Origin of the sequence: Leptolyngbya sp. PL-A3, from assembly GCF_039962325.1 — a bacterium.
GTDB lineage: Bacteria > Cyanobacteriota > Cyanobacteriia > Elainellales > Elainellaceae > Vacuolonema.
The window spans coordinates 1-106,329 of sequence record NZ_JAMPLB010000023.1 but is presented as its reverse complement, the minus strand read 5'-3'; the positions used below and the strand labels follow the sequence as shown (position 1 = coordinate 106,329).

General features: G+C 47.7%; 71 protein-coding genes and 3 pseudogenes. 33 read left to right on the top strand and 41 right to left on the bottom strand.

The features are described from left to right. Positions 1-437 precede the first annotated feature (437 nt). The 3 genes from NDI52_RS18215 to NDI52_RS18205 all read left to right on the top strand — a co-directional run bounded on the left by NDI52_RS18215 (position 438) and on the right by NDI52_RS18205 (position 5,429). On the top strand, positions 438-3,263 hold the full coding sequence (locus NDI52_RS18215) for a GAF domain-containing protein (protein WP_190774296.1): 2,826 nt from the start codon (positions 438-440) through the stop codon (positions 3,261-3,263). A 544-nt stretch (positions 3,264-3,807) separates the two neighbouring features. Further along, on the top strand, positions 3,808-4,074 hold the full coding sequence (locus NDI52_RS18210) for a hypothetical protein (protein ID WP_190774297.1): 267 nt from the start codon (positions 3,808-3,810) through the stop codon (positions 4,072-4,074). Positions 4,075-4,451: 377 nt separating this feature from the next. Beyond that, the gene (locus tag NDI52_RS18205; protein ID WP_190774298.1) at positions 4,452-5,429 is read left to right on the top strand and encodes a tyrosine-type recombinase/integrase; all 978 of its coding nucleotides are present in this window, start codon (positions 4,452-4,454) and stop codon (positions 5,427-5,429) included. Between the two features lie 126 nt (positions 5,430-5,555). Here the strand turns inward: NDI52_RS18205 and NDI52_RS18200 are convergent, their stop codons facing one another. The 8 genes and pseudogenes from NDI52_RS18200 to NDI52_RS18165 all read right to left on the bottom strand — a co-directional run. Then, complete coding sequence (locus tag NDI52_RS18200; protein ID WP_190774299.1) at positions 5,556-7,601, bottom strand: response regulator; 2,046 nt, start codon at positions 7,599-7,601, stop codon at positions 5,556-5,558. Between the two features lie 10 nt (positions 7,602-7,611). Then, positions 7,612-9,744 (bottom strand): ATP-binding protein, encoded by a 2,133-nt coding sequence (locus NDI52_RS18195; RefSeq protein WP_190774300.1) that lies wholly within the window; start codon positions 9,742-9,744, stop codon positions 7,612-7,614. Next, positions 9,741-10,748 (bottom strand): ATP-binding SpoIIE family protein phosphatase, encoded by a 1,008-nt coding sequence (locus tag NDI52_RS18190; RefSeq protein ID WP_190774301.1) that lies wholly within the window; start codon positions 10,746-10,748, stop codon positions 9,741-9,743. The genes NDI52_RS18195 and NDI52_RS18190 overlap by 4 nt, the downstream gene beginning before the upstream one ends. 96 nt (positions 10,749-10,844) lie before the next feature. Continuing rightward, a complete protein-coding gene (locus tag NDI52_RS18185; protein ID WP_190774302.1) occupies positions 10,845-11,243 on the bottom strand; it encodes an anti-sigma regulatory factor in 399 nt (132 codons plus the stop codon). Further along, positions 11,230-11,646, bottom strand: coding sequence for an STAS domain-containing protein (locus NDI52_RS18180; protein ID WP_199307561.1), 417 nt, complete (start codon positions 11,644-11,646; stop codon positions 11,230-11,232). The genes NDI52_RS18185 and NDI52_RS18180 overlap by 14 nt, the downstream gene beginning before the upstream one ends. A 27-nt stretch (positions 11,647-11,673) precedes the next feature. After that, positions 11,674-12,525 carry an STAS domain-containing protein gene (locus NDI52_RS18175; protein WP_190774303.1) on the bottom strand — a complete coding sequence of 284 codons (852 nt, stop codon included), beginning with the start codon at positions 12,523-12,525 and terminating at the stop codon, positions 11,674-11,676. Positions 12,526-12,575: 50 nt separating this feature from the next. Then, positions 12,576-12,737 carry a hypothetical protein gene (locus NDI52_RS18170; RefSeq protein ID WP_190774304.1) on the bottom strand — a complete coding sequence of 54 codons (162 nt, stop codon included), beginning with the start codon at positions 12,735-12,737 and terminating at the stop codon, positions 12,576-12,578. A gap of 349 nt (positions 12,738-13,086) precedes the next feature. Continuing rightward, a pseudogene (locus tag NDI52_RS18165) lies at positions 13,087-13,476 on the bottom strand (LysR family substrate-binding domain-containing protein); the annotation flags it as partial. A 671-nt stretch (positions 13,477-14,147) separates the two neighbouring features. Between NDI52_RS18165 and NDI52_RS18160 the strand changes: the two are divergent. Next, the gene (locus tag NDI52_RS18160; protein ID WP_190774003.1) at positions 14,148-14,522 is read left to right on the top strand and encodes a hypothetical protein; all 375 of its coding nucleotides are present in this window, start codon (positions 14,148-14,150) and stop codon (positions 14,520-14,522) included. Between the two features lie 77 nt (positions 14,523-14,599). Here the strand turns inward: NDI52_RS18160 and NDI52_RS18155 are convergent, their stop codons facing one another. Continuing rightward, positions 14,600-15,487 carry an SAM-dependent methyltransferase gene (locus NDI52_RS18155; protein ID WP_190774002.1) on the bottom strand — a complete coding sequence of 296 codons (888 nt, stop codon included), beginning with the start codon at positions 15,485-15,487 and terminating at the stop codon, positions 14,600-14,602. Between the two features lie 372 nt (positions 15,488-15,859). Between NDI52_RS18155 and NDI52_RS18150 the strand changes: the two genes are divergently transcribed. Then, positions 15,860-16,090: a DUF2949 domain-containing protein gene (locus NDI52_RS18150; RefSeq protein ID WP_242035566.1), complete on the top strand. Its 231-nt coding sequence runs from the start codon at positions 15,860-15,862 to the stop codon at positions 16,088-16,090. 87 nt (positions 16,091-16,177) lie between these two features. Here NDI52_RS18150 and NDI52_RS18145 read toward each other — a convergent pair whose 3' ends face one another. Then, the gene (locus NDI52_RS18145; RefSeq protein ID WP_190774001.1) at positions 16,178-16,954 is read right to left on the bottom strand and encodes an alpha/beta hydrolase; all 777 of its coding nucleotides are present in this window, start codon (positions 16,952-16,954) and stop codon (positions 16,178-16,180) included. Between the two features lie 372 nt (positions 16,955-17,326). On the opposite strand from NDI52_RS18145, the gene xylB reads away from it, so the two are divergent. Continuing rightward, entirely contained in the window at positions 17,327-18,793 is a 1,467-nt protein-coding gene (gene xylB / locus NDI52_RS18140; protein ID WP_348256488.1) for a xylulokinase, read from the top strand. 185 nt (positions 18,794-18,978) lie between these two features. On the opposite strand, the gene NDI52_RS18135 is transcribed toward xylB, so the two are convergent. The 3 genes from NDI52_RS18135 to NDI52_RS18125 all read right to left on the bottom strand — a co-directional run bounded on the left by NDI52_RS18135 (position 18,979) and on the right by NDI52_RS18125 (position 22,350). Beyond that, complete coding sequence (locus NDI52_RS18135) at positions 18,979-19,845, bottom strand: SMP-30/gluconolactonase/LRE family protein (protein WP_190775868.1); 867 nt, start codon at positions 19,843-19,845, stop codon at positions 18,979-18,981. Between the two features lie 233 nt (positions 19,846-20,078). Continuing rightward, positions 20,079-20,948: an AraC family transcriptional regulator gene (locus NDI52_RS18130; RefSeq protein WP_190773869.1), complete on the bottom strand. Its 870-nt coding sequence runs from the start codon at positions 20,946-20,948 to the stop codon at positions 20,079-20,081. A 199-nt stretch (positions 20,949-21,147) separates the two neighbouring features. Then, on the bottom strand, positions 21,148-22,350 hold the full coding sequence (locus NDI52_RS18125) for an ROK family transcriptional regulator (protein ID WP_190773868.1): 1,203 nt from the start codon (positions 22,348-22,350) through the stop codon (positions 21,148-21,150). Positions 22,351-22,427: 77 nt separating this feature from the next. On the opposite strand from NDI52_RS18125, the gene NDI52_RS18120 reads away from it, so the two are divergent. The 4 genes from NDI52_RS18120 (at position 22,428) to NDI52_RS18105 (ending at position 28,106) form a co-directional block, all read left to right on the top strand. Further along, positions 22,428-23,075: an HAD family phosphatase gene (locus NDI52_RS18120; protein ID WP_190773867.1), complete on the top strand. Its 648-nt coding sequence runs from the start codon at positions 22,428-22,430 to the stop codon at positions 23,073-23,075. Further along, complete coding sequence (locus NDI52_RS18115) at positions 23,072-24,262, top strand: MFS transporter (RefSeq protein ID WP_190773866.1); 1,191 nt, start codon at positions 23,072-23,074, stop codon at positions 24,260-24,262. Before NDI52_RS18120 ends, NDI52_RS18115 begins: the two co-directional genes overlap by 4 nt. Positions 24,263-24,563: 301 nt before the next feature. Then, positions 24,564-26,243 (top strand): FAD-dependent monooxygenase, encoded by a 1,680-nt coding sequence (locus NDI52_RS18110; RefSeq protein ID WP_190773865.1) that lies wholly within the window; start codon positions 24,564-24,566, stop codon positions 26,241-26,243. Between the two features lie 246 nt (positions 26,244-26,489). Then, positions 26,490-28,106, top strand: coding sequence for an alpha/beta hydrolase (locus tag NDI52_RS18105; RefSeq protein WP_190773864.1), 1,617 nt, complete (start codon positions 26,490-26,492; stop codon positions 28,104-28,106). Positions 28,107-28,252: 146 nt separating this feature from the next. Here the strand turns inward: NDI52_RS18105 and NDI52_RS18100 are convergent, their stop codons facing one another. The 3 genes from NDI52_RS18100 to NDI52_RS18090 all read right to left on the bottom strand — a co-directional run bounded on the left by NDI52_RS18100 (position 28,253) and on the right by NDI52_RS18090 (position 30,970). Next, the gene (locus NDI52_RS18100; protein ID WP_190773863.1) at positions 28,253-28,900 is read right to left on the bottom strand and encodes a HEAT repeat domain-containing protein; all 648 of its coding nucleotides are present in this window, start codon (positions 28,898-28,900) and stop codon (positions 28,253-28,255) included. A gap of 285 nt (positions 28,901-29,185) precedes the next feature. After that, complete coding sequence (locus NDI52_RS18095; RefSeq protein ID WP_190773862.1) at positions 29,186-30,109, bottom strand: DMT family transporter; 924 nt, start codon at positions 30,107-30,109, stop codon at positions 29,186-29,188. 24 nt (positions 30,110-30,133) lie between these two features. Next, positions 30,134-30,970, bottom strand: coding sequence for an AraC family transcriptional regulator (locus tag NDI52_RS18090; RefSeq protein WP_190773861.1), 837 nt, complete (start codon positions 30,968-30,970; stop codon positions 30,134-30,136). Between the two features lie 707 nt (positions 30,971-31,677). Between NDI52_RS18090 and NDI52_RS18085 the strand changes: the two genes are divergently transcribed. Both NDI52_RS18085 and NDI52_RS18080 read left to right on the top strand, forming a co-directional pair. After that, on the top strand, positions 31,678-32,163 hold the full coding sequence (locus tag NDI52_RS18085; RefSeq protein ID WP_190773860.1) for a hypothetical protein: 486 nt from the start codon (positions 31,678-31,680) through the stop codon (positions 32,161-32,163). A 207-nt stretch (positions 32,164-32,370) separates the two neighbouring features. Next, positions 32,371-33,945, top strand: a complete 1,575-nt coding sequence (locus tag NDI52_RS18080) for a glycerol-3-phosphate dehydrogenase/oxidase (RefSeq protein WP_190773859.1) — start codon at positions 32,371-32,373, stop codon at positions 33,943-33,945. Positions 33,946-34,078: 133 nt separating this feature from the next. Here NDI52_RS18080 and NDI52_RS18075 read toward each other — a convergent pair whose 3' ends face one another. From NDI52_RS18075 to NDI52_RS18060, 4 genes are all read right to left on the bottom strand, one after another. Further along, entirely contained in the window at positions 34,079-35,344 is a 1,266-nt protein-coding gene (locus NDI52_RS18075; protein ID WP_190773858.1) for a S41 family peptidase, read from the bottom strand. Positions 35,345-35,464: 120 nt separating this feature from the next. Continuing rightward, on the bottom strand, positions 35,465-36,784 hold the full coding sequence (locus NDI52_RS18070; RefSeq protein ID WP_190773857.1) for a response regulator: 1,320 nt from the start codon (positions 36,782-36,784) through the stop codon (positions 35,465-35,467). Between the two features lie 80 nt (positions 36,785-36,864). Further along, positions 36,865-41,022 carry a PAS domain S-box protein gene (locus NDI52_RS18065; RefSeq protein WP_190773856.1) on the bottom strand — a complete coding sequence of 1,386 codons (4,158 nt, stop codon included), beginning with the start codon at positions 41,020-41,022 and terminating at the stop codon, positions 36,865-36,867. Between the two features lie 488 nt (positions 41,023-41,510). Continuing rightward, positions 41,511-41,669: a hypothetical protein gene (locus tag NDI52_RS18060; RefSeq protein ID WP_190773855.1), complete on the bottom strand. Its 159-nt coding sequence runs from the start codon at positions 41,667-41,669 to the stop codon at positions 41,511-41,513. 333 nt (positions 41,670-42,002) lie between these two features. Between NDI52_RS18060 and NDI52_RS18055 the strand changes: the two genes are divergently transcribed. Next, positions 42,003-43,529 (top strand): FAD-dependent oxidoreductase, encoded by a 1,527-nt coding sequence (locus NDI52_RS18055; protein ID WP_190773854.1) that lies wholly within the window; start codon positions 42,003-42,005, stop codon positions 43,527-43,529. 84 nt (positions 43,530-43,613) lie between these two features. Here NDI52_RS18055 and NDI52_RS18050 read toward each other — a convergent pair whose 3' ends face one another. Next, the gene (locus NDI52_RS18050; protein ID WP_348256487.1) at positions 43,614-43,745 is read right to left on the bottom strand and encodes a hypothetical protein; all 132 of its coding nucleotides are present in this window, start codon (positions 43,743-43,745) and stop codon (positions 43,614-43,616) included. 53 nt (positions 43,746-43,798) lie between these two features. Beyond that, on the bottom strand, positions 43,799-44,494 hold the full coding sequence (locus NDI52_RS18045) for a Crp/Fnr family transcriptional regulator (RefSeq protein WP_190789177.1): 696 nt from the start codon (positions 44,492-44,494) through the stop codon (positions 43,799-43,801). A 237-nt stretch (positions 44,495-44,731) separates the two neighbouring features. Here NDI52_RS18045 and hcp point away from each other — a divergent pair, with 237 nt between their 5' ends. Beyond that, positions 44,732-46,366: a hydroxylamine reductase gene (hcp, locus tag NDI52_RS18040; RefSeq protein ID WP_190773852.1), complete on the top strand. Its 1,635-nt coding sequence runs from the start codon at positions 44,732-44,734 to the stop codon at positions 46,364-46,366. Between the two features lie 191 nt (positions 46,367-46,557). Here hcp and NDI52_RS18035 read toward each other — a convergent pair whose 3' ends face one another. The 3 genes from NDI52_RS18035 to NDI52_RS18025 form a co-directional block, all read right to left on the bottom strand. Then, on the bottom strand, positions 46,558-46,851 hold the full coding sequence (locus NDI52_RS18035) for a hypothetical protein (RefSeq protein WP_348256486.1): 294 nt from the start codon (positions 46,849-46,851) through the stop codon (positions 46,558-46,560). Positions 46,852-47,140: 289 nt separating this feature from the next. Continuing rightward, positions 47,141-47,467: a tyrosine-type recombinase/integrase gene (locus NDI52_RS18030; protein ID WP_191132280.1), complete on the bottom strand. Its 327-nt coding sequence runs from the start codon at positions 47,465-47,467 to the stop codon at positions 47,141-47,143. Between the two features lie 26 nt (positions 47,468-47,493). Beyond that, the gene (locus NDI52_RS18025; protein ID WP_348256485.1) at positions 47,494-49,071 is read right to left on the bottom strand and encodes an NERD domain-containing protein; all 1,578 of its coding nucleotides are present in this window, start codon (positions 49,069-49,071) and stop codon (positions 47,494-47,496) included. A gap of 643 nt (positions 49,072-49,714) precedes the next feature. Here NDI52_RS18025 and NDI52_RS18020 point away from each other — a divergent pair. From NDI52_RS18020 to NDI52_RS17950, 15 genes and pseudogenes are all read left to right on the top strand, one after another. After that, positions 49,715-50,098 (top strand): hypothetical protein, encoded by a 384-nt coding sequence (locus NDI52_RS18020; protein WP_191132278.1) that lies wholly within the window; start codon positions 49,715-49,717, stop codon positions 50,096-50,098. 3 nt (positions 50,099-50,101) lie between these two features. After that, positions 50,102-55,093 (top strand): HEAT repeat domain-containing protein, encoded by a 4,992-nt coding sequence (locus NDI52_RS18015; RefSeq protein ID WP_348256484.1) that lies wholly within the window; start codon positions 50,102-50,104, stop codon positions 55,091-55,093. Positions 55,094-55,121: 28 nt separating this feature from the next. Beyond that, on the top strand, positions 55,122-55,430 hold the full coding sequence (locus NDI52_RS18010; RefSeq protein WP_191132276.1) for a CU044_2847 family protein: 309 nt from the start codon (positions 55,122-55,124) through the stop codon (positions 55,428-55,430). A gap of 15 nt (positions 55,431-55,445) precedes the next feature. Further along, complete coding sequence (locus NDI52_RS18005; RefSeq protein ID WP_348256483.1) at positions 55,446-60,083, top strand: HEAT repeat domain-containing protein; 4,638 nt, start codon at positions 55,446-55,448, stop codon at positions 60,081-60,083. 590 nt (positions 60,084-60,673) lie between these two features. Further along, positions 60,674-61,966, top strand: a pseudogene (locus tag NDI52_RS18000) (transposase). A gap of 176 nt (positions 61,967-62,142) precedes the next feature. Further along, the gene (locus tag NDI52_RS17995) at positions 62,143-63,612 is read left to right on the top strand and encodes a transglutaminase domain-containing protein (protein ID WP_191132170.1); all 1,470 of its coding nucleotides are present in this window, start codon (positions 62,143-62,145) and stop codon (positions 63,610-63,612) included. 122 nt (positions 63,613-63,734) lie between these two features. Next, on the top strand, positions 63,735-65,117 hold the full coding sequence (locus NDI52_RS17990; protein WP_191132171.1) for a cytochrome P450: 1,383 nt from the start codon (positions 63,735-63,737) through the stop codon (positions 65,115-65,117). Between the two features lie 44 nt (positions 65,118-65,161). After that, positions 65,162-65,431, top strand: a complete 270-nt coding sequence (locus tag NDI52_RS17985; protein WP_191132172.1) for a hypothetical protein — start codon at positions 65,162-65,164, stop codon at positions 65,429-65,431. A 261-nt stretch (positions 65,432-65,692) separates the two neighbouring features. Further along, positions 65,693-67,168, top strand: coding sequence for an alpha/beta fold hydrolase (locus NDI52_RS17980; RefSeq protein WP_313954859.1), 1,476 nt, complete (start codon positions 65,693-65,695; stop codon positions 67,166-67,168). Positions 67,169-67,327: 159 nt separating this feature from the next. Further along, on the top strand, positions 67,328-67,783 hold the full coding sequence (locus tag NDI52_RS17975) for a DUF4174 domain-containing protein (protein WP_191132174.1): 456 nt from the start codon (positions 67,328-67,330) through the stop codon (positions 67,781-67,783). 23 nt (positions 67,784-67,806) lie between these two features. Beyond that, positions 67,807-69,045, top strand: coding sequence for a saccharopine dehydrogenase NADP-binding domain-containing protein (locus NDI52_RS17970; protein WP_191132175.1), 1,239 nt, complete (start codon positions 67,807-67,809; stop codon positions 69,043-69,045). Beyond that, positions 69,042-69,899, top strand: coding sequence for a nucleotidyltransferase domain-containing protein (locus NDI52_RS17965; RefSeq protein ID WP_191132176.1), 858 nt, complete (start codon positions 69,042-69,044; stop codon positions 69,897-69,899). Before NDI52_RS17970 ends, NDI52_RS17965 begins: the two co-directional genes overlap by 4 nt. Before the next feature lie 206 nt (positions 69,900-70,105). Then, positions 70,106-74,335: a hypothetical protein gene (locus NDI52_RS17960; protein ID WP_348256482.1), complete on the top strand. Its 4,230-nt coding sequence runs from the start codon at positions 70,106-70,108 to the stop codon at positions 74,333-74,335. Positions 74,336-74,374: 39 nt separating this feature from the next. Then, on the top strand, positions 74,375-74,755 hold the full coding sequence (locus NDI52_RS17955) for an AAA domain-containing protein (protein ID WP_348256489.1): 381 nt from the start codon (positions 74,375-74,377) through the stop codon (positions 74,753-74,755). 261 nt (positions 74,756-75,016) lie between these two features. Beyond that, positions 75,017-76,330: an NF041680 family putative transposase gene (locus tag NDI52_RS17950; protein ID WP_348256481.1), complete on the top strand. Its 1,314-nt coding sequence runs from the start codon at positions 75,017-75,019 to the stop codon at positions 76,328-76,330. Between the two features lie 232 nt (positions 76,331-76,562). Here the strand turns inward: NDI52_RS17950 and drmC are convergent, their stop codons facing one another. From drmC to drmD, 8 genes are all read right to left on the bottom strand, one after another. Continuing rightward, positions 76,563-77,363 carry a DISARM system phospholipase D-like protein DrmC gene (drmC, locus tag NDI52_RS17945; protein ID WP_191132183.1) on the bottom strand — a complete coding sequence of 267 codons (801 nt, stop codon included), beginning with the start codon at positions 77,361-77,363 and terminating at the stop codon, positions 76,563-76,565. Beyond that, positions 77,363-79,258, bottom strand: a complete 1,896-nt coding sequence (locus NDI52_RS17940) for a DUF1998 domain-containing protein (protein WP_191132179.1) — start codon at positions 79,256-79,258, stop codon at positions 77,363-77,365. The genes drmC and NDI52_RS17940 overlap by 1 nt, the downstream gene beginning before the upstream one ends. Further along, positions 79,255-82,677 (bottom strand): DISARM system helicase DrmA, encoded by a 3,423-nt coding sequence (gene drmA / locus NDI52_RS17935; protein ID WP_191132180.1) that lies wholly within the window; start codon positions 82,675-82,677, stop codon positions 79,255-79,257. The genes NDI52_RS17940 and drmA overlap by 4 nt, the downstream gene beginning before the upstream one ends. 35 nt (positions 82,678-82,712) lie before the next feature. Further along, complete coding sequence (locus tag NDI52_RS17930; protein ID WP_191132181.1) at positions 82,713-84,446, bottom strand: DUF262 domain-containing protein; 1,734 nt, start codon at positions 84,444-84,446, stop codon at positions 82,713-82,715. A gap of 92 nt (positions 84,447-84,538) precedes the next feature. After that, positions 84,539-87,214 (bottom strand): AAA domain-containing protein, encoded by a 2,676-nt coding sequence (locus NDI52_RS17925; RefSeq protein ID WP_191132182.1) that lies wholly within the window; start codon positions 87,212-87,214, stop codon positions 84,539-84,541. Then, entirely contained in the window at positions 87,211-91,185 is a 3,975-nt protein-coding gene (locus NDI52_RS17920; protein ID WP_348256480.1) for a DNA methyltransferase, read from the bottom strand. Before NDI52_RS17920 ends, NDI52_RS17925 begins: the two co-directional genes overlap by 4 nt. A gap of 2 nt (positions 91,186-91,187) precedes the next feature. Further along, positions 91,188-92,864 (bottom strand): hypothetical protein, encoded by a 1,677-nt coding sequence (locus NDI52_RS17915; RefSeq protein ID WP_348256479.1) that lies wholly within the window; start codon positions 92,862-92,864, stop codon positions 91,188-91,190. A gap of 16 nt (positions 92,865-92,880) precedes the next feature. Further along, positions 92,881-96,111, bottom strand: a complete 3,231-nt coding sequence (gene drmD, locus NDI52_RS17910) for a DISARM system SNF2-like helicase DrmD (protein ID WP_191132079.1) — start codon at positions 96,109-96,111, stop codon at positions 92,881-92,883. A gap of 206 nt (positions 96,112-96,317) precedes the next feature. Between drmD and NDI52_RS17905 the strand changes: the two genes are divergently transcribed. The 3 genes from NDI52_RS17905 to NDI52_RS17895 all read left to right on the top strand — a co-directional run bounded on the left by NDI52_RS17905 (position 96,318) and on the right by NDI52_RS17895 (position 98,814). Then, positions 96,318-97,172 carry a WYL domain-containing protein gene (locus NDI52_RS17905; RefSeq protein WP_191132088.1) on the top strand — a complete coding sequence of 285 codons (855 nt, stop codon included), beginning with the start codon at positions 96,318-96,320 and terminating at the stop codon, positions 97,170-97,172. Between the two features lie 240 nt (positions 97,173-97,412). Next, positions 97,413-98,249: a bis-aminopropyl spermidine synthase family protein gene (locus tag NDI52_RS17900; RefSeq protein ID WP_191132087.1), complete on the top strand. Its 837-nt coding sequence runs from the start codon at positions 97,413-97,415 to the stop codon at positions 98,247-98,249. Continuing rightward, on the top strand, positions 98,242-98,814 hold the full coding sequence (locus tag NDI52_RS17895) for a hypothetical protein (RefSeq protein ID WP_191132078.1): 573 nt from the start codon (positions 98,242-98,244) through the stop codon (positions 98,812-98,814). Before NDI52_RS17900 ends, NDI52_RS17895 begins: the two co-directional genes overlap by 8 nt. A gap of 39 nt (positions 98,815-98,853) precedes the next feature. On the opposite strand, the gene NDI52_RS17890 is transcribed toward NDI52_RS17895, so the two are convergent. The 5 genes from NDI52_RS17890 to NDI52_RS17870 form a co-directional block, all read right to left on the bottom strand. Then, positions 98,854-99,231, bottom strand: coding sequence for a Shedu anti-phage system protein SduA domain-containing protein (locus NDI52_RS17890; RefSeq protein WP_191132077.1), 378 nt, complete (start codon positions 99,229-99,231; stop codon positions 98,854-98,856). Between the two features lie 39 nt (positions 99,232-99,270). Beyond that, positions 99,271-99,930, bottom strand: coding sequence for a hypothetical protein (locus NDI52_RS17885; protein WP_191132076.1), 660 nt, complete (start codon positions 99,928-99,930; stop codon positions 99,271-99,273). Positions 99,931-100,021: 91 nt separating this feature from the next. Further along, a complete protein-coding gene (locus NDI52_RS17880; RefSeq protein ID WP_191132075.1) occupies positions 100,022-100,651 on the bottom strand; it encodes a hypothetical protein in 630 nt (209 codons plus the stop codon). Positions 100,652-100,658: 7 nt separating this feature from the next. Continuing rightward, positions 100,659-101,684 carry an ImmA/IrrE family metallo-endopeptidase gene (locus tag NDI52_RS17875; RefSeq protein WP_199350459.1) on the bottom strand — a complete coding sequence of 342 codons (1,026 nt, stop codon included), beginning with the start codon at positions 101,682-101,684 and terminating at the stop codon, positions 100,659-100,661. Beyond that, a complete protein-coding gene (locus NDI52_RS17870) occupies positions 101,671-102,051 on the bottom strand; it encodes an XRE family transcriptional regulator (RefSeq protein ID WP_348256478.1) in 381 nt (126 codons plus the stop codon). The genes NDI52_RS17875 and NDI52_RS17870 overlap by 14 nt, the downstream gene beginning before the upstream one ends. Positions 102,052-102,123: 72 nt before the next feature. On the opposite strand from NDI52_RS17870, the gene NDI52_RS17865 reads away from it, so the two are divergent. Further along, positions 102,124-102,927: a hypothetical protein gene (locus NDI52_RS17865; protein WP_348256477.1), complete on the top strand. Its 804-nt coding sequence runs from the start codon at positions 102,124-102,126 to the stop codon at positions 102,925-102,927. Positions 102,928-103,669: 742 nt separating this feature from the next. Here the strand turns inward: NDI52_RS17865 and cas5 are convergent. The 3 genes and pseudogenes from cas5 to cas8a1 all read right to left on the bottom strand — a co-directional run. Further along, positions 103,670-104,320 carry a type I-MYXAN CRISPR-associated protein Cas5/Cmx5/DevS gene (gene cas5, locus NDI52_RS17860; protein ID WP_191132074.1) on the bottom strand — a complete coding sequence of 217 codons (651 nt, stop codon included), beginning with the start codon at positions 104,318-104,320 and terminating at the stop codon, positions 103,670-103,672. A gap of 12 nt (positions 104,321-104,332) precedes the next feature. Beyond that, positions 104,333-105,226, bottom strand: coding sequence for a type I-B CRISPR-associated protein Cas7/Cst2/DevR (gene cas7i / locus NDI52_RS17855; protein WP_199350457.1), 894 nt, complete (start codon positions 105,224-105,226; stop codon positions 104,333-104,335). Between the two features lie 23 nt (positions 105,227-105,249). Next, positions 105,250-106,215 (bottom strand): annotated as a pseudogene (gene cas8a1 / locus NDI52_RS17850) (CRISPR-associated protein Cas8a1/Csx13); the annotation flags it as partial. Between the last annotated feature and the right edge of the window lie 114 nt (positions 106,216-106,329).

Genomic DNA, 106,329 nt, shown 5'->3' with positions numbered 1-106,329 from the left:
AAGCCAAGAGTATCTTTCGCTATGGTTTCGACCACCTGCGTCAAATCCTACTGAATCTGGAGTTATTCATCGATGAGTTTTTCCACGTCCTTCAATTTTTGTCCTGTACCTAGACCCCAAATATATACATAAGAACATTGAGAGCGCGTAAATTACCTCAAGGTTTACGCGCCAACTTTCATTCTAGAACAAACGTCTAAAGCTTTCTTTGAAGAGGCTACCGTCGTTTTTTAGGGATGGTATGGCGAAAGGTGATGAAAATGGGAAGATACAAAAAGTTGTTCCCTCTAGCCGTTTTGTTAAAATAAGCGGATGGTTAATTCTTCAGCTTAAGCTGTAATATCATTTTCACATCTACTGCATTACAGGGTTAACGCATCACCGTCAGTGGTTCTACGCAACACTGAGTAAAACATAAACTTATACAATCCTGCACCATGCTTGTAGTGAAGAGAAGCCATCCCGACCTTCTACGCCATCATCAAACTCTCCTACATCGCATCACTCTAAGAATTCGCCAATCGCTGGAATTACAAGAAATTCTAGAAACAACTGTAGCCGAGGTGCGATCGTTTCTGGAAACGGATCGAGTTAAAGTTTATCGATTTCATGAAGATGGCAGTGGCGAGGTGATGGCGGAAGCTATTCAGGGCGATCGCTTACCATCATTGCTTGGGCTTAGTTTCCCGGCCAACGACATCCCACAAGATGCGCGTGAATTATTTACGAAAGCACGCCAGCGAGTGGCTGTTGATGTAGTGGCTCAAACGACAACAGGTCTGAGCTTGCTGAGCTTTCCGGGCCGTAATCCAGCACTTTCATCGGGGGATATTCGTTATCGCCCCGTTGAGCGCTGCCACGTTAACTATTTGACAGCTATGGGGGTGAAATCCTCCGTTGTAGTGCCGATCTTACATGCGGGTAACCTCTGGGGACTGATTATCTCGCACCACACAGAGCAGCGGATTGTAACCGAGGAAGAATTAGAATTTATTGGAGCCGTTGCAGATCAGGTTGAAGTGGCGATCAATCAATCGATGCTGCTCAACCAAGTCCGGATACAGGCGGAGCAAGAGGCAAAGATTAATCAATTCACATTTCGATTACATCAGGGTGCAACAATTCAGTTACAAGCAGCCTTAGAGGAAGCCGTTAAACTGTTTCAAGCCTCTGGAGGGCGGCTGTATCTAATGCCAGGGGCAAAACAACAAGTGGAGGAACTGCTGGTCTGGGGAACACAACCCGTGAGGCCAGTTGGTGATCAGTGCCAGGAGCTAGAACAACACCCAGCCTGGCAGCACTACTTAGAAAAACAATCAATTGCCTCGCTGGAAAATGAACCCGCAAATCCGTACTGCTGGGCCATTAATGATATTTACGAAGAGCCTTTGTTTCACTCTGTCATACCTTGGTTTCAGTTCTCCACGATTCGAGGTGTTCTGATTACTCCTTTGCAGTATAAAGAGCAAATATTGGGATGGTTGACTCTGTTCCGCCATGAGATTGAGACAGAGCAGCTGTGGGCAGGGCCATGTCAGCAAGGTGTACGTCAACCCACCCCGCGCTTATCATTCGAGCCCTGGCGCGAACGAAAGACAGGACAAACCAGAGCCTGGACGGATGTAGAAAAGAAGCTTGCTCAAGCCATTGGTGGTCACCTGTCTACTGCGGTGCAACAGTACCGTCTTTACACCGAGGTACATTCCCTCAATTCCAATTTGGAACATCAGGTGCAGGAACGCACCGCTGAGCTACAGAATTTATTGGAGCAACAGCAGGCACTATCAAACGGCATTGCTAAAATTCGTACTTCTTTAAAGCTAGACGTGATTCTTCAAACAACGGCTGAGGAGGTGTATCGGTTACTGCATGTTGATCGGGTTGTGATTTACCAATTTAATCCGGATTGGAGCGGCAGTGTCATTGCTGAGGCGGTCGGTTCCGACTGGATCAATTTGCGTCAGGCGCAATGGACAAACACACAGATTAGAGCGTATGTAACAAAGAACGATCGCTGTACAGCCAGCAGCTTTCAGACCGCATCAATACCTGAGGTGGATACATATCTTCAGGATACTCAGGGTGGTGACTTTAGCCGTGGTTGCCAGGTCAAACAGGTGGATGACATTTATGCCATGAACTTTCCCACTTGTTACCTTAAGGTTTTAGAGAGCTTACAATGTAGAGCTTATATCATTATCCCCATCTTTCAGAAAAGCCAGCTTTGGGGACTGTTGGCAGTTTATCAGAACGCAGGCCCACGTTTGTGGAATCGCTCAGATGTAGAACTCGGCAGACAAATGGCAGCCCAGCTAGAAGTTGCTATTAAACAAGCCGAGTTATTTAATCAAACGCGATCGCAAACTTACCAGCTTTCCCAAATGCTTGTCGATCTCAAGCAGGCGCAAAGCCAACTAATACAAACAGAAAAAATGTCGAGTCTGGGGCATTTAGTGGCGGGTGTTGCCCATGAGATCAATAACCCCATCAACTTTATTCATGGCAACTTAAAGCCAGCTACAGAATATGCTTATAACTTGCTGGAGTTAGTGGCGCTTTATCAGCAGTATTTACCCAATCCTGATGTAAAGCTTCGTGAAAAATTAGCGGCTGTTGACCTCAACTTTGTGCTGGAAGATTTTCCGAAACTCCTCTCCTCCATGCAGGTTGGCACCGAGCGGATTCGAGAAATTGTGCAATCTCTGCGAATCTTTTCACGTCTTGATGAAGCAGAATTTAAGGCTGTTGATTTACATACTGGTATTGATAGCACCTTGATGTTACTCAAACATCGACTCAAAGCAAATCAGCCCAATATTCAGGTTGTCAAAGAATACGGACATCTACCCTTCGTTGAATGTTATCCAGGGCAACTCAATCAGGTTTTCATGAATCTTCTGACGAATGCAATTGATGCATTAGAAGAACGAGATAAAGAGCGATCGCATGAAGAGATAGTTGAAAATCCTAGCACCATTAAAATTCATACTCAAATGCTTAATGAGCAGTGGGTCAGTATTCGCATTTGTGATAATGGCCCTGGCATGAATAAAAGAGTACACTCTCACATCTTCGATCCCTTTTTTACAACTAAGCCTGTAGGAAAAGGTACAGGGCTTGGCCTATCTATCAGCTATCAAATCATTACAGAACGGCATGCCGGAAATTTAACTTGTCGATCACTGCCATATCAAGGCACAGAGTTTGTCATTGAAATTCCCATCAACCACAGGGATACATATAGCCCTGTGCACGTTGATTAAGTACGGTGGTGTGGGGCACGATGTCCCCCACACCACCGTTGCTGTACTTAACGCACTTGCACATCGCTATATACTCAATCAGGATTAGAATCTTCTGATGAGCTCGGTGCATCCGGTCGGTAGATCGATGAGTTTAGAAATGTTTGACGGGGAGGCAATCTTGTAGGCATATAACCTGAGCACCCCAATTACTGCTGAGGCGCATAATGCTTAACCCTCCAAAAGCTTCTTGGCTGATTCAAGCGCAAAGCGCTGTAAAAGAAACTGTGAGTTTCTTGAGAGTTTAAAGAACCTAAGCTCGGGATAAGCTGAAGTGCTCAGTTTAGCGTGTGCAAAGCGCACGCCAAACTGGACGTTTTCGAGTGCTGCCCGCTATGCGGCACTCGAAAACGTCCTTAACCCGAACTCGGATTGGATGAACGGGGGTAGATGACCGACGAGATGAATTTGCGTAGGAAGATAGAACGGACTCGGCAAGAACCGCGACTCAAGAATGACGGCAGATTGCTACAGGGCTCTTATGATAAGAATTGTTGAGTAAAATATGATTGCTTCTATGTCTCCAGCAGAAGATTCCAAACTTGAAGTGATAACTGAAGCAGCTGCTCAATTACGTGAGCAGCTTGATGAGCCTAATTCTGGATTGATTGCCCAACTCCCAGAAAACTGGCAATCAAAGCCTCTGGTCAAGGGTATGCGGGCTGAAGGAATTGAACTCAGATTTACAGGAAAACCTGCGCTCGGCACTGAAAGAGCACTTGCTTCGGGTAGCAATGCCTATCCAGCAGAAGTTATTGAGCTTGTAGATTAGGGGTGATTGCCTCACTGTTTTTGTAAGTGAGGCGGGCGAAGCTCGCTTCACCTACAAAAGTGGGATGCACCCTCTCGAAGATGCGAGTTGCGCTCTTAGCAGCTATCTATCCTCTAATTCCTAAAATATTAGTTTGGGCAGTTTTTCTGAAAGCCCTGCTTCTGCGTGCGCGAAGTGCACGCAGAAGCAGGGCTTTCAGAAAAACTGCCCAGAGTACTTTTATAAATCAATACTTTCGGCGTTTAGGTCAATCTTGGCCTAAGCCAGGCCGATGATCGCGGTATTACCCAAAAAAGCAGGTGCGTTTTCTGGGGACCTATCTAAAATCTGCAAAAGTTGCGAGAATTGAATGTGATACAGGTTTTAGGAAGTAGCAGATGGTGCCTAAAGTAATAGTGGTGCCGATAGACGGTAGACGGAAACTGGAGGGATGGAAAGAGGAGATTGCTGAAATCCGTCAGTGGCAGATTGAAGAGTTTCTACGGCAGACAGGAAAAGCTGAGAATACACAAAGAGTTTATCGAGGGCAGTTACAGAGGTTCGCGGCCTGGTCAGAAAAGTCGTGGTTAGAGGTGACACCAAGCGATGTAGGAAAGTATCGGTGGGAACTGAAGCAGCAAGGGTTGAAGCCCACTTCCGTGAATCATGCCTTAAATACGTTGCGATCGTTTTATGGCTGGTTGCGGCGGAGCAACGGGTATCCAGCGGGGCAACCATTACCGACAGATGCCATTGATTTGGAGCGGGAAGCTGAGCCACAGGCCCTGCATCTGGACGAGGAAGATTTGTCGTTGGTGTGGGATGTGTTAAATCTGGGGGAGAAGACACGGGTGCGCGATCGCGCCATCATCGCAGTCCTCAGTCATGGGCTGAGAGCCTCGGAAGCGTCAGCTCTAAATGTGGAGCATTGGAATGGCAAGATGCTGACAGTGCTCCGCTCAAAAGGGCAGAATGTCTCAGAGATACCGTTGAGCCGAGAAGCGCGAGAATATTTGGAGGATTATTTGAAGTGGCGACGGCGGCAGGGTGGATTATTTGAACCCACGCCAGAGAGCCCAATGTTTTTGTGCCAGGATCCCCGGAATTTAGGACAGAGACTTGGCTATAAGGGGTTGCACAAGATGGTGAAAGGGGTGGGGGCGATCGCGGGTATCGACAAACTGAATCCCCATCGGTTTCGGCATACGTTTGGAACCGAGGTAACCAAGAAAGGAGTCGATCCCCTGTTTGGTAAGGAGCTGATGGGGATTAAGAGCGATCGAGTATTCCAGCGCTACACCAAAGGTGTGTTTAAGCAGGCGGCGGCTGAGGCGTATTTGAGAGCGATCGGCGAGAACGACGATCAAAAGAGTTAGCGGCTTAGCTTGAGCACCTGAACAATCTTGAGCGTAGCAGCTTGGGTTTGACTGTGTTTGGTGATGTGAGGTGCTTTGCACCCCACATCACCAAACACAGGTTGTTAACAGTGCAGAGAGTGTCAATTAAGGGTTGCCCTTACTTTGCACAAGAGTCCAAATCGTTTGCATCAGTAGTTCTGGCTCAATGGGTTTGGTAACGTGTTGCTGAAAGCCGGCGGCTAAGGCTTGTTGCTGGTCCATTTCTCCTGCATAGGCTGTGAGGGCGATCGCCATAATTTTCCCGCTCTCATCGGGTAATTGCTCTCTAATTTGGTGAATTAAGGCGTAGCCATCCATCGTGGGCATGCCAATGTCACTAATGAGCAAATCGAATTCTGTTTGGCGCAAATTATCTAACGCTTCACTGGCCGACTCAGCTTGCGTAACCATGGCTCCATGTTGCTCTAACAAAAAGGTCACTAGCTCTCGCGAATCTCGTTCATCGTCTACATAAAGTACTTGCAGTCCATCGAGATTAACCCCTGGGTGCCGGGCAGAGGAGGGATGATTTTGATGCAACTTTGAGACGGGCATGATAGGAAGCTTGACAATAAATGTCGCACCTTTTCCTTCCCCTGCACTGTCGGCCTGAACGATGCCGCCATGCAGCTCGACTAAGTAACGAACGATCGCTAACCCTAATCCTAACCCTCCAAAGCTTCGTGTGGTGGTGCTGTCAGCCTGCCGGAAGTAGTCAAAGGCATAAGGTAGAAAGTCAAGAGAAATTCCCTTGCCGCTATCAGTAACGGTAATTTGAGCGTAGGCAGTAGGAGCCGGGAAAGGGGAAGGAGTGTTGTCGGCACCGAGCGCTACCTTCCTGTTCTCCCCTTCAACCTGCTCCAATCGCACCTCTACGTTGCCGCCCTGAGGCGTAAATTTAACGGCATTGGAGATCAAGTTCCAAACGACCTGCTGCAAGCGCCCAGAGTCTCCCAAGACTTGCCCGACGTTGGGTTCAAACTTTGTCTGAATTTGAATAGATTTTGCTTCAGCTGCAAGCCGTACGGTTTCAATGGCAGCTTTGATGGTAAAAGGTAAACTGACTGGCCCCATATTCAAGCTCAGCTTGCCCTGAAGGATACGAGAAACGTCCAGTAAATCCTCAATCAGCTGGGCCTGTAGTTTCGCGTTTCGTTCAATGGTTTCGAGCGCATATTGAGTCTTAGCTTCATCTTGTTGGCCCATTCGCAGGATTCTAGCCCATCCAAGAATAGGATTTAGTGGCGATCGCAACTCATGGGATAACACGGCTAGAAATTCATCCTTAATGCGATTCGCCTGACGTAATTGGTTGGCTTGCTCACGGGTCGTTTCATATAGTAAATCAAGACGTTGATTCCGTTCTTGCAAAAGGAGTTCGGCTTGCTTCCGTTCATCCTCAATGCGCTTGCGATTCGTGATATCGATCAGGATTAAAACGGCACCGGTGAATGTTCCAAATTCATCCAATACAGGGTCCATCGTTTTGGAAAACCAGCATTTCTGACTCTGGATCTCTAAAACTTGACGTTGGTGGGCTTCCTTAGCAAGATGAAAGCAGGAACCATCTCCCACACCTAACGTTTCATTCATCAACTCATAGTGAACACGCCCTAAAATGTCTTGCGGTGGCTTACCCAAAAGCTTCACCATGGCCTGATTACAGCGTAAAATTTTACCGTCTCGATCCAGTAAACATACACTGTCATTAATAGCATCAAAAGTTGTTTGCCACTCCCGTGCAGAAGTCAAAGCTGATTCTTCGGCCTGACGAATGCGGAGGAGCGATCGCACGGTCGCTAACAGCTCAATCGGTTCAACGGGCTGTGCCAGATAACCATCCGCCCCGCTATCTAATCCCTCGGCCTTATCCTGGCTTTTGACAAAACTGGCCGAGAGATGCAGCACCGGAATAAACGCTGTTTCGGGGTTCGCCTTAATCTGGCGGCAGACTTCAAAGCCGTTGAGATCAGGGAGTTGTACATCCAGAATGACGAGTGCAGGCTGGTGTTGGGCGATCGCCGCTAACCCTGCGCTTCCCGTAGCCGCTTCCACGACGGTAAACCCTGCATTCTGCAAAATCCGCTTCACGATATAACGATTGGTATCGTTATCATCAACGTGCAGGATAGTCCCCCGTGACTCTGCCATGGCGTTTCCCTCAAGCATCCAGAGCAAGCCCGGCTTTCGTGAGCACCTCTCGAAGGCCAGCCACAGCATCCGCTTGAGACGTTTTTTCTTTAGAGAAAACGGTGACGCCTTGTTGAGTCAAACAGCTCTGGGTTTCGAAATCCAGCTCGCTAGATGAATGGATGATAACAGGAATCGATTGAACCGCGGGGTTATGCCGAAGCTGATTCAGAACATCCAATCCACTCATTTCTGGCATCTCCAGATCAAGCAAAATAACCGTGGGCTGTTCACGCTCTGCCACGGCTAACCCATCCGGCCCGCTTGCAGCTTCTAAAATTTGTAGCGGGACATCTGTTAACAACTGCTTCACCACATATCGGTATGCTGGATCATCATCAATAAGTAGAAGTTTCTGATTTTTACCCTGATTAATCAGGGTATTGAGTTTGTTTAATAACGGCAATCTATCTACAGGCTTAATTAGAAATCCATCGGCCCCTAATGCAAGAGCCTGCTTCTCATTATCGACAACCGTAATCACCAGTATGGGAATAGTATGGGTCGCCTCATCTCCCTTCAGTTCTCTCAATAACGTCCACCCGTTTTGCCCTTCTAGCAAAATGTCCAACACGATCGCGGCTGGGCGAAGTTGCTGGAGAGCCTGCCTTGCTTGAGCGAGAGTGCGGGTTGCAACCAGTTGATATCGAGAATCTTGCAGGTGTTTTTCGTAGATGAACAGCGTTTCTGTATGGTCTTCAATCACCAGGATGGGCAGGTGAGCCAGTTTCAGGGTCGTAAGGGGTTGCAGCGACGCTGGCAGTTCCGTTGCCTTGGGGTAGACGATCGGAATGTAGACCGAAAAGGTGGAACCCTGGCCCAATTCACTGGTGATGGTGACACTCCCGTTGAGCAGCTCTGCGAGCTTGCGTGACAGAGGCAAGCCCAATCCCGTCCCCTTTACTTGCTTTTGCAGATGAGACTCAATCTGCATAAAATCTTCAAAGATGCGCTCTTGATCATCGGGTGCAATGCCAATGCCAGTGTCAGCAACAGAGAAGCGAATGGTATACCCCACTTGCCTGGCTGTCACTCGTACCTCACCCCGTTCGGTAAATTTGAGTGCATTTGAGATGAAGTTTCGCAAGATTTGAGCAATTTTTCCCTCATCGCTATACAGCGACGGTAACTCTTCCGGTTCTTCAAAAACCAACGCAACAGAGGCTCCCTGAACCAGTAGTGGACGTAGCATTCCCCGCAACGTTCCAAACAACTCACTGACTTCAAAGAGGCTGGGACGCACCTCCGTTTTGCCAGCTTCCACCTTGGCTAAATCCAGCAGATCGTTGACCAATTCCGATAATCCATCTGCCGCTTTTTGGATGAAGGTGACCTGCTTCTCCTGCTCCGAAGACAGAGCGCCATCCATGTGTGATAGCAGCATGCGAGACAGCGACAGGATGGAGTTTAGCGGGGTACGAAACTCATGGCTCATGTTGGAGAGGAAGCGGGTTTTTAACTCATTTGCCTGTTGCAGAGAGCTGGCCTTCTCGTCCAATTCCGCATATAGAGCGATCACACCCCGGTTCGTATCTTCCAACTCCCGGTTGAGCTGTATCAGTTCCTCCTCACGCTTCCGCAGCTCCGCCATAGCCCGTAGCAACTCCTGGTTCTGGCGCTGGATTTCCTCATAGGGATTTTGGGGCGATCGCCCTGCCACCGCGTCCTGAATCTGCTGCAAGTGAAAATCTGTCAGGGCTGGGGCTCGTTTGGGTAGGGTCTTGCCCATTACCACAGTGGTTCCTCGTTCAGGCTGTGATTCTACCTCAAAGAAATCCATCAGCCTGCGAGTGCCCATGATACCCAACCCCAGCCCTGTGGAGGAATGATAGCGCCCCTCCAACACGTCACCTAGATGGGGAATACCCTTGCCCTGATCCTGCACCTGAATCAGAAATGTCTGAGCACTGACATCCACGTAAAACGTAACTGTTCCACCTCTGGCATATTGAAAGGCATTGCGAACAATTTCGGAAACCGCCGTCGCCAATCGGGCCTGATCCTGGGCATCAAATCCTAGCTTGTCAGCCAGTTCGCGGGTATGTTGCCGAGCCTGCACCACATCCTGTTCGTAATGAATTTCCAGGGTGAAAAGGGTTGTCATGCTCCCAGTCCTTTAGCCACCAACACGGTTACATCGTCGCGATCGCGATGAAAGTCCCGGTACAAAACTCCAGCGATTAAGCTGGGATGTTTTCGGCTTAAACCTGGGTAGCGATCGAGCTTCCACTGGGTACTCAAGCCATCGGAATGCATGATAAAAAGTCCGTTGGGATACCAGGGGTAGGTAAACTCATGGACCTTACGTATTTCATGTCCTACCGTGCCGTTGTAAGACACCAGGTTGTGATGATTTGTCTCTGACGTGATGCTAGCTGAAATGTTGCCGATCCCTGCAAAGTGAACCAACTGTTTTTCAAAATTGATTTCTGCGATCGCCAGGGCTGCTCCTCGGGTGCTGCGCAGAGCTGCATGGGCCGCTTCAACAATCCGTTGAGGAGATTGGTGATACTGCTCCTGAAACACCCGGATGGCGGCTGAAGCAGCACTAGCAGCGGCAGGGCCATGGCCCAGGCCATCGACTACCAGTAACAGCCTGCGTGGGTAATCGGATTGGCACGCCCAGTCGTCCCCGGACACATCCTCTCCATGCTTGGGTAGACACACCACGCCCATTTCTAGAACGTCCTCCGGCGGTGGGGTGATGGGATTAGCCCAGAGGTGAGCGAGAAGGGCGGTTCCCCTGGTCGGTAGCGAGTAAACCTCAAAAAAGTTGGAAAGGCGACGAATAGCCCCCAACCCATTGCCCGCTGTCCCGCCGGTGGAAAAGCCGTCTTGCAGGCAGGTTTCCACATCCATCATGCCGGAACCTCGATCTAAGGCCAACACTTCAATACCAACAGTGGGATGTTGGGCGATCGCCCGCAGCATAATGACTCCCCCACCTCCATGTTGAACCAGATTGCTGGCAACCTCCGTGACCAGAATTCCGACCTTACCCCGCTCTGTTTCCTTAAACCCAAGTCGATTGGCTAACGCCAGAGATGCTCGTCGTGCTTCCCCGGTTTGACTTTGCTCTGTAACGGCGATCGCGGTAGATTCCCTCAATCAGTTTCCTCTTATACGATACTTGCCAGGGTTTATGCGTTTTTGTCGTGTGTCGTGTGTGAAGCGCACCCTGGACAACAAAAATGGAACCTGATGTTATTTCCAGCGTACAAGGGTTACTCGTGTTCCCTCTCCCACCACAGACTCAATTTCAAATTGGTTTGCAAGGCGTTTCGCGCCGCCTAATCCCATTCCCAGGCCACCACCCGTTGTAAATCCATCCTTAAGCGCCAGTTCAACATCGGGAATGCCTGGCCCCTGATCTTCAAACGTAAGCTTAACACCCCGCCGTGTTCCTTCCAGGAGTGTTTCTAGCTTCACGGTACCTCCGCCCCCATAGTCCAGGGTATTGCGCGCTAACTCACTGGCAGCCGTCACAATTTTCGTTTGATCGACCAAACCAAAGCCAATTTCAATGGCGTATTGGCGTACCGCTTGCCGCACTAAAACCACATCCGCAGAGGATTGAATGACCATGGTTTCAGTCTTCTGCATCGCCCTCTGCACTCCGTTCCGTAACAGCGGGCTGAACCATTATGGGCTGCCCCATTGATGATCGCAGTAGTTCCATACCCTTTTCCACACTTAACGCCGTGCGAATGCCCGTGAATGATAACCCCAATTCCACCAGGGTAATGGCGACAGCGGGTTGCATGCCGACCACAACCGTTTCAGCATCCATCACCCGTGACATTTTGGCAATATTTCCCAGGATTCTCCCAATGAAGGAATCGACAATTTCTAAGGCCGAGATGTCAATCAAGACGCCGCTAGCGTGGGTTTGGCTAATGCGATTGGTCAAATCATCCTGTAAGGTCATGGCGAGGCGATCGTGCATGTCAACCTGAATGGTGACGAGCAAGAATTCGCCCATTTGAAGAATGGGAATGCGTTCCATCAGTCTCTCCTCTAACCTGCTTTCGACCTACTTTCGGGCAATAGTGGCTCCCGCTCGCTTCAACGCCAGGAGAAAGGCATCGGCTAGCGTTGCCTTCGTGACGACATCGGCTAAATCAATGCCAAGATACACGATCGTTTGTGCAATTTGAGGTCGAATGCCGCTAATAATACAATCGGCCCCCATAAGACGAGCAGCCGTAACGGTTTTTAAAAGATGTTGAGCCGTGAGTGTATCTACCGTTGGAACTCCGGTGATATCAATAATGGCAATCTCGGATCCTGTCTCAACGATTTTCTGCAATAACGACTCCATCACCACCTGAGTCCGAGCGCTATCCAGGGTGCCAATGATAGGTAATGCTAAGATTCCTTCCCAAAGCTTGACAACTGGTGTAGATAACTCCATCAATTCTTCCTGCTGTCGCAAGATCACTTCCTCTCGCGACTTTTGGTAAGCTTCCATGACCAGCAATCCCAGGCGATCGAGCAAGTCTGTGGCTTGCCAAATCTCGGCACCCAGCTCAGCCGGGTCTTTCAATTGCTGCCGCAACCGGTCAAACAGGGGGCGCTTGAATGAAAAGATGAAGGTAGCGGTTTCCGTTGGTGTGAAGCCTTTTTGGGAGCGCGATCGCGAGACACTCGTCAACATCTCCCGCACATCCCGCCACTCCGATGCTTGGATGCTACTTAAGTTGCCATATTGTGTCGCAATACGAAGCAATTTCAGAAATTCCCGGCATTCTTCTTGTAATTCGGCTTCTTTAATCAAGCCTTTTCGGGTATTCGTGGCGATTAATTCCTGGTTCCACTCCGACAGCAGATCTGCCTCATAGGTTTTCAGTATTTCTGGTATCTTGCTTCCATTCATCATTTCCATGAGGCAATTTTCCTTCATCTACCCAAGATTCAGTGTAGGCTTACTTCAGCTTAAGGTAAAATCCAATTTTGCTCCTGCTCAGCTTGTATCTCCTTGATAAACGGATGGTGATTAACAATACCTTTGCCATTTTTCTCAAGCCCTTGATCTTGCGTACATGTTGCGCCCACAAAATCAAGGGCTTGAGAAAAATGGCGAGTATGTTGGATCATTAGTTCGGACAGTTTTTCTGAAACCCTTGATCTTGCGTGCGCGAAGCGCACGCAAGATCAAGGGTTTCAGAAAAACTGTCCAGAGTATTGTTGGATTAAACATAAGCCTTAAAAAACTGTACCGTTCGCCAAAAGATTAAATAGAATGAGTAATATCCTAATTTTGATTGCACTTCTGCTTTTAAACAAATAATTTTGCTTGCATCAGATAAAGATTTTAGAGCAAACAAAATAGAGGAATGTTAAAGACTAGTAATATATATATCGATAAATATTTTAACAGAATGAAAGATGGAACTTTTCCATCATTTATAATTTATATCCTTGCTAAGTGTTTCTAGAACAACTATTAGAATGTAGATATATCATCTTTAAATAGTAAAAATAAGATTCGGAATGAGCTGTATATCATACGGATAGACCCCATCTCCTCAAATTGTGACAGCACTACCTTGTAGGAAGGGGAAGCATGGAGTGGCGGTAGAATGAGCGGTTCATGCTTCAGAGCTTCGAGGGGAATGGGCGATCGCGCCCCATATTGCTTTGCCAATGGATGTTGCTCGGGCAAAGCCACGACAAATGATTCTTGCATAATGGGTAGGAAATTCAAGTTTGGATCATTGGCGTGGGGATTAGGCAAATGTTCAAAGCCCACATCAATGGAACCCTGGCGCAGACCATCAATCATCTCCTCAATGGTCATGCTTCTTAGCTCTAATTCCACCTGAGGGTAATGTTCACGGAACTGTTGTTTCTAATCAAAGGGTCACTTCAAAAGATGAAGTAACCCATTCTCTTTTAGGTTGCGTAAAATACGGTAAATGATCATACTCCTGCTAAACAGCAGGGCAGGTTTTAAAACTACCTTGAAGATTATCTTTTTGTGCGCAAAACGTGCGAAAAGATAATCTCTATAGTCTTGGCCCGGTTAGTGAGGACATCAGAAGCGATTAAAGGCATTGCCTTCAATTGCTTCTGATGTCCTCACTAACCGGGTGATAGCAGTAAAACAGATTTTAGTAACAACAGATACAAGTCTTGCCATTTCTACCTTCTGAGGATCGTAGACTGCCGCTGTTGATAGATTTGAGCAACGCCATTCTTGAACAAGCTTGAATTATCAACAAGCATACTCTGAGCAAACCAATGGCATTCTTTAACTCTGACGTTCCACTTCTCGCGCGCAAACCATCGCTTGCTTCTGTACCTGCTTCTCCAGATACTTGGCGAGTCCATTGTTCAATTGGTCATGCTGCCTTATGGTCGTCGTTCTACACGCGCCACGATCAAGCCTGTTTAAGCTGGGGGCTGTTGGCTGCTAGTATCTTCGCCATGGCTCAATTTTTACCCTTGAGTTGGACAACCCAAGCCTTGCTTGCTTCGATCCTAACGGCACTTGGTAGTTTTGCTATGGCTTGGCTCACTTGGCGCTATACCCACCACGATCAACTGGCCTGGATTCTCTATTCTTGGCTTGCACTCATGCTCGTCGGGACGATCCTCACGGATTTGGGTGTTTGGCGTCCCTGGGGGGTGATGTTGGTCAACTTATGCCCCCTGTGGTTAATTCTTTGTGGCATCGGCTATTTCATCACAGCTCTAGGAATGCGATCCCGCCTCATCCTGTTATGCAGCGCAGCTCACTTCCTGGCTATTGCATTGCTTCCTCTTTTCGTAACCTATCAGATTTTGCTCACAGGCTTTGTCATTTCTGGCTCAGCTATTCTTCTCGCTGAACTCCAGTGGGATTCTAATGGCGTCTGCAACTATCAATCCTTAAATTAAATGCTTATTCAATTAGCCTACTCTTTGGGTTCTTCGCTTTTTATGAAAATGGGTATACAGCATGCACACGCTGAGTCCTACGCCGCCGGTACAGCTTGGAGAATGAGCGCCTGACGGCTGGTACTATTACCCCCGGTCTCCTGACTGATGGGAAGGTGATCATACCGTCCGAAGCCGTTATTAATGCTAGCGGGGTGTTGGAGATGAACAACAGTCCATCCACAGGACTGAAAGAACGGCGTGGGATGATCGCATCCCCACTGCCAATGTTGGACAACGCGGCCATCGTTCGCTTTTTGGGCCTGATTACTGGCCAGGATAGAGGCAGTGCTTAAAACATCGCTGTGAAGGCTACTACCCTGAGCGCTTAGGCTAGCGATCGCCCGCAACAACCTCACAACTTCCGCTTCCTCTAAGTACATCAAGACCCCTTCCAGAAGCCAGGCGGTAGGCTTGTTGAAGTTGAAGCCAAGGGTGTGGAGCTTTTCGACCCAACTCAGTTCCCTGAGATCGCCTGGCAGGAGGACGTGAGAAACCTCAGATGGATGTCCAAGACAATGGGTTTTGTAAGCCAGCAATTCTGCATCATCAACCTCAAAGATACGGATGCCTGTATGCCAGCTCAAGCGGTAAGCACGGGTATCGAGTCCTGCTCCCAACAAAACGACTTGAGTGCAGTTTGAGGCAAGTAGACGGTCATCGAATGTGCGGGTGCGAACCGATATATAACGGGTTCGTTTTAGAATGACATCGGATAGGGGGCTGGCGTCACGGTGGGCGATCGCCTGCCACTGTTCCAACAAATAACTCACTTCGGCTCCCGCTAGCTGCTGGGAGTAGGGGTCGGTAAAAAGGGGAAAAGGTTGCTGCTGCTCAATGGCTCGCTTCGCGGCAACGATCATGGCTGTATTGAGAATGGATGCATCGAGGCTTGGGGACGGCTGCCCCGCATCATGTATCGACATTAAGCTCATCCCTCCCAAACAGTGCCCACTCTAGCATTCTCCATGAATTCAGACTGTTTCAGGTAATCGCTGTCAGCAATTCTGATTTTGAAATCAGGCCCGAAAACCGCGCGCTTTTAGCGCGCGGTTTTCGAGCATCAAAGCCAAGAGTTCACGCCCGTAGGGCGTGAACTCTTGGCTTTGATGCCCGTACTAAGAATTGCTGGATCGCTGTAGGGTTGATGCAATACAGAAGGAGTGTGGATCGCTTAGCGACCCACACTCCTTCTTAATTAACTTAAATGTCGCTATATAGGGCGTACGAAGCGTGAAAATAATCAGCCCCAAGATTAACCCAAAAGCATGAGGTCGATCCCAGGTTATCTCGGCACAATGACATCATCAATTGCTCTCTCTGCATGGGTTAAAGCTATGGCCTCGCCGATTCAAGCGCAATTAATCCGATTCCTTCAGGACGAGTTAGCGATTCCTGCAGATTCTATTGCCATGGCGCTGCGGCATGAAGAACCGTTGCCAAATCTGCTGCCCATGGTTCTCTGGCAGTATGGCCTCATTACCCTAGAGCAGCTTGACCGCGTGTTTGACTGGCTAGAGATGGTCTAATCCGATCAAGAATCTCATATCTCAAAACTAAATTTGGGGGTGGGGTGCGTACGTGCCCCACCCCCAAATTTGACTTTGAGATAGGTTTTAAGCCGCCCAACGAGCCATAAAAGCTTCACATACCGTTACAAATTGAATTGGAGTTTCCACCATTGGATAATGGCCCGCGTTGCTCATTACATGCAATTCAGCCTTTGGGAACCACTCCAGAATGGTCCCTTTCACGAACTCTGTGGGCACGCCAGCGTCATATTCCCCTGTCAAGGCTAGAAAGGGCACTGGACAGCCCTGAACTTCCTCAGCAAAGTCTTCCCCAGACCACGTATGAAAGTAAGCACGATAGGCTTCGGGGGTTGTTGTCCGCAAAGACTCGCTGATCATAAACTGTTCCCACTTGGGTGTATGGCGGCTCCCCGTGGTGACTGTGCAAATGATGCCACGATTGGCGGGTACTTCCCATGCAGAGGAGAAAAGCGCATAGCCATTCTCATCCAGGCTAATTTTGCAGGCCGGAACTGGAGCAACCCCAACGGCAGATTTGAGGCGATCGCCATATCGCGCACACAAAAACTGAGCTGTTTTGCCCATCATTGAGTGCCCAATATAGTGAAATTTGTTCCATCCCAGGTTATCGGCTAGGGCCGTTACATCCCCGGCAATCTCAGCGAAGGTGTACTCGCCTGCAATATCTCGGGATTCGCCATAACCGCGAGGGTCAACGAAGCAGTAGGTGAACTTCTCCCGGTCGAGCCATAGGTGAATGGGCTGGAAGACGCTGCGATCGCCCAGCCACCCGCCCATGACGATGACCTTCTCTGGACCGTCACCCAAAATTTCGTGCCCCAGGAGAGCTGCTGTGCTCATAGTAAGTTGCCTCGACTGGAAAAAATTGCTCATCCTTTATTAAAAGTGAAAATCAAAAAATGAAAAATACTTCTCACTTGGACTCGTCTAATCTTTACGTTGCAGTTTGCGTTTTTCATCTTCAATATTCTGGACAGTTTTTCAGAAACCCCTGATTTTACGTGTACTTCGAGGATGCAAAATCAGGTGCATAAGAGTTTACCCAGGATGTTGGTGCTTGGCCCGTTTCGCGGGCCAAGCACCAACATCCTGGGGGTAATTTCATTGTTGGAAATCTCCTTAAGATTTTTCATTATTTCGGGAGGGGAAGATACTGGGAGAATGCGGTATGGTTTGGAGCGTGAAACCTACCAAAGCATGTCGGGGGGAAAGATGGCGGACAGCGTCATTGGTTTAGACCTGGGGACTGGAGGGGTACGGGCGATCGCCGTTGATTTGAATGGGCAGTTAATCGCTCAGGCAACCCGCAGTTACCCTCTGCTGGCTCCCCATCCCGGTTGGACAGAACAGCACGCTTCTGACTGGGTAACCGCCAGCATTGCTGCCCTGACCGAGTTAACCACCCGACTGCAAGGGCACCGGGCCATTGCCCTCGGTCTGTCTGGTCAGATGCATGGAATGGTGCCTCTCGATGCTGAAGGCGAGGTTATCCGTCCCGCCATTCTTTGGAATGACCAGCGCACAGGCCAGGCGGTGGTGGAGATTGAAACGGTCATTCCTCGTCAGGAATTGATTCAGCGCACCGGCAATCCAGCAATTACCGGATTCCAATTACCGAAGCTGGTCTGGTTGCGATCGCAGGAACCCGAATCCTTCAACCGATTACAGAGAATTCTGCTACCCAAGGATTACTTAGCGTACGTGCTGACGGGCGAGCAGGCTACAGAGCCTTCTGATGCATCCGGGATCGGTTGCCTAAATCTCGCAACGCGTCAATGGGATGACGACATTTTACAAACGCTCAATCTCAGTCCGACCTTCTTCCCATCAGTGGTAGACTCGACTGCCATTGTCGGACGGCTACAATTGGCGATCGCCCAACAAACTGGATTACCAGAGGGTTTGCCGGTGATTGCAGGTGGGGGCGATAATGCCGCCGCTGCCATTGGCCTGGGCATTTCCTCGGCACAGTTAAATCGGGGTAGTCTCAGTATTGGGACGTCAGGGGTGGTTTTTGTGCCGTGCGATCGCCCCACCCCTGACCCTGCTGGGCGGGTCCATCTCTTTTGTCATGTGGATGGGGGCTACCACTTGCTGGGGGTAACCCTGGCCGCAGGCGGAGCTTTGCGTTGGTATCGCGATACGTTTGCTCCTGAGGTCGCTTATGGGGACTTAATGACGTTGGCGGAGCGATCGCAACCGGGTTCGCGAGGAGTTCTCTTTTTACCGCACCTATCGGGAGAACGGAGCCCTCATCTTGACCCGGATGCCCGGGGAGCCTGGGTCAATCTCTCGCTTGCTCACACTCAGGCAGACTTGGTACGGGCCGTGTTAGAGGGAGTAGCCTTTGGTTTGAAAGCGGCTCTGGACGTAGTTAATGAACTCAATCCAGTGCATCAATTGCTGGCAACCGGGGGAGGAGCGCGATCGCCGGTTTGGCTCCAAATCCTGGCAGATGTGTTGCAAACTGAGTTGGTAGCCCCCAAGACGGAAGAAGGGGCTGCTTATGGAGCAGCGATTTTAGCAATGGTCGGTGTAGGAGCTTATTCAGATTTAGACCAGGCTTTGCAACTGATACTGCGCGCTACACAACCTATCACACCCAACGTTCATGCGGTTTACAACACGTCGTTCCAACATTACAAAACGCTGTACGAAGCATTGAAAGCAATTCGTTAGCTCCTGACCTATTAAACGCCATCCGACAACTATCAATACGCTGGACAGTTTTTCTGAAACCCTTGATTTTGCGTGCGCGAAGCGCACGCAAAATCAAGGGTTTCAGAAAAACTGTCCGAACTAATAATTATGATTGCTGTGGATGACCAGAATCGGGTGTTGAGCAACCGATACCCACATTCAGATTACTGAAATGAATGTGTTGGCATACCAGATGTTTGAGTTGGAATACAAAATAAATCACCTGACGTATGGTGCTGCTGGATCTCCTTCTGGCCGAAGCCAATCGATGCGGATGTGACATACAAATCCGTTAAATGGCTCCCACCAAAGATCGGGCAGGTGGGACGGGGAACTGGCATTTTGACACGCAAAAGTTCTTGTCCAGTTGGGTCGAAACAGGCAACGCATCCACCATCCCAAAGGGCTGACCAGAGGTTGCCCTGTACATCGATCGCCAATCCATCCGGCTCAACCGCTTCGTTGCTCAGATCTACCAGGACACGGCGATCGCGGATTTCCCCCGTTTCGACCTCAAAATCATAAGCATAAATCTTGTGCTGAGCTGAGTCGGTGAGATAGAACGTCGACTCATCGGGGCTCCATCCCAACCCATTGGAGATGGTTAACCCTGTTTCCATGACTGTGAGTGAACCATTCGGATCATAGCGGTAAAGTTCCGCCTGCCCCTTTTCTTCACTAACGGTGCCAATCCAGAAACGTCCTTTGGAGTCACACTTCCCATCATTGCAGCGGGTATTGGGAAAGGGAAACTCAATGGGCTTCAAGGTACTCACTTCACCGGTGGATAAAGAGAGAAACGCTAGACGATCGCGTAATGCAATCAACAAACGATCATGGCCCGTGAGAGCGATCGCACTGACGACGTCTCCTGTATCAAAATAGCGGCTGTTCCCTGTGGCTGGCTCAAATTGATGCACACGATAATTATACGCATCAACCCAGTAGAGACACTGTCGATCACCATCCCACACTGGGCATTCTCCCAGGCGAGCACGAGCAGACAACACATTTTGAACGGCTAAATTCATGCGATCGCTACCAAATTCTTCAAAATGCTCCTATAGCCGATACCTTCCTGTCATATACCTACGGTTGAGTTACCGTAACAATACTCTGGACAGTTTTTCTGAAACCTTTGATTTTGCGTGCGCGAAGCGCACGCAAAATCAAAGGTTTCAGAAAAACTGTCCGAACTAATGCCGTAAAAAACAGTTCGGAATAAGCATCCCACTCAACATAGGCAAGCTTAAGCCACCGAGTATTAGCGCAGACGGTATACTTTGGGCGTCATTCCAGTTAACTGCCGAAATTGCTTAGTTAAGTGGCTGTGGCTGTTGAAACCACATGAAAATGCAATGTCTGTTATGGGGCGATCGCTCTCCTTCAACAATTGCTTGGCCCGTTCGATGCGCTGATGCAGCAAATATTGATAAGGCGTGATACCAAGTGCCTGCTTAAATTGACGACTGAAATGGAATTCACTGATTCCCAGTAATGATGCTAAATCGGTTAGTTTGATTTCTTGATGGAGATAGTCACGGATATAATCTAACACGTGCATGAGCTGCCGCTGGGGTAAGCCACCTTCATATATTGGTAATGGTGTATGAACGGCTGTATATTGACGAATGAGATGGATGGTCAGCACATTCGCTAACGATTCAATGTAAAGCTTATTGCCTGCGGTTTTCTGCTGCAATTCCGTTAGCAACATTGAACCAATGGCCTCGATTTGAGGGTCACGGGTTCGGAATTCGGGCATGAGTTCCAGGCGATCGCCCTTCATCTCCAGAGCTTCGCACGCAACCCGTTGGATAAATTGAGATGGAACGCGAATTTGTAAGTAATGATCTTCATCATCCCAGCGGGCAAAAAAGGGTACTTCTGCTGGAGCAATCGAAATATCTCCTTTTCCATAAAGACCCCGATAGGTTTTGCTCCCATAAACTTGTAGAAAGTTAATGGGACGTGGGGAAAGCGATAAACAAATGACGTGCGCATCGGTGTAATAACAATGCCCTTCCCCCGCTGGGTAACGGAACTGCTCAACCACGATATTGTCCCACCCTTGATCACTGCTGGATAGGATAGGTAAATGGGTTGTTTCAGCTTGCTTGGTGGGAGGTGTCATCCTGCAAAACCAATGCATTTAGCTTATTGTAATGTTTTTGGGTAGAGTGAACAGTGAATCTGCTCGCCTCCAGCGATTCTCATTTTGGAATCCAACCCGAAAATAGCCCGCCGAAGGCGGGCTATTTTCGAGCTTCAAAGCTGAGAATTGCTGCTCGCCTCACCCAACATGTCTCTCTGTTGAAAGGGCCGTTACTAATTTAGAGAACCAGATCAGGTACCTGAAATAGAGACTGATACGCTAGCACAGCCCCTCCAACCACTGCGGCATCTTCTCCAAAGGCTGATACGGCTAACCGAGCCTTAGGATTGCTAAAAAAACCTTGTTCTCCCTGGCGAGGCATCCTGTTTCGTAATTGATCCATTAGGGAGCCTTGAACGTATGGAAATAAGATACTGAGTGGACCGCCTAATATAATTTGTTCCGGGTTGAGGAGGCTGGCAACGCTAATAAGCCCACGTCCTAAAATATTTCCCCATTCCTGAACGGTGCTATGGGCGATCGCATCCTCTTCCAACCGCTCCACCAGTTCCCGCAAGTCTTCCGCTTTGCCACCCAGTGCTCGATAGCGCTTCAGCAAATCGTCTTTTCCAACACGATGGCCGCACTCGTAGGCGTTATCTTGCCCTGGTGGATCGCTCATCAGCGCGCTAATCTCTCCAGCTGTGCCATAGGCACCACGAAACACGCGATTGTTGATGATTAATCCACTTCCAATACCGTTGTTAATCAAAATATAGAGCAGGCAAGAACTCTGCATGGCGTTGCCTAAATAGACTTCCGCTAAGGCAGCAGCATTCGCATCGTTGTCAACAAATAATGGTAGATCGAGATGAGGCTGAAGATAGCGACGCAGATCCACGCCTGACCAGTCGAGAAATGGAGCACGAATGACCACGCCCTCTAAATTCAAGACTCCTTGAACCGACAAACCAATGCCCCGAAGTCGAGCGCGGTTGTAGGGTTCAGCCTGGCAAACTTGATGAATCAATTGCACGAGTTGCCGCAATACAGATTCTGGATCCGTGCTAGATACCGGTTGCTGAAGCCGCGCTACAATTTGTGCCGCCAAATTCAGCTTAATTACTGTTAAATGTTCGGCCTCAATAGCCGCTCCGACAAAGAAGGCTCCATCAGGATTCAGCATTAACCCAACTCCAGGGCGACCACTGCCACGACTGCCACGGGAAGCTGTAATCTCGATACCTTCTTGTATTAATCCCTGGGCAATCAGCTCAGCCGTTATGACGGTCACCGTTGAGCGTGTTAGTCCAGTCAGGCGTGCTAGCTCGGCACGGGCAATGGGGGCACGGCATCGCAACAACTCCAACAGTCGTGCCGTATTAAACTGCTTTAGTACGGCGGGATGGGTTGTGAAAGGCGACGTTAGGGGCACGGACATAGAAAATTTTTAGATATTAATTTGTTTACCTAACAAACAAATTAGCATAGGGTTACTGATGCTGACAGAGGTTTATCATGTCATCTCACTCTACTTCTCTAGAACCTCTCAAGTGCCCTGCGCAACCGTCTTCGCCAAGTCGTGTTGCGCCTCAGGCTCCCTACGCTGCGCTAATTTTTGATTGTGATGGAACAATTGCCCACACGTTACCCGTTCATTTTGAAGCCTGGCAAGCAACTCTGGGTGAGTTTGGAGCCGTTCTGCCAGAGGACTGGTATTACGAGCGTACTGGACTCACTGCTGCAAAGTTTTTACAAGAGTTTAATCAAGCCTTTGGCTATGCTATTGATATCCAAAGGCTCGAAGTCGAGCGACAACGACATTTCTCCCGCCTGGTTCATCGTGTTCAAGCGGTGCCTGCTGTCGCTGCGATCGCCCATGAAAACTACGGTCGCGTGCCGATGGCGATCGCCTCTAATGGTCAGCGTTCTGTTGTAGAACCCACGATTGAATCCATTGGTTTGCGATCGCTGTTTAATACGATTGTCACCATCAACGATGTCAAGGTTGGCAAACCTGAGCCCGATCTTTTCCTGTTGGCGGCAGAAAGAATGGGGGTTGCCCCTCAGGAGTGCATCGTGTACGAAGACAGCGACGTGGGGCTAGAAGCCGCGGAACGGGCTGGTATGCGATGGGTTGATGTGCGAATTTTGGGGGCCAAATGATGAGCAACAAACCCCCCGTCTGGATTGGAGTTGGACTGGCTTTCTATGCGTTTATTGCGATCGCGATCGCAGAAGGTGGTCTGGGTGTACTGCTGCCCTCCATCTTGACAACCTACCACCTGACCACAGCGACGGTAACGGCTCTGTTCTTCAGTCAAATCAGTGGCTATGTTGTGGCAGCTCTCACCAGTAGCCTGTTGAGCCAACGTATCGGCTTAGCCCGGATGATTTTACTGGCGGCGATCAGTCTCACGACAGCACTTTGTATTTATGCAGCAACCCCTCATTGGCTTGTCATGGTCATTACGGGAACCTTATTGGGGCTGGGTATCGGCCTGATCGATGCGGGCATCAACACATTCATTGCCCACAAACAGGATAGTGCTCATCTTATGGGAGTGCTGCATGCCTTTTATGGTGTGGGAGCCTTAACGGGGCCTGCGATCGCCACTCTGTTACTGACGACGGGGGTGAGTTGGCGATCGGTCTACTGGGTATTCGCCGCGATGGTTGGGCTGTTAGTCATCGGCATGATCTGGGTTATTGCTCAGCCTTATCCACTTATCGATTCATCGGCTATACCTGCTGAGCAAAGTGCAGGGAAAAACTTGCGTCTGGCGTTAAAAACTCCAACCGTGCGAGTTGCAGGATTGCTTTTGCTGGTTTACGTTGGCACTGAAGCGTCGCTGGGGAATTGGGCGTATACCGTGCAAACCGTTAGCCGAGGGACGCCTGTTGCCCTGGCAGGTTATAGCGTAGCCGCCTACTGGTTTGGGCTAACGCTGGGGCGCTTGACGATGGGGCAACTGATGAAACGGTTGGGGGCAGCTCGACTGATTGACGGTTCTTTGGCTTTGCTCACCGTTGGTCTACTCATTTGGTGGTGGTTCCCTCAACAACTGTGGAGTCTGCCTATAATCGGGTTCGCTCTAGCCGCCATTTTCCCAACAACCATGTGGCTAATGCCACGTCGAGTTCCGGCCGCGCTGGTTCCGGCCGCTATTGGTTTTGCCGCTAGCATTGGCAGTATTGGTGCCGTGGGTATTCCCACAATCGTGGGTTGGCTAGCCGATCAAACGAATTTAGAAGTCGTTCCCATATTCATGGTGCCTCTGGCTCTTGTGATGGTGATGCTCCATCGCTGGTTAGTGGATCATACCCAAACGCCATCGCCTGAAGAGGTGTAGCTCCCCAAAATTTTCAGGAATTTGAGAATCTAGACGCTTGTTATTCAATGATGTTGGAGTTTTAAAGTGATGCTTTCCGATCAACTTTACTTGCAAAAACTTGAGTATGCCTGTTTCACCATTGCTAGTTTTTTGCATACGCAATTGCAAACTCAGCATATCAATGCAATGGAATTTTTGAGTATGACTGACCAATTACCTGTTAAACCTGTAGAGATGAAGCATTACTCTATTTGAAGAAGCACGGACTCTGCTTCTCTGTAGGAGAATTGCTCAATATCCACAACACAGGGATCCTGGAATGAATGTAGGGAGCAACACAATTGATGTGCTAGTCGTTGGAGCGGGTCCAGTTGGCTTGGCTATGGCCTGTGAACTGCTCCGGCGTGGTGTGGCCTGTCGCATTATCGACAAAGCTGCGGCACCCGTCCAGACCTCCCGTGCCCTCGGCATTCAAGCTCGGACCTTAGAGGTATTTGAGGCGATGGGGGTGATTGATGCCGCGTTAGCAGCGGGCACCCAAGCGCGAGGTGTGACGTTTCATCGAGGTGATGAAGACATTTTGTACATTAGCCTGCAACACATCCGTGAAAAAGAGAGTCCCTATCCTTTTCTCCTGATCTTGCCGCAGAGCCAAACGGAATTAATTCTCAATCAACAATTGCAAGAATTGGGGGGAACCGTTGAGCGATCGCGCGAACTCATGAACATCCGTCAAGAAGAAGATTGGGCGATCGCCCAGATCAAGCCCAGCGAAGCCGACACTAACGATATTGAAGAAATCCAGGCTAAATGGCTGATTGGATGTGACGGGGCGAGCAGCCAGGTTCGTAAAATCCTTGCTATGCCCTTTGAAGGCACGACCGCCCCCGAGGAATGGTTGCTAGCGGATGTGGATCTAGATTGGCAGCGCACCCGTGAGACGACCCATGGCTGGTTTACGAAGGATGGGGTCTTTGCCGTCTTTCCCTTGCCCACGGGTCAATGGCGGTTATTTGCACCTGCTGGAAAGCGCACCTCTGAGGTGTCGGTCGAGGTCTTTCAAAACCTGCTGAGGCAGTACACAGACGATACGCAAACAACCGTAAGTCATCCCACCTGGATGTCTAAATTCAAGGTTAATTACCGCATGGTCGATAACTATCGTCAGGGCCATGTTTTAGTTGCCGGAGATGCTGCCCATATCCACAGCCCCTTTGGTGGGCAGGGTATGAATATTGGAATTCAGGATGCTTATAACCTGGCCTGGAAACTCGCGCTGGTTATTCAGGAGAAGGCTCGAGACAGCCTACTGGATACTTATCAGGAAGAGCGATCGCCCGTTGCTCGATTTATCCTCCGAGGCACTCAGACCGCAACTCAGGGGGTTCTCGTGACCCAAAATCCCGGCTTACGCTGGGTGCGCGATCGCGTCCTGGTTCCTCTCCTTCGCCTCAATATCCTCCAACGCAAGCTAGCTCAAGAAGCCTCTGAACTGAATGTTAACTATCGGCGATCGTCCCTCTCCGTTTCAACCCTTGACCCAGGCGCTGATTTGCGAACTCGAATTGCTTGGTGGAAGGCACCCCATGCGGGCGATCGTGCGCTCCCTGGCCCCTGCCTCCACTATCCGACCCGCGACCCCATTACCCTCTTTCAAGCATTTCGTGGCACTGAAAGCCACCTCCTTCTCTTCGCAGGGTTGACGCAACCCAATTACACCCATCTTGCTAACCTTGCCTCGAATGTTGAGAACGAAATGGGTAGCATCGTCAAAGCTCATATCGTCGTCCCTGGCACCGATAAACCAACGGAGCTGCCATGGGAAGGCTCTCTCCTCCTCGACCCCGAAGGAACCCTCCACACCCTCTATGGAGTTCACAAACCTTCCCTCTACTTCATTCGCCCCGATGGTCACATTGCTTTCCGGAGCCAACCCATAGACGAAAAAGCATTTTTACACTACCTCAATCAACTTTTTCTACTACAAACCCCAGCCTAAAATCTTACTGTCCTGCTGGTTCCATAATCTTTAAACGTGTTCTAGGCGTGTGGGTGGGGTACTCATCCACACGTTTGAAATGAAAATCCAGTTGTTTGTGTAAGAGCCGCACTCCGCGCGGCTCTTACACAAACAACCGTAGCTGATTCAAGTGCAAATCGCTGTAATGAAAATGGCTATGAGTACATACTTGGGAACAATAGATGCGATCGCATGGGGTTACAGTTGGCCCAAAGGAAGTGTTCAATGGCTCACCATCGGATTCATACTATTCCACATAAGACGTTGGGGTTGGGCCTGGGGCTAATTCTGCTGGTATGTGGGCTTTGGCTTACCTGGATGGGTCATCTGCATCATGTTCCTACGGAAATAATTCGAGTTACGCGAAAGCCAGATCAAATCTTGGTGGCTCGGCTGTACCTTCCTTCCCAGGCGATCGCTCCTTATCCTACCCTGATGCTATGGCATGGCGTCAATTGTACGAAGGAAACGATGGAGCCCCTGGCGGTCGAGCTGGCTCGACAGGGAGTTGCTGTGATTGCCGCCGATGCCGGTGGGTTTGGCGAATCTTACCCCCGCAGCTATAGCGAAGACGAGAATTTAGCGGATGCTCGGGCGATCGCTGCCTACATGCAAGTCAATCCTGGCCGCTTTGACCCTACTCGCATCGGCGTCGCTGGCCATTCTATGGGCGGTGCCACCGCTCTAGCTTTAGCCAATGAAAACAGCCAGATTATGGCAACCCTGGTTCTCGGCATGAGTGCCGACATCACCCGCCATCTGCCCCCAAACCTGTTTCTCGGTACGGGACTCTATGAGCAATTCCATACGCCACGTATGATGCGTTTGATGATGTATCAGGGAACTGGGCAGGCTGTCCAGGCCCAGCTTTACGGCAATTTTGACCAAGGCACTGCCCGCAAACTGGTTATCTCGCCAACCTCAGATCACATGATGGAACCCTTTGATGCAATTCTCATCCAGGAATCCGTTAGATGGGCACAACAAGCTTTTGATCTTCAAACTCCCCCTCAACGCTTGATCATGCCTCGCTTCATGTTAGGGCAATGTCTGCTCCTAGTAGGTAGTGTATTAGCCGTGAGCTACGGGCTACAGGGTAATCTGTATGGTCAGAAACATCCTCGTCTGGTTGCCGCAGGTTGTGTTGCAATCACACTTCTCGTATTGCTTTCAGGGATGACAGGCCACATCCCTGAACGACTGACAACGGATCTGATTCTCCTGGCATCAATACTGTTTCCCTTCGCTCATTATGCTATTCACTATCCCATCCAACTGACTTCCTTTCTTCGCATTACAGGTCTCTATATTCTCTTAATTTTGCTTGCCTATACGATAGTGGCGATCGCCGTTTGTAGCCCCCATTTAATCGCTCACCCGCCCCTGCTCCTCGGCTTACCCTCCTTCATCCTGCACATGCCGATCGCCCTTCTCTACTCTCGAATGCAGGAGTTAAGAGCAGCCCTATTTCCAGTTTATAGCAATGCAGTCGTGCCCGGTTGGGGCCTGCTATTCCTATTTCTGCCAGATCTAATCAAACCGGGTATTGTGATCCATGCTACGACCCGTGTAGCGATAAAGACTGCTTTCTGGTTGCGGCAACCCCTACACTTCCAATGGCAAGAGCGGCCGTCAGCTCGTTCATTACAACTCCTCGGCGGTTTGATTGTCTTGCTTCTAATTGTTCTCTATCAACAAGTACAAACAGGGGCCTTTTCTCTAGAAAATGCTGGTGCTGCCGGGAAACTCCTGGTGCTGATGGCAATTCTGCCTGCATTGTTGGTTTTGGGAATGATGCGATCGCCCTTCTTTCAAAAAATTGAGTACCAGTGCTGGCACTGAAGCTTCATAGGGCTTCACTTTGAATGAGGTCTACGAAATAGGGCGTGCTTTAACTCGGGTTTAAACGGTAGTTTTTTCGAGCGAGAAGCGCCCGAAAAAACTACGTTGAAAGTTTAGCAAAATGGGTCGAGGGAATGGCGCCTAACTCAGGTTCCCAGACGGCCTAAAGCTGCGGCTGCCTGCCCACGTACCTCTGCGCTTGCATCCTGACTCAGGTGCTGTAGATGGGCTAAAACCTCGTCTCGTCGTGGGCCTTGCAGATGTGTTGCCAATTCTCCCAGAGCTGACGCGACAGCAGTTCGTACCATGTAATCTGGATCTTCTAAATGATGCGACAGCCGAGTGATCGCATCTCCTTGCCCTTCCTGCCCCATGTGGTTAATCTCGTCTAATACGGTCTGGCGATCGCCATGGTTTTGATGAGGCATGGCATCGTCCAGGGGAATGCCTGCCGTATTTCCAGCACCAGGTTCTGCATATTGTACAGATGGAATTTCAGTGGAATTGTGATGAGGTTCTACCATATCTCGAACGTTTAGAGATGTTGCCAGTGGGGTATCAATTGTTGGTAGTTCAAGGGTTGGTACGATCAGTGGGGCTGTTTTTGCCGGAGGAGATTCAGGTTGTTCCACGTTGGGTGACGTGGCTGAGGTTGTTGAGGTTGTTGCTGGGCCGTTGCTCTGGGACTGGCGAGAGGATGTTTGAGCTAGCCGTCGCTGGCCACGTGACCTCATGAGCAGAACGAGCCCGATTGCAAAAATCGTTAATCCAACTGTCGTTAACAAATCTTCCATAGTTTCCGGCCTCAAAGCATGACTAACGCTGCCCACGCCAGATAAACTGCCTCACCTTTGCTTGGGTGAAACCTGTCTCAGCCAATCATTTACCATTCATGGGTAACGTATTAACTCTATTGCAGAACATTCAACTCCCTAGATGCATCTGACTTATTGAAGAGATTTCCACAGTAGTTACCTGATAACCTGCTTAAAAAGATTATTGTTTGTGCTTCAATCGCGAACAATAATCTTTTCAATGACCTTATCCCTATCCATACGGTACGCCCATCCATTGGCTTCTCAACGATTTTTAAAGGAGGCAGTAAATCGTTGAGGCATTGATAGCATTAAAATTCCAGTGAGTATTAGTATTGCACCAATGATACTTAATAAAGGCAAGTATTCATGGAGAAAAAGGGCGGCGATCGCAGCAGCAAAAATTGGTGTCATTAAGTTTAACGTTGTTGTTAGAACAGGAGACAGGTGTTTCGCTGCATAGCTATAGCAGAGGGTAGGAACGACGGTTGAGAGAATACCGAGGCCCCAGGCGATCGCTAACATATCAGGTTGAACGAGGGCATTGAGATACTGAGGTGTTGCAATCAGGGTAATTGGTAGTGTGATAACTGAACCAAGTGCAAATGTGATGAAAGCTACAAGAAGTGGATTGAGTAGAGGATGATTGATAGATTGGAATTTGAATAACGTTGCGTAAGTAAGCGTAACGATTGCAGACAAAAAAGCGAAGAATAAACCTGTTAAGTAAGTTGTTATATCACTACTATGTCCTTGTAGCTTGGGCAAAACAAACAGCACTAAGCCTCCAAACGACGTTATCGCTCCAATTCCTTCCATCGCAAGGATAGGTTTTTGCGAGAGAACTTTGACCGTAAGTCCCAGTAGAGGGGCAAGTCCAACGATGAGAACGACGTCACTAACAGGAGCAAGTTGAAAAGCTCGTACTGCAAATAAATAGTAAAACACCATTAAGCTGGATAACAGAATGGTCTGAGGATTGCGCACTAAACTGCGTAACTCTAATTGTAGGGAACGACGCATGATGAGAATAGGAAGGGTCGCCAGTAAGGCAATAACCAAGCGAACCGTCAATATTTCGAGGGTCGTGAACTGTGGCATTAGTTTGATAAACGTTCCTGTCAATCCCCAGCCCAGGGCTGCAAGGCAACCAGAACCAAGGGCAACAACGCGAGTAGAGCCTGACATGATTGTTTTCCAACGATATTGTGTTTAAAGTTCAGCTTTTAGCTGTGCTCGGTATTGCCCCGGTGTTACTCCAACCCAAGCTTTGAAGGTTTTTGTAAAGTGGCTTTGATCATTAAATCCCAGCTCAACAGCTAACTGTGCTAGTGAAGAGCTTTGCGAGAGGCGAGACTTTGCATGGGCAATGCGAATGTGTGTCAAATAGGCATGGGGAGGTAAGCCAACAGATTCACGAAAAATGCGGTTTAAGTGGAACGGGCTTCGATCGCAGAAGTTTGACAAGTCTTCTAAGGTAAGGTTTTGGCAGTAATAGGTGTGTAAATATCTCTTTATTTTCTGAACGAGCTGGTGATCTGGTTTATCGGTATGCTTGTTTGCTGCTTTATCAATAGCATGGCGCGCAACCAAAGTCTGAAGAATGGTCAGTAAACGTGTTTCTAGCTCCATACGATCGCTCATTGTCGATTGTTCTAATCGACAATGGAATTGTGCTAACTGCTGGAAGAGCGGGCGATCGCGAATGACAGGATTGGCAAAGAACGGTACTGACAGAGGTTGCTGGTCATTTCTGTTGAACCATGGCTGAAAGAGATAAGTGGGTGGATAGATAACCTTAAAACTCCAACCGGCATCAACGGCAGCCCAATTACTGTGGCCCTCGTCAGGCTGTAGGACAACAATGCTACCTGTGGGTGCGATATGGGTCTCGCCCCGATATTTCACGGCTTCAACCCCACTGATAATAATGCCAATGCAAAATTCTTCATGCACGTGGCGAGGAAATGTATGGGTTCGGTAGGTAGCGTGAAGTACTTCTAGATTGGTAAGCACTGGCGATCGCCAAACTTTTGCTTGTTCAGTCATGGCACAGTAGGGCGGCAACGTTCATCATAATAGGCTGCATTAATCCTTCTGTCTTGTAAAATCTTGCGGTCATGATGCACGCTCAGGGTCTGTCACTATCATTTCTCTAGCTTGCTCTAAGGGTTGTTTCTTCGTAGTATGCTTTGCACACGAGAAACAATCCTTAAAGCAGACTCTAGTATTTCAGGGTACCGATTTTGACGGAATGGGCAGGGTTTGTCCCATCCATCCTGTCGAAGTCGATGGTCTAAGTGGTACAGCCTAATTAAATATAAGATCGAAGTTGTGCCGCTTGCGAAGCAAGCGGCACAACTTCGATCTTATGAACTACTAAAGAAGTCGAAGTTTTGAATTATGGATTAATAAATAAAAATTTGAGCTTTAAGTATAGTTAGATATTTATTGATCTGGATTTAGGCATCAGTTTTATAGATATGTTTTAGGCAAATGGCGAGTTGCCCAACTTAACTAAACCAGAATTCTATGCCAGCTATGAAACAAGCAGTATAAAATTTTAAATTTTGTGTTTGATTATGCCCATTTATTTAAGTAAAAGTATCGAATATCAAAAAATAAATGAATATATTCTGGATACATAAAGCTCAATAAGAGCTGTGGTTTAAGATAAATTACTTGATGGTAATACCTCAATAAGGATGGGCAGACTACAAGCAATAGACCTTTAAATCTTAAGGAAAATTGCAATCATGGCGACAGCTACCGCAACGCACACGATTCGGCCTGAACTCGGTGATTTTAGCAGTATTGTTTGCTTCAAAGCATTAGTAACGGGAACAGAAGAAGCATTAGGAGAAAAAGCGGCTGCAATTGCACTGATCGCAGCTGGGCGCGTTCGGGGTAAGCAATTAGTGCAGGAGTTAGGGATGGCTGAAAAGCAAGTTAGTTTGGAGGAACTGTCCCAAATTCTTCAAAAGGCATTAGGTTCAGAAGGAACGCGTTTGTGTATTGTAGATAGAATTGTCGATGACAATAATACAATTCTAGTTTACTGCCGTGAAACCATTTGCTCTTCAGGTGAAGTTGCTGGTTCACCCCGAAATCTAACGTACACTTTGGGTGCCCTTCAAGGTGCTCTTGAGCAAGGCTTAGGCAAGCGTTTACGAGGAAAGCAGATTGAATCCATTCTGCGAGGTGGCACTCATGATGTTGTGGCATTTGAGGTGATCTCGTAACGTTATAGGGATCGCAAATCGACTTTATAGGCCGCTTCGTAGGGTGTAAGATGTGACTCATTTCTGATTCTTGTATTAAAAGCCAGAAGGGTGATTTTTCTGCCATGTTGTGACAGAAAGATCACCCTTCTGGCTTTTGGCTTTAGAAAGATGCAAGATCTGAGTAATGGTACGTTTGAGATAGGCGATCGCCGTTAGGATACCCTTATGACTACACACCTAACTCGAGAAAATATTCTCCTTACATTGCAACAGGTTGATGAGTGGGATGTGATTGTGATCGGCGGGGGTGCGACCGGGCTGGGTGCAGCGGTTGAAGCAGCCAGCCGAGGTTATCAGACGCTTTTACTGGAGAAGTATGATTTTGCCAAAGGGACCTCCAGTCGCTCAACCAAACTGGTTCATGGAGGAGTGCGATATTTGGCTCAGGGAAACCTTGCCTTGGTACGAGAAGCTCTACATGAACGTGGGCTGTTACATCGCAATGCCCCCCACCTCGTACACAACTTACCCTTGGTGGTGCCCAGTTATGCAGGCTGGTCGCAGCTCTACTACGGTGCAGGGCTGAAGCTCTATGACTTACTTTCAGGGCGATTAAGCTTCGGTCATAGTCAATTTCTTAATAAACAAAAAACTCTTGAACAGTTGCCGACATTGAATCAAAAAAAACTGCGAGGTGGCATTTTGTACCACGACGGTCAGTTTGATGATGCACGGTTGGCAATTACGCTAATGCGAACCTTGATTGATCAGGGAGGTGCGGCGTTGAATTATGCTCCAGTGATAGGTTTGATGAAAACTGCGGGGGCAATCGCAGGTGTGTTTGCACAAGATAGCGAGACACTTAAAACATTTGAGCTAAAAGCAAAGGTTGTTATCAATGCAACAGGTGTTTTTGTTGATGATGTGCGTCGGATGGATAATGCATCTGCGCCAACGATGCTCTCGCCCAGCCAAGGAATTCATGTCGTTGTAGACCAACGCTTTCTCCCGGGTCATTGTGCGCTGATGATTCCTCGTACAGAAGATGAACGAGTGCTCTTCGCATTGCCCTGGCACGGTAAAACGCTCATTGGTACAACGGATACTCCCGTTGAGCAACCGGAGTATGAACCTCGTCCTCTAGACCATGAGATTGACTTTATTTTACGAACGATCGCCCAATATCTGACGCCTGCTCCTGGGTGGTCGGATGTGCTCAGTGTGTTTGTGGGACAGCGCCCACTTGTGAAGGCCGATAACATGACATCGACGGCCGCTCTCTCACGGGAACATACAATTTCTGTGTCTGACTCCGGTCTAGTCACCATTACAGGAGGTAAATGGACGACTTACCGAAAGATGGGGGAGGATGTGGTGAACTCTGCAGTCAAGGAGCGAAAATTACCTCAAAAACCTTCGATAACGCGCGATTTAAGGCTTCACGGTTGGACGCAAACTCCTGTTGCTGCTCCATTGGATGTTTATGGCAGTGATGCCAGTCTGATTCAGCAAATGCCCGGAGCTCATCAATTACTGCACCCTGACTTGCCCTACTCAGAGGCTGAGATCCGCTGGGCTGCTCGCTATGAAATGGCTCGTACGGTAGAAGACGTGTTATCCAGGAGGACACGATCGCTGCTCTTAAACGCGGCCGCCAGCATAGAGGCTGCGCCCCGAGTCGCAGCAATTCTAGCCAATGAGTTAAATCGGGATGACAGTTGGCAGAAGGAACAAGTTTCAATGTATCAATCTTTAGCAATGGGCTACAAGCTGAACTCGCCTCAAGAACATCATGTTTGAGCCCTGCACCCGCATTACAACAAGCAAGGTTAAATGCCGATGATATAAAAGTGATGCGGCGCTTTGCGCCGCATCACTTTTATATCATCGGCTGATCTGATATTACAGATTAATTTCGTTACTGGAAATTTTCTTATTGAATAGCTTGAATAGCAGTGGCGATCGCCCGCTCCTTCTGTAGGTCTGCACCTTGAGCATAAGGTATTGAAGCTATTACCTCGACATCCGGCCTAACTCCTCGCCCTTCCAATCGTTCGCTTTGATTAATCAACACATCGGCGACTGCGACATAAAGCAAGGTGCCATCCTGCATCAAGAAGGGACGCCCTGCAACAACGGCCCCAGCGGTTGCTGCTCCCACAAGCGGTCCCACCCGTTCCTGCTGAAACCCATAGGCTAAAATTTCTTTACTGCTGCGGCTGCCTGCATTAATCAGCATGACAGCAGGCTTGTTCCAGTAGGTCGCATAGGTAAAAGGGTCGCGATCGCGTCCTCGATTGAGAATGGTTAGCCCCTTTCCCGTGAAAAAGTTGAGGTAGTCAAGATCTCCCCCACCCCAGCCATCTCGTAGATCCAGCACCAGTGCATCTGCATCGTGCAACTTTCCAGACATCAGCTCATTCAATAGCGTTTGTTGGTGTGGGTCGGCAGCATTTGACCAGATGTGGACATAACCGATGCGCTTGTTATCCTGTTCGATGATGCTGATGCTATCTTGCTGTGCCTCCAAAAACAAGGTTGTAGTGTCGAGGACTTGGGGAGTAACACTCACCTCTATCAGGGTATTGGGAGTGCGCCGCACCTGCATCTTGACGGCCTGTCCTGCTTTGCCTGCAAAGGACTGGATGGGATGAAAGGACGTATTCTCTACCGCTACAATTTCATCGCCTACCTGGAGTCCGGCGATCGCCCCCGGTCTTCCGTCTAGGACCCCGCTGATAAAAACTTTTCCGTCGATAGTTTGGGTAAAGATACCAATACCAGTATATTCAAACCGTCCATTGGGAAAAAGTTGTCGAGCGGCGGCAGGTAAATCTCGCATTGAGGGCTGAAAGATGCCCAGCAGTTGATAGTAGGCCGGTTCTTCAGGAGTGTAGAGGTGTGTATGGGAGGTGTGCAGTTCTGCCAACATGTCATTGATGACAGCGGCCGCTTCAGCCTGGGTTTGGGCTTGCCCAAAGATGGGTTGGTAGTGCGATCGCACCGCATTCCAATCGACCCCATTGAGGTTGGGGTCATAGAAATTATCCCGTACGGTTTTCCATGCCTCTTCAAATAGCGGAGTTGTTGTGGCTGTTGTGGCCGGAGTGAGCCGTTGCCACCCACCCACCGTTACTAGAATGGCAAACATGCCAAGGAGTAGCCAGCGAAGCATCCAGTGAGACCATCTACGACGCATGATTTTTCCCGTGGTAATAGCCCCTATCTTATATCTTTTCAATATGAAGCTGTGCCTAGTGTTCTACGTTTCCTGAGCAGGATATAGAACATTAGGCACAGCTTACTACTGAGCTAGAAGCTAGGCGGCGAAATAATTTTGTTGCTTCACTGGAATTTCAATGACAAACTCTGTGCCCTGTCCTGGAGCCGACTGGAAATAGAGCTTACCACCATGTTTTTCAACAACAATTTCATAGCTAATCGATAACCCTAACCCCGTTCCTTTACCGACAGACTTCGTTGTAAAGAACGGGTCAAATAATTTTGTCTGTATATTTTCGCTGATTCCTGGACCATTGTCTTTTATCCGGATGGTGACCCAGCGATCGTCTGAAGATTCAGTCCTGATATGAATTCTTCCGGGTTGTCTACTATCTTCTTTCCCTTGTGTACTACATTCCTCCAATGCATCAATAGCATTGGATAGGATGTTCATGAATACCTGATTCAATTGCCCTGCATAACATTCGATTGAGGGTAGTTCACCATATTCCCGAATGACTTCGATTGTGGTGAAGTCTGTTTTTGTTTTCAGGCGGTGGTGCAAAATTGTGAGTGTGCTATCAATGCCCTCATGAATGTCCACGGCTTTCGCTTCGACCTCATCCAGGCGGGAAAAGATCCGCATAGATTTGACAATTTCATGAATCCGCTGTGCCCCTAGAGTCATTGAATTGAAAAGCTTGAAGAGGTCATCCTGAATAAAGGGTAAATCGATCGCATCTTGCTCAGCCTGAATACGAGGGGTCGGTTTGGGGTACTCCTCTTGGTAAAGGCTGAGTAATCCTGTGATGTCCTCCATATACTCCTTTGCATGAACCAGATTGCCATAAATGAAATTCACAGGGTTATTAATTTCATGAGCGATTCCAGCCGCCATCTGTCCCAATCCAGACATTTTTTCACTCTGCACGAGTTGGAGTTGCATCTGCTGTAAGTTGCGATAAGCCTGGTTTGTTTCTACAACTTGTTGTTCTAGTAATAGATTTTTCTCTTCCAACTTTTTGGACAGATCTGCAATTTTGAGATGTAGTTGAACACGGGCTACTACTTCTTCTTGCTGGAAAGGTTTTGTAATGTAATCAACAGCTCCAAGTTGAAATCCCTCAACTTTATGATCAATATCTGAAAGGGCCGTCATAAAGATGACAGGTACTCCCCTTGCCGCTGGGTTTGCTTTGAGTCGGCGACACGTTTCAAACCCATCCACATCCGGCATCATTACATCTAACAGAATCAAATCGGGTAGCGCATAGTTGACGCGTTCTAAAGCCGTTTTTCCAGATTGTGCGACCCACACTTCTACTCCTGCTTGGTCGAGCGTATCGGATAAAACTCCTAAATTTGCAGGATTATCGTCAACGATGAGCACGACTGCATTCTGCTTAGCTGGATTCATAGTTCTAACAGGTGGACTCGGTGAACCTTGTGGACTTGGAAGCAATTTTATCTGGGCAATAAGCCCAAGCCGTGAATGGGTTAATCTTCCGGCTGGCAGGACTGAATGAGGGCAAGAATTTCTTGGTCCTGAAATTTTTTGGCCAGTTGAAGAAGTTTTTGGGCAAAGGGACTGTATTTCGAATCCATCTGTTCGAGTGATGCTGCCCGTTTCGTGATGCCAATAAAGTTACCCTTCATGGCTAACTCATGTAGTGCCTCTAGCTCCGTTGTCGGGGGAGCAACAAGTTCTTCAGAACTCGTTTCGGGTTTTGTTAATAGTTCCTGCTCTTCGTAGAGCCATTGCAGATGCAAATGCTTTTGTAATTTCTGGAGTAACTCAGTTGCCAATACAGGTTTAGCCAGAAAATCATTACCTCCGGCCTCAATGCTACGGTACTGATCCGTCTCAAAGACACTGGCCGATGAAACGATGATGATCAAGTCTTGAAATGCTGTAGAGGCTCGAATCTGTGTGATCAGTTCAAACCCATCAAGACCGGGCATCAACAGATCTGTAATGACGAGATCGGGCCGAGCATCAACAACCTTCTGCCAACCGTCAGTCCCATCTATGGCCTCGATAACCTCAAAGCCAATAGGACTTAAAAGATTGGAAATTACCGATCGGTTTTCCCATTTGTCATCAACAATAAGGATTTTCGGCTGGCAGTTTCTGATGCCAATAATTTGACCATAATGGTCCAATTGAGATGTTTTTACCCATTCATCTGCTTGAGGTAGCTCCACATCAAACCAGAAGATACTGCCAACCCCCACTTCACTATGAACTTGAATGGTGCTACCCATTAACTCGACAATTTCTCGGCTAATCGCTAACCCCAATCCGGTTCCTTCGGATTGGTATCTCATGTCACTCACTTGCTCAAACGGTTGGAAAATGTTTGGGAGATTTTGAGGAGAGATGCCAATGCCTGTATCTTGGATAGAAAATCGAATCTTACCTGCTGACGCAAAACTAACGGTGAAGGTGACACTGCCTGAATCTGTAAATTTGATCGCATTGCTTAGTAGGTTAATCAAAACCTGACGCAAGCGTTTCTCATCAGCTCGGATGCCAGTTGGCAATTCGGAGGCTGACTCGTAGCGAAATTGGATGCCTTTCAGCTCAGCACGAATGCGGCACATTTCAGCAACACCTTGAAGAAAGGCAGGAAAATGGAAATCTGTTGGCCTCAATTCCACTTTCCGAGCTTCAATTTTTGACAGGTCTAAAATGTCATTAATGAGTGTTAGCAAATGACTTCCGCATTTATGGATGACGTCAATGCGCGCTCGATCTTCGTCATTTAGTGTCTTGGCGCGCTGGAGAACCTGGGCATACCCGATGACGCCATTGAGGGGAGTTCGTAATTCATGGCTCATATTCGCCAGGAATTCGCTCTTGGCCCGGTTGGCAGCTTCTGCGGCTTCCTTAGCCTGAGTCAAGGCAACCTCGGCTTGCTTCCGCTCAGTGATGTCAGTGGAGATGCCACAAAGGGCATAGGGCATCCCTTCCTCGGTTAGTAAGGGAAATTTGAGGGAAAGGTAGGTGTGTAGCCCATCATCATGAGGTGCAACTTCCTCCCACTGCATTGCTTTTCCGGTTTCCAAGACAGCTCTATCATTCGCGTCGAAGGCATCGGCTAAATCATACTCAAATAGATCACGGTTTTGCTTACCAGCAATTTCAGCCTTACTCAAGTGAAAGAGGGCTTCAAACTGCCGATTCACCGTAATAAAGTGTCCCTGCGTATCCTTCATGTAGATGACGGCAGGCGAATTGTCGAGAATTGCTTGTAGTCGCTCTTCACTTTGGCGTAAAGCTAGTTCGGCTTGCTTGCGCTCTGTAATGTTTTCGCTAAATAAGATGACACCACCAATTTCTCCGATCGCCGTATACCACGGGCGTAATGACCAGCGAATCCACTCTACAGAACCATCGCTGCGGATGAAGGGGTCTTCCTCACGCTGCTCGATCGCGCCAGCTAAACAGCGTTGATGAATCTGCTTCCATTCCTCAGAAATTTCTGGGAAGGCTTCGTAGTGCGATCGCCCAATAATGTCATGGTCAAAGCCATATTCGTCTAGCCATCTCTGGCTGACGGCTAGGTAATGCATCATTTCATCAAACATGACAATCGAAATGGGTGCATATTCAATAAACTGCCGCAGACGGGTCTCCTTCTCCTGCAAGGCGATTTCTGAGCGTTTGCGATCGCTGATATCGCGACAAACAATTACGCCTCCTTGCAAGTGTCCAGCTTCGTCTTTCAGCGGCTCACCATTGATTAATATCCACGCCCCCTCGGGTGCTTGAGCGTGACGAACAAACATCTCGATGGCTTTGGCTTCTTCGCCTCGAATGGCTCGTGCTAGAGGAAGTTCATCGCTTGGAAACGGTGTAATCTGGTCGGGTAGAAATAAACCATACTGCTGTGACCAATCATCCTTATAAGTTGCTGTGGCACCCTTACCAAATATCTGTTCAGCAGCCGGGTTGAAAATCAGAAATTGCTCCTCTCTATCTGCAACAATGATACCGTCGCTTATAGAATGAAGAATGAGTTGTAATAACTTTGTCTGTTCCTGCAATACATCTTCAGCTTGTTTGCGATCGGTTATGTCAGTTTGAATAGAAACATATTGGTAGATCTCTCCATGTTCATCCACCAACGGTACGATCGTTGTATCAGTCCAATAGGCTGTTCCATCTCTATCAATATTCTGAAGCTCTCCCCGCCAAACTTTTCCATCCATAATGCTTTGTTCCATTTGGTTGAAAAAATCTTGTGAATGGTATTCCGATTTTAGAATGTGATAAGGTTTTCCAATTAATTCATTCCGGTTATATTTCGAGATCTCACAGAACTTGTCATTAACAAGCGAAAGAATTCCCTGGCCATCGGTTATGGCAACAATTGACGCCTGATCCAAAGCAAATTGAATATTGATATAATTCCGAGTTTGCTTCTTGACTTGTTTCTCAAGGTTGGAATTGAGGGCTCGAACCTGAGCCTGAAGTTGGTGCTGTGCAACAGCAAATGCAAAATGAATTTCGATGGCCTGAGCCAGGTTCAGATCTGTCTCTGTCCATCCTTGTGCCTGCTTCGTTCGGTGTTCTCGCCACTGCTCGAAGGACTGACGCGGTAGGCTTTGGCGCTCGTCTGGGTCAAACTTTCCTGCCCACAAACGTTCCGTTTCGATTTCATTGCGGAAGAGTGTCAAAAAGCCGACGATTTGCTGTCCCTGTCGTAACGGAAGGATGAGTAGACTCCGAATAGGTGTGTTGTGAAACAGCCCTACTAGGGGAAGACATTGTTCGTCCTGATAGAGATCGGTGATAGCTAGAACATCTGAGACAGTACAAGCTTGCCATGGCAAACGCTGTTCTAAAGGCTGAGTATCTGCTCTCTGCTCAGCCTGAGGTTGGATGCCGCATGTGTAAACTTCAGGGGATTGTTGAAGATGACTTGGCAGTAGAAATAGCCTGCCACCTGACCCATTGAGGGATTTAACGGTAGCTTCCAGAGCAGATTGAAAGGGATGGTCAGGGCTGCAATGCAATAGGGTCGCGATGTGATTGGCGACGCTCTCCCGATGGGCTTGTGCCTGTACTTGGCTAAGTAGAGTGGATTGAGCGATCGCAACTTCCACCTGATCCACAACTAATTGCAAGAAATGCAAATTGACTGGGGAAACAGTCTGAGGCTGGGAATGATGGGCTACCAGCAGCCCCCACAACTCTTCCTCCTGCACAATCGGAACGACGACGGATGATTGCACGCCCATTGCTTTGAGATACTCAATATGGCAGGGGTCAACGGGGCGGTATTGAATAGTTTCTGCCTGTTCAAGCGTATCTGGCTTGCTCCAACCGATTTGCCGGGCAGACAAATCAACGATGGAACGTTGCCGCGTCTGCAAGTAAAGTGCTCTGGCCTCAGGCGGGATATCATCGGCCGGAAAGTGCAATCCCATCAGAGACGGTAGCCGATTGTCTTCAAGTGCCTCTGCAATGACTTCCCCATGTTCATCCGACCAGAATCGATAGACCATAACTCGGTCTGTCTTCAAAAATGCTCGAATCTCTGCAACGGTCGCCTGTAAAATTTCCTGCAGTTGAAGAGATTGCCTGATACGAGTTGTTATTCGGTGCAGCAAATCATATTGTGACGACAAAAGTTGCAATTTGGACATGAACGTGCCAGGGAACTAGGGTGAAAAGAGGCCATACAGAGCCCTCTGCTCCCAGCGTTCCCAACCATTATCTAGTATTAACATCTATTAAATAGATAAAACTGGGTGGTTTTTAGAATGAGATAAAAGAAACAAATTTACTTCTCTTGAGAAATCTATCCAAAGATAGTTTTTGAGATCAAAAAAGTTTTCTACCTCTAATTCAATTAGCCAACGCTGCTTTTTTAGACTGGATCATAGGTGGAAATTGTGATATTTGCTATCTCAGTTAAGGGGACTATCTTAAGACAAATTCCTACTCTTGGAAAACTTCACTTGAATGAAGATACCCATTTATAGGCATAGATTAACGATTTTTCAAACCGTTCTTAAGGTTGAGCAAATCAATTGCTGTTGGATATTGTGGTTTAGTTTTGACTCGAATTCGGCGTAGAAGCCCGAATAGCATGTTAAGTGTGAGTGCGATCGGAAACAGCTTTCCAGGTGACCTACCTCAGCAATAATACGGAAAGTTGGAAGGTGGCATAGGAGCGATCCGTAACCTTGCGGTGAGGGGCGATCGCACTCACCCCCACAAGGGAAAGCGTAAGCCATATTGTACTGAGGAACACAAACGAAACAAATTGCAGTTCTTGTGGGTTGGGCATCCTGTCTATCCAGAATGGGCAAGATGCTCACCCCACAATTTATTCATCTGTAATTTTTAGCCAATCAGATCTTCGGCTACAAAAGATACTTGTATCTTCTCAGAGATTCTTTTATGGATTCCTTACGTTGAAGGTGTTGCGATCGCCAACTGTACCAAATCAATAGGAAGTTGTACAGAATGGGAGGTGTGGTGCGTACGTGCCACACCTCCCATTCTGTATATAAAAACGGTATTACAAGAATTGCAACATTGGGCTAGTGGAACCCAGACAAAAACGGGAGACCGATTCATACTGCTATGTTTGAAGTAGGTGAAACTGAGATCTCAACTGATGAATCAAACTCAAGAACGTCCCAAAGTCGTCATCGTTGGAGCCGGGTGGGCTGGCTTAGGAGCCGCTTACCATTTAGTACACCAGGGATACGATGTTACTCTCCTGGAAGCAGGGGGATACCCAGGTGGACTGGTCGCTGGGTGGAAAACAGCACAGGGGCGGGCTGTCGAAGCTGGCATCCATGGCTTCTGGTATCCTTACCGCAATATCTTTGCTTTAGTGAAACAATTAGGCTTGAGTCCGTTTACCGATTGGACTCGCTCATCTCAATATTCACCGGCTGGTTTAGAAGTCGAGTCACCCATTTTTCAACAGGAACCCCGGCTTCCCACACCTCTGGGAACCTTTCTGTATACCCGATTTAAGCGGTTGCCGTTGAGCGATCGCCTCTCGGCCTTACCCCTGCTCTATGCCATCATCGATTTTGACAATTCTGATGCTGCATGGCGACGGTATGACCCGGTTACAGCTCGTGAACTCTTTAAGCAATTTGGGGTGTCGGCTCGTCTCTACAAAGAGTCGTTTGAGCCAATGTTGTTGGTAGGCTTGTTTGCTCCGGGAGAACAATGTTCGGCGGCAGCGGCGTTAGGTATGTTGTATTACTTCATCCTGGCTCACCAGCCTGACTTTGATGTGGTATGGTGCCGTGGCACTGTGGGGGAGCAGATCTTTCGTCCCTGGGTTGAGCAAATTGAGCGGACAGGTGGACGGGTTCTGACTCAGCGGCGAGTGACCGATTTAATCCTTAAATCACAGGACGGGGGTGATGGCACTCAAGTTGCTGGCGTGGTGTGCGGTGATGAAAGGTTCGAGGCCGACGCTGTGATTTTCGCAGTCGGCGTAACGGGAATGCAAAAAATCGTCAGTAACAGTTCGACACTTCGACAGTTCCCTGAATTTTGTGACCTGATGAATTTGGGTGCAATTGATGTGCTGGCAACCCGGCTTTGGTTTGATCGCAAAGTCCCTGTGCCCCTGCCGTCTAATGCGTGCTTTGGGTTTGATGCCACAACCGGATGGACATTTTTTGATCTCAACACGCTGCATGATGAATGGAAGAATGAAGCGGGGAGTGTGATTGAAGCAGATTTTTATCATGCTAATCAATTGTTACCGCTAGATGATGAACAAATTATTGCTAAAGTGCATCAAGATCTAACAACCTGTGTACCGCAATTTTGTGACGCTAAGGTGATTGATAGTAGCGTTGTGCGATTACCTAGAGCTGTCACGCACTTCTCTCCTGGTAGCTATCAATCTATGTTGTCTGGAAGAACGAGTGTATCCAATCTGTTTATGAGTGGGGATTGGATTATTACGCGTCATGGTTCCTGGTCACAGGAAAAAGCGTATGTAACTGGACTGGAAGCTGCTAATCGAGTGATTGAACAGTTTGGTATAGGTACGTCTGCCCCCATTGTTCCAGTGGAACCAGATGAACCTCATATTGAATTTGCACGTACAGCCAATCGTAGCTTGAGAGACTGGTCTAGTCGATTGCTGCCGTCTCTATGGCTGCCGTGACAATTCCTTTAGAGCGTGCTTTAAAGCTCATAGGAAGGGTTGTTTTTTCGTGCGAGAAGCACACGAAAAAATAACTTTTATTGGTTAATGCTTGAAGAGCTGCGAGGATCGCAGCTCTTCAAGCATTAAGGAGGTTTCTGCATAAGAATTTACCCAGAATGTTGGTGCTTTGCCCGCGAAGCGGGCAAAGCACCAACATTCTGGGGGTAATTTCATTACTGGAAATCTCCTAACTCTGGTTCTAAGTGCGTAGCGCGATAAAACACGGCCTAATCACGGTGGCCTAACTCACGAAGGCGATCGCGATTGCACAACCGAATTGTTGTCCCGGTTATTTCAATTACGCCTTCCTGGCTCAATTTGTAAAAGGTGCGCGACAATGTCTCGGGGATGGTGCCCAGGAGGGCCGCCAGTTGCCCTTTCGGTAAATCCAATTCAACAATGTCAGATTGGCTGTCGCGATCGCTTAAATTCAACAAATAATTCGCTAATCGTTGCGGTACATCCTTAAAAGAAAGGGAGTCTACCAGATGGGCTAACCGCCGTAGATGGCGAGCAAAGGTGCTGAGCATGGCGATCGCCAGAGTGGGATGTTGCTCCAGCACAATCAAAAACGTTGCCCGTGGGATAAATAGGACTTCTACAGATTCAAGCGCTGCAGCCGAGGCTGGAAACTGCCCTCCATCAAAAGCTGGCACCTCTGCAAAGTATTCCTCAGGCCCAAAAATATGCAGGATTTGCTCTTTGCCATCCTTCCCTACTTTGAACACCTTGACTCTGCCAGACTTGACAATAAAGAAGCCTGTTCCCTCATCACCCTCCAGAAATAGAGTTTCACCCCGTCGATAGGTTTGTGGGATGGCAATCACGGCCAGGGCAGCAACATGCTCATCTGAAGCGGTCTGAAAAATGGGTGTTTGTCTGAGAAAGCGTTGAATATCTGCTATACGCTCACTAATCGCCATAAGTGCTTCCGTTCCTACTTACCCTAATTTATCAACTCCCAAACTGACGCAGTTCTGCTGGGGTATATCCCACTTTTGTGAGTGAGGTGGGCTAAGCCCACCTCACTCACAAAAGTGGGTTTCCAAATCTGAAGGTTGCCATGTTTACAAACCTTTTCATTGCTTTTGACTTAGGTCAAAGAATCCTCTGGCGATCGCTCATAGGCTAAGAGCATGAAGGATTGGAGTTGAGATTTTATGTTCTGCAATCAATGTGAGCAAACAACCCGTGGTGATGTGTGTCAGCAGTGGGGAGCCTGTGGTAAGAACCCAGACGTCGATGCACTACAAGACCTGCTCGTGCATTGTTTGCGTGGGCTATCACAGGTGGCGTTGCAAGCCCGGTTCCTGGACATTAACAGCCGGGAAGTGAATGAGTTTACCTGTGAAATGCTATTTGCAACACTGACTAATGTGAATTTTGTTCCAGAAGACTTCTCGGCATTTATCAACCGGGCGATCGCGCTTCGGGAAGGGCTTCAGCAACAAATTCAGGCGGCAGGGCATAAGCGGGTAGAGACACCGATTGCCCAGTTTAAGCCCGCCAGCAATCTACAACAGCGTATTCAACAAGGACGTGACCTGGAGATCGAATTTATCAGTCAATCCAGCCAGGATGTTGATATTTTCTCGCTGCGCTTGACAGTATTGTATGGCTTGAAAGGTGTTGCTGCCTATGCATTCCATGCTGCTGAGTTAAACCAGTCGGATGAAGATCTTTATACCTTCTTCCATGAAGTCTTAGCTAATCTTGATACCAACACTATGACGTTGGAGCAGTGGGTTCAGCTTGCGCTTCAGGTTGGAAAAATGAACCTGAAAGCGATGGAACTGCTGGATGCAGGTAACACGGAAACCTTTGGCCATCCCGTTCCTACCCCTGTTCCCCTGGGCAATTTAGCCGGTAAAGCAATCCTTGTCTCTGGTCATGACCTGCTCCACCTGCGGGCGATTCTAGAACAGACGGCTGGTACTGGAATTACCGTCTATACCCACGGAGAACTGTTGCCCGCTCATGGTTATCCGAAACTGAAGCAAACCTATCCTCATCTCTATGGCCATTACGGCACGGCATGGCAAAACCAAACTCAGGAGTTTGAAGCCTTCCCCGGGGCGATCGTGATGACGACCAACTGCCTCATGCCACCCCGTGATTCCTATAAAGATCGGGTTTTCACCCTTGGCCCGGTTGGATTCCCCGGTTTGCAGCACATCAATCTGCACGATATTTCACTCATTCTTCAAAAAGCTCAGGAATTACCGGGATTTGAAGCCGCAAGTGAGCGCGGTACCGTTACGACCGGATTTGCCCACAATGCTGTATTGGGAGTCGCAGATACGGTCATTGATGCCGTGAAGCAAGGCCAAATTCGCCACTTCTTCCTGGTGGGCGGGTGTGATGGTGCGAAGTCGGGTCGTAACTACTACACCGACTTGGTAGACTCCATGCCTCAGGATTGTGTGGTGCTGACTTTGGGCTGTGGCAAATTCCGCTTCTTTGACCATGACCTGGGAACCATTGGCGGTATTCCCCGCTTATTGGATGTCGGTCAGTGCAACGATGCCTATTCCGCCATTCAGATTGCAGTAGCCCTGGCTAAAGCGTTTGAGGTTGATGTGAATCAACTGCCGCTATCAATGGTGCTGTCCTGGTATGAGCAGAAGGCGATCGCCGTTCTTCTCACGCTTCTTTCCCTGGGCATTCAAAACATTCGCATTGGCCCTACCTTGCCAGCCTTTCTCTCTCCCAACGTGGTGAAGTTACTCTCCGAAACCTACAATCTCAAACTCATCACAACACCAGAAACAGACTTGGCGGCTTGTCTGAGTTAACAGCTTAACTACAGCCATCTAAGGACGTTTCTGCATAAGAATTTACCCAGGATGTTGGTGTTTTGGCCGCTTCGCGGCCAAAACACCAACATCCTGGGGGGTAATTTCATTGCTGGAAATCTCCTAAGAGGGTGTGGCGCACAGCGCCACACCCTCTTAATGAACCGCTATCAGCAAAGGGGGCAACCCAATCAAGCCGATAATGGAAAACCGGCGGCCAGCAGCCAAGCGAACAAAAGGCTAGAACCGATCGCATACACCCAGGCTTGGTTCAGTAACCCTGCAACCAGAGATAGAATCCCCATCAACAATGGAAAGAGCGGTAGAAGTAGGAACATAAATCCCAGTTGAGGCAAGAAGTATAGGGTCAACACAAAACCTCCAATGAGAACACAGCTCTGCCCCAACCACCAGAGAACCCGTCTGCCAATGCTGATATTCTGCTGCACAATTCCGGAGGCCAAGAACCAGGTGGGATTTTGCAACTCGGTTTACCAACTTGAAGTGCTACAACTCCTGTTGTTTCGTTGCAGTCAATCACCCACAGTAATAACGGTCCACCAATTTTCTTCGATTCATAGTGCTCTTCGTAGGCATTTTTGTGCAACTCGGTTGACCAATATTTGAAACACATTCTGCACAAGGTTTTGGGGCAGTAATTATGTAATGGACTTTCTTCAGCAGGAGGGATGGAAGATGTCAAGGGATACTCCCTTCCTATAGCTTCAACTCCATATCTCCTACTACACAAACTATGAGCAAACACCGCAAGAATTATTCCCCAAATGCCCGAAAAAAAGCTTCTTCCGCTGCCGCCATTCGTCTGCCTTTTACATATCGTTCAAATACCCGCTCTGATTTATGTCCTGTCAGGCTTCTAGCAAGGAAGGTATCAATCCCTAACTCAACCAACTCCGTTGCATAGGTGTGACGAAAGCGGTGCGGGGTGAGATCTGTAATACCTGTAGCTTCGCTAAGTTTAACTTTTGTGAAGTAGTAAATTCCTTGGTAACCCAGTCTTTGCCCTGGGCTGCGGAAATCGTAGGAAAGGAATAAAGGACTTTCGTCTGTCAGTATTTCTCGTTGCGTTGCTTTTTGCACATAACTTTGCCCAGTTCGTCGTCGCTCTAGATAGGTGTTAATGCCCGATACACGATCGCCATCTCGTTCCAGGGCGTACCCTTTTCGTGAAACTGCTGCACCTGCTCCAACAAGTACTCGGTTTCTCGTTGAAAGCTGGGTAGTTTAATCAGTTGGGGAGCGGAACCACGCCGCCCTGCACCCTGAGGATGAACCAACGGTGGAGTATCTTCCTCCGGTTCCAGCGCAGGTGTCAGAACTTCCTTGGCAAATTCATAGGCTAGGGTCAAAATCTCATGGGTATTGCGGTAGTTAATCTTAAGTACCGTCGTTCTGCCTTGTGCCTGGATACCCAAACTTTTGAAGGTAAACTTTCGCTTTTGTTGTTGCTCATAAATGCTTTGAGCATCATCGTACAGTAGTAGCAGTGAGTTGGTTTGAGGGTCTACCATTTGTGCCGCCAACTTCAACCATTCAGGGCGAAAGTCGTGCCCTTCATCAATCATCACTGCTCCATATCTAGCAGCCGGGATGATGTTTGCCTCTACAGCCCGGATTGCCCGTTGTACTAATTCCTCAACGTAAGCTGCCCCTCGAAATTCATTGGTACTTGGTTTAGGAACTCGGTAAAACCTAAGTTGTTCAGTGATCCAGCCATGAAAATGCCGAACGGTAACCCGATTGCCAATTCCCTTCTCATGAAGCATCTGTCGCAGTTTGGCAGCCAGGGAGACGTTGAAGCATAAAACCAGGATAGGTTTGCTGCTCTGCTCAACCAGATGAAGGCACCGATACACCAGAATCAATGTTTTTCCAGATCCTGCCACCCCATGAACCACTCGATGCCCATCTCCTAGACTCCGAGCAAGTTGCTCCTGCTGAATGTCCATCACATGGAGAAGATCGGGAATTTGAATATCTTGCCCTTCTGAACTTAGCTCCTCTACCGAGATGGAATGGAGGCGATGTGAAGCAGTTTCCCCTACGGGGTAATCGCCAATTCGGACTTCTGGAAACAGGTGCCAGCGAATGCGATCAACTTGGGTCAGGGTAAGTGGTTCACCGAACTCATATGTGCTAAGATTCCAGAGCCGTTGCTGAAACTCATAAGCATCAACCTGCTCGTACATCTCATCCTGGCAAATCACCAAATTTGGCTCAAAAACAGCCTGTAGGCCCTCTTCAGCCTCAAACTGCTTGCGGGTGATATTGGTACAAACAACCCCATAGTTGACGGGGAAGGCGAGCTTACCCTTATACCGTCCTTCAATCTGGACTAACAGGCGATCGCACTCCAACAATTGCTTTACAGCTAACGCATAGTCTCTCGCCTGCTTCAGAGGATTTTTCTCCTCCTTTTTTCCATCAGCAGTTAACAGGGTTGCTGTCTCTGGGTTGATCCGGGCGATCGTACTGATTTTCCAGTCTTTAACCTCCAGGACAAAGATGCCCCGTAGAGGATGCAGCACAATGAAGTCGGGGTGAAGACGCTTGCACCTGATCGGTACGTTATACCAAAGTAAATAATCGTCCTCTAGCTTATCCTCTAACCTTTGAGCAAATCGCCGCTCACCAGAGGTCATGCGTTGAGAGCAACTATTAAAGGCAGGAATAAGCGTCGCCATAAGGAGTGTTGAAGAAGTCTATGACCATAGTATTCCCCGTAGACATACACAGCTTAAACCAGTTAGCTGCAAGGTCTGCGGGAGTTAACAGTTGCGCGATACACCTGCATACAGACTTGAACAGGGTAAAGGTGTAAAGGATAAGGACTGTATTCAGTTTTTGCATAGGTATTACCCAAGCTACATCTCTATTGGACGGATCATCCTGACAGATAACTGATCCGTTCACCTTGCTTTAGGCGTGCGAGAGGCAATTGAGGCAGTGAGAGCAAAGATTGCATTTCTGCCACTTTTCTCCTCCTACCTTTCACTGACTAAGTTATGTTGGTCAAAATTCAAGCAGCTGTTGCGATCGTCAAGGTTGAGGTGAGAGGACCAGACGAGAAGATGTGAGTTTTGGCACAAAGCAATTTCAGTCTGTAGAAGAAGCAATCGAGAGCACTGCATGATGATCGCCCTACCAATTCACAAGGTAAAACCCAAGAAGGCAACTATGAAGTTTGGAATGAAACTGGTCACCAGGTTAGACTACTGATACGAATTAGAAGATTTTTTTACAAGAGCGCAAGGCATAGTAGCTGAGTAGGGGTGAGGTTTTCATACAAATGCTTAGTCATTTATATTTTGTGAGGGAGAATTCGCAATGAAAGCTGAAATTAAATTAGTAGGCAATGTAGACGAGGAAGATTCTTATGCATTGTCAGACTTAGCGATCCTGCTTGAGCAGGAATGCGATGCTTTAGTTGAGCAGGAGCGTCAATCAGTTGAAGGCGGAGTAAAGGATGGAGGACTAGTTATAGCCCTAACCGTTGTTGGGTTAGCGCTTTCTGCTATTAGTACGCTTGTTTCTGTTCTTTCTTATTGGGAATCTAAGCAGAAAGCTGAACAGGTCAAATATTCGGTTTCCATTGTTATCGGTAATAAAACTTTTACGTTAGAAAACTTGAAACCAGAGCAAGTTGAATCGGAACTAGCTAGATTCAAAGCAGGTGAAGAAGCAATTCAAGTTCAAGTGTTACGTCAGTGAGCTATGTCTTTGGCAGAAGTTGGAGCTAGAAGAATCCCTTTTATCTGTAGTGCTTTAGCTGGAGAAGAACTGCAAGCAGGCAGCCGTGATGCTACGCGTATCTACTCTTTACTTACAGATCCTGAACTGGGAGGATGTGTTAGCAAAGGGTATAGACCAATTATAGATTGCAAAAGCCGCCATGAATTTGAGGAAGAATTATTTCCAATACTGAATAGCTGGCAACCTAAAGATCAGCTTGTATTTTACTTCTCTGGTCATGGTGAATTCAAACGAGAGCAATACTGCTTGAAATTTGGGGAGCGAGATTTATATCCATTTAAGAATCTTCTCAATGAGCTTGAGGCACAAGGTGTAAGCCGAGCTATTTTGATCGTTGATGCTTGCCGAAGCGGAGGAATTTTTGGCAATAAAGGTATAGATACTATTGATTTAGAAAGTATGCAAATTCCTAAGGGAATTGCAGTAATCGCTTCCTCTCGCGCCATACAAGTTAGCCAAGAGTTACATGATGGCTCGGCTAGTGTTTTCACCAAGCTTTTCTGTGAAGGAATTGAAACTGGTTTGGGGGGAAGACAAACCAATAATAATCTAATTACAGTTGAGGATATTGTTATCTATATCCGAGAGAAGCTGGACAAGGAGCCTGCTTACTCTGCTTTTCGTCAGCGTCCAGAATACAATATTGAAAAGGCAGAGTCTGGTATTTGGATTACTAGAAACAAAAGCATATTAAAGGAACGCACTAATGAAGAGACCCAGACATTCACATCTCCCCTTAATAGTTCAGACTTTCTAAGCAACCAGAACCATTTAACCTATGACCGTCGTCTGGCTCAGCATCATTCCTTTAAGGATTTAGATAAAAAGCTAATAGCTATATTTCTTGATCAGCCATTAGCAAAAGAAGAACTAAATAATGCAGGATTATTACTTGCAGATCAACAAGAGCATCTTCAAACTTTAGGGATTATACAAAATGAAAAACCTACACTTGGTGCTTTTTTGTGTTTTGCAGGCAGAGAATTACTGGTGAATAAATTTGCATCTTGTAGCCTACATATGGTGGCTTACAGTGATAAAAAACGTGCCTCATCAACTGCTAGCCCCAAGACAGTAACAGATAATCTGCTAAATCTTTTCGAAATTGGGATGAATTTTTTTCGTAACGCTGCAATACTCCGTCGCACTGGACGCGTGGGAACCGATGAGCGCGATGATTTGGAAATTCCAGAGATTGCTCTGCGAGAAGCTTTAGCTAATGCGCTAGTACATAGAGATTATGAGAAAGCCCATTTGAAGGATCAACCAACACGTCTTGAAGTTTATTCAGATCGTATTGAGATTACGAGCTATGGCAGTTTGATGAATGGACTCTCTGAGAAGGATCTAAATGATAATCCAGAGAACATAGATCCCCTCAGGCGTAATTATATCATCGCTAAAATTTTCCTCATAATGCAGCGTGTGGAACTGAATGCAAGTGGTATTAGCCGAATGCACGAAGCCACCCATAAGGCTCACCTGCCACCACCCATTATTAAGGCAACAGATAATACTGTTAAAGTTATCTTTCGTAGACCGCTGCTGGAAACACAGAAGGGGGAAGGTGCTGATGTGAAAGCAGTTATTGATTTTCAGCCATATTTGCAGTCACTAAGTGCAGAATATCAGCATCATTTTTCTACTTATACGTCAACGGATGCTATCCGAAAATTTCAGGAGCCACAAGCGTCTTCAACACTAGATTTTGGATTAATAGTGCAGTTGATGCAACCCAAGGAATCAGAGGATAGTCAAAACCTAGAACGGTTAGACAAAATAGAACGGTTACCAGTTCTGGAAGGTATTCGCAAGTATGCAGCAGAACACCTTTTGCTAATAGGGAGACCTGGATCTGGTAAATCAACCACGCTATTTCGATTCTTAATAGAAGAAACAACAAAGGCTTTAGCAGATCCATCTGCAAAAATTCCAGTATTGGTGGAGTTGAGGTATTACCAAACCTCAATTCTAGATTTGATGCGTTTGTTCTTTAAAAGGCATGGGTTACTGTTGAATTCCGATCAACTGGAAACTTTGCTGGTTGAACAGCGATTGATGTTGCTAATTGATGGGCTAAATGAGTTGCCGTCGGAAGTGGCACGGAATGACTTGATGAAGTTTCGCCAGGATCACCCTCTGAGTCCAATGATCTTTACAACGCGAGATTTGGAACTGGCAGGCGATCTTGGCATTGCAAAGAAGTTGGAGATGCAACCGCTAACAGCAACACAAGTGGAAGCTTTTGTGCGAAGCTATCTGGCTGAACATACAGAGTCAATGACACGACAGTTAGGAAGTCCATTGCGAGAGTTTGGGCAAACGCCTCTACTGCTATGGATGCTATGTAGTTTTTTCAAGCAAACCGGACAAATTCCCACTAATTTGGGCGGGGTGTTTCGCGCCTTTACTCAGAGCTATGAGCGCCATCTGAAGGGTAGCATTACCCCAGAAAGCGACCGACGTTGGTGGGCAGAACTTCTGCAAACGTTGGCATTTGCCATGATGCACAGCCAACCTCCCTCTATATTGGAGATTAATCATAGTCCCCCCACTCCTAGTGTTGAACTCCGGGTAACTATCTCAAAAGCTGAAGCACACCAGCTTTTTATTGAATATCTGAAGCCCAGGGAAGCTCAACCTGAAGGTGCAGCGAGAAAGGCTCTAGATGACCTGCTAAGGTATCACTTAATTCAAACCACTGAAAACAAAATCGAGTTTCGACACCAACTAATTCAGGAATATTACGCGGCAGAGTATTTGCTGCGTCAATTACCGCATATTAACGATAAACACCTAAAGCGCGACTATCTTAACTACCTGAAGTGGACAGAACCTTTGGCGCTAATGCTGACGCTTCTAGATGACGAAACACAGATACTACGTGTTGTGAGGGCAGCTGTTGATGTGGATCCAATGTTGGGGGCAAGATTAGCAGGGAAAGTGCAGCCCCAATTTCAGGAGGAGGCAATAAGTTGGATTGTTAAATTAACAGTGCCACAACCTCTCAAAGTTCTGTTTTTATCTGCAACTCACTCTAAGGTTGCAGTTGCTGAACTGGCTCAGGCACTTGAAGCCCAGGATACTTCTATTCGTAGATATGCAGCGACAGCATTAAGACAGATTGATGAAAGGATTATAGTTACTAGACTGCTTCAAGCACTTGAAGATCAAGACGTTGATGTTCGCAGATATGCAGTGACAGCGTTAGGGAAAATTGGTGGAGAGGAGGCAATCATTGGGTTACTCCAAACACTTAAAGACCAGGACGCTGATGTTCGGAGGAATGCAGCGGCAGCGCTAGGGCAAATTGGTGGAGAGCGTGCAGTTACTGGGCTACTCCAAACACTTGAAGACCAGGACGCTGATGTTCGGAGAAATGCAGCGGCAGCGCTAGGGCAAATTGGTGGAGAGCATGCAGTTACTGGGCTACTCCAAACACTTGAAGACCAGGACGCTGATGTTCGGAGAAATGCAGCGGCAGCGCTAGGGCAAATTGGTGGAGAGCGTGCAGTTACTGGGCTACTCCAGATACTGAGACATCAAAACGCTGATGTTCGGAGAAATGCAGCAACAGCATTAGGAAAAATTGGCGGAGAACACGCAGCCTCAGCACTGTTCCAGGCACTTGAAGACTCAGACGCTTCTGTTCGCAGAAATGCAGCGGCTGCTTTAGGGCAAATTGGTGGGGAGGATGTAGTTGCTGAATTGCTTCAGTATCTGAAGCATCAAGATGCCGATACTCGGAGAAATGCGGCGGCAGCCTTAGGGCAAATTGGTGAGGAGGAGGCAGTCGCTGGTTTACTCCAAACACTTGAAGACCAGGACGCTGATGTTCGAAAAAATGCAATGGTAGCGTTGGAGAAAATTGGCGGAGAGGGAGCAGTTGTAGGATTGCTCCAGGCACTGAAGGATTTAGATACATTTGTTCGTAGAAATGCAGCGGCTGCTTTAGGGCAAATTGGTGGGGAGGGTGCGGTTACAGGGTTGCTCCAGGCACTTGAAGACTCAGACGCTTCTGTTCGCAGAAATGCAGCGGCTGCTTTAGGGCAAATTGGTGGGGAGGGTGCGGTTACAGGGTTGCTCCAGGCACTTGAAGACTCAGACGCTTCTGTTCGCAGAAATGCAGCGGCTGCTTTAGGGCAAATTGGTGGGGAGGGTGCGGTTACAGGGTTGCTCCAGGCACTTGAAGACTCAGACGCTTCTGTTCGCAGAAATGCAGCGGCTGCTTTAGGGCAAATTGGTGGGGAGGGTGCGGTTACAGGGTTGCTCCAGGCACTTGAAGACTCAGACGCTTCTGTTCGCAGAAATGCAGCGGCTGCTTTAGGGCAAATTGGTGGGGAGGGTACGGTTACAGGGTTGCTCCAGGCCCTCAAAAACCAAAATGTTGAGGTTCGCAGATATGCAGCCGAATCATTAGGACAAGTTGGTGGAAGAGAGGCAATCGTTGGGCTGCTCCAGGCACTTGAAGACCAAAGTGTTGATGTCCGCAGATACACAGCAGCAGCGTTAGGACACATTGGTGGAGAGGGTGTGGTTGCTCGGCTACTTCAAGCACTTGAAGATCCAGACGCCTTTGTTTGCAGAAATGCAGCGGCAGCGTTAGGACACATTGGTGGAGAGACGGCGGTTTCTGGACTACTCCAGGCATTGAAGCATCATAATGCTGTTGTCCGCAGAAATGCAGCAACAGCGTTAGGACACATTGGTGGAGAGACGGCAGTTTCTGGACTACTCCAGGCACTTGGGGACCAAAACTATTATGTTTGTAGGAATGCTTTAGCGGCGTTAGGGCAAGTTGGTAGCCCAGCTTCGCTCTCCCAACTTTGGCAAATCTGTTTCACAGGTGAAGTAGAAATCCTCTCCACAATTACGACTATCCAAAACTGCTGCAAGTTCTACAATTATGAAATTGCAAACGGTTTCATCCCTAAGAAGCTGTCCTTGTATTGAGTAAACAATATTTAGTAAGGAGATATAAATGGTATTTGCAGACTCTCGTCGTGAAACTGTTCCAGTTGAGCTTCCCAATGGAGCAATCGTTAAAGTCGAAGTTGCTCAAACTGGGCGAGAGGATGTTGGGTTTGATGTGAAACAGTTTCAGCCCATATCAGAGGCAATTGAGGGCGTAGTGCAGATGATTGCGGCTCCTATTCAAAGAGTAAACCCCAAGAAGGCGACAGTAAAGTTCGGTGTAGAACTGGCAATTGAATCGGGGCAATTGACAGCGATCATAGTTAAGGGTTCGGGCAAAGCTAATCTGGAAATCACACTGGAATGGGAAGCCTAACCAAAGGAGTCAGCTATGAGTCAGCTAGAGGATCTGCTGCAACAGTGTACAGTCAAGCTTTCCCTGCCTGGACAAATTGGTTGGGGCACAGGCTTCTTTGTTGGACCGGAGTTGATTCTTACTTGTGCTCATGTGGTGCGGGCGGCGAAAGAACAAGCTGTTAAAGTTCGATGGCAGAGGAGGGAGCTGGAAGCTGTAGCGGAGCAATCGCTCCCTGATCCCTATGATTTAGCTTTGTTACGGGTAGCGTTGCCAGCTAGTGCCAACCCACCTTGTGTATATTTAGGTGAAGAGATTTTCTCCCGCGACCCACTGTATCTATTTGGCTATCCGGATCAAGACTTTCCCAATGGCTGTCCGGTGACGTTCAATTGTGAAGGGTTGACGGGGGATGCCCCAACGTTAATCAAGTTTACTCTGGGGCAGGTGCGACCAGGCATGAGTGGAGCGCCGCTGCTAAACCAACGAACGGGCAAAGTTTGTGGAATTGTGAAATTCACCCGCGATCGTTCCATTGACTTGGGTGGTGGAGCTATCCCCACCTATGCGATTGTGGAGCAGTTCCCTCAATTGCAAGAACTTCAGCGAAAGTTTCATGAGAATGACCGCCGCTGGAGTGACTTGGTTACGAAGCAACCCAAAGTTGATTTTCAGCTGTATTTAAATGCAATTACGACCTCCTATGAAAAGTGGTGGGAACTTTACACCTTGACCGATGTTGAAGGAAACCAACAGCAGTCGAAGGATGCACTGCCAATTTTTGACTTTGGGTTGATGGTGCAGACACTGAAAGAGGAGCGGGAACAGCAGCAAGAGCGGGTCGAGCGATTTACCGTGCTTGAGGGAATTCGCAAATATGCTGATCAGCATGTATTGTTAGTCGGGCGACCTGGATCAGGGAAATCCACAGCGTTAGCAAGATTCCTACTGGAAGAGGCAACGCTCCATCAAGCGAAAATTCCGGTATTGGTGGAACTGCGCTATTGGCGAGGCTCGATCACAAAATTAATTCTCAATGCGTTTGCCCAACATGGACTTCCTCTAACAGAGGAACAACTGGAAATGGTGTTATCACAATCTCTAATCCTATTCGATGGGGTGAATGAGTTACCGTCAGAGGAGTCGCGATTGCAACTTTCAGCCTTTCGACGCAATTATCCCAAAGTGCCTATGATCTTCACCACACGCAATTTGAGTCTTGGGGGAGATCTGGGGATTGAGAAGAAATTGGAAATGCAACCGCTTACCGAAGCGCAAATGCAGTCCTTTATTCGAGCCTATGTGCCAGAGCAAGCGGAGGAAATGCTGCGGCAATTACGTGATCGATTGCGAGAGTTTGGACAAACGCCCTTGCTGTTGTGGATGCTGTGCGAGGTCTTCCAGCAAACTTCTGATAACCAATTGCCTTCTAACTTAGCAGGAGTATTTCGGGCGTTTACAGTCTCGTATGAAATCAGCAGCATTCGTAAGCATGAAGTTGCGCTGTTGAAAGGAGATGTGAGACCACTTAGCGATCGCAGACTTTGGAGCAAAGCTTTGAAAGCCTTAGCATCAGTCATGATGCAGGGAGAAACACCTGTTGACTTTCGAGTTGTGATTCAGCGAGATGAAGCGGAACGAGAATTAAGCAGAATTTTCTCAAATGAGCAATTTCCGGTTCGAGATATTCTAGATGACTTACTCAAGTATCACCTATTGCAAAATTGCAGTACAGACCAAATCGAATTTCGTCATCAACTCATTCAAGACTATTATGCGGCTGAGTATTTACTGCAACTTTTACCAGGTTCAAGCGATGAACACCTGAAGCGAGATTTCCTCAACTATTTGAAGTGGACAGAACCTGTCTTGCTAATGGTGGCATTGGCAGATCAGGAGACACAGGTACTGAGCATAGTGAAATCAGCACTAGAAATTGATTTGGCATTAGGGGCAAAACTGGCAGGAGCAGTGCGGCCAAAATTTCAAGCACAAACCATTAATCTAATTACTGAATCAGCTATTCCAAAGCTGCTGAAAATTCAGCTTCTAGGTCTAACACATTCTATCCACGCTTTAGCTGATCTACATGAATATCTTGCAGCTCAGGATCTTAATGTTCGCCTCTGTGCCACTGAAGCGTTAGGAAAAATTAGCAACGAGTTGTCAATTTATCCGCTACATCAAGCGTTGATTGACGAGGATTCTGACGTTCGTTTCAATGCTGCTAAAGCATTAGGAAGGATTGGAAGTGAGGAAGCTCTATCCATTTTGAGGGAAGCATTGCAGGATGAAGATTTCAATACCCGTCTCACTGCCGCTAATCCGCTAGCAGAGATTGAAGATGAAGCGGCAGTCTCTGAATTTGTTCGAGCTTTAACACACGGAGATCCTGATGTTCGCTCTCAAGCTACTGACAATTTACTATCAATCGATAATCAGAAAATTAAGGTTTCTATTCTACTCCAAGTTATAAAACTCAGCAACTCTGATATTTCTTACAATGCTACAGAATCTTTTTTGTTTCAATCCCTCAAAGATGATTCTGATGCCTGTTCTGATGCTGTAAAAACTTTACTACATATGAATAGTAAGGCATCGGTTTCTGCTTTATATCGAGAGTTGGAAAATGAAGATTTTAATATCCGATATATTGTTGCTACTGAGTTAGGAAAAGTTGGCAGCACAGCAGGAATTTCAGTTTTATGTAAGCTGTTAGAAAATGAATCTATTATTCCTCCTCTTAAAGTCATTGAAGAAGTAAATGAAATTGCATTTCTTTCACCTCTGGAACTGCCATCATACAAAAAAATATTTCAGGAACTAGGTTATTCTCAGAAATGTGGTGGCGAACTAGTATCTCCTGTTCTACTTCAAGGTTTAAAGCGTAAAGAATACCACATCCGTATTAACTCACTCCTACAGTTGGGGAGCTTGGCAACTTATGAAAAGCTAGTTGGCAGGGAATTTATGATTCCGGTAATATGCTCAGCTCTAGAAGACGAAGATGTAGATATTTGTATTCATGCTGCTAGTGTCTTGAAGAATATTGCTAGTCAAATTACAAGCTCTGCTATATGCCAAGCGCTTGAAGGAGCAATTCCCTTCTTATATCGTGCTTTAGAACATGAAAATCCTGAAATCAGCTATGGTGCTGCTACTGCATTAAATCAAATTAGCAGTCAGGCATCTATTTTCACTCTACAGGATGCCTTAATAAGTAAAGACCCAATCGTTCGCTTTTGTGCTGCTTCCATACTGAAAAAAGATGAGAATGAGACAGAAATTTCTCAGCTGATTCAGAATTTAGAGAATAAAGATTCTCGTCTTCGTAGACAAATTGCTAATGTTTTAATGATAAGTACTGATGATAGCGAGATTGAAAACTCGGTTCTAACAAGAATTTTAGATGACCAAGACTGGGAGGTACGTTGCTACGGTGCTATTGCTTTAGGACGGCGAGGTTTTGATTCTGTCCTTCCTATTCTGCGTCAAGCTTTAGAAAACGGAAGTACTTATATTCGTAGAAGAGCTATTTGGGCATTAGAAAGAATCAGCAGGGAGGATGCTGTTAGCCTTTTAGTTTTTGCTGCCTCCCACGACGATGATCGTCTTGTTTGTGAGAATGCTCAACTCTATGCATTAAGAGGAATTGACAATGAGCCTGAAATCACTACTCTAATCCAGAACCAAAGAGATAAAGATCCTGAGCTTTGCGTCAGTGCCCTCTACGCATGTGGTTTGATTAGAAGCCAGGCTGCAATCTCTGCTTTAATCAAAGCTGCAAAATCTAATGATTCTCTAATCTGTCTTCATGCTGTTATCGCATTAGGTCGAACTGAGAGTGAGTCTGTAATTTCTGCTTTGAAGGAGGCTTTAGAAAATAAAAACTCATTTGTTCGGTTTTACGCTGTTAATGCGCTAAGTAATATTGAAGGCTCCACTGCTTTTCATGCTTTATGTGAAGCTCTAGAACATGAAGATGATAATGTTAGCTCAAGCGCTGTCCGCAAATTGGGCGAAATTGGAGATGGAGATGCAATTAGTGCTTTATGCAGAGTACTAACAGAGGACACAAGAATATCAATTCGCCGTAGTGCTGCTTCTGCTCTAAAAAATTCTAGCGATGAATCTGCTGTACGTGTTCTGGTTCAAGCCTTACAAGACGCTGATTATAGTGTTCGTATTGCTGCTGCCCAGTCATTGCGAGAAATTGGTGGCGAAGAAGCAGTTTCTGCTTTAGCTGAAGCCTTGAAACATGAAAATTTAGATGTTCGTCAGAGCATTTCTACAGGATTATTCCTATTTGGTTCAAATGAGTCGGCAATTGCTGCTTTATATCGAGCTTTAGACTGTGAAGACTCTAGTATTCGTATAAATGCTGCATTTGCACTAGACGCTATTTTCACTGGCTGGCAAGTTAGTTCCTCTGTATACAGTGTTGACCAAGACGCTTTAATCTCAGCTTTCATAAAAATAATAGAGGACAAAAATCCCCAAGTCGCTGTAAAAGCTGTTCCAGCACTAGGGGAGATGGGGAACTTTCATTTACTTCCTCGTTTTTCTGAGCTTCTACTAGCAACAGCAGATACAAGAGCATTTGATACGTTGTCTCTAGTTCAAAGCCGCTGTAAGTTCTACAATTACGAAATCGCTCAGGCGCTTATTCCCTAAAATAAATCAATTGTCCTTTTTCCATACCTCAAACGAAGTACTTCCTGAACAGCCTCTCATTCTGCTTGAGAGCAGACAAGCTATTACTACCTGAGACGAGCGGAATGAAGCATTTCGTGAGATCGAAGAAATTCGAGAAGGAGCGATCGCTTTGAGATGAAGATTTAACAGTAGGGAATGTAGCAGGCATCTCTGTAATCGTCTTTACAGCTTTCTTAAGTGCCTGATGTAGATTTTGGGCGACTGTCCCTGAAAATCGTGTGCCAATCCGCAGGTCTAGGGGAGAAACGCTACTAAGTGATCGAAACCCTTCCCCAGCAAACCCTAACCCTGAACACCCCGATTGGTTGAGCTTTGAGGTAAATCCGCTTGGAGTAGGGGTTTGGACAGTCGGATCCAGTAAAGAGCAACTAGCTCCAATGGAAGGCTTACATATTCGTTGTCCAAGTATTGAGCCGTTCAGCCGTACTATCCGCCATTCGGCAAATGATTTGCGACAAACACTATATGAATGTTGAGCGCTCCAAAGCAGTAACCGTAGGGCTTAAGCTTCATTGTCAAAGCAATCACTATGCTAGTACAATCGCTCTATGCTAACCCGAAACCTCATCATTCGCACTGACAAATGGAGCCTGAACCCAACGGCTGAACAGCGTGTGCTGCTTGCCGAAACGGTGAAGGTTTATCGCCGTTTGTGCAGGCATTTGGTGGGGATTGTCTTTACCCATTGGTCGTCGGAATTAGGGATTTTAAGCAGTCAGCAGGTTATTCCTGCTGTTGAGCGGTTGGTGCATTAAACTGCTCAAAATCCTGATGTGAAATATCCCATTGACCGGGTATTTCACAAGTTCCCCAGCTACTACCGCAGAGGTGCAATTGCGTTTGCAGTTGGGCAAGTCAGCAGCTTTGTCAGCCGCTATCGGGAATGGCAATCAGGCATTCGCAGCAAGCGGGATGCCAAACCTCCAACCCTGAACGCCAATGCTGGATGCTATCCAGTTTTGTACAAAGGGCAATGCTACAAACTGCATGGCTCAGAGAACGACATGAGGTTGATAGCAACAAACTGTTATCGCCTTCGCTCATCTTCAATGAGCGGAATTGCCATCTTTCAGTCCCATTCGAGTGCCACCCAATGAAGCGACAACCTGATTCAAACGTGGTTGCCGTTGACCTGGGAATCAATACAACAGCAACGTTTTCAGTTGTCACCTTCGACGGTACTGTAATCTGGCGTGAATTTATTCATCCCGGAAGAGACATAGCCCGCAGGGATAAACGGCTGAAATCGGTGTCCGTCAGAGCAAGTAAAACGATGGGTAAGGGCGGAAAACTGTGCAAGGGCTTCTGCTCTAAGACCTATCGCAAATGTCGCCATATCAACCAGAACATTGCTCACCACGTCTCGAAGCGAATCGTGGATGTTGCCAAACAGTTCAATGCTCAAGCCATTGTGTTTGAGAATCTGAAGGGCTGGAAGGCAACCGGAGGCAGAAAGGGTTCTACCTTGCGACAACGGTTCCACGGTTGGCTTAAAGCGATGATTCGCAGCTTCACCGAAATGAAGTGGCAAGAGGTTGGAGGCAAGGCTTTGGATGTGATTGCTGCTTATACGTCCAAACTCGCCTATGACGGTTCTGGAGTGGTGCAACGTGACTCAAAAAATTACGCTCTGGCAAAATTCCCCTCCTGGCAAGCGCTACAACGCTGACCTGAATGGCTCCCAAAATATAGCTGCCAGAGGGATTCTTAGGCTCACTTGCCGTAAGGACAGTGAGGAGTGGTCGGGCAAAAGTTCCCGCCACTCGCCTAGAAGCTGGGCTTGTTTGTCTGATCTGTGGACTCGCAATCTTCAGGTTAGCACTGACCCCTCCACCTGCTGACGCAAGGTGGTGTGAGCTTCATATGTCGGTTAATTCAATCAGGAAGCGATCGCTCAAAGATTTTATTTACCCAAATTACCCCCACCCAGTTTAATCTCGTTATCTATCTCAACCACTTAAACGTCTGTTCATCCGATTGGGCATCCTTGAGTTAGGCTAACCATTCTCTAGGTCTTATGCGCTTCCTTCTCCTTGACCTACCTATTCTGCTGCTGAAAGGATTATTGACCTTGCTGGTCTTCCTGACACCTGTTCTAGGTGTGTGGTTAGCATCCTCCCTGGTCGCATATACGAATGGTCCAACCTGGTTAGCCGTCCTCTCTGGCATTCTCCTATTTCCCCTGCTCCCGATCGCCTGGGATCTGTGGGGTAGAAAGCGACGCAATCTCAAACCGCAAATTTTGACCTGGGGCGATCGCATCATCCTGCGAACCCTGCTACTCAACCTCATTTTTCTGGCTTGCCTACTGGCACTACGCCCCCAAACGTCGTTTCTAGCCCTTTCAACACGGGGCGACTGGATGTTGGATGGCAGGCAGGAACCCCAAATTGAACTGGTACGGCGATCGTTGTTCAAACTGGCAAACGGACTGGAGTGGCTGTATCTGGCAGTTCATCAGAATCCCTACACGCAGTACGCCGACACCAGAGATATTCGCCCCACTCCCCAACCTGAAGTTCAACCCTCTCCGCAGCCAACCCCAAGCAGTCAAACTTTCCCACAACCGCAGCCTGCATCACAACCTGCTCCAGTTCCCTCTACAACTAATCGGACAAACTTGTGGTCGGTTGATGCAAGCATCCATCCTGTGGTTGCTCAGATGCCTCCCTCTGTTGAAACCAGCATTGCATCGGTCGCCCAATACATCGCTCAACAGGAAAAAGATCCATTTTTACGGGTCAAGGCATTGCACGATTATGTTGCCGATCGCATCGCCTATGATGCACCTGCCTACTTTGGACAAGCGCCTCGTCCGCCTCAAGATGCGGAAACGGTCTTTCGCACCCGGAAAGCAGTTTGTGCTGGATATGCCAAGCTACTGGAAGCATTGGGGCAGGCGATCGGGGAAGAAATCGTGTATGTCGTCGGGGATTCCCGTAGTCAGATTAGTGATCTCAATGGCAATGGTCATGCCTGGAATGCTGCCAAGATTGAAGGAAATTGGTACTTGATTGATGCCACCTGGAATAGCGGTTATGTGGATGCATCTGGCTTCACTAAACGATATAGCGTGAGCTATCTCTTTCCGCCGCCAGAAGTCATGATTATTAGCCACTTTCCTGACGATCCGGCTTGGCAACTTTTACCGCAACCCATGTCTCGCGGAGATTTTCTACGGCAGCCCATGTTGCGCCCTAATTTCTTTGCTCAAGGATTGAAACTCATCTCACCAACGCGATCGCAAACGGATGTTCGAGACGATGCCGTGATCCAGCTTCAAAATCCAAATCAGCGATGGTTAATGGCGAGTTATGGGGTCAAGGGAAGTGGGCAAGCTGAAAAATGTTCCGAGCAAATCAGCCAAGAGCCTCAGTTATCTTGTCCTTTACCGGGTACTGGCACTTACGAAGTGCGCTTGTTTAGCGGCAATCAACAGTATGGGCAATACGAGTACGTCGGGCAACTAGAATTCAACAAAGGGTAGTGATCAGGTGTAGCTGACGGACTCAATAACATTAGGAAGTGCCCAGGGAGCGGTGTGAGATCTTAACCTGGAAGATGTGGTTGGCACGTTCAGCCCTCGCTCGTCCTCATGAACTTGAACGCATGGTCAGTACCTCTCTGCGATCGCTCAATGGTCCGCCTAAAACCTCTATCTGGCAGCGTCGCCTTTGGGGGTTGCGTTTTCTATTTCAACCGCTTGAAACAATTGAGGCGCGCCGTCAAGCCTACGGGGATGATTACCGCGTCTCTCAACCCGATGCAAAACCTGCTCTGGTTTACTTCAGCAGTCCCCAAGCGTTAGAAGCGATTTTCACTGCTAAGCCAGAGCAACTGGGTGCCGGACGAGGTAACCAAATCCTGAAAGAACTCATCGGAGAACACGGAATCGTCCTGCTCGAAGGAACTGCCCACCAACGACAGCGACAGCTTTTGATGCCACCTTTTCATGGTGATCGAATGCGTTCCTACGCCCAGGTCATTCAATCCATCACAGCCGAAGTCATCCGCTCATGGCGGGTTGGCACAACCTTCGCAGTGCGTCCAGTCATGCAGTCCATTTCCCTTCAAGTGATTTTGCGGGCGGTGTTTGGGCTAAAGGAAGGACAACGGTATGAACAATTGCGTCAGACCATGAGCCGGATGCTGGATGGTTTTGGCTCACCCCTGGGTGCGATGTTCCTGTTCTACCCGTTCTTGCAGCAGGAATGGGGATGGAGTCCCTGGGGGAAATTTTTGCAACGACGGCAGCAGGTTGATGATTTGCTCTATGCTGAGATCCGCGACCGCCGCAATCAACCTGACAGTGACCGAACAGACATTCTGGCACTACTGATGGCAGCCCGTGATGCTGAAGGGCAACCCATGAGTGATGTGGAGTTACGGGATGAACTCATTACCCTACTGTTTGCTGGGCATGAAACGACTGCCTCTGCCTTAGCCTGGGCACTGTACTGGATTGTCTCCCTGCCGGATGTGAGAACCAAATTACTGGCAGAATTTGAGGGGCTGGGTACCGATGCTGACCCAATGGCAGTTGCCCGCTTACCCTACCTACAAGCGATTTGCCAGGAGACATTGCGACTGTATCCTATTGCGCTCAGTGCGTTTCCACGCATCGTTAAGCAACCGATCGAGATTGCAGGCTATGGATTGGAACCGGGAACAGTGATTATGCCATCCATCTATCTGGCGCACCATCGGGAGTCCGTCTATCCAGAACCGAAGCAATTTCGACCTGAACGGTTTTTAGAGCGGCAGTATTCACCCTACGAGTATTTACCCTTTGGTGGCGGCGATCGTCGTTGCATTGGTGCTGCGTTTGCCCTATTTGAAATGAAACTCGTGCTGTTTCAAATGGTGTCACATTTCCAGATGTCGCTGGTCAACTCCAAACCCATCCGCCCGACCCGTCGCGGTATTACCGTTGCTCCCTCCGATCGTCTCCGAATGAAAGTGACAGGCGTTCGTCACGACAACAGAGGATGAAACGCTTCTTGTCCCTCTAATCACAAAGCACAAGATATTTGTACTTGCCTAATGCTCCGATCAAGACTCTCCCTCCCGTTGTTACAACACCTCCCCAAGGGCAACTGCTTCAATGGATTGCCGATCCGCTACGGTTTCTCCATACCTGCACCGCCCGCTACCGCCAAATCCATACACTCTACGACAACTCCCATCTGGCACTGCACTTGAACACGCTGGAGAAGCTGAAGCAAGATCCGCAGCTACAGAAATTCCTGTCCTGGGTTTACAAGCAAGACCCGAATAAGCGAGTGAAAATGGATCGAAAGCGTTGATCCTTGCCTGAAGCCGTTACAATCAGTTCCAGATTGGCAATCTGTCGCGGGTGAACTGGAGTAGTGAGTTTTACGGCTTCAGTTCACCTCACTGATCAAGGAAAGCGGGTTTGATCGCAGTGTTGGAGCGATGGCCAAGAAGAAATTGATTTTCATTTCTGACAATAAATCGCTAACTTCGAGATGTTGGCTAAATTTTCAAATCCTGAAGATTGTTTTGCGTTACACCAGTAGGAGGTGTTTGGACGTGGGCTGAAGTCTGTGAAATTAAACTATAAACGCTTGGGACTCCTGCTACTCGCGATTCTGCTGATTGTTTTGTCCTGGTTAGGAATCGCTGTCGCCCGCTCTGGACTGGAGGTACGGTCGTTCCAAAAAGAGGGAGTTCCTCTGCTCTACCTGGCTCCTCAAGGGGCGAGCGAAATCCCAGGAGTGTTGGTTGCACATGGGTTTGCAGGCTCCAAACAGTTGATGTTGGGCTATGGACACGTCCTGGCTCATGCAGGTTATGCGGTCATGCTCTGGGATTTTGATGGACATGGCGCGAATGGGACTCGCTTACAGCGTTATGAGCTACAGCAGAACCTGGATGTCGCTTTGCAAGCTCTCTTAGAACAACCCCAGGTTGACCCAAGTCGCTTGGCACTGTTGGGGCACTCTATGGGTAGCGGCATTGTGATGAATGCTGGGATTCGTGAGCGCGTTAGCGAAGCTGACCGAAGGTATCGCTTTGCGGCAACCATTGCGGTTTCTCCAACAGGGGCGAATGTAACTCCCCAATCTCCCCAAAATCTGCAACTACAGGTAGGGAGTGGAGAGGGAGGATTTGTGAGCAATGCCGAACGATTGCTGGCACAGGCGGGGGGAGAGAACACGAGCCTGGCAACAGGTCAGGGACGAGAACTGGTGGTCATTCCGGGTGTTGAACACATCACCATTTTGTTTAGTGATGGTAGTCATCAGGCAGCACTGCGGTGGCTGGATGCCACGTTTGGAAGAACTAATGATAGCCAGTATCGCGATCGCCGCATGGCTTGGTATGGGCTACACCTGTTAGGCTGGTTAATCGGATTAGCAGCAATCTCGCCCCTCCTGAACATCCCTCCGTTGATAGCCACAAAAATAGCTCCTATTCGACGATGGGTGGGCTTAATCATTGCACCACTGGTTGCAACCGCAGGCTTGGTACTTCTAAGTCAGTGGTTTGACCTCCAGAATTTAGGGGGAGTTCAAGTCGGTGGAGCGGTTGGAGTCTGGTTTTTGATTGCCGGGTTAACCTGGCTGGGATTGCTGGCGCGTCTACCTCTTCCTACCCTGCGTGCCGTTGGGCTGGGAGTGTTGCTGTTTGTCATCCTCTGGATTGCTTTTGGTGCGTTGGCACAGCTCATTTGGCTTCAGTGGTGGCTGATTCCAATTCGGCTGAGAGTGTGGTTGCCAATCGCGATCGCCTGTTTCCCCTGGTTTCTAGCAGCAGGAATCATGCAAGAGAATATTGGGGTCGGCAAACGCTTTCTCTGGTGGCTGGGGCAGAGCGTCGTTTTGATTGGTGGCTTCGTGTTGACGCTCAACTTTTTACCTCAGTTGGGATTTATGTTTTTGCTGTTGCCGCTATTTCCGCCACTGATGGGAATCTTGTCTCTAGTTGCAGGTCTGTTAAACCAAGCATGGGTCTATGCGATCGGCTCTGCTTTATTCTTCGGTTGGTTATTAGCAGCAGGTTTTCCCCTCTCTGCCTGACCTGCGTACTCTCAAATTCTCCCTTGGGAGCCAGTCCTTCTGGCAGCGATCTGGCTACAGTAAGAAAGTTATTTCTGTGCCCCAATGCAGTCTTTAACTGTACTTATTGTTCTTTTGTCCCTACTACAGGGCTGTACCTCCCCCCAGCCTTTTATTGCTATGAGTGCTTCGCCAAATCCTCATTCCCAGTCACTAGAGGCAGCCAATGTTGCTGCAACTCCCGATCGTTCCCAAAGAATTGAATTTAATCTGAGCGACTATCAATGGCAAAACCGCATCCTGCTAGTCTTTGCCCCCTCAATCAACTCATCTCAGTATCGCCAGCAGATGCGGGCATGGCAGGCTGATGTGGCAGGAACCAGCGATCGCGATCTGAAACTGGTGCAGATTCTGGGAACTGGAGAGAGCCAGGTGGATGGGCGATCGCTCAGTTCAGCATCGGTGGAAAAACTAAGACGACAGTTTGAGATTACCCCTGAGGAGTTTGCAGTGATTCTTGTGGGTAAGGATGGTACGGAGAAGCAACGGAGCCAAACTCCAATTGATTCAGCGATGCTGTTCCGCACAATCGATGCGATGCCCATGCGTCAGCAAGAAATGCGTTCTCGACAATAGCCGTTGGCAGGAGTACTGTTGCTATGTCTGATCGGTCTTCTGCCCGTTCCTATGATGTTGTGCTCTACGGTGCCAGTGGCTTTGTCGGTAAGCAGACGGTGCAGTATTTTGCTAACCATGCCTCTCCTGAGGGGGTGCGGTGGGCAATTGCTGGGCGCAGCTGTCAGAAATTAGAAGCCGTTCGAGATGAGGTTGATGTAGGGGTAGAGGTGCTGGTAGCGGATAGCCAGGATCAGCAGGCGATTGATGCGATCGTCTCTCAAACCTGCGTGATTCTGAACACGGCTGGACCCTTTGCCCTTTACGCGAATACCCTGGTCGATGCGTGCGTTCGCTTGAGAACCCATTACGTTGACATTACCGGAGAAACGCCCTGGGTCAAAACCTTGATCGATCGCTACCATGCTCAGGCGGCTACCGATGGAACACGGATTATCCCCTGTTGTGGCTTTGATTCGGTTCCATCGGATCTCGGAACTTATCTGGTTGTTCGCCACCTGCAACGAGAATTGGGTGTGCCCTGCCAAGAGGTCAATGCTTATTTTCAAGCGTTCGGCGGTTTCAACGGTGGCACTCTGGCATCGGCAATCAATCTCTACGACTCGCCGGGGGCAGCCCAAATGAATCATCCCTTTTTCCTCAATCCCTCCGCCTCCCACTCTCAAGCTGAAGTTGACCGCAATCGTGACCCACAAACGCCATCCTTTGATACAGACCTCAATACTTGGGTCGCACCCTTTTTTATGGGAGTTGTGAATACTCGCATCGTCCGCCGCAGTAGTGCTTTGTACGAGGAATGGCAGGAACCTTATGGACCGGACTTCACCTATCAGGAGTATCTCAAGTTTGATGAGCCACTGGCATGGCTAAAGGCAACGGGTGTAACAGTCGGTCTGGCGCTATTCATGGGGATTCTACAACAACCCCAGACGCGATCGCTGCTACAGCCTCTTCTGCCTAAACCGGGTGAGGGACCTTCTGAGCAAACGATGAATGAGGGATGGTTCACCTGTGAACTGTTAGGGACTGCGGTAGACGGGCGTAGGATACGAGGACTCATTCGAGATCAGGGCGACCCTGGCAACCGGGCAACAGTGAAATTTGTGTGTGAAGCTGCTTTGAGTCTAGCTCTGCAAACGAATGAGCTACCCGGTGGTCAAACACGGGGAGGCATTCTTACACCAGCAACCGGGTTAGGGGATGTTTTGGCAGAACGATTGCGTCGAGCTGGGATGATTGTAGAGGTAAACTCATCGTTATGAATGAGCAACTGCCCCAGTTCATTCATCATGTTGTCGATCGCTTGCAGGCAATTGAGGGAATTGTGGCAATCGCTTTGGGTGGCTCAAGAGCAAGGGGCACCCATACCCCCACGTCAGATGTGGATCTGGGGCTTTATTATCAACCAGAGAACCCGCCTGATCTCCTTGCTCTAAATCACCTCGCCTCTGGACTGGACGATAACCATCGCACAAACCTGATCACCCCAATCGGGGGGTGGGGAAAGTGGATTAATGGTGGCGGTTGGCTCAAAGTGGAAGGCATTCCAGTCGATTTTCTCTATCGGGATGTGGCTCAGGTGAATCAGGTCATCGATGACTGTCATGCTGGAAAAATCGTGATCGACTACCAACCTGGACACCCCCACGGCTTTGTATCCTCGATCTACATGGGTGAAGCCACCCTTTGTCTGCCACTTCACGATCCACAGAGCGTTTTAGCTACTTTGAAAGCTAAGACAACGCCTTATCCAGCAAAGCTTAAGCAAGCAACGATTGACAAGTTTGCCTGGGAAATTAGTTTCTCGTTGTTAGTTGCTCAGAAGGCAGTTGCACGCGGTGATGTTGCTTATGCCGCAGGCTGCTGTTTTCGCAGTGTGGCGTGTATGAATCAGGTACTCTTTGCACTTAATGAGACATACCTGCTGAATGAGAAGGGTGCTGTAGCACTTGCTAATGGCTTCACGCTTTGCCCTGCGGACTATCAACAACGGGTTGAGTCAGTGTTTACGTTGTTGACGACTGATGCAGAATCAATTAGGGAGGCGATCGCTATCCTGGATGAAATTGAGCAGGAATTGAGTCAATGGTATGGCGATCGAAGGTTAGCGATGTAAAGGCTGATATTCTGAAGCCTTATCCTTCATCTGCGATCGCCCATTGGAACCCTTGAAGTACAGCGAAGATAGTGCGCGGCTGCAAGGGCTACATAGTGAGGCTTGAAAGGTGATCGTTCCTTTAACCCCCTGCTGTGATTGAGAGCCAAATCTCGATCGTTGAGCCACAATAGTAGAGTAATTAATTTTGTTCTTAAAGATTAGTGGTGTCAGAAGCAAAATATGAATGGAAAAGATTCTGGTATCCAAAGGGAGGAACTTGCATACTTGATCTCGCTGGCTATTTAGACAACCCAGAATCAAGTTATACACACATTACTAATCCTGAAGTCGTTCCATTTGAAGCCATTAGTAGAACTCCGTGCTTAATTCTGCTAGGCGAGCCGGGGAGCGGCAAGTCTACTGCACTGGAGCAAGCATTTGAAGACGCTAAAAGGCAAGGAAAATCTGCCCTTAAGTCTGGACTTAGAGGTTTCGACTCTGGGTCTGAACTAAGTAATGAGATTTTTGGAAACTCAGTATTCCAAGATTGGTTGAATAGTACATATCATTTGGATTTATTTCTTGACAGCTTGGATGAGGGGCTTTTGTCGCTCAGTGTTTTGTCAGATACTCTAAGTCGCAAGCTTAAAAACTTCCCATGTGAGCGTCTTAACCTCCGACTCACCTGTAGAACGGCTGATTGGCGAGGCACTTTAGAAGAAAATTTAAGACAGATATGGGGTAAAGATGATGTAGGGGTCTATGAACTAGCTCCTTTGCGCCGAGTAGATGTAGAGGAGGCAGCAGGAAAGAATCATTTAGACTCAGAAGCCTTTCTAAGAGAGATTCAAGCTAGAGAAGCCGTACCATTAGCTATCCAACCAATTACGCTGAGGTTTCTAATCGGAATTTACCGGGAAGACAAACAGTTTCCTTCCACTAGAAAAGAACTTTACTACAAAGGCTGTAGGAATTTTTGTGACGAAAACAATCTATATCGTCGTGAAGCAGGAGAAAAAGGTAAGTTAGACATTGATAAACGTATGATGATTGCTGGCAGAATAGCAGCGGTCATAATCTTTGCAAATCGGGTTGCCATTTGGACAGGTTTAGGTGAAGCTCCCTCCAAGAATTACATCGCCATTCAGGAGTTATGTGGCATAGAGACTCTTGATGAACGTGCGTTTTCGGTAACTGAAGCTGCTATTGAGGAGGTACTGAAAATTACAAGCTTATTCTCCTCCTATGGGGATGGGCACAATAGCTTTTGTTTTACTCATCAAACTTATGCAGAATTCTTGGCCGCTTGGTATCTAGCGCAGCACCCAATGACCTTAGCTCAAAGAATGAGCTTATTACAGCATCCTGCTGACCCTGACAGAAAACTAGTTTCTCAGTTGCATCAGGTTGCAGCATGGGCGGCTAGTTTGTTACCTGAAGTATTTCGGGAAATAGTTAAAACAGATCCCGATGTGGCATTGCAAAGTGATATAGAAAATGCTAGTCGAGAAAATTGTGCCGCTTTAGTAAAATCTTTGCTTAAGCTGCACAATGAGGAAAAGCTGCTATATGAGCCTCGATCGTGGTTATATCAAAGGTTGAGGGATAAGGATTTAGTCACGCAAGTTCAACCTTATATTACTGACATAACCAAAAGTGTGGATGCTCGATATGTGGCAATTGATATTGCTAGAGCCTGTCAATTAAAAGTACTTCAGCATGATCTAGCTAATGTTGCTATAGATCCATCTCAACCTTACTGGGTTCGAGTCAATGCTGCTTATACAGTGAGTGAAATTGGTGATACCGAAACGAAAAAGATTTTGAAACCATTAGCCTTAGGTGAAGCTGGAGACGATCCAGACAATGAACTTAAAGGATATGGGCTTCAAGCGACCTACCCATCTCACATAACAGCAAAAGAAGTTTTTGACGTTCTCACACAGCCTGACGACAGCGGCTTTGGTGGTACGTATCAAAACTTCGTAGCTAAGGATTTTGCTGAACATCTTCAAGTTGCTGATTTACCTTCAGCATTAGCATGGGTTGAGGCACAGCAACCTAGACGTGAATTGCGCTACCCATTTGGTGAACTATCGGATGCAATTATGTTTCTGGCATGGGAGCATCTTGAATTACCAGACATATTGGAAACATTTGCGAGAATAGCCTTTACGAAGTGGAATAACTATCAACACAGGAAGAGCTATCAGAATAAATCACTATTCGAAGACGCACTACTCAGCAATGATCGTAAGCGCCGTCTTTTAATAGCAACCCTTGTCCCCATGTTTTCTTTATCTGAGAGGACGCCCGTTTGGATACTTGGACTTAGGCTACAAAAGGCTCTCCATAAAGATTTTATGTGGATGATCGAATGTCTTCAATCCTCTGAAGATGATCGAATTCAGCAAACTTGGGCACAGTTCATTAGGAGAGTCTTTACAAACCCCGAAAACTTTCCAGAACAGGCAAAAATAGTTCTTGACATCAGTACCATAAATACTATTTTACGTAGAGCGTTTGAAGTATGGATAGAGCCTATAGTCTTAGCCTCATCAGAGGCAGAAAGCGAGAGAGAGGCTTATCTTGAAGTAGTAAACCAACTAAGTCACAAAGAGAATCTTCAATCAGAAGTATCCTCTGCAGTAAGAATTATTCAACTTTTGGAGCAGTTTGAATCTGAGGATCTATCTGCTTGGTGGCAGCTCAACAAGAAAATGACTTTTAAAACGGAAAGTCAATCCTACGAACATATTCTTAAAAACCCAGATCTAATCTCTCTTCCAGGTTGGAAAGAGGCAACTACTTCTACCAGAATACGTATTATTGAGGCAGCAGAGAAGTTTGTGTTGAATTGGGAGCCAAGAGAGGATGGGTCATCCTTATATGAGCCTGAAATCTCTGGGTATAAAGCATTAAGGCTCCTATTAAAAGAAGCTCCTAATCGCGTTATGAATATTCCTAGTTATGTATGGAAGCGGTGGGCTGTAACTATTCTCTCATGCTATTCAATATCAACTAGCAGCCAAAATTCTGAAATTCATCACAGATTAATGAAATTTGCGTATCAACACGCTTCAGATAGAATGATCTCTGCTCTTTTAACTCTCATAGATGGCGAAAATGCAGAGTACTGTAGTACCAACTTTGTGAGCGCGTTTAGAGATTGTTGGAATCAGAACTTAACTAATGCTCTACTGAACAAACTAGGGGACAAGAAACTAAAGCCCAGATGCATGGGACAACTATTGGAAGAACTACTTCTCCAAAAGAGTAGCGCAGCTATAGACTTTACAAGAGCACTCATTCCCTCACCGCCGCCTTCCAGCGAAAAGGATCGCTTTAACGCTATTCAAGCAGCGAGTTTGCTAATGACTCACACTAAGGAGACAGGCTGGCCTGTTGTCTGGGCAACTATTCAGCAAGATTCTCAATTTGGAGAGGAAGTAATCGAGTTTTTGTCTGATTATCTACACAGATCAAGGGATTTTGAATGGCAACTTGATGAAGCTGAAATAGCACAACTTTTCATTTGGTTGGTTACACAATCTTACGAAATACGAGAGGAAGTACAAAATGACAATGTCAATGAGAAGACTAACAGTAAAAACAACCTAAACAAAATTATTGAAGATAATACTATTGAGTGGAAGAACTTTATCCTGAACCACCTTAAGAAGCGTGGTACTGCTCAATCCTATAAAGCATTGCAGACAATCGCTGATGAGTTGCCAGAAATGGCTGAAAAACTGAGGCATACTTTGCTTGAAGCTCAGTTGATAACTCGTCGTCGTACTTGGTCAGCACCAATACCTCAGGAAGTTCTTGAGATCACGAACGATCGCAATATACGCCTTGTTAATGGAGCAGATCAACTGCTTGATGTGGTTATTGAATCATTGGATAGACTGAACCAAAAGCTTCAAGGTGAAACGCCGTCTGCATTTCTTTTGTGGGATCAAGTTGTCTCCCGTCCTAAAGATGAGCAGGCGTTATCGGATTATGTGAAGCTTCACTTGGAGGAAGATCTTAAACAACGAGGAGTAATTGCCAAACGTGAGGTTGAAATTCGGCGGCGACATGGAAATAAAGGTGTTGCTGCATCAGGTGAACGTGTGGATCTTCAAGTAGATGCGTTTATTCGACTACCAAATGGAGAAAATCAGGACTGTGTAAGCGTCATTATTGAGGTCAAGGGATGCTGGAATAAAGATTTAGATACTGCAATGCAAGCTCAACTGGTGGAGCGTTATCTCAAAGATAATAGATGCCAGCATGGTCTCTATCTTATTGGCTGGTTCAATTGTAAGCAGTGGGACAACAAAGATTCCAGAAAGCCTCCAAAGCTGAATATTGAGGAGGCAAGACAGAAGTTTGAAGCGCAAGCTACTGAATTATCAAAGCAAGGGATCAAAGTTAAAGCTGTAGTCCTAAACACAGCGCTTCGATAAATTTGTGAGGAAAAATAAACTTTTCAATTTAATTTAGAAATTAAGATAACTTTAAAGCGTGAGCGTGATTGGGAACCGCGATCGGACACAGTAGACAAGATGCAGGGGCAGGAAGCCCAAGCAGCGCTCGTGTCCTATGGAGTATCCGATCCAGAGTATGCAGCTCAGGAGGCAGAATTCATCTACTCTCGCAATCGACTTAACGTCTCAATTACTCGTGCTAAGAGCAAATGTGCCATTATCCTATCCAGACAGTTGTTAGAAGCTCCACCTTCTGTTTGGGACAGTCTTCAGGTGGCAGAGGGGCTGGAATTCATATGGGGAGTTGTGCAATTGGTCAGACAGCATGGAGAAACGACTGAGGTTATGTTTGACACCGCTCAACTAAGCATGTATCGGTTAACAACACTAATCAAATAGGAGTACTGGCAACCTTTTACTTTCTAGCATTCAGTTTGGAAGATGCCATTGTAGACATTTTTCTATGATGACTTGTTAATAGCTTTGAGATACGGCGTATTACGACACTGTGTTTTTATGGAAATCCCTTAGAGCAAGATTGGTAAGACAGGGAAGACTGTTTTCCAAACTGGACTTTAGACTAACCGGGTAGGAAAACGGCAGTCAGTGCAAGCACCCACTGCCGTAAAGTCAATGAAAATACCAATAGTCATTGACCTTATGATCTTCGAACAACTGAGCCAATTTCGTCAGAGTTTGTACGAGCAACTGGGTAAAGCCAAAGATGCGGTGTTTGAGTTGATGGATGCGGTGTTAACCAGTGCTAGCACAGTGTCATTTGTCAGTCTGTCTCAAAGTCCTGTCTTCCGACGGCAATGGTCGAGTATCTATGCCGCTTTGCACGATAGCCACTTGCCGCAAGCAAAACTGATGCAGGAGATCGCTGGGAGAGTCGATACGACTGAGCAACCTATCCTGGCAGGAGACCGCACCTTTTGGTCTCGTCAAGATGCGGGGACACTCAAAGAAAGAACCTTTGACCACGATAGTCGGCAAAAGAGCGCAGTCGGGCAAAGTTATAGCACCCTGGCCTGGATTGCTGAGGAGAGTGGGAGTTGGGCTTTACCATTACGGCATGAACGCATTAGCAGCTTTGAAACCCCCGGCAAGCGAGCGGCTTTTCAATTACAGCAAGTGACCCGGCAACTCGAGCGCAGACCGTTAGCCGTGTATGACCGAGGTTATGGCAATGCCAGCTTCGTGAATCAGACGGCAACGATTGCAGCAGACCTGTTATTGCGCTTAGCAGCCAATCGCTGTGTCTTTGGTGCGCCTCCTGCCTATGCGGGACGGGGGGCACCGCGTAAGCATGGCGTGAAATTCAAGTTCAAAGACCCGACAACTTGGCCTGAAGCCACCGAGACGATCGCGGTTGATGACCCCCACTATGGTCGAGTCCAATTGATGCGGTGGAGCAACTTCCACTTCAAACAATCCCCCAAACGAGGCATGGAAATCATCCGAGTTGAGGTGCTCGAACCCGTCGGTCGTCAGCGTAAATTTCAGGTGCTTTGGTTAGCCTGGTTGGGTCAGCTCATGCCAGCGTTACAGAAACTTTGGCGCATCTACTTGCGTCGCTTTGCCCTGGAACATTGGTATCGCTTTGCCAAGCAACGGTTACATTGGACACAACCCCAACTGAGTTCGAATCAGGCTTTAGAGCGGTGGAGCCTGTTGGTGGCGCTGATGACCTGGCAGTTGTGGCTAGCTCGCAATGAGTGTAGAGACGCCCCTTTACCCTGGCAGTCTCCTCAAGATAAACTGGCTCCAGGTCGCATTGCTCAAGGTTTTGCCAGTATTTTAGCTGCAATTGGAACTCCGGCTAAAGCGCCCAAACCCCGGGGAAAATCGCCCGGTCGTGCCACGGGTTATTGCCCTTCCCCTCGACCCCATTACCCAACGGTAAAAAAACGAGTACGTAAACGCAAACAGGCTGAGAAAGCACTGAAATCGACGACGATACCTGCAGCATAAAGTCCTGATTTTGGCATGCTCTGTCGCACTACTCAGCCTCTTTAGCGGGTTGGGCAATTTCCTCCTGCTTCTACTGCCTTAGTCCAAACTTCAGTTCCAAAAGTGAATGCATTTTTCAAAAACGGTAATTTTGAGGCTATTGAATTGATTCAACAAAACTGAGCGAGATTCCTCCATCCTTGCGTAGCAGGGGGTGATCATTGATAGCTGCAATTACTTCCTTGATTCAAACTTAAAGTCCTGCGACACGTTGAAGGATGTTTTGGGTAACCAACATTTCAAATTGCGACCGAATTGCTCTTGCTGCAACCTGGTTAGAAATCAAAACTCCCGCTTCAATATTGCGCTGATGTGCAGCTTCTGTAAAGTTGGCTGAGGTGACAAATACCCGTTCTTCATCAACGACGATACATTTTGCGTGTAGGCAAGCATTGCTTTGGGCAGAGGGTTCTAGCGATCGCGGATCATGAAATACCTCTGGCAATCGTTGCCCTGCCCAAACATTTTTACGAAAGTTTTCTGAAAATTCTCGTAGTAAGTTTTGGGTCGGGGTCTGGCTGTTGTAAGGACGCTTAATGTTGAGGAACATGCGGACGCTTAACTTGGGGTTTGCATCCATGCGATTGGCAAGAGGTTGAAAGAGCTGATGCCCTTTAGTGCCCTGATCGATCGCGAAACTAGAAATTAACACGCTATGGCGGGCACTACTAAATAGTTCTCGCACAACCACAGCAGTATCTCGACTCTCGGTTCCAGGAACTTCTGGTCCTGTCCAGACTAAATCGACTTGTTCCTGCTTCTGGTGGGCGATCGCCCGCTCCTGTGCCAGTAACTTCAGCATGTACGCCATATGAGCGGAACTCATTCCCTGTTGCCGTAGCTGATTTAGTTCAGCGGCGACTACCACTATCAATTGCTCTGGCACATAGCTTGCCAAAGCAAACGGGTAAATCGGGAAGCTAAACCTCTCGGTTTCCAGGGCGGTAGCCAGGTCAGTCAGGGCAGGACGGCTCAAGCTCATTAACGGAGACATCATTGGACCGTATCTGGGAAGAATTCTGCTCCCAGTCCTGCTACGGTGTTCACAACCAGTGCCCGATCCAGCATTTCATTGCGGCGCTCGCAGGAGGTTTCAGCAATGAGTAAGCAACCATGACAGGCTGCTCCGTGCTGGAAGCGATCCTCCTGTTCATCATCGGGTTGGTGCTGAGCGCATACTGGGTCATTTGAGCAGAGCCGCCCGTACTCTAAGGCTCTGCCGAGGTGTTCTTCGATCCGCCTGCCGACCTCGACCAATCCACCTAGTGTTCCCTCTGATCCTGAAGTGCCTGTGTGGAGCAGAATGCCATAGCCGATCTCATCAAAGGCATAAATCCGCTCACGGATGGCGCTAGAGGCATAGCCGCAATCGAGGGACACAGCGGTGATGAGCAGGTGGGAAAGGGAGTGCAGCATGATGTAAGCCGCACCAGGAAACTTCGCCTTATCGCGGGGGATTCCCCTCGTGTCGAGCCATTTGTAAAATCCCTGCTCAAGGTGCTGTTCCCGGGCTTTAACCTCTGGGCGGTTTAACCATTGGTGGATTGTATCTTTCTGAATGCTAATGAAGACCCCTTCGCCCAAATTCTCGATCGCAGGCACCCACTTGGGTTCGAAGTCTAGATTTGCCCTACGAATATTGATTGCCAGGTCATCAATCTCACCCTCAATATTCGGCATGGCAGCCTCAAAGCGGGTAAAGCCAATCAGTGCTACGACCTCCCGTAAGCGATGCACAAGCACGACCCGATCGATGGATAATCGCCATTTCGCATCTAGCGTATCTAAGCGACGAGCGTACCCCTGAAAATCCTTGTCTGCCGTTGGAACTTCTTTGCCCATTTCTTCAGGGCAGGAGAGTAGTGCCTCCAGTTCTACCTGCTTAATACTCTTGTCTGGAATGGCTACCCCACTTTTACGCCGCTTCACTTCTGCCCAAACGACATCTGCCCCCAAATTTGCCAGTTCAGCAAACTTCGGCTTCTTGAGTTCTTTTTGGATATCTGCCAGGTCTTCAGCAAACTGCAAATCATCTTCATAGAAGCGATCGACTGCCTTCTTCAGCTCAGCAGCCTGATCGGGCATGGAAATGACACTAAGGATTTGGGTGAAGTAGGCATTGCTGGCAGAGCGCACAAGCAAACGATTGTATTCAGGTTGCCCTGTTTCAACAATGTCACCATTGCTATTTATTTTGTGCCCAACGCAAGGTTCTTGACCACGGGGACCTAACCAAGGGCGATGCCCCTGACATTTACCCAGTACTTTGGAATCTTTTAGTTTGGCTTCGGAAAGAGGACGCCGCTTGCCACATTCACAACGCACAAAAATCTCTTCAAAATCGTTTCCGGAGCCGCCCTCATCTAACCAAAGTGGTTTGCGGCAGGTGGTGTCGAAATCATTGTGGGCAAAGGCGTACCAGTCAATATCGCTGAGATGACCATTGGTACAAGCCTGGACGAAGCGGACAGGGACTGCCTGAGTTGTTTTGCCTTCATGCTTAAACCCACTTTTGACTGCACTCCAGGTCACAAGCGGTCGAGTTCGGTAGACTTTACTATTCTTTTCATAAGTTTCGTCCACCTGTCCTAGAAACCAAGTAGGAAAGACAAACGCATCAACGCCGCTGATTGCTGCCCGGGGATCACTAGATTGTTGGGGTGGCGTATAGAGCTGGATTTCTTGAGGGTCGATGTCCAAGCTTTTTGCAACCTTGTAGCGGAGCCGATCCTCCCGAATTGCTTGGCGATCGCCCTTCCAGTAGGTCAATCCAGAAATGACGACAGAGCGGGTTGGTAAATCAACCATTGAGCCAGGACCGAAGGTGCTTAGCACTTGGCTTTGCCGCAATTCACCACTGGGTTTAGACTTGCTTTTCTTATCACTCATTTGCCTTCATCCTCCATATCCAGTCCATAGGGGTCGCGTACCCAAAGATTGACGGTTGCTTCGACATCGCGCAAGCTACGGTAAGCTTTGAACTTCTGACGTTCGCGGGGTTCTTTATCCGCATCTGGGCTGAGTGCATCTAGCAGTAGTGGAGGAGCCAGATCTGCTTCCTTCTGGTATTGCAGCCGCTTGTCTCGATTCGCGATTTGTTTCCAGGTGTCAATGAGATCAAGTACCTGCGCTCTGACCTGTTGCCGTAGTTTGCTTGTTGCAGCCGCATCTAAATCTGGGCTGTAACTCTCAGCGCGACAGGCGATCGCCTCAATCACCGCATCGATCGCATCTGGTTTGTTATTGATATTCGAGGCTCCCAGTGCTGGAGTCATTTCTGGAATACCCAAGCGAGTCAGGGCGACAACAACCCCTGCTAACCCTCGATCCAAGGCGCGCGGAGAGAAGGGAGTAACGCTGGTTGCCTCGACTGCCCGGTAGAAGCTGTTGTGCCAGCTTTGGAATCGCTCGTAATGGGAGCGATCGCGGGGTCGATGAACATTCAGCAGCGTCACAACCAAACCAGGACGATTGGAATCTCGCCCCACTCGGCTGGTTGCCTGGATGTATTCTGCGGCTGTTTTGGGTTGCCCTAGAACAACCATCAAACCTAACCGCACAATATCCAGACCAACGGAAATCATATTTGTGGCAAGTGCCACATCTACCCGCTCTTTTTCGTGAAATGGCAGGGCTAATCGACGCTTGGTATTGGCAACTTTGTTGGTGCTTACTCGCGAGGTGAGTTCTTCCGGCTCGTCGTCAATTTTCCGATTGAGGAAGGGTCCCACGAGTTCACCGTGCCGTAGGCGATCGCCGTAATTCACTAGTTGGGCAACGACCTCATCTTCAACGATTCGACGGCTTCCTCCCAGTTCACGTAAGGAGTTGAAGTAGCCCATCAAGGTCATGTAGGGATCAGCGGGATTCTCCTTGTTCCGTTTGCCGCCCTGCTCCTCATATTGCTTGTAGGCAGCTGCCATGAGTGCCAGGTAGGTTCTCAGCAGGACAACTTTTAGACTGCGTCCTTGGGCGGCAACACCTAGGTAAAGTCGTCCGGGAACGGTGAAGTCTGTTTTGGCAAAGAAGGAATCGTGCCGATTGGGGCTGGGCGGTGGAAAGATATCGACATGACCCCGACCGAACAGGGCTTGGATCTGATGTTTCGCTCGCCGCACGGTTGCAGTTGAGGCGATGATTTTAGGGCGAATCGGTTTACCAGAGTCAGTGCTGGTGTGGGAACAGAGTGTGTCAATCGCCGTTTCGTATAACCCGACCATCGTACCCAAGGGACCAGAGATGAGGTGTAATTCGTCCTGGATGACTAAATCGGGTGGCGGCAGATAGGTTCCGATTGGTTTACCGGCGATCGTTGGATCAGCAGCGCTATAAAAGCCTTCACCATCCTGGTAATGGGTGACACGCCCAAACAAAGCACCTGTTTGTCCAACCCAGGGGAGTGCGGCAAATTTATCGACCGTGGCGATCATGAAACAGGGTAAGCGACGGTAGATGGGTTCATCGACCGCTAGGATGGGCAGTGGGTTGCGACTGCGGAAGTCACAGTCTCGACCAAAATAGTCTCGATTGGTGCAGATGACTTTGAGGTTTTTCGGGGCATCTTCTGACGGCTGAAGTTGAAACGATTCAGGTTTGAACTTTTCCCCACACCAGGGGCACTTCTCCAAGGGAATGGGAGACGGCTTGCCTTTGCTGTCTCGCTTGAAGGCAAGCGTGCGCTCACGGGCAGAGTATTCGTCCTTGTCACCTCGCTTACCGAGTTTATTGGGGGTTGCGCCCTGTCCGACCCAAAGACCAATCTCAAAGGGCCACTGACCTAGCTTCGTGGGATCTTTTTGCCGCTCCAGTTCTAGCGCACAAATCAGACGAGCGGCTCGCTCTAACTGATCAAGGGTGAGCAATCGCAGCGTATAGCGCATGAGGACGCTTATTCCAGATGACTGAATACCTGGATGCTTGAGACGGCGCAGCACCAGCGTAAAGGCAGCAAGCCCCAAATAGGCTTCCGTTTTACCACCACCCGTCGGGAAAAAGAGCAGGTCAACAATGCCTCGGTCACAACAATCGGGTTGGGCGATACTGACCAGATTTAGCAGAATAAAGGCTAGCTGAAACGGTCGCCATGTGGGAGGTTTGAAGCTCTCTGGAGGTTGGTTCAACTCCTGGCTGAGTTGACGGCGACGAGCGATCGCCACGACTCGATTGGCAATCCGAAATGCTTCTAACACCTGCGGGTCTGCCAGTGAGTCGATACCCGATTCAATGCGATCGCAGGCACGACGGGCATCGTTTAACAGGGCTTGGGCAACGTTGTTTGCCTGGGGTGAATCAATTGGGGTGTTGTATTGAGCGGTAATCCAGGTGCGGTATTCTGCCACCATTGGGCTTAGCATTTGCCGGATTACGTCTACATTTTCGGCAGCAGCTAATGCCTCCATCCCAAGTTGAACCATCGGCAGCGGGGCCGCTTCGACCTTGGGGACTTCTGCGAGCGGAATCCAGGTGGTACAGACTTCGGTGCAGTGATGTGGATCGGAGGAGTGGGCGATGACGGAGACGTTATGCCCAACGGCAAATTCATACTCGTGGCGATATTGCAGACTAGCGATCGCCTCATCGGGGTCTTTGCTGTCTAGACCACGCAGGTCTGAGCGGGGTACAAATCCCTCTGGGCACTGCACAATCAGGCAGGTTTGGAAGGCAAAGGACGCATCCTTCTCACTGAAGTGCATCTGACGGTAGTTCACAAGAAAGATGGAGACTGAGAGTGTCCCTGCTTCAAAGCGATGGTCAATCACTGGGCGACAGTTGACGACTAAGGTGAGACCACTACCACCAGGAATCTCAATTTCAAACGAATCTTTGGCAGATTGAATTGGAACGATGAGTGAAGCAGATTGGGGAATGCGTTGCCATCCACCTGGTTTGCGCTTCTTTTTATCGCCAGGTTCCTCAACTTCAAGATTCTGTCTTTCCAGTTCAATGGGTTTGTAATCTGCCCAGTGAACTGTCGTTGGCAGTTCTTTTGTCTGTTGGGAGATGAGGAAACTCATTCCCATTGAGGAGGGAAATAGTGCTTTTCGGGCGGGCGTTACTTCAGGAGACTGGCTATCTTCGCTCGTTGCGCCATCCCCTAGCTCTTGCGGCTCAACATTTCCTTCATCATCGGAGCGATCGTCTGGTTTTGCGCCGAAGGGAGCCAGAAACCCAGTGAGATACCATTTGGAGGGTGCTTGGGTTAACACTTCCTCTGCATGTTCTGTGTCATTAGGTTTAGGCCCAACCAGGTCGATTTGCAGGGCATCGACTAGAGTGGAGCGAATTTCAACGGATGTTAATTGAGGCATGAACAGCAGTCTCCAGGGCAATTTATAAGCTTTGATCAAGCGGCGGTAGAAGCTTGATGACTTGAGTCAGTGGGATCTAAACGCCAAAGATGCTGTAATCGTTGCATCAGTTCTGTTTGACGCTTCTCAATAACTTCGTGGGTCCATGCGGTTTCATTCAACACTTGAGTGGTGAGTGCAAAAGGAGAAACACCGTTTTTGCCTGTGAAGTATTTGCTTTTTTTGGTTTCAAAGTCGTAGTTCTGGGCACTGCTATTTTTGTAGCCCGACAGGAGTGCCAAGTTACCTAAACGATGAACATCGTTCTGGCGAGTGTCTTCATTGGGGAACCACTCTAACCACTGACTGTTCTTTGGTGGGTTTTGCGGAAGAATGTGTTCAACAGTAATGCGAGGAAGGCTATAAACGGCTTCGCCACCAGAAAGGTAAGTGTCGAGGCGAAGGAGTACATAAAGGCGAGTTTTAGTCTCTAGATACAGGGGACCATTCAATTTCTGAACAATTACCTGACATTCTTCTGCGGTTAGATTTAATGGCGAAGCAGGGCTACTTAAATCCTGGTCTTTTTCAATCCAGTCTAAGAGGTTGCTGTAGCGCTTAATGCGATCGTTGATGTCGGCTCGCTTAATCATTAGACCGGAGGCCAAGCGGTCTAGATCCCTGAAGAACGTAAGCAATCGGTCGGGTTGATGGCGATGTTTAGACAGGTAGGAAATCGCAGGCGGTAACCAATCGGCGTTATCAATACGGTTCAAGTATTTGAAGTAGGTGTTGATAGCTTCAGCGTGCTGGTGACTTTCGTAGCAACAATCTTGAATATCGGCATAGGCTTGAGCTTTTGGGCACAGTACCTCATCTATAAAGTGGATGGGGTTTTCGCTAGGTTTAACGTGCTCTCGCACTTCTTTTAGGACAGAGTCTTTTTGCTTCGCTTTACGGTAAATTACCCGAATGTGAGAGAACAGGTCCTGAAAGGTATTACGGCCTAGCTGCTCTTCAGTATCTTCCCACCGCTTGTTATATTTCTCTTGTTGTTCTTTAGGAATTTTGCCGATGATTTCTGATTTCAGAATGTCGGTAACAGACAGGTCTAACCCACGGTCGTTCAGGACAGAGAAGATCCGATAGGCCGAATCCATATCGGGGGTAGAAACGACTACCAGCAAGCATTTGTATAGAATGAATTGGGTTAGTCGTCGCTGCTGTTGTTCTTCTAATGCAGTAAGTCGATTTAGCAAGGTTAGGGCGTTGTCACGAAGATGCCGTTGGCTGTCGGGGAGAACAGCGTTCTCTAGAGTTTTCAGCTTCTCGAAGCCACCTTGAATTTGAATATAATCCTTAAAGAAGTCAGCATCCCGTTCCCGCAAAGTTAAGCGGTAGCGATTCTCCCGCCCTTTCTCATTGATGTCGAGTGGATTACCTTCTTGATAGAGACATTTGGTAATCTGACCCATCCAGGCAGGAGGTAAAACCTCGCGGAGCGCAGCGAGCAAAATAGTCAAGGTTGTCAGACGTTGCTGACCGTCAACGACTTCTGCCTCTGGCAAGCCATCTGACTTAATTAGAACAATGCTTCCCAGGAAATAAGGATTGACTTCATCAATCGGCTCGACACCATCTCCCAGGAAACTCAATAGATCATCTAGTAGAGTTTCGGCTTGCTCAACCTCCCAAGCGTAAGGTCGTTGATACATGGGAATCGAAAAGACAAAGTCACCGCAAAAGATCTTCTCAATGGGATATTCGGCACCGTGGATTTTAGTTGGCATGACTTGCTAGTTTAGACGTTGTGGAAGTGTGCTTGGTTTGCTGGTCTAGTTGACGCTCATCTATTGCGATCGCTGAATCTGATCACTCTTGCTCAAATAATCTGATTTAGGCTGGTCCTCCAATTACAACTGGTGCGGCTACAGGCGAGAAAGATCTGACCTGTAGCACCATTCTGTAGACCTTGCAGGGCAGCACCACAGGCTTCACAAGTGCGTCCCATAAACTGGGCGTACTGGGTTGCGTCTTGTCGATTCATGTTGCGCCCCTGCTGTAGATGAGTTACACAGCTAATCCGAGGACGTGAATATTTGTTCTGGGCAGGTTGCGGCCAAAGAGGTTGTGTACAGAGTTCGCAGGAACCGAAGGGTGCTTGATTGCTTAGCAGTCTTTGTGCCACACTTGCTCCGCTATCGGCAGGTAGAAGTTGAAGGAAGGTGTAGAGGAGATTGACTGTGTTAGGAAGGGCGATTCTGAAAACCGGACTTTGAGCGCTGGGATTGGTGTAGACCCAAAGAATTTGTTGGTCAATGCCGACAATTCCCATATTGCTGAAGGAGTCAGAACGCCAAATTCGAGTGTTAGGCAAACTGGCAATACTTGAATCAATGTCTGAACCACGAGCAATGATGTTTGTGCCGGATCGCAAGGAGGCGAGGGAGAAGTGTTGAGCAGTCTTGAGTTGTGTAGGCCAGTCGATCGCAACAGCATGTTGGGTAGCTGCTAAATCTACTTGAATAGCCTGCCGAGCTGCACTTGGATTTGGATAAACCGTGATACCAGGGAGGGTAAATTGCCAAACGGTGGAGTTGGCTGCATCGGTAAAGGTTAAAGGCAAAACTTGGGAACTACTGCGAAGGCGATCGCTAAATTTGCGGAAGATATGAAACGAATCGAGTTGTTGCCGCACATAAGCGTCATTAAATAGCCCAACAAATTTGCCCTGGGCACGGCTAACCGCAACATTTGCTAGCCGAGATGCTGTGCTTTGCATTCCTCCTTGGAGTAACACTCCTACTTTCTTTTGAGGCGTACTATCAACTGCGTCGAAAACGATGAGATGTTGTTCAGAGCCTTGAAAGCGGTGAACGGTAGAGGCTTTTACTGTTTCCAGGTGTGTTTCTCTGAGGATGCGGTGAATTAAGCGTGACTGTGCTTTGTAGGGTGTAATAATGCCAACGCTTTCAGTTCCTGCCTGTTTTGACTTATAGGCAATATCGGCGGCGATGAGGGCAGAAATGAGGTTGAAGCGGCTATGAGATTCTTGATCACTAAAGCAGAAGGCAGAGGCGCGGCTCAGATCATAGAAGATGAGGGATTGACTTGGGTTTGGCTGGGCATCGACAATCGGTTGTGTTCGCGCTTGTACTCCCTCTCCGTCTTGCAGTTGATTGTTGTAGAACAGGCGATTTGGGATGGCTGAAATGGAGGGATGCATCCGGTACTGGGTCTGGAGCAGCACCATGCGATCGTCCCGTTGGTTGCGGTTGACGCGATCAATGATGCCTGCTTCTTCAAAAATGTCGCGTTGTAGCCAGGTTCGAGCGTTATCTGTTTCCGCTTGAGAGATAGGACCGAGTTGGCGAAAGTCGCCAAAGATTGCGATTCGTCGCTTTGCCAGTGTTGCAGCATAGACGCAGTGAGGGATGTAAGCCATACTGGCTTCGTCGATGATGACTGCATCGAATTGGCGTTCGTAAATTTCCTGGGCGATCGCTGCTTTTGAGAGGGTGCAACCAACGACCATTGCTTTTCGGACTAGCTCAGATTCTTTCTGGTGTAGCTGCTGTTTTAGAGGTTGCAGTTCCTCTCGGATCTTGGCGATACGCTCTTGTAAAGCGGACTTCTGCTGGGTAGTTAAACCAGAGGCACGAGACTGTTGAGTTAATCGTTTCCGCTCGCGCTCAAGCCCTTCAATTTTTTCAATCAGTAGAGCGTTTTGTCTTTTGGCAATGCCCCGAACGTTGATTAAGGGATAGTCATCATAAGTGCCGGGGGTGGCAATGCCAAAGCGGAGAATGAAGCCTTCGTTGTAATAGCTAGATTTACAGAGGTACTTGGCGAGGCTTTTCATTGCAGTATCCACTGCTGTATTGCTGTGGGCAAGTACCAGAACTGATTCCCCTGCATGGACGAGGGACGCAACTGTAAGTCCAAGGGTGCTGGTTTTTCCGGTTCCGGGTGGTCCCCAGATGAAGCTCACCGGATGCTGAAGAACATGGGTAATCGCTTCTGCTTGATAACGGTTGTAGTTGAGAGATTGTTGAATTTGAGTTTCGATACGGGGGCGAAAGTCGTCAAATTGAGGGTCGTTTGTTGGACGGGAGGTTGCTGAATCGCTGAGCAGGTTCAGCGCCAGTTTGCGGTTTGCGGTTTGGCTAGCGGTAGCGGTGTCGAGCCGTTTCTGCAATTCCTCAAGGAGAAACCACGGTTCAGTGGTCATCTTGACGGATGGAACTTGCTCACCAATGTTTTTCTCGATGGCAATGAGGAGATCGAAGCCCTCGATCGACAGCAGAATTCCTGGATAGCGTTGTTTTTGGTGAACCAGATCGACCGGGGTGTCGTCGGGAAAGCGAATTTCGGTATCAGTGGTGAAGGAATAGAGGTGTTTGCCGCTACGTTTACCAAGATGGCGACCATCGGTGATGGTAGTTGTCTGCCCACCCAGCTTTCGTAGAGATTTGATTTCGTCGCCAAGAGCCTGACGGAATTGTCTTTGATATTGGGTGAAGGGCGATGGAGCAGGTGAGGAGCTTGCAGCGATCATGAGTTGGTTGCCCCCTCTGGGTTGTTAAACAGGGGCAAATCATCAAAGGCGGGGGCAGGTTCACGGGTGGTTGGAGTTTTGGTGGCAACTTTACGTCGGTGGGTGCGACCTATTTTTTCTGCTTCTGCCCGCTCCTGGTTGAGTTTGAGCAGGCGGGCGAGAACTTCATCGTGAACTTCTTCGGGCCAGCGATAGCGCCAGGGTTTCTTGCGTTTGCTGGTGCCTTCATCGTCTTCGTCTTCGTAGTCGAGCAGGAATTCGCAGTCGGTGGGGATGTCTGTCCAACCGTAGGCATCAAGGACGGCACGATCCATTTGGGCATGCAATTCGCGCAGTTTGAGGATGTCGGGGTTGGTTTCGTCGGGGTCGTGGAAGCGATTGTAGGTGGCAGTGAGTCCTTCGTTGTGGCGCACCATTAGGTCAGCGCGGAACTCGTAGTAGGTTTTGCCTGCCGTTTCGAGAGTGGGGTTAGTTTCCCAATCAGTGGGAAAAGGGAAAGTTTCAAAGCAGTTAGCAATGTTGTAACGGGGATCGTCCCGCATCGTTGCACCAAAGAATCGTGCCCACACCTCATGAAATCTACAACTTAGAACTGTGAACGCTGAAAAACTTGGTAATGCAAAAACAATCAGAGTTTGATCGTAAACAAAACCATTTTGTAAGAATGCAAAACAAAAATGCTTACTAGTGAGAGAACGAACTAACACTCGATTACACTGAGAAATTGCTTTATAGAGAGCAACTCTTTTTTCGCAAAATTGCCACCAGTTACGCCGATAAATTTCACGATTATCAAGTAATCGCTTCGGCTTGACCTTTTCCTCAACAATCGCTATCAAATCAGGATATTTCCGTGCCTCGTCCTCCTTCATATCGCCAAAATTAATCACATAACGATGATGAGTATGAAGTGGGCTACTATTTACTTCCTCACCACCAATATAGGGAAAAATACGTTCGGCATTCTGAGAGTCTTTTTCGATTAGACGGTACATCTCAGCAATACATGTGACATCAGAATTAGTATCATCAAAAGTAAAGCCGGGTCCCAGAATAATGCTGCCCTGAAAACTCTTACTAGCATTAGCTAGTAGCGCCTCTGGATCTTCATGTCCGCCATCATGAAATAGAAACGCCGTAATTTTCTCGAGCTTTCGGTTGTCAAGAGTTTTCAATCCTTGGTAAACACCCTTAAAGACATTCACCACACTCACAACTACTGCTGCCAATCCAGGCCATTTCACCCGCTTTTGTGCACTATAAATCGTGCCACTGCTCTGGCAGATAACTCGGAGTCCAGTGCTACGAGTATCTCCTTGGGCAATGGTGTTTGTGGCAATTAAACCAAATGCGCCTTCCTTACGAAGCAAAGTGAAGGCTCGGCGGAAGAAATGAGAAACCAAGTCTGCATTTCCATGTGATTCAGGATGTACCACCTTGAGCCAGTCAAGATAGCCTGCGATATGTGCGCTAATCGTAGTATTTTTTCCAGCAAATGGCGGGTTCCCTACAATCGCATCAAATCCCGGATTCTCTCGCTCAAATACTTCAGGAAACTCTAATTCCCAACTAAACGGTAAGACAGCTTTCGTCCCTGCTGTTAGCTTGGCAACGACCGATTGAATCTCTGATTCATCCACCAATCCCTTCTCATAACCAATCAACTGACCGCCAAATTCCTCTCGATATTTCTGCCGTTGTTTAGCATTGTCACCCGCAAAGAAAGAGGCAACTGCGATCTTGGCGGTTAATCGAGCAGGTTCTAAAGCGCGATCGACATCCTGCAATAACGCCTGTTTCGTTGCTGCATCTCCATCCGATCGCGTATCCGACGTTTGAATCTGCTGTCGAAACGCCAGAGCTTTTGTTGCCGACTGCTTCATCAACAACTTGTGGTCTTCAAAAAACGTCGGTTCATAAGCTGCACTTGCCCCAAAGCTGCCAATCTCCGCTCTAGTCAGCCCCACCAACGAATCACCACACTTCAGCGCATGATCCAAAAACGTAAACGGCAAATCTTTTGCCAACGTCACCAACCACAGCGACAACCGCGCCAGGTTCACCGCAAACGGGTTCTTATCTACCCCATACAAACACCGCTGCGCCACCAATCGCCGCGCCACCACCACATCCTCTACCGTCTCCGGCAGATCCGCAGGCTTCCCGTGATAATTCCAGGCTTCCACCAGCTTGTCTGCCAACTGCCGACAGGCTTCCACCAAAAACGCCGCAGAACCCATCGCCAAATCGCACACCTTCAGTTCCAACAACTGCTCTGGTGTGGGATGCTCCCCCAAATTCTTCAGCACAGGTTCCAGCGTCTTCTCCACGATCGGCTGCGTCAACTTCCGGGGGGTGTAGTGAGACCCCGATCGCCGCCGTTCCTCTCCTGGTTGCAAAAACAGACTTCCTGCTGCTAACAAATTCGGTGTTCTAGGCGAAACCCGCCGACCAATGGCAGCAGCAATGTCTTCTGCCGTTTTTGCCTCCTTCAACTCCTTCAACGCTTTTCCTGTCAGCTCACTGTCTGCATCTTTGAGCAGCTTGGCGCGATCGGCTGGCTTTGCTGCCAGGATCTTGTCTACATCCACCACCACATCTTTCGGACGAACGGCGATCGATCGTCCGTGAGCGATCTCCACCTCATAGCCCATGATCGCCTCATAGACCGAGCCAATCTGCTCAACATCTAGGGCACGATAGGACAGCCGCTCTCCATCCAGCACCAGCAGCTTATCCAGCATCCGGTAAATCACCCCATCTGAAACGCGAGGGGCTTCAATCCTGCCGAATGTGGCAAAGTGAGAAGCGATCGGGCGACCTTCCAAAAACGGATACTCATCCGGGTCAAACAACTGCCCATGCCGCGCCGGAAGATACTCTTCGGTGGGTCCACCTCCGTCATACACCAGACGAAACAGACTCAACAGCATCGCCCATGCTCCATACCGCTGATCCAGTGTGTCTGGGTAGTTGCCTGCATCTTCCCGCAACTTCTCGTACAGCCCCGACACCGCATAGTTGCGCTGATACACCTCATCATCTGGCATCAGCCCTTCATCTTCGGCATACAGCAGAAACACCAGCCGCATCAACGTGGCAATCAGTCCCCCATAGATATGCTGTGGGTCAGTTTCAGCTAACTCTCTGAGGATCTTTCCATTCACTGCCGCATCCGCTGCCTGAAATCCTCGCAACAGTTCCCACAACGCATCTAAAACCTGACCCGATAGCTTGGTTGAAACTTCCGCTTGATAGTTCCGGCTATCCTCTAACAACCGATTCAGCCGTTGATTCTCCGGCACATTAAACAGCCGATCCTCACCCATCAGCAGATCAAGGGCACCTAAAATCAACCGACCCGGCACCTCCGTCATTGCCTGTACGGAAAAGGTTAGATGCCCAGAAGACTCACCCTTGGGCGCATAGACCAACCGAAGCTCTGTTCCATTCACGAGCAATCCGGCATACACACCTGTTTCTCGCAGCAACCGCTCAAACTTTGCCTGAATACTGGCTTGCCAACCCTGCCCCGTTGCTGTTGCTGGATCATCCTCATCAAAGGGTAACCCTGGTGCAGTCTCTTGAATCAACAACACCCATTTTTGCGTGTCTGGATCGCAGACAGCATAGGTCGGCTTCAACACCTCCCCATAACTGGGCAGAGCTACCGATAACTCCTCCGGCAATTCCTCCTGACTTGCTGCACCAACTAAGTCACGATCGCGCCAACCCAAAACCTTTTGAGTAAACGCCGGAAAATTCTCAATCCAGGCGACCCTGTCATCCTTGTGACGAGAAATAGGTTCTGTAGAAATTACTGTCAGTAGATGTTCCTGCAGATCAACGAGTTTGCCACGATCGATTACCGCCTGTGCCTTAATCAACGCGGGTGGTGAAACGACCAAACCGACTGGCTGAAGTAGTCCAAGCCACTCTTTATGCCTGAGGATGTCTAGATCGGTTGCCATAGTTAAACACCCTCTTGAATTAAGCATGGTTTGTAGAGGTCTTTGTGCTGAATCAGCACCTTATCTTGGCTAGTTCCATCAGTGCGGTAGCCAAACCACAACCCAGTTTCTATCTCCTTCTCGACAAAAATCTGGATTAGCTCAGAACTTCCAGGCAACCGAATCTTGTGAGTACTTCCAGGCGATAAGATCGACTTCACTGTAAGCTGTAAGGTACTTTCTTGCACCGCCAAGTCATCGCCGGACATTGCAAAGGCATGAATTCCATCTGCATCACGCCAGAAAACATATCCATTGAGGCTTGGCTGCAGCTCATCTGTTGAAGGGCGAATGTCTTTTAAATTCAACTTTTGGGCAGCTTTAACCTCACCTTTGGTCTTGCCAAAATCAAATAGTTTTTCCCACCAATCCATTGCTTTCAGGCAAGCCTGAGCATGTTTCTCTAGTTCCTGTATGGATGGAAGATTTTCGACGACCGCATGGTGAGACTCCATTTTTGAGCGGATTCGCTCTTGTCTCCTACCAATATCGGTTGGGTTATTTTGCATTACCAGGAGCAGCAAGGCTTGCTCTAGTTTCAGGTCGGCTGCTATGAGTCCGACTAAACATTGCATATCGTAGGCGGCTTGCGGTCCATCGGTTTTAAGTAACTCAGCAGTATTCCGCGCACCCTTTCTTTTTGATTGTTTTTTGACGGAAGAAGCCTTGTCCCGAAAACGTTCCGTCAATAGTCGATTTCTTTCAAGGATTGAAAGGATTGTTTTTTCAACCAATGCCAAACGGCTGATCGCATCCGGTGTAAAAATTCCTGTTTTCATCCGGCTTTCTAAGATGTCATCCAAAACGGTAACTGCGTAATGGATTTCTCCTAGAACGGTTACCTCTTGTCGAACATACAGTTCCTGCAAGGTATGTTCAATTTTGGCTAATCGTTGATTGATTTCGTTGAGTTGCTGTGTCCCAACGATCGCATGCAGCACTTGATAAACAGCAATAGGCGCGAGAACGGGCAATGCGGAGCTACCAGAAGCGAAGCGTAACTGACCTGCAATTTTCCCTGCACCATTCGTCACAGTACCCAAAGCACCTGTGCTAGTTTGCATCATTTGATAAGCTCCAGATGCCACCTTAGCAACTAAGTCAGGAGGTCCAACGACCCTAAAAAGCTGACCCGCCTGGAGTCCGGTTGCAACAAGAGCAGAGGTTGCGCCGAGTTGATCAACAACAGCCGAGTGAAGGCTACCTTGATGCCAAGGTTGAGGCGAATGTAATTCTAGATTCTTGAAATGCTGAATTAGCTTCTGGCTTTGTTCTGATGAGTATTCTAATAAGGCACCAACCATATTTCCCTGGTTATCCTCCATCACATGGAAGCAACCAGTCTCTTCAGAATTTGAATCGAATTTTGAATCAGTGGATTTATTTTCAACTAAATCCACAATTCTAGATATAGTGTCCTCTTCCTTAGATATTGAATCAGTAGTATCATCTGCATTTGAAGAATCTTGAGTACATCCAAAAACAGATTGGTATGCCTTCTCCAGAGATTGCACAGTACGTAAGTTAGTTATACCCTCTCTTGCTTCAATCTCTTGCCACTGTTGATTGGCGCGCAATTCCTTGAGAGAAGTCACATTGAAGTATTGAAATAGTGCAGTCTTATATTCTTGGGATTTCATTAGAGAAGTACCATGACTAATTGGAGACTGGATATAGGTAGACGATGCCAACAGGCTCAATCCGTTCAGCCTTCACCTGATATGCCTGCTGAATGCGCTCTGGTTCACGCAAAATTTCTGTCTCAAGCTCACGGACTCGTTTCTCCCAATGTTGACGATCCGAATTAATCTGTCGCATCTCATCAGCATTGAATAGAGATAATTGTTGGATTTCGTATTGCTTCACTTGCTTGAGAATGCGATCGCGCTGTTCCTCCAGCAACGTCTTCATTTCTGCGGCTTCCTTCTCACCGCGTTGTTCCAACTTGCGTTTTGCGCGATCGGTTAGCTCTGTGGCACGACGCTCCAGGTGAGGCAATAAATCCTCAACATCCCTCGCCGTATGAACCTTCAGCTTATCGATTAAGGCATTAGGCACTTCCCTTAATCGGGGATGCGCCAGTGAATCTTCCAAAATCTGCAACACATCCTTTTTCTCACCCTCACTCAAGGGGCGAAGCTTACCTCTGCCTCTGGCATCTGGGTCAATCCACTCGGCGGCGACAATAACGATCTCGTCATGTAGACGAGCCGCGCGATCGCCATACAGCGACAACCTTCCGAGAATCAGCACCCGTGGAATGGGGTCATCAGTTCGACAAACACAAGCACGGGTCAACTCATCATGCAGAAATCCCTGCGAGAGGAATCGACCCAAAAGCCGCTGTACAATCCGATGTTCTAAATGCAGATGCACAACCTGACCATCCAGTGAACCCGGATCTCGAAAGACCACCGGACGAATGGGTGCTTCTTTCCGCCAATCCCATAGCTTCTGGGTCTTCTGCCGGGGTGCCCGAAGGGTGTCTAGTGTCGTTGCCCAGGTTGGATCAGCCCCTGCCTGTTGGTCGAGAGTTGGTACAATCCACTGACTGCGTTCTTCATCCCCAACCGCTGCCGCTGCATCTAATGGTTTGAGTGGTTCTGCTCCCATCAACTCCAGAGACACCGACAGTGTATCTCGAAAATGGCGATCGTCCAGCCCTAGCCACAGTTTGGAGTCCCTGAGCATCGATTCCAGTTCTACTTGCTGCTGGCGCAGTTTGTCCTGCCGTAATCGAATCGCCTCCAACTCTTCAGTAATGGTGCTGGTGCGATCAGTGGAGTCTGAATCCGATTGATCTGAGGTGGCGATCGCCTCCGTCAGCTTTTGGATTTCCGCCTTGCGAATTCCGTTATCCAATAGCCTCGAGACGTTCTTCTCCACTACAGGAGACAAACTTCCCAATTCCTCCTGAATTTGCCTGGTCTTTTTCACCAATACATCCAACACCCTGTCTTCCACCCGCTGAGCCAGCACAAAATAGTGACAGCGAACTGTAGCCTCACGCTGAAGCTTACGGTCAATGCGTCCATTGCGCTGCTCCATCCGGCTGGGATTCCAGGGCACATCAAAGTGGAACAGGTCGGCACAATGGTTTTGGAGGTTAACCCCCTCCCGTGCTGCATCCGTCGCAATCAGAATCCTGAGAGGATGACGAGTCGGGTCAGTGTTAAAGGCTTGTTTGATATACTCCCGCTGTTCTTCGCCTATCCCGCCGTGAAAGGTATCGATGCGTTCACGATCCCGATCTGAGTTGGCAATAATGGCTCCAAGCTGCTGCTCTAGATAGCGTTTGGTGTCGGTATACTCAGTGAAGATTAAGACCCGTCGATTGAGCCAGGTTGCTCCTGGTTTACCTAAATCCGGACAGAGGTGCTGCCGTATCCAGTCCTCCAGCTTCTTCACCTTGCTATCGGATTCGTGTCTTGCCTGCTCTGCAATTTGGGTCATTTCCTTCAGCAGATCAAGCTCGCGCTGTGAGATAGCGGCACTTGCTACTTGAGTTGCCTTTTCCATCTGGGCGGCTTCTTCCTTCAGCACCTCATCCTCATCCAAATCCGCTCGATCGTCATCGTTACCTGGCGATTCTTGCAGTAGAGAATAGTTCTGCTGGGCAGTGGATTGTTGTTCCGCCTGCCGCTCGATCGCTCGACGATGTACTTTCAATGTGTGAGCAAACGCCTCAATGGATGACAGCAACCGTTTCTGAAGGGAAGTTAGAACTAACAGGGCGGCTGTTTGGGTGGATTTCGGTGCATCCTTCAACCGCTCCTCCCGACATTGTCGGTACTCCTGAAGCAGTTGAGAGAGCTTCAGCTCAGGAGCATCTTCGGGTAAGTCGTTAACGATGACCGGGATAATCTCGCGTTTTGGGAAATCCGCATTGTTAATTTCCCGCAAGTCCTGCTTGAGTCGCCGCACCATCACGGCATCTAATAGCTTCTTGCTTCGTACAGGTACACCCCGACAAAACCGCTGTGGATCGAGGATTTCGAGCAGTGCCGCAAAGCTATTCGAGTGTCCGTTGTGGGGCGTGGCGGAGAGAAACAACTTGTGCTCAAACCGGGGTGCTAAGTCACGCACCGTTCGGGTTAACTGGGAATCGATCGCATAGCGAGACGCACTGGCGGGAGCCGCATTGTGAGCTTCATCCAGAATCAACATTGACCCGGCTGAAAAGTCTTGCAACCAGTCTCTTAATGGCGCTGCATAAGTCTCATCCCGTAGCAGGGAATGGGAAATGATGAACCGCGTATGGGTTTTCCAGGGATTGATGCCGTAGCCTCGTTCGCGTCGTTTGGAGGCCACAAAGTCGCGATCATAGATGATGAAGGTTAGACCAAAACGGCTTTCCATCTCATCTTTCCACTGGCGCACTACAGAGGGAGGGCAGGAGATGACGACTCGCTTAATCTTCTGCCGCATCAGCATCTCACGTAAGATCAGACCAGCCTCGATTGTCTTGCCCAAACCCACGTCATCTGCAATAAAGAGATTGACTCGCGGCATTCGTAGAGCTTTCCGTAACGGCTCTAGCTGGTACGCCTTCACTTCAATTCCAGCACGATAGGGAGCCTGGAATAGTTTTGGGTCAGTGGAGGTAACACAGTTCCATCGCAGAGCATGGAGGTACGCCGAGAAATAGCGGGGATCATCAAACCCTCGCTTAGCAACCGCTTCCCAGGAACTTGCCTCAAGGATTTGAGCATCAATTTCCCGCTCCCAAAAGACCTCCAGGATGTCACCCTGAGCGTCATCCTCCAGGCAGGCTAAACGCACTCTGGTATCACCGACAGGAGAATCCGCAGGAATCACATCTTCGACCAGATACTGGCGCGAACGAACTCGAATAATTTGCCCTGGTTCGAGAGTCGTAGATGTCATCCTTACTCCTTAATGAACAGTAATCAGACAGTGCTCAGTCCAAATCTCAGCCGAAAATATTAGGCATCACCACCCTTTAGAGCGCGATCGCCCCTAATTAGGTTGCCCACTTTATTGAAAAACCTCTAAAAGATTGCGATATGCCCATGATGGCATTCACAATAGAAGAGCGACAAGTACAAAGTGTACGTACAAAATGGGTATTTATGGGACGCAAGGGACAATCCATTACGCTTTCCCTGTCAGAGCAAGACAAAGCCCGATTAGAGGCGATCGCCGATGAGCAGGGAATGCTGTGGGGCACCCGCCCCAACATTTCCCGCTTGATGGAAGCGATCGCCCGCCAAGAGCTTTTGATTGGGCGAAACAATGACTGGTCAGAAACTCGCATCAGGGCACTACAACAGTCTATTCAGGCATTAATCGACGCCGGACACCCTGACTCTGCTCAAATTATCGCTCAACTTTTGCTTGAGCGGAGTGAACTACCAGTTCCGTTACGAACTGAGTTGGAACGCGATTTAAACACGCCACTTCCCTCCTGGCGGACAGCCATTGACCAGTGTATTCAGCGCCAGACTCCCTTTCGACTCACCTACCGAGATGCCGCAGATCATCCCTGGAGTTTTACAATCCGCCATGCCAGGATTACCCCTTACGAACGGAGACAGTATTTGGAATGTTGGTGTGAAGAAACTGACGGAAATCGGGATATTTCAGAGCTACAGCACAATTGGACACTTCGATTAGACCGAATCTCTGAGGCTGCCCTCAATACGATTAGAGGACAATGGCACCCAACACTGGATACACTTCAAGTCGAGATACATTTGCTCAAGGGTCTCGCCTTTGCCTATGAACCAAAAAGTACCGATGTTAGTAGTGAGTGGATGAGCGATCGCGACCCACCAGTCCGGCGAGTCATACGAAAAATTTCAAATACCTTCTGGTTTTTTAGGGAAGTGCTGCGCTATGGGGAAGACTGCATCATCGTTGCACCAGAAGTAGCACAGGCTAGGTTTAAACAAAAATTGGAGGGGTTATATAAGCACTATGTTTGATTCAGTTGGGAATTTATTGAAACTCTTGACTCCGGTACAAATTGGTATTCTATGTTCCGTCTAGCAAAGTGACCAGGAATTAAGACAGGTAAGGATTCTGCCAAGTTTGGAAACTTGCTAGCCAGCTTAAGAATTTACAAAAGTAGGATAGGAATCAAATCCTAAATTCAATGATGAAGAGAAATCAGGCTTGGAGTTCTCAGGTATGACTTTCTGTAGGAACATTTGCTGGAGGGCATGATGGAATTTGACCTGCGAAAAGCACTTAACGCAATTTCAGATGTCGTGCACAACCGACCGTCTCCGCTCCGGGAGTTTGACCAGATATACATGAAAGTCGCCGATATGGTGATTCAAGCAGAGTATGTAGCTCGTGTCTTCAATAATAAAGACGTTGTGTTTGTTGGCGACGGTGATGGCATTGCCCTATCTGCTGCCCACTTAAAAGCTCAGAACGTTATTCCTTATGGTCCAAAATCTATTACTTTGCTTGATTTTGACGAACGGATTGTTAACTCTGTGCGACGGTTTAGCGAGAAGCTCCAACCCCAAATTGAAATTTCAGCCCACCTCTACAACGTAGCGGATGCCCTGCCTCCCGAGCATTTCGGAGCCTATGATGGATTTCATATCAATCCACCTTGGGGAGCCAGTAATGGAGGGGAAAGTGTGACGGCTTTCTTTGAGAGAGGTAGCCAAGCAACGAAAGAGAAAAGCTTGGGTATTGTCGTCATTGCCGATGACCCTGACCTATTATGGACTCAGGAAGTGCTCCGTGATACTCAGCGACGCGCCTTTGAACTGGGATATGTAGTGTCCGAAATGTTGCCACAGCTTCATCTTTACCATCTTGACGATGCTCCAGACTTAAGGTCATGCTCTTGCCTATTCCGCCGAATTGATCCTAGTTGTATGCAGGTAATCTCAGAGCCGCTTGAACCAGCAAGGCTAGAAAATTTTTATGGTAAAAGTTCGCCATTGCGCTTCCGGTATATACGTGAACGTAAAACACTCGACACAGGCATGGAGTCCGACTTTCTCTATACCCTTGAAAAACTTGAGGTGAATCATGAATGATGAAATTAAGCGGTCAGGGCTTCTCTTCATGAAGGTAGGGCTGCATGCCCAGGAAAAAATTGAAGATATCGTTGAGCGGAAGCAGCGCGAATTTGAGGAGACAGGTTCAATCTTTTGGGGATATGGCGGAAACACCTGCCACCCCTTAAGCATGGTTCAGCCATTTGCAAAAGAAGTAGAGAAAAGCGGCAACCAGGTTCTTATTGTGATGCAGAAGATGAACTCTCGGCATGCTGCTCCACCCGAAATTGCTAAACAGTACTCAGATGACGGTATCAACTGGCAGCCGATTCCCAAGGGGATAGAAGTTCGCGGATCTCGGTTTGCATTAGTTCTAAATGAGCTTCGGGTTGAGGAATTTGATTTAAATTTAGGTGAACTACAAGTTGGGGTGGGTCCGAGCCGTGGACGGAGGGCTGACCAATATCTAGTGGGGCAAGCTGATAAAGGCTGCTTCATCTATACACATCCAGAACAGCCAATCATAGAAACGGAGAGGGTTGTGAAGCGCATTGGTCTTGTAGCCCATGTGAAAGCTCCCTATGCAGTGCTTTTGAAGAATTAATCTGAAATTTGTTAACTGAGTTGTGAGTTGCATAAACCACTAGCGTAGCCGCCCTGAATGTGCTGAATGCTTACCGTAGATCATGTTCTGCGAAATTGCTTCTGCTTTTGCGGCTAGGGTGTCAAAGCCTACGATCGTAATACCATGACGAACCTCGTTCTCCCGACGCAGAGCGTTTAACTGTTCTCTATTTAGCGATCGCTCCATCCCAATGACGACAAGTCCTGTTGGTACGCTGAAGTTTGGAAATGTCATACTTGCATCAGAAAAACGTTCAAGCAGAAATGAACGATATTCTAAAACTTGTGTAATAGCATGGGTAGCCTCTGCACTCAATTGATTTCCCCTTGTCATAATCGGTTTGGATGGAACCTCAATTTCAACAACAACATACGAATTGTCAGACCGCTGAATCACAAAATCTGGCTCTTTCTGTCCATGGAAATCAGGTTGCGCCTAAACATTGAATGCCATAGGGTCGAGAAATAAGGGATTTCTTGAAAGGAAGGCTTGAAAAGCTGGCTCGTTATCTATTTGTTCAGAAATTAGTTGTTCATAATTCCTCAGTGCAACAGGCCCAACAGAAATCCATCTGAGCGAGAGTGCAAGAGTTACATGTTTTGCAGCGGAGGAATCTGTCATCAAACTAAATCCTGTAAAAAGCGCTGCATCTTCGTCATCATTGATACTCATAATAAGCTTGTTAAGTTGCTGTTGTGCTAATGGAGTAAGATCAGCCCAATTGCCAACTGCATCCTCAATCAACTGAAGTAAAGAAGGTTCTATTGTGAGACTAGTCATTCGTGACGGTGAACCTCCTGAAGCAAGGCTCCCAAGAATCTGAAATGCAAGTGAAAAGTTTTTTAATGTGTTTTCCTCTAAAGCATTTTCTACCAAAGCTTTGAGTCCTTCTTCGCGCCAGGCAAGTAAGCAGTAGGATGCAGGAGTTTTAAAGAAGCCGTTAATAGTAACTCCATCATACATATCACGTGCCAATCTTTTTATAGCTATAAATCCTTCTACAGTTCTGGAATTAACACAATCAAAAAGTAGGGGATTCAATTCACTTACATGACCACTCTCTATAAAACGATTCGCTCGTGCGATCAAATCCATCTACAAACACCTCTTACCATTTCAAGACAAAACTCTTCTGCTGTCTAAATTGCTCTTAATATTCCTTATTAAAAATTCAAACAGAACAATATTAAGATGGGTACAACAAATCTCCTGTCACATAGCGTAAGTGCTGTATGTAGGAGTGAAGCCCTTCTCGAACTGAGCTGAGATCAGCAGGAACAGTGACACCAAACGCAATATTGATTGCTTTATCCACACCTGGTTTAGATCTCACACACTTTTGAATATGAACAAAGTTGCTTTTAATTAAGTTCAGAAATAGTATCTCCATTGAAATAATACGACCTAGTAACGCATTAGAAATATGAGCGATCGACTCATCAGAGCAGAGTGCTGCTAAAGAGCGTTTATCGCCGGTAATGATCAATGTATTTTCGTCTCTAGCACCTACCGTAAGCAGCAAGGACTCTCCAGCATCAATGTTTTGATTAGCATTGAGCATGTCAAACAGCTCTAAATCAGCAGGTTTAACATCAAGCGGTGTACAGACTTTTAGAAATTCTTCTAGCCTTGAAGCACTCTCCTCGTCTTTGCAAAGACGTAAACGATTGCTAGCAGGCAAAAGAGAATATTTAGCTGTGGCAAGGACACGCACATTACTAGGAATACAACCAAATAAAACTACAACTTCATTAAGCAACCCGTAGCGCGCAAGTTTAAGTAGGGCATCATTATCGATGAGAATAGTTCGATCCACGATGACCTCACTTGTTGAGGGAACCAGTAACTCGGCTAAGAAACTCTATGGTGTCTGATGGTAGCGCCTCAACATCAATTTCTCGCCACATCGCTTCATCAATGATCTCTAGTGCAGATGCCTCTCCAGCCTGTAAAACCTGCGCTGCGGCAACCCCACGCCCCCAGTTTCCAGACTGATTTGCAATATTCAGGACTATGTGGCCAGGATCGATATAATGCTGCTTGCCATAATGAAAAGCAGCATCTGCTAATTCCCTGAAGTTCGCTTGCTCGTCTGACAAGCTGTAGGTTGGATCTGGTTGACCATTTAGTAGCTCGATCGCGAACTTGTCAGCTGCACGTTCGTCAGTGTCGTTGTTCTTAAAAGCGTAGGAGTTCTCGCTCAATTCTTCATCGATTAGGATTTCATCTAGAGCAACATGATTAAGTGCAATGTGAGCAACTTCATGGGCAAGAATAAAGAGCTGCCATGCCCAGAGTGGAGATGCTTTTGATAGAACAATGACCGGACGGCTGGCTGTTTGTACAACAGTTCCATCCATTTTTGATACACCAGAACCCAGCTCTGCTAAATAAACTACAGGTACACCATGTGACCAACAGGTTATTAGCAAAGCTCTCAACCCCAACCAATTGCCTCCAATAGAAGTACGTACCTCTTGGCGAAAGGCTTCAGCACTCCTTGGAAACGGATTAAATTCCACGCGACAAGCCGATGCAATTGATTCAGCGGCACTCAGTGCAATTGATGTCGCTGCCTTTAGATCTTTAGACTTATTTGGATTTGAACGCTTGTACTTTACATCACGTCGTCGAAGTGACTCAATACGGGGGGGGGCTTTGAAAAGAGGACTAGCACGAAGACCTAATCGCTTTGCCAAGATTGCTGCAATCTCTGAAGATGCTGCCGCATCTGACAAAACCTCGGGTGTTACCCACTCAGGCAGCAACATATGCTGCAAACTGCGTGGATAACCAGCAGACTCCAGAGACCCAAAAATCATTTCAATCTGGGGATCAGGTGTGGTCAAGTAGCTCTCCTGCTGCGTTACCTGTTTTTTTGTTTAGTCCCTTTAATCCTCTAATGATCACCAACAAGGCTTGTGCCCCTGCTTCAGTTCCGTCCCATGCGTCAATAATAGCCTCTTGAAGCAATTCATTGTAATCCTGGGGAATGTTGGTGAGGGTTACGAGGGGTACATTGTAGAAATTGCATAGCTTATTGAATGATTTAGTGATTCGCTGGCGGCTTCCATCCGAATGTCTCATACGGGAGATAGTAGGCTGGCTTACAGACGTTAGTCTTGCAATCTCACTAGAAGAACGGCTATCTGCCTTTAAGTGGGATAGTAGCTGCTGTACTGTTGTATGAGCCTGTGCATCCTTTGTTCTATTCATTAACTACAATAAGTTTTGCTTTTAATGAATAGCATAGTGTTATAATCTGCATAATCAAAGCTACTTATAGTCATGAAAAAACTGCCACCGATATTCTGCTGGACAAAAATGGGGACCGAGTCCGGTGAAGAACTGGCAGAGATTATTCGTCGCAAAGAATGGGAACGCCAGTTAGGGGAAGGGTATTTTTTTTGGGGGATTGGTCAGTCTCTAGGAGCAAATGCCAAATCTGCTGCACGCGACAAAACATCTATATGTGCACTTTTTTCACCAATGCACTCTAAGCCAAAAGCAATCGATACAATACCAACGCAAGTGGTTCTTTGGAATGCATGGATTGATGCCCAAGGACAAATACGACAATTGCCAAGCCATTGTTTTATTACAAGCCGAGCCTCCTTACCTTCTGGCAGAAGAAAGGATAGCCACTATGCTTTGGTGTGTTACTCAAAGAAAGAGTTGACAACTCAGCAGGAGAATATATCCATTTCTCCAGATCATCTTCGTAACTTAACAACTAATAAATCTCTTGGTTCATCGCAGGTAACAGCGATTGTACGTACCATAGGCGATCTAAACGCTAACGATAAAACTAAAAGCTATTCTGTCAGTTTTACTGCTGAATTACGATCGCCTTTCTATGTCCAGCTGGCTCAACCAATAATTTTGAACAAAGATGAGATTAATAATATTAAATCCCTTACAGCCTTAGGTGATGTCAGGCTATGGGACACCTTAGTAAAGCATTTACGTTCCCGTACCCTTAAAGAAATAGATTGGGTTCAAGGCACTTTGGATTTAGGGGAAACAAATCAAGTATTACCTTCTGATAGCGCTAACTCACTTGGGCACAGTAAAGCTTACACCGTAAGTTAAACCTAATTGTGCTTTAGGTGGAGTGAAGTGGACCCATACGTTTGAACGATTACAAAAATTGGTAGTGCCCTTACGTAAAGGTCAGAGAAAAAAAGCCAAGTTCTGAAAGCTTTATCTAGCAAGACTTCTGAAAACGACTATTTTTCTTTAGCCTTTAAAAAATAGGACTACCCAAAAATTTTACTGTGATGCTGGTTGGTAGGAGGTTTCTAGGGCTGATGAAGCTGAAAACTTAAGGACAGCCTCGGCACAGAATAATTGAATGCAAAATGCATCAGAAGAAAGGCGTGGGTGCCAAATTTTCATCCACTCCTTCGTAAATCAATATTCAACGCCTTACGACATCAAACCTTAAAGCACCGAGGTGAGCCATCAGTGAAGCCAAACCACTTGCGCGTTCCTAACGCCTTACGACATCAAACTTAAAGAATTGCGATGTTAGGTCTTCACTCTTTTTCAAAAATGATGTTCTTAACGCCTTACGACATCAAACTTAGGTGTACAGCGCAAAACTAAATCACGACAAAATTTTTATATACAAGTAATTGTACAAATATCTAATGGCTAAAGTTCAAAAAACAAAGTATTAGCAATAAAAGTTAATAGGGTTGGCTATGAACTAATTCTCTTGGCTATTAGAACATTAGTAAGCATCTAAATTGTTACTTGTTTTTCTGACCTAGTAATGAGGTAAGGTTTATAATACTTTTACTTTTTTGTGTAAAAAATTAAGCTGAAATTCCTATTGATGTTCATTGTACTGTTCGCAAGAAATAATTTCTATCCAATTGCTGCTAGATGGGCTTATCTGCTTAAGTTGTTGCAAATTGTACCGTTTCCAAAAGGTGCCATGTTGACCAAGGTGATTAACCCAATGAGGGAGTATAAATTGCCCATTTTCACGTTTTACTAGCCAGTACAGAGTATTATATTTTTCTACTGCCTCTGTATTAACAAAAGCTATAGAATTAACTAAGTCTCGACTTTCACCTAAACTTAATCCACCAAAACGTGTAATTAAGGAGGGATTATCAAATGCTTGGTGAAGGCGAGAAGATAAATCCGGATTAGCTGTTTCGAGATCACTATTGATCCAAACAAAAAAATCAACGCCTGTTAAGATTTCTTGATAGTCAGGACGAATATTTGAGGGATCTGCTGTTCTCCTTTTAAATCGATGAACTGTCCGCAGAACGGTTGATTTCTCTGGTAACTTAGTTAGTGCGATCGCTAGGCGGACACCACAGTGGAGATAACGGTTGGTTTCTCCAATTAGAGACAGTAGCATTCCGTAGACAGTCGAAGGAGGTGGGACGAGGTAGGTTTCTAGGTACTCCCTGGCACGAGACTGCCGAAAACAAGCAACAGGCACCTCAACTCTCAAAATTATCATGCTTATACCTACTTACACCTGAAGGTCTTGAGCTATCCGGGCTTTAACAGCTTCCACCGCATCATGAACTCCAGGAAAGATGTGAACACCCCATTCCTGCAAAGACCCCCCAAGATTGCATCCACCAATCCACAAGTCTTCTGACTTCAGATCGCCTGATGAGATTTTTTGAATCAATGCAGGGACAGAAATATTACATTGCTCATCCTCTTCAAAGCAGTACAGGATTCGCGGAGCAAAATCATGCGTCCACCGTAAAACTACAACTTCAGGGGAAAAATCATATAGAAAACGCCCATGATTTCCCCCAACTCTGCTAAGAGCGACAAAGCCATCAAGCACTGCCAAAACACGAGATTTGACTTCGAGATGATCGGGAGTCAGGGCAAAGCCATATTGATAGCGGGTTGCGTGAAACTCTGTGCTGTAGAGCGATGTTCTGCTTCTTTCTCCAGATTTGGCACTAAATGTTGTTTCTCCAAAAAAACGAAGTGAAGAAACAGCACGACTAACATCCAATGCCCCTCTCCTAGCTATTCTTGTGCCTTTGGGTTTATTCCTACTTTTTCTTGTAGATTGCTTATCCTCTTGGTCTGAACTGTCAATTTTTGCTGCTTCTGCACGCATGAAACCTAGGACATCGTCATCAATAAATGCTAGAGCATCATAGTCATTGTTGATTAATTTGTAGTTCTGTTCGTTGTCATTCCATTGACGATTAACTGGAAGACCTAACTGTTGCCAATAGTATCGTAAAGACCATCGAAGAGCTTCGGCAGATACAGTTGTGTGAACTTCATTCTTCCAGAAAATTTTTTGTAGCTGAGCCACATTCCCTTCAGTTTCACTATGATTATTTGCTGCTGCACCGTATCCAGTTAAGATATTGCCAAATAGATGAAACATAATTTCTACCAAGGTTTAGATTTTTACTCTCTGAAACTGTTGCTTGCTGCTGAATTTTCTCCTCCGTCTGAAGATTTCTTCCGTGGATAACTAGCCATTGCAAGTAAAAACAAGTCCCTCGAAACTCTCCAGTCGGCTATTCCCCTGGTGATGGGAAACAACTCTTCTTGATTTTCCTCAAAGACTGTGATAATTCCGGCCTTCGCAAAGAAATCAGCAATAAAGCTCCGAAATCTATCGGCATTATGACATTGCTTTAGGCGAGATATAATCTGCTGGTTCTTTCGATCAACCTGTGCGATTTCATTCTCGCCTGCACGATCGTAAACCTGGGCATACGTTTTTCTCAGTGCTTCATGACACGCCTTGATGAACAGCTTTTCGGCTTCTATGTTGTATGATGTTTGATCAGCCATTTCGATAAAAAAATCAGTGTATTTTAAGCTCTCTGCAACTACATTCTTCTCCTGAAGCTGTTCAAACAAGTTGGACCACCAAGGCTTCCCTGCAACTAAATTATTAGAAATCACTACTTGAACAGGAGCAAAGAGCAAAGTGTCGGTTTGTCTAATGTTGGAAGCCTTTAGATCAACCAAAACTTTCTGAAGTATCTGATAAGTATTGAGGTTTTCCTGTGTCACTGCTATTTCACTTGTGGCAGCACGACTTGATTGTTGAGGAGACCACAGAGTTGCTCTAAACAAAACCACATAGCATCTTCTATGAACAACAAACTTTGTACATAAGTTTGTTGAAGCTTCCTGTAGCAGAAACTTTAACCCTGCATCACTGATACATGTGGCAAGGAAAAAATCAGATGTTTTCTGCTTAATTTGCCAACAAGATTCAGTAAAATCTAATATATTCTCAACCTCTGGAACTACGAGCGCGTAAGGAGTTCTAGTTGACTTAGTCTGAGATGGCAAAGCAAAATAGAAACAGGATAGTGGAGCAAATAGTAATGCGAAGCTGCGCTCTACAGACTCTTCAAATCTAGTGGTCTGTCAGCTTTATTTTGAGGGGTAACTAAACGATAATGGATGAAAGCTCGTCTCCCCCTTTAACAGCATGGCAAAAAAGAAATACATCGTAGCTCTGACTGA

Bases quoted from the DNA above. Each gene is read 5' to 3' on its own strand.
- NDI52_RS18215 (WP_190774296.1), top strand. From the start codon at position 438: ATGCTTGTAGTGAAGAGAAGCCATCCCGACCTTCTACGCCATCATCAA.
- NDI52_RS18210 (WP_190774297.1), top strand. From the start codon at position 3,808: ATGATTGCTTCTATGTCTCCAGCAGAAGATTCCAAACTTGAAGTGATA.
- NDI52_RS18205 (WP_190774298.1), top strand. From the start codon at position 4,452: ATGGTGCCTAAAGTAATAGTGGTGCCGATAGACGGTAGACGGAAACTG.
- NDI52_RS18200 (WP_190774299.1), bottom strand. From the start codon at position 7,601: ATGGCAGAGTCACGGGGGACTATCCTGCACGTTGATGATAACGATACC.
- NDI52_RS18195 (WP_190774300.1), bottom strand. From the start codon at position 9,744: ATGACAACCCTTTTCACCCTGGAAATTCATTACGAACAGGATGTGGTG.
- NDI52_RS18185 (WP_190774302.1), bottom strand. From the start codon at position 11,243: ATGCAGAAGACTGAAACCATGGTCATTCAATCCTCTGCGGATGTGGTT.
- NDI52_RS18180 (WP_199307561.1), bottom strand. From the start codon at position 11,646: ATGGAACGCATTCCCATTCTTCAAATGGGCGAATTCTTGCTCGTCACC.
- NDI52_RS18175 (WP_190774303.1), bottom strand. From the start codon at position 12,525: ATGGAAATGATGAATGGAAGCAAGATACCAGAAATACTGAAAACCTAT.
- NDI52_RS18170 (WP_190774304.1), bottom strand. From the start codon at position 12,737: ATGATCCAACATACTCGCCATTTTTCTCAAGCCCTTGATTTTGTGGGC.
- NDI52_RS18160 (WP_190774003.1), top strand. From the start codon at position 14,148: ATGGCTTGGCTCACTTGGCGCTATACCCACCACGATCAACTGGCCTGG.
- NDI52_RS18155 (WP_190774002.1), bottom strand. From the start codon at position 15,487: ATGTCGATACATGATGCGGGGCAGCCGTCCCCAAGCCTCGATGCATCC.
- NDI52_RS18150 (WP_242035566.1), top strand. From the start codon at position 15,860: ATGACATCATCAATTGCTCTCTCTGCATGGGTTAAAGCTATGGCCTCG.
- NDI52_RS18145 (WP_190774001.1), bottom strand. From the start codon at position 16,954: ATGAGCACAGCAGCTCTCCTGGGGCACGAAATTTTGGGTGACGGTCCA.
- xylB (WP_348256488.1), top strand. From the start codon at position 17,327: ATGGCGGACAGCGTCATTGGTTTAGACCTGGGGACTGGAGGGGTACGG.
- NDI52_RS18135 (WP_190775868.1), bottom strand. From the start codon at position 19,845: ATGAATTTAGCCGTTCAAAATGTGTTGTCTGCTCGTGCTCGCCTGGGA.
- NDI52_RS18130 (WP_190773869.1), bottom strand. From the start codon at position 20,948: ATGACACCTCCCACCAAGCAAGCTGAAACAACCCATTTACCTATCCTA.
- NDI52_RS18125 (WP_190773868.1), bottom strand. From the start codon at position 22,350: ATGTCCGTGCCCCTAACGTCGCCTTTCACAACCCATCCCGCCGTACTA.
- NDI52_RS18120 (WP_190773867.1), top strand. From the start codon at position 22,428: ATGTCATCTCACTCTACTTCTCTAGAACCTCTCAAGTGCCCTGCGCAA.
- NDI52_RS18115 (WP_190773866.1), top strand. From the start codon at position 23,072: ATGATGAGCAACAAACCCCCCGTCTGGATTGGAGTTGGACTGGCTTTC.
- NDI52_RS18110 (WP_190773865.1), top strand. From the start codon at position 24,564: ATGAATGTAGGGAGCAACACAATTGATGTGCTAGTCGTTGGAGCGGGT.
- NDI52_RS18105 (WP_190773864.1), top strand. From the start codon at position 26,490: ATGGCTCACCATCGGATTCATACTATTCCACATAAGACGTTGGGGTTG.
- NDI52_RS18100 (WP_190773863.1), bottom strand. From the start codon at position 28,900: ATGGAAGATTTGTTAACGACAGTTGGATTAACGATTTTTGCAATCGGG.
- NDI52_RS18095 (WP_190773862.1), bottom strand. From the start codon at position 30,109: ATGTCAGGCTCTACTCGCGTTGTTGCCCTTGGTTCTGGTTGCCTTGCA.
- NDI52_RS18090 (WP_190773861.1), bottom strand. From the start codon at position 30,970: ATGACTGAACAAGCAAAAGTTTGGCGATCGCCAGTGCTTACCAATCTA.
- NDI52_RS18085 (WP_190773860.1), top strand. From the start codon at position 31,678: ATGGCGACAGCTACCGCAACGCACACGATTCGGCCTGAACTCGGTGAT.
- NDI52_RS18080 (WP_190773859.1), top strand. From the start codon at position 32,371: ATGACTACACACCTAACTCGAGAAAATATTCTCCTTACATTGCAACAG.
- NDI52_RS18075 (WP_190773858.1), bottom strand. From the start codon at position 35,344: ATGCGTCGTAGATGGTCTCACTGGATGCTTCGCTGGCTACTCCTTGGC.
- NDI52_RS18070 (WP_190773857.1), bottom strand. From the start codon at position 36,784: ATGAATCCAGCTAAGCAGAATGCAGTCGTGCTCATCGTTGACGATAAT.
- NDI52_RS18065 (WP_190773856.1), bottom strand. From the start codon at position 41,022: ATGTCCAAATTGCAACTTTTGTCGTCACAATATGATTTGCTGCACCGA.
- NDI52_RS18060 (WP_190773855.1), bottom strand. From the start codon at position 41,669: ATGCCCAACCCACAAGAACTGCAATTTGTTTCGTTTGTGTTCCTCAGT.
- NDI52_RS18055 (WP_190773854.1), top strand. From the start codon at position 42,003: ATGAATCAAACTCAAGAACGTCCCAAAGTCGTCATCGTTGGAGCCGGG.
- NDI52_RS18050 (WP_348256487.1), bottom strand. From the start codon at position 43,745: ATGAAATTACCCCCAGAATGTTGGTGCTTTGCCCGCTTCGCGGGCAAA.
- NDI52_RS18045 (WP_190789177.1), bottom strand. From the start codon at position 44,494: ATGGCGATTAGTGAGCGTATAGCAGATATTCAACGCTTTCTCAGACAA.
- hcp (WP_190773852.1), top strand. From the start codon at position 44,732: ATGTTCTGCAATCAATGTGAGCAAACAACCCGTGGTGATGTGTGTCAG.
- NDI52_RS18025 (WP_348256485.1), bottom strand. From the start codon at position 49,071: ATGGCGACGCTTATTCCTGCCTTTAATAGTTGCTCTCAACGCATGACC.
- NDI52_RS18020 (WP_191132278.1), top strand. From the start codon at position 49,715: ATGAAAGCTGAAATTAAATTAGTAGGCAATGTAGACGAGGAAGATTCT.
- NDI52_RS18015 (WP_348256484.1), top strand. From the start codon at position 50,102: ATGTCTTTGGCAGAAGTTGGAGCTAGAAGAATCCCTTTTATCTGTAGT.
- NDI52_RS18010 (WP_191132276.1), top strand. From the start codon at position 55,122: ATGGTATTTGCAGACTCTCGTCGTGAAACTGTTCCAGTTGAGCTTCCC.
- NDI52_RS18005 (WP_348256483.1), top strand. From the start codon at position 55,446: ATGAGTCAGCTAGAGGATCTGCTGCAACAGTGTACAGTCAAGCTTTCC.
- NDI52_RS17995 (WP_191132170.1), top strand. From the start codon at position 62,143: ATGCGCTTCCTTCTCCTTGACCTACCTATTCTGCTGCTGAAAGGATTA.
- NDI52_RS17990 (WP_191132171.1), top strand. From the start codon at position 63,735: ATGGTCAGTACCTCTCTGCGATCGCTCAATGGTCCGCCTAAAACCTCT.
- NDI52_RS17975 (WP_191132174.1), top strand. From the start codon at position 67,328: ATGAGTGCTTCGCCAAATCCTCATTCCCAGTCACTAGAGGCAGCCAAT.
- NDI52_RS17970 (WP_191132175.1), top strand. From the start codon at position 67,807: ATGTCTGATCGGTCTTCTGCCCGTTCCTATGATGTTGTGCTCTACGGT.
- NDI52_RS17965 (WP_191132176.1), top strand. From the start codon at position 69,042: ATGAATGAGCAACTGCCCCAGTTCATTCATCATGTTGTCGATCGCTTG.
- NDI52_RS17950 (WP_348256481.1), top strand. From the start codon at position 75,017: ATGATCTTCGAACAACTGAGCCAATTTCGTCAGAGTTTGTACGAGCAA.
- drmC (WP_191132183.1), bottom strand. From the start codon at position 77,363: ATGTCTCCGTTAATGAGCTTGAGCCGTCCTGCCCTGACTGACCTGGCT.
- NDI52_RS17940 (WP_191132179.1), bottom strand. From the start codon at position 79,258: ATGAGTGATAAGAAAAGCAAGTCTAAACCCAGTGGTGAATTGCGGCAA.
- drmA (WP_191132180.1), bottom strand. From the start codon at position 82,677: ATGCCTCAATTAACATCCGTTGAAATTCGCTCCACTCTAGTCGATGCC.
- NDI52_RS17930 (WP_191132181.1), bottom strand. From the start codon at position 84,446: ATGCCAACTAAAATCCACGGTGCCGAATATCCCATTGAGAAGATCTTT.
- NDI52_RS17925 (WP_191132182.1), bottom strand. From the start codon at position 87,214: ATGATCGCTGCAAGCTCCTCACCTGCTCCATCGCCCTTCACCCAATAT.
- NDI52_RS17920 (WP_348256480.1), bottom strand. From the start codon at position 91,185: ATGGCAACCGATCTAGACATCCTCAGGCATAAAGAGTGGCTTGGACTA.
- NDI52_RS17915 (WP_348256479.1), bottom strand. From the start codon at position 92,864: ATGAAATCCCAAGAATATAAGACTGCACTATTTCAATACTTCAATGTG.
- drmD (WP_191132079.1), bottom strand. From the start codon at position 96,111: ATGACATCTACGACTCTCGAACCAGGGCAAATTATTCGAGTTCGTTCG.
- NDI52_RS17905 (WP_191132088.1), top strand. From the start codon at position 96,318: ATGGGACGCAAGGGACAATCCATTACGCTTTCCCTGTCAGAGCAAGAC.
- NDI52_RS17900 (WP_191132087.1), top strand. From the start codon at position 97,413: ATGGAATTTGACCTGCGAAAAGCACTTAACGCAATTTCAGATGTCGTG.
- NDI52_RS17895 (WP_191132078.1), top strand. From the start codon at position 98,242: ATGAATGATGAAATTAAGCGGTCAGGGCTTCTCTTCATGAAGGTAGGG.
- NDI52_RS17885 (WP_191132076.1), bottom strand. From the start codon at position 99,930: ATGGATTTGATCGCACGAGCGAATCGTTTTATAGAGAGTGGTCATGTA.
- NDI52_RS17870 (WP_348256478.1), bottom strand. From the start codon at position 102,051: ATGAATAGAACAAAGGATGCACAGGCTCATACAACAGTACAGCAGCTA.
- NDI52_RS17865 (WP_348256477.1), top strand. From the start codon at position 102,124: ATGAAAAAACTGCCACCGATATTCTGCTGGACAAAAATGGGGACCGAG.
- cas5 (WP_191132074.1), bottom strand. From the start codon at position 104,320: ATGATAATTTTGAGAGTTGAGGTGCCTGTTGCTTGTTTTCGGCAGTCT.
- cas7i (WP_199350457.1), bottom strand. From the start codon at position 105,226: ATGTTTCATCTATTTGGCAATATCTTAACTGGATACGGTGCAGCAGCA.